Origin of the sequence: Mesorhizobium sp. (assembly GCF_004963255.1) — a bacterium.
In the GTDB taxonomy this organism is placed as follows: domain Bacteria; phylum Pseudomonadota; class Alphaproteobacteria; order Rhizobiales; family Rhizobiaceae; genus Mesorhizobium.
On the sequence record NZ_SUGA01000020.1, the window covers coordinates 1 to 106,345 of the forward strand.

A 106,345-nucleotide genomic window follows, 5' to 3' on the forward strand; every position below is an offset into this window, starting at 1 on the left:
TCTATGGCTGGTTCAAGTGCAAGGTGACCGACGACGGTTCCGGCTGGCGGCTTACCAAGGTTACCGGCTCGCAGCGCACGACCGGCCGCTTCTTCGACGACAATGAGAAGCGCGCCATCTATCTCGGCTCGTTTTCGGTCAATGACGATAAGCCCAAGGTCTACGGCAGCGGCCCCGAAAGCGATCAGGTCGGCTACGCCTTCCGCAACAGCGCCGGCGAATGGCGCATCGAATTCCCCGCGCCCTATTACGAATCCAAGCTCGACATCATGGAATTCAAGCGCTGAGCCGGCTGAACCGCCTCCGGCACACCAAGGATTAACCCGCCCCGCATAGCATGCGCCCGGTTTTCAAAGCGGGTGCTTGCCGTGGCAGCGTCGGAATCGAGTACGCGACCGATCGTGGTCGTCACCGAAGGTGGCCCGCACATCTGGGCCATCGTGAACGCGATTGCCGATCGCGTCGGCCCCGTCAGCCTAATCCTCGAGAACCCTGAATCCAAAAAGCGCCTGCTCATGGGCCGCGCCCGGCGGCAGGGCTGGATCTCCGCCATCGGCCAACTCGGCACCATGGTGCTGACCAGGCTCGGCAAGCGCTTCCTGGCCGGCCACGCCGAGCGGCTGATCGCCGAGGAGAAGCTCGCGACCGAGCCGAGGCAAGGCCAGGCGATCATCCATGTGCCGTCGGCCAACGGGCCGGAATGCCTGAAGGAAATCACGCGCATCAAGCCGGGTGTCGTCTTGCTCGCCGGCTGTCGGCTGCTGTCGAAGGATACACTGGCCAGGATGCCTTGCCCGGTGCTCAACTATCACGCCGGCATCGCGCCAAAATATCGCGGAATGAATGGCGGCTACTGGGCGCTGGCCTCCGGCGACGCACAAAACTTCGGCACGACCGTTCACCTGGTCGATGCCGGCGTCGACACCGGCGGCGTGCTCAAGCAGGCGCGCGGCAAGCCCAGGACGGGCGACACCATCGCCAGCTACGCGCTGCGCCAGGCAGCGTTTTCGCGCGATATCTGCGTCGAGGCGGTCAGCGACGCGCTGGCCGGTAGGCTGGAAACCATCGACCCCGGACTGCCGTCCAAGCAGTGGTTTCACCCGACGATCTGGTTCTACCTCTGGACGGGCTTGACCAAGCGCGTCTGGTAATCAGCCGGCGACGAATTTCAGCATTCGCTTTGCGCCATCGCCAGCGTCGCTTTTGAAGGCGCGCGCGTCGTCCCATAACAAGCGGGCCAACAGCGCATGCGGCAATGCTCCATGACATCGAGGAGTTGAGAATTCATGGCCGATCTGATCGTCGTCTATTGGCGCGACATTCCCGCCCAGGTGATCGTCAGGAAGGGCCGGCAGAACGCCAAGCGCGAACTGCCGCTGCGCTTCACTGAGGCGATCGACATGTGCGCCATGCGCACCGGCGCCGGCGGCACCGACGACTATCTGGCGGAATGGCGCAAGGCCGACCCTGTTCCGGTCGGCGATGACATCGAGGCCGAGGTCGAGAAGGCTTTCCAGGAACTCGATGCGAAATATGACCGCGAGCGGCTGGTCGCTCTGGTCAAGGCTGGCGGGAAAGAAAATGTCTGACAAGCAGCCCGCGGTTACCCAGGCCACTTTGGTCAAGAAGGCAGCGCCGAAATCCGACTACAAGCCTGCCGACGTATCGCCGCAGCGCCGCGTCCAGCGCACCTTCGCCGTGCGACTGTGGTCGATCAGGCATTCGCGCTTGCTCGAATGGTTCTACAGCCGGTTCGCCGATGTCTTCCTGCTCCTGCACCCTCTGTGGAAGGGTATCGGCTACAGCCGGGTCGAAGCTCCGGTGAAATTCGTCGAGAAGCGCGTCAAGGGTTTCATGTTCGACTGCCGCATGTGCGGCCAGTGCGTGCTTTCCTCCACCGGCATGTCGTGCCCGATGAACTGCCCCAAGCAGCTGCGCAACGGCCCGTGCGGCGGCGTCCGCGCCAACGGCAATTGCGAGGTCGAGCCGGACATGCCTTGCGTCTGGGTCAAGGCCTGGGAAGGCTCGCGCAATATGGTGCATGGCGACAAGATCCTGACCGTGCAGAAGCCGGTCGATCAGTCGCTGCGCGAAACCTCGGCCTGGCTGCGGGTGACCGCGCAGGCCGCAGCGGCACGCGAGACGACCCAGAACCCCGGAGCTTCGGCATGAACGCCCGCCAGCGCGACGAAAACCCGGCCGGCATCCATCTGCCGCTCGATCCCCTGCCCGGCCACACGTCGCGCGGCCGGCTGGAGCGCGTGCTGCGTCGCGGCGAGTTCGCCGTGACGACCGAGCTCAACCCGCCCGACAGCGCCGATCCGGAAGACGTCTACAACCGCGCCAAGATCTTCGACGGCTGGGTCGACGCCATCAACGCGGTCGACGCCTCGGGTGCCAACTGCCACATGTCCTCGGTCGGCATCTGCGCGCTGCTTACCCGCATGGGCTACGCGCCGATCATGCAGATCGCCTGCCGCGACAAGAACCGCATCGCCATCCAGGGCGACGTGCTGGGCGGTGCCGCGATGGGCGTCGCCAATATGCTTTGCCTCACCGGCGACGGCGTGCAGGCCGGCGACCAGCCCGGCGCCAAGCCGGTGTTCGACCTCGATTCCATGTCGCTGCTCGAAACCATCCGCATCATGCGCGACAACGGCAAGTTCCTGTCCGGCCGCAAGCTGACGACGCCGCCGCAGGTCTTCCTCGGCTGCGCGGTCAATCCCTTCGCGCCGCCTTACGACTTCCGCCCGATCCATCTCGGTAAGAAGATCGCCGCCGGGGCGCAATTCGCGCAGACGCAGTACTGTTTCGACGTGCCGATGTTCAAAGCCTTCATGCAGAAAGCACGCGACCTCGGCCACACCGAGAAGCTGTTCCTGCTCTGCGGCGTCGGGCCGCTGGCTTCCGCCAAGACGGCGAAGTGGATCCGCTCCAACGTGCCGGGCATTCATATCCCCGATGCCGTGATCAAGCGGCTGGAGGGCGCGCAGGATCAGAAGAAGGAAGGCAAACAGCTCTGCATCGACATCATCAACGAGGTGAAGGAAATTCCGGGCGTCGCCGGCATCCATGTGATGGCCTACCGCCAGGAGGAATATGTCGCCGAGATCGTCGATGAATCCGGCGTGCTGAAAGGCCGCCAGCCCTGGAAGCGCGAGATCCGGCGTGACGACCAGCTGGTCGCCCAGCGGCTCGACCACATACTGCATGACGAGGTTACCGAAACCCAGGTCGACATGGTGAAGACCGCGCATTGACGGCGTGACAGTCAGCATTCACTTGAACCAAATCAGATAACGATATAAAGAACTCTTTATATCCCGACGGAGAGATCGCATGACCCGCACCATCGTCGCCTCGGCGACCCGAGAAATCGTCATCGGCTTCGATCAGCCCTTCTGCGTGATCGGCGAACGCATCAACCCGACCGGCCGCAAGAAGCTCGCCGCCGAGATGGTGGCCGGCAATTTCGAGACCGTGATCAAGGACGCGCTGGAACAGGCCGCCTGCGGCGCCACCATGCTCGACGTCAATGCGGGCGTCACCGCCGTCGACCCCAACGCCACCGAGCCGGCGCTGCTGGTGCAGACGCTGGAGATCGTGCAGGGCCTGGTCGATCTGCCGCTGTCAATCGACTCCTCGGTCACCGCCGCGATCGAGGCCGCGCTGAAGGTCGCCAAGGGCCGCCCGCTGGTCAACTCCGTCACCGGCGAGGAAGAGAAGCTCGAGGCCATCCTGCCGCTGGTCAAGAAATACAACGTCCCGGTCGTCGCCATCTCCAATGACGAGACCGGCATCTCGATGGACCCGGATGTCCGCTTCGCCGTCGCCAAGAAGATCGTCGAGCGTTGCGCCGATTTCGGCATCCCCGCGCATGACGTCGTGGTGGACCCGCTGGTGATGCCGATCGGCGCGCTGGGCGATGCCGGACGCCAGGTGTTCGCGCTGCTGCGGCGGCTCCGCGAAGAGCTCAAGGTCAACACCACCTGCGGCCTCTCCAACATCTCCTTCGGCCTGCCGCATCGCCACGGCATCAACGCCGCCTTCATCCCGATGGTGATCGGCGCCGGCATGACCTCCGCAATCATGAATCCGGTCCGCCCGCAGGAAATGGAAGCCGTGCGCGGCGCCAATGTGCTCAACGGCACCGACGAGAACTGCACCAACTGGATCCGCACCTACAAGGACTACAAGCCGGCCGAAGGCGGGCACGCCGTTGCCGCTCCGGTCGCGGTCACCGCCCCCGGTGAAGGCGCTGCCGCCGGCGGACGTCGCCGCGGCGGCCGCGAAGCCCGCATGGCCAGGGGATAAGCGCGCAATCGTGGGCCGCACCGCAAACAATGCTGGTCCGATCGCATCGCGGATGCGGTCGGACAGCTCTGCTTTGCGTTCAGGCCATACCCACTATGGCGTCGAACAACACCATGCCCGCCCAGGATCCGAAGATGCCCGTGACCCCGCCGACGATGAAATCTTCGTCATAGGCGGGCCAGTAGGCGTGCAGCACCAGGGTTCCGACGATCGCGCCGACAATCCCTGTGGCAAGATATTGCGGATTGCGCAGCCACGAGCCCTTGATCACGCGCACCATGGTGAACGCGGTGAAGATGGCGGAAAGCAGCAGATCCGACATGGTTGGCCCCTGGACCAACGGACTCTCCGCCCAATAGTAGAACGATCCGTTAAACGGCATCGGCAATTGCCATCGAGACGCGTGCCAGCATGAATCCTCCCCCCAACATCACCGATCCGCTCGTCCTGTTCATGCCGTCGGGCAAGCGCGGCCGGTTCCCGGTTGGCACGCCGGTGCTCGATGCGGCACGCCAGCTCGGTGTCTATGTCGAAAGCGTGTGCGGCGGCCGCGCCACCTGCGGCCGCTGCCAGATCGAGGTGCAGGAAGGCAATTTCGCCAAGCACAAGATCATCTCGTCCAACGACCACATCTCGCCCAAGGGCGCCAAGGAAGAGCGCTACGAGCGCGTGCGCGGCCTGCCCGAGCGGCGTCGTCTTTCCTGCTCGGCGCAGATTCTCGGCGATCTGGTCATCGATGTGCCGCAGGACACGGTCATCAACGCCCAGACCATCCGCAAGGACGCCGACACCCGGGTGATCGCCCGCGATACGGCGATCCGCATGTGCTATGTCGAGATCGAAGAGCCCGACATGCACAAGCCGCTCGGCGACCTCGACCGGCTCAAGATCGCCCTGATGAAAGACTGGGGCCTCAAGAATCTCGAATTCGACTTCTATCTGCTGCCGCAGGTGCAGGCCATCCTGCGCAAGGGCAACTGGACCGCTACCGCCGCCATCCACAAGGATGCCGACAGCGACATCGCGCGCGTCATCGCGCTGTGGCCGGGCCTGAAGAACGAGGCCTACGGTCTTGCCTGCGACATCGGCTCGACCACCATTGCCATGCATCTGGTGTCGCTGCTCTCCGGTCGCGTCGCCGCATCCTCCGGCACCTCGAATCCGCAGATCCGCTTCGGCGAGGATCTTATGAGCCGCGTCTCCTATGTGATGATGAATCCGGACGGCCGCGAGGGCATGACGGTTGCCGTACGCGAGGCCATTTCCAGCCTGGTCGACAAGGTGTGCGCCGAAGGCAACGTCCAGCGCGCGGACATCCTGGATTCCGTCTTCGTCGGCAATCCGATCATGCATCATTTGTTCCTCGGCATCGATCCGACCGAGCTCGGCGGCGCGCCCTTCGCGCTCGCCGTCTCCGGCGCGGTGCGCATCAAGGCCTCCGACATCGGCCTGAAGCTCAACCAGGGCGCGCGCCTCTACATGCTGCCTTGCATCGCCGGCCATGTCGGCGCCGATGCCGCCGCCGTCACGCTGTCGGAAGGCCCGCATCGCCAAGACGAGATGATGCTGATCGTCGACGTCGGCACCAACGCCGAGATCGTGCTCGGAAACCGGACCCGCGTCGTCGCGGCCTCCTCCCCCACCGGCCCTGCCTTCGAGGGCGCGGAAATCTCCGGCGGCCAGCGCGCCGCGCCCGGCGCCATCGAGCGCGTACGCATCGATCCCGACACGTTGGAGCCGCGCTACCGCGTCATCGGCTCGGAACTGTGGTCCGATCAGCCGGGCTTCGCCGAAAGCGTGCAGGCGACCGGCGTCACCGGCATTTGCGGCTCCGGCATCATCGAGGTGATCGCCGAGATGTATCTGTCGGGCATCATTTCGGAGGACGGCGTTGTCGACGGATCGCTCAGCATGCGCTCGCCGCGCATCGTGGCCAACGGCCGCACCTTTTCCTATGTGCTTAAGGAAGGCGAGCCGAAGATCACCATCACCCAGAACGACGTCCGCGCCATCCAGCTTGCCAAGGCGGCGCTCTATGCCGGCACCAAGCTGTTGATGGAAAAGCAGCACACCGACCATGTCGACCGCATCCATTTCGCCGGCGCCTTCGGCTCCTTCATCGATCCGAAATACGCCATGGTGCTCGGCCTGATCCCGGACTGCGATCTCGACAAGGTCTCGGCCGTCGGCAATGCCGCCGGCGCCGGCGCCCGCATGGCGCTCTTGAACCGTGGCTACCGCCGCGAGATCGAGGAGACCGTGAGCAGGATCGAGAAGATCGAGACGGCGCTGGAGCCCAAGTTCCAGGAGCATTTCGTCTACGCCATGGCGCTGCCGAACAAGGTCGACCCGTTCCCGAAGCTGGCTGCAGCGGTGAAGCTGCCGCCGCGCAAGGCAATGAGCGAGGATGGCGGTGTCGGGGATGCCACCCCGCGCCGGCGCTCGCGCGAAGAGCGCGCGGCACGGCGCGGCCGCGAGTAGCCTCTCCCGCTCTCCATTCAATTTCGTTTGCATGCAAATGTTTCCGGATTCGCGCAATCCGGAAACCGAAGCGCTGCGTTGGCGAAACTCATCCGATACAGGCGTGATGCATCTAGCGGACATCGAACGGCTGGCAGGGATCGTCCCGGCCGCCGCTGCTCGTAAGGGAGATGAAATGATGTTCGGAAATCTCAGCCGCTTCGGTGTCACCATCCGGCAAGCTCATGCCAGGAACAAGGCTATCCGCGCGCTCAACGATCTGCCGGCGCATGTTCAGAAGGATATCGGCTGGCCGGCCTCGCCGCCAAGCGATCCGCAGGCAGCCCTGCACAAGCTGCTTTTGGGCACGCCGCGCTGATGACCTTCGCCGACAAATGCAAGCTGCTCGGCAAGCGCCGGGGCCGCGATGCGGTTCCGGCGACCGGGGAGAACAAACTGCGCGCCGCGCTGCTGCCGAGGCGGCGCTAAGCAATTTCAGGAAAGCGCGCAGCGGTTGGGCTCGGCGACTTCGCCATAGCCCGTCCGGAATCGCGCAAACAAGGATCCGACACCGCAGGATCACGCCGATGTGCCAGCGTGATTCCTTGACATTTCGAACTGACGTACAATCTTCGCAGAGCGGGGGGAATTCTCTTAGTCGGCTCTGCCGAGATTCGTGTATCCGCATGCCCAGTTTGAAAAGCCATCTCGTTTCCTTCGTTCTGCGGCACAGTCGCAAGAAGGCCTTTTCCAGTCCCGAGAACCTGCAGCGCTGGATCGCCTACGCCCGCAAGACCGAGGACTATCATCCGCCGGCCCTCCTCAAGGCGCGGCTGGACATCGCCGAGACCGAGATCGACGGCTTTCCCGTCTATGAGATCGCGCCGAAGGCGGGCGAACGCCGGCGCATACTTTACATGCATGGCGGCGCTTATGTCTTCCAGATCACGTCCTACCACTGGGGGCTGATCGCCGAGATGGCCGAGCGTCTCGGTTTCGGCATCACCGTGCCGATCTACCCCATCGCGCCCGAGCATGATTTCCACGACATGTTCGGCATGGTCGGCGACGTCTACCGGCGCATGCTCGAAGAGACCGAGGCCGAGGACATCGTCTTTATGGGCGATTCCGCCGGCGGCAACATGGCCGTCGTGCTGACCATGATGGCGGCCGAGGAGGGCCTGCCCTCGCCGTCGCATCACGTGCTGATTTCGCCCGGCCTCGACGTTTCGCTTGCGAACCCTGAAGTCTTCGAGGCCGAGCGGCAGGATCCGTGGCTGGGTATTCCGGGTGGGCTGGAAGCGGTGCGGCTCTACAGCGCCGGTTTCGACCGCAAGGACTGGCACATCAGCCCGCTTTACGGCGACTTATCCGTGCTGCCAAAGACGCTGCTGCTGACCGGTTCACGCGACATGCTGACACCAGATAATCTCATCTTCGCCGAAAGGGCGCGGGCTGCCGGCGTCGAGGTGGACGTGGTCTATGAGGAGGGCATGTTCCATGTCTGGCCGCTGATCGAAATGCCGGAAGCGCGCCGCGCGCGCGACAGCATCGTCGCATTTCTGAGCAGCCACAAAACCATTGGTCAGCGCAAGAGCGAGCCGATCACCTGGTCGGTCAAAGCTTCATCAGGCAATCGATTCAAGACCGGATTGGCCAACACGTAGATCGCTTGCAATATTTCCTCATAGCGATCTGACTGATAGTCGATGTCCTCCCTGCCTTCGATCAGATCCGCCCACCCTGCCACGTCGGCTGAGGTGAGTGCTCCCGACCTAAACCGTTGGAGAACGCTCACGATATGATCCGCAGTCAGAACGGCCGCTGGCGTCTCGGACCAACCCAGGTCGCTCACCATTTCAGCCAGAAAATTGAGCGGCTTTCTGAACGCGATGAGATCGTCGAGAGCTGAAGCACGGCTCACGACAAGGCTCATCAGAACTTGCCGGTTTCGCGGAACAATTCGAACGTCGCCCGGATATGGTCGGCCACGGCCTTCACCGGCGCGCTGGCGTCGGGCGCCACCACCATGGCGAGATTGTAGGTGCCGATCTCCGGCATCCCGTCCTTGGCGCCCAGCGAGACCATCTCGTCGCCAAGGAAGGATTTCGGCAGCGGCGCCACCGCAAGGTCGGCCATGATCGCGGCGCGCTGGCCGGCCGTATGGGCGCTCATATAAGCGATGCGGTAGTTGCGGCCCTCGCGTCCGAGCGCTTCCAGCGCGCCGGCCCGCCAGGCGCAGCCTTCCTCCCACAGCGACACCGGCAAAGGTTCGCGCAGATGCGCGCAACCGCCCTTGGCGCCCGCCCAGACGATCGGTTCGGTCAGCAGGACCTCCGCGCCGACTGCGCTGGTCTTGTAGGAATTTGTGAGCAGCGTGATGTCGAGCGCGCGGTCATCCATGCGCCGGCGCAGATTGATGCTCTGGTCGATGGTGACGTCGACGGCGATCGAAGGATGCGATTGCGCGAAGCGCTTCAGCACATGCGGCAGCACGCGCTCGCCATAGTCGTCCGGGGAGCCAAGGCGCACCACGCCGACAATGTCGGGGATGATGAACTTCGACACCACCTCGCGGTTGATCGACAAGAGCCGGCGGGCATAGCCGAGCAGCATCTCGCCATCCGTCGTCAGCGTCACCGAACGCGCATCGCGCGCGAAGACGGAACGGCCGAGAATATCCTCCAGCTTCTTGATCTGCATGGAGACGGCCGACGGCGTGCGGAACACTGCGTTGGCGGCGGTGGTGAAGGAGCCGGTCTCGGCGATCGCCACGAAGGTGCGCAGCACATCGAGGTCAAGCAGCGGCAAAGGGTGATTGAGCGGGGCGTTCATGGGAGCCGACCTTCAATTTTTCTGATGCAATCCATCATTCCATTTCGTTTGATTGAACATCAGTCCGGGCGCATAGTCAACTCGATCGATGCAGGATGCTGCCAAAAGCAGCCATGAAACGACCGTGACACAGTCCTGCAATCGACACGAAATGAAGCTGAAACAGACCTGACTTAACGCAGTGACGGGCGCCTCCCTGCCCGCATAGAGGAGAAAGAAATGTCTATCCTGTCGTCCATAGGTCGGCTTGCGACCGAATTCAGCGCGGCCCGCGCCCGCTATCAGACCGAACGCGCCATCCATGCGCTGCCGATCGAACTGCAGAAGGATATCGGCTGGCCGGAAGCAGCCGACGTCAAGACCGGCCTGCGCCACGGTGTCGGAAGCTGGGCCGGAGCGAAGTAATCACGTGTGTATGGAGATCTGAAGGCCTGCCGTGTCAGCTCGGCAGGCCTTTTTGTTTGTTTCAGGTCTTTTTGTTTGCATTCAAACGACTTTTCCAGCCATGTCGCCGCTGCATGACGCATATGAACCACTCGCATAGCGGGTTAACAGGCCAGGTAAGGCATTGTAACCAATAGGAAATTATGGGCACATTGCCCAAAAATGTCGCAAATCGTGTCGCTTTTCATATCAAGCACTTCGTTTTTGCGATTTAGTTTTTGCCGAAGCGAGCCTATATCAGCGCCAGCAAAAACGAGCTGCCCCACTCCATCAAGCGAAGGCGACCCGTCTGAGCAACCAAATGGAGATGATGATGAAGCTCTTTGCCCGCCTGTTTGCCCGTCGCGAAATGAACCTGACGACCGCTCTGGAGCGTCAGCGCCTCGCCAAGACCATGCCCGGCCAGACCGGCGCCGTGGCCGCGGCCCGTCTCGGCTTTGTTGCCTAGGACGATCCAGCACCGATAAGCTGATTCAACGCCGCCCGGCTTGCCGAGGCGGCGTTTTCATTTGGGCCGGGCAGTTGTCGGCCGCGCAGCGACGCCCTGCGGTTGCACCGATTGCCCATTTGCGACCCGTGTCGCAAATTTAATCTTCACTTAGCCGCCTACCCGATTGACAGGAATGGTTTTTCCTGTTGTCGCTATGCTGTTCGCGACATCCTGTTCGCGTCATGGCTGCGTGGGGTTTCACCGTGAATGCCGTAAAGCACCCGATCAAGAGATCGTTTGTATTCTTCCTCGTTCCCGATTTCACGATGATCGCCTTCGCGACGGCGCTCGATCCGCTTCGCTCGGCCAACCGGATGCTCGGCTACGAGGCCTATAGCTGGCGCCTGGCAAGCATCGACGGCAAACCGGTTCGCGCTTCGAACGGCGTCGAATGCGCCGTCAACACGTCGCTGGAGGAGGAGCGCAGGAAGATGGCCGGGCCGGACCGGCCGAACATGGCGATCGTCTGCAGCGGCATCAATGTCGAGCGCTACCACAACAAATCGGCCTTCGCCTGGCTGCGCGAGGAATACAACCGCGGTGTGGCCGTTGGCGGCCTGTGCACCGGCGCGCATATCCTGGCCGCCGCGGGCCTGCTGTCCAACAAGCGCTGCGCCATCCATTGGGAGAACCTTCCGGGCTTCTCCGAAGCCTTCCCGAAAGCCAACGTCTTCGCCGACCTCTTCGAAATCGACCAGAATGTCTACACCTGCGCGGGCGGCACCGCCGCGCTCGACATGATGCTGAAGCTGATCGGCGACGATTTCGACGAGAGCCTGGTCAACCGCGTCTGCGAGCAGGTGCTGACCGACCGCGTGCGCAGCCCGACCGACCGCCAGCGCCTGCCCCTGCGCGCCCGCCTCGGTGTCCAGAATTCCAAGGTGCTCACCATCATCGAGCTGATGGAAGCGAACCTTTCCGAGCCGCTGTCGCTGATCGAGATAGCCGACCATGTCGACCTGTCGCGCCGGCAGATCGAGCGCCTGTTCCGCACCGAGATGGGCCGGTCGCCGGCCCGCTACTATCTTGAGATCCGGCTCGACCGCGCCAGGCACCTGCTGATCCAGTCGTCGATGCCGGTGGTCGAAGTGGCGGTGGCCTGCGGCTTCGTCTCCGCCTCGCATTTCTCCAAATGCTACCGCGAGCTCTATGCCCGCTCGCCCCAGCAGGAGCGCGTCGACCGCAAGCAGTTGCTGGCGGCTTAAGCGGCAGCAGACGCAGTCTAAGCGGACTGCGTCTGCGCCGTTCGCATCGCCTCGATGCGGATGTCTTCGGTGAGCTGCGCCTTGAGCGCCGAGAATTCCGGGCTGGTCTTCAGCGTATAGTGGCGCGGATGCGGCAGGTCGACCGGCACGTCCGACTTGATGCGGCCAGGCCGCGCGCTCATCACGATCACCCGCGACGCCATGAAGATCGCCTCTTCGATGTCGTGGGTGACGAACAGCACCGTCTTCTTGCGCCGCTCCCAGATGCCGAGCAGCAATTCCTGCATCAGCCCGCGCGTCTGGTTGTCCAGCGCGCCGAACGGCTCGTCGAGCAGCAGGATTTCGGGATCATTGGCCAGCGCCCGCGCGATCGCCGTGCGCTGCTGCATGCCGCCCGAAAGCTGTTTCGGCCAGTGGTTCTCGAAGCCTTTCAGGCCGACGAGATCGATATAGGAGGCGACGATCTCGTTGCGCTCGCCCTCGGGCCGGCCTTGCTCGCGCAGGCCGAAACCGATGTTTTCGGCGACCGTCAGCCAGGGAAACAGCGTGTAGGACTGGAACACCATGCCGCGATCCGGTCCCGGCCTCGTGACCGCCTTGCCGTCGAGCAGCACGCGGCCCGTGCTCGGCGCCTCCAATCCGGCGACGATCCTGAGCAAAGTCGATTTGCCGCAGCCGGACGGCCCCAGGATGGTGATGAAGTCATTGGCCGCGACCGCGAGGTCGACCGGCTGCAGCGCCTGCACCGGCTGGCCGCCGCCGACCCCGGCAAAGGTCCGCGAGACGCCTTCGATCAGCAGCTTGCTCACGCCAGGCTCCATGGAAAGAGCCAGCGGTTGAGCGCCTTGAAAGCAAAATCCGACAGAAGCCCGATCAGCCCGATGATGATGATGCCGAAGATGATCTGCCCGGTCGCCAGCCGCGACTGGCTGTTGATGATCATGTAGCCGATGCCCGAGGATGAGCCGATCAATTCGGCGACGATGACGTAGGTCCACGCCCAGCCGAGCACCAGCCGCAGCGTTTCGGCGATTTCCGGCGCATTGGCCGGCATGATCACCCGCTTGACGATGCCGTTGTCGGTCGCCCCCAGCGTATAGGCGGCTTCGACCAGGTCTCGCCTCGTGCTGCCGACCTTCACCGCGACGATCAGGATGATCTGGAACACCGAGCCGACGAAGATCACCAGGAGCTTTTCGAATTCCCCGATGCCGGCCCACAGGATGAGCAGCGGGATGAAGGCGGACGCCGGCAGGTAGCGGGCAAAGGACACGAACGGCTCGAGGAACGCCTCGACCGGCTTCCAGGCGCCCATGGCGATACCGATGGGCACCGCGACGATCGAGGCCAGCACGAAGCCGCCGAAGACGCGCCAGATGGTGATCAATATGTCGAGCCAGAAGCGGTCTTCGACGAGCAGCCGCCAGCCATCCTTGAGCATCGACAGAGGATCGGCAAGGAAGATCCGGTTCACATGGCCGCCGAGCGTGATCCATGCCCAGAACGCCACGAACAGCACGAAGAAGGCGATGCCGAGCACGCTTCGCGTGCCCGGCGCAACGGGGTGCAAGGGACGCAGCATCAGACCCTGTCCTTAAAGCATGTCTCCCGAAAGTGGGAACCGGTTTCGGTAAAGACATGCGCAAAATCAAAGAGCTAAAGCGCGAGGAGCGTATCCGGAGGATCGCGACGCGCTTTAGCGAGAAGGGATCGGCGGCTTTGCGCCGCCGATCGGGTGATGCGCGATCAGTTGGCGACCGCGCTGGTATCGGCAAGCGTCGTCACATCCGGGACTTCCTTGATCAGTCCCATCTGCAGCAAGAGGTTGGCCGCGGTCTTGGAAAAATCCTGGAACTCCTTGGTGAAGAACTGCTTATTCTCCGCCTTGTCCGCCCATTTCAGGTACTTGGCCGAATCCTCGAACTCCTTGGCCGACTGCTTCACGTCGGCGCCCATGATCTCGTAGGATTTCTGCGGATCCTTCTTGATCAGGTCGAGCGCGTCGAAATAGCTGTCGGCGAGCGCCTTGGCGGCGTCGGGATTGGCCTTGAGGAAGTCGGGCGTGCAGCCGACCGTGTCCAGCACCATCGGGTAGTCGAGCGTGGTCGCCAGGATATGGCCCTGGTCGGCCTTGTCGCGGACCGCCGAGATGAACGGCTCATAGGTGACGGCGGCATCGTTCTGGCCGGCCAGGAAGGCCTGCGCCGCCGCATCCGGCTCCAGATTGACGACGGTGACGTCCTCGGTCGACATGCCGTTCTTGTTGAGCACCCAGGCGAGCAGGAAATAGGGCGAGGTACCGGGCGCGGACGAGGCGACATTCTTGCCCTTGAGGTCGGCGACGGACTTGATGTCGTTGCGCACGACGATGCCGTCGGCGCCATAGGACTTGTCGAGCTGGAAGATCTGCTTGGTGGTGACGCCGCTGGCGTTCCACACCATCCAGGTTTCGACCGTGGTCGCCGCGCATTGCAGGTCGCCGCTGGCAATGGCCAGCGGACGGCTCGCCTGCGGCACTTTCTTGAGCGTGACGTCGAGCCCGTGCTTTTCGAAAAGCCCGGCCTGCTTGGCCAGAGTCAGCGGCGCGAAACCGGTCCAGCCGCTGATGCCGATGGTGAGCGAGGTGGCAGCCATCGCCGGCGAGCCAAGCATGGCGGCCGCCGTCAGCGTTGCCGCGAAAATGGTGGTCCTGTTCATTGTGGTTCCCCTTTTTTGTGGTGAGCGCGAATTGTCTCACAGACGCCAAAAGGCTTGTCAATTAAGCGGCGTTTCAACGAAACGTCATCCTGATCGGGTGCCTGCTGCTCCACCCCTCACGGCATGCCCCAGCCGCGGTTGCGCCACATCTTTTCGCCGGCGAGGCAATCGGTGGCCGGCCTGTCGTCGGCGAGCACGATCGGCGGATGAGCGGCCTCTTCGGCCGCCCATTGCGGCGAAGCGGGGCCGGCAAGCTCGAGCACCAGCTTACGGCGGATCGCTTCGGGAAATTGCGTCCAATCGTTGACCGGGATCATGAAGGCGCCCGGCCCGCCGATGACGCAGTCGCTGTAATAGCGGTCCAGATTGTCGACGTCGAAGGCGCCGCTGAAACCGCCGCGCGTCATCAGCGGCAGGCCGTTGATGGTGATGCCTTGCTTGACCACCTCGTCGCGCGTGAGATCGACCGGCGCGCCCTGGTTGTTCGGCCCATCGCCGGAAACGTCGATGACGCGCTTGGTCCCCTGGTATCCGCTCTCGGCGAACAGATCGCTGCCGAAGCTCAGCGCGCCGGAGATCGAGGTGCGCCGGGCGCTGTCCGGCGGGTTGGCGTCGAGCTTCGCGACGAACCTATCGGCGTCGGCGCGGTTGGCGATCACCGTCCATGGCACGACGACCCGCTGCCAGGTCGTGCCTGCCCATTCGACATAGGTGACGGCGATCTTGCCATAGGCGCCGTCGGCGATGGCCTTCAGCACATTGTCATGCGTCAGCGCAGCGGCGTAGCCGTGGCGCTGGATCTCCAACTCGGCCGGCGACATGGAAAGCGAGACATCGACCGCCAGCACCAGCTCGACATCGACGGGTTCGGCGGGAGAAGCCGCTTGCGTCAGCCAAAGCGCCAGCGCCAGGGCGGCGCTGCCTGAAAAGATATGCCTTGCGCGGGCATAAGCAGACATGACGGAAGGTTAGGCGAAAATCGCCGCGCGCAAAAGCCGGGAATTCCCGGCCACCGGATCCCCCCGGCGCGCGACCTCAAAAATACCGGGCCAGATTCGAGCGGATACGCTCCAGCACCGTGTCGCCGGAAAGGTCGGGCACGAATTTTGCGCCGGTTATCGCTTCATAGGCCTGGATATAGACCGCCGAGGCCTGGTTGACGATTTCGGCCGGAATTGGCGGGATCGGGTCCTTGTAGGGATCGCATCGCGCCGACACCCAGGAGCGGACGAAATCCTTGTCGAAGCTCTGCGGCCGCCCGCCGCTCGCGAACGCCTCGTCATAGCTCGCCGCGATCCAATAGCGGCTGCTGTCAGGCGTATGGATTTCGTCCGCCAGCACAATGGTGCCGTCCGGCGCGGTGCCGAATTCATATTTGGTGTCGGCGAGAATCAGGCCGCGTTCGGCGGCGCGCTGCTGGCCGCGAGCGAAAAGCTGCAACGCGTAGCGCGAGACTGTATCCCACTGCACCTGCGTGAGCAGCCCCTGGTCAATGATCTCGGCCTCCGACAGCGGCTCGTCATGGCCGCCATGGGCGGCCTTGCTGGTCGGCGTGATGATCGCCTGCGGCAGCTTTTCATTGTCGCGCAGCCCGTCGGGAAAGCCGTGGCCGTAGAAGCTGCGCTCGCCTTTCCGGTACTTGGTCAGGATCGAGGTGCTGGTGGTCCCCGCCAGATAGCCGCGCACGACCATCTCGACCGGCAGCATGTCGAGCCGCGTGCCGACGACGACGTTGGGGTCGGGATATTCCAGCACGTGGTTGGGACAGATGTCGGCGGTCTCCTCGAACCAGTAACGCGCCGTCTGGGTGAGCACCTCGCCCTTGAACGGGATCGAGGCCAGGATGATGTCGAACGCGCTCAAACGGTCGGTGGCGATGATGATACGGCGCCCGTCCGGCAGATCGTAATTTTCGCGCACCTTGCCGTGATAGTGATTGGGAAGCTCGGGAATGAAGGCGTCGGACAGGATGCGCATGGGGCGTAGGCTTTCGCAGGCTTCTGATCGGGCCACATAAGCCGCTGGCCCCCCGCACATCAAGCCGGATGCTGTGGAACGGGCTTCTTAGTGCCGGCGGCGCGAAACGCCCGCCAGTTCGGCCTGAAGGAAGGTGGAAACCACAACAAAACTCCAGCCACGGCGGCTGGCACGATGACCGCGAAACGCAGGATCGAAAGCACGACGCCGCAGAAGCCGACGATCCGCACAGCGGTATCCGCGCCGAAACGCGGCGCCAGCAGATGCCGGGCGATTGCCCCGCCATCGAGCGGAAAGGCCGGAAGCAGGTTGAGAATGGCCAGAACCGCATTCACCAAGGCGCCAAACCAAAGCGTCCACTCAAGAAGCGTGTCCGGTCTCGGCGGCGGCGAACTGAAAATACCGTCCGGATCGACAGGCAACAAGGGCCGGGCAAGAAGGTAATAGGCAGCGGCAAAGCCCGCCGCCAGGACGATGTTCACCAACGGCCCGGCGACGGCGATCAACGCCCAGCCATAGGGCGAGGCCGCGCCGGGCTTGAACCAGGCAGTTCCGCCAAACAGGTACAGGTCTATCCGTTGGGTGCCGATGCCGCGCCGTCGCGCTGCCCAGACATGGGCAAGTTCATGCAGAAACACCGACAGGAACAGGAGCGCGGCGAATATGGCCGTATGGATCAGGGCGACCTGGGGACGCCTGGACCACTCGTGCAGGAACGGCAGGACGGCTGGAATGGCAAAGGTCCAGCTGACATGAACGGGAATGTTCCCCTTCATCACGAAGACGAATGCGTCGTTCTTCCTGTCCCAGCCGAACCGTTGCAAGCCGCTTCCTCCGCCTGGTGCGACGCTATGCGAGATTCCTGCCGTGCAAAAGACAAAAGCCCGACCGGAGCCGGGCTTTGCATCCTTCTGCCTCCGATCCTCAGCTCCTCGGTTTGAGGTTCTCCGGGTCGTAGAGCGGCTTGTAACCGACTCCCGCCACCTCGACCGGATAGGTCTCGCCAAAATACTCGACCTGCAGCTTGCGGCCTTCTTGGGCATAGTCCCAGGGCAGATAGGCAAGCGCGATGTTCTTGCCGATCGTCGGGCCATAGGCGACCGAAGTGGTGAAGGAGCGGCGGCCCAGCTCGTCGACCAGCGTCTCGCCGGTCGCGGGATCCATCACCGGCATAGTACCGACCGGATAGCGCGCGACACCCTTGGAATCGATGTTCTCGGTCATCACCAGCGTGCACAGCATCGCCGGCTGATGTTCGCGAGCGCGATACTCCAGATGCTTGGCCTTGCCGCAGAAGTCGTTGTCCTTGACCTTCGGACGGGCAAGGTCGGCCTCGAGCAAATTGTATTCGGTCAGCAGATCGGCATTCTGCAGCCTGAGGCTCTTTTCCATCCGGCGCGTGTTGGCATAGGTCTCGACGCCGAACGGCATGACGCCGGTCGAGCGCAGCGCGTCCCAGACGGCCAAGCCGTCCTCGTAGCGCATATGCAGTTCCCAGCCCTGCTCGCCGACATAGGAGATGCGGAAGGCGGTCACATCCTTGCCGCCGATCCGGATCGGCTTGATCGCGGCGAAGGGGAAATTCTCCGGTGTCAGGCCGTTCGGATCCTCGACCACCTTCTGCAACGTCGTGCGGGCATTCGGCCCCCAGATACCGATGGTGACGTATTTCTCGGTCACGTCGGTGACGGTGACGTCGAAACCTTTGTCCTGCGCGGTGCGCTGTATGTAGCGGAAGTCGCGCGGACCAGCGTCGGCGCCGTCGATCACGCGGCAGCGATCGGCCATGCGGATCACGGTGAAGTCGGCGCGCACCATGCCTTCCTCGTCGAGGAAGTGGGTGTAGATGCCCTTGCCGATATTGTTGTCGCCGCCGATCTTGGCCGCGCACAGCCATTCCAGCAGCGCGACATGGTCGGGCCCTTCGACATCATACATCGAGAAATGCGACAAGTTGACGATGCCGCAATCCTCGCTCATCGCCAGATGCTCGGCATTGGAGACACGCCAGAAATGACGGTTGTCCCACTCGTTCTCGCGCACCGGAACCCGGTTGCCGTATTTCTCCAGGAGATGCTCGTTGGCGGCGTAGCCATGCGCGCGCTCCCAGCCGCCGAGTTCCATGAAATAGCCACCGAGTTCCTTCTCGCGCTCCCAGAAGGGCGAGCGGCGGATGTTGCGGCCCTTGGAGAAGGGCTCGCGCGGATGGACGGCCGGATTATAGACCTTCATCGCCGTCTCGGTGCAGCGATCCCAGATGAACTGTTCCTGCGTCTGGTGCGGATAGAAGCGCGAATAGTCGATCTGGTGATGGTCGATCGCGGTGCGACCGTCGGTCATCCAGTCGGCGATCAGCTTGCCCATGCCCGGGCCGTCCTTGACCCAGATGGCGACAGCGTACCACAGCCCCCTCACCTTCTGGCTCTCGCCCATGGACGGGCCGCCATCGGTTGTCACCTGCAAGAGGCCGTTGAAGGAATGGCCCTCATTGTAGCCGAGCTCGCCCAGGATCGGCGTCAGTTCCATGGCGCGCTCCAGCGGCGCCATGATCTGCTCCATGTCGAGGTCGCGCTGCGACGGCGACAGCCGCGCCTCATGCTTTTCGAGCAGGTCGCGCGGGTGGCAGAGACGCGGATTGGTCTCCTCGTAGTAGCCCCATTCGATCTGCCCGCCCTCGGCGGTCTTCGGATCGCCGGTGTCGCGCATATAGGCCGAATTGCCCTGGTCGCGCAGCAGCGGCCAGCCGATCTCCTTGCCGGTGCCGGCGAACTCGTTATAGGGGCCGAAGAAGGTCAGCGGATGGTCGATCGGCATCACCGGCAGGTCTTCGCCGACCAGCGCCGCGGTAAGCCGGCCCCAGATGCCTGTGCAGACCACGACATAGTCGGCCTCGATCGTGCCGCGCTCGGTCACCACGCCCTTGATGCGGCCGTTCTCGACGATCAGCTCCTTGGCCGAGGTGTTGGCGAAAGCCTGCAGCTTTCCGGAAGCGACGCCTTGATCGACCAGTTTGCCGGCCACGGTCTGCGAGCGCGGGATGACGAGACCGGCATCCGGGTCCCATAGGCCGCCCTGCACCAGATGTTCCTCGATCAGCGGGAATTTTTCCTTGATCTCGGCCGGCTCGATGAGCCGCGCACGGGTGCCGAAGGCCTTGGCGGAGGCGATCTTGCGCTTGATCTCGTCCATGCGGCCATCGTCGCCGACGCGGGCAACCTCGAGGCCGCCGACGCGCGCGTAATGCCCCATCTTTTCGTAGAAACCGATAGAATAGAGCGTCGTCCAGCAGGACAGGAAATCATGGCTGGTCGTGTAGCAGAAGTCCGAGGCATGCGCGGTCGAGCCGATATCGGTTGGGATACCCGACTTGTCGATGCCGACGATGTCGTCCCAGCCGCGCTCGATCAGGTGATGCGCGACCGACGCGCCGACGATGCCGCCCAGGCCGACGATGACGACCTTCGCCTTTTTCGGAAACTCTGCCATTGCCCGCGACTCCAGAAGCATAAAACGGGCGCGCCTGCGCCCTTTCGAATGGCGCACAATATGCAGAGGACGCGGATTGAGCTACCGCCTGTTTGCGACACGTCGCAGGTACGCCGCGACCCCGCGTGCGGACTCGGCTCGTAATGGAATTCCGCTCAGGCGAAGGCCCAGATGTCCTCGGCCTGGAAGCCGACCTGATAGCCGGCGGTCTTCAGCTTGACCACGACCTGGCCGATCTCGGCGGCAGGCAGCGCGCCGACCTCGACCTTGATCATGCCGGGGCGGTAGCGCTGGAGGTCGAGCTGCTCGAACACCATCCAGTCGGCGCCCTCGCAGTCGACCAGGAAGGCGTCGATATGGCCGATGCCGTTGCGGTCGAGCAGCGTCTGCAATGTCTCCGACGGCACCTCGATGTCCTTCAGATGCGGCACGAACTTGTTGAAGTTGGCGTCCGTCTCGCCCCAGGCGTTCTTGCCCGACATCAGATTGGTGTCGGTGACCGACGAGCAGCCGATAAACTCGATCGGCAGCGTGCCGGCCTCGAGCGCCGCGGCATCGAAAGTGTGGACGGTGATCGTGCCCTTGGTCTTGGTGACCGCAACTGGTTCGATGATGAAGCGGCTGACGTCCGGGTAGTTCGCGCGCAGCCGCTTCTGATTGTAGGGGATCGGCTCGACCAGCATTGCCTTTGCCCCCGGAATGCGATGCAGCCAGGGCGTCACGTCGTCGAACAGTTCGCCGTCGCAGGCGCCTACATTCACCATCTGGAACGGCCGGCCGCCGAAACGCGCCTTGAGCGCCGCTTTGGCGAGGAATTTCGTGCCATGCAAAGCCGGGCCGCGATCGAGCAGGCCTGCCGGAAGGCCGAGCGACAGGAGAACGCGCGCGAAGCTGGAAAGCGAGCTCATGACTTGTCTCCGGGAATGACCTGCAGCACGGCGCGGCGCCCGCCCTGGCTCGCTGCCCACAGCGCCGTCAACGGCGCGGCGAGCAGCAGGAAGGGCGGCAGGAGATTGGGGAAATAGATGCGGGTGTCGTGGATCGGGAAGACCGCGAATTTCGCCAGCACGCCGAGCACCAGCGCCGCCAGCAGAATGCCGGCGCGGCGATCCAGCCGGAAGCCGGCGCGCTCCAGCCCATACCAGCCGGCCAAAGCCAGGACGGACACACCGACCCAGCTGTTGATGGTGACGGCGCGAACCACCGAGGCGGCGAAGGCCTTGAGATAGGCGGCAATCGAAAAGGGCGGCTGGAATCCCTCCATGTTGTAATGCTGCTCGATGCTGGAAAACCACAGATGCGGCCACCAGCCGGGATGCTGGGCCCAGTGCGAGATGGCGAAATAGGCGACAAAGGAAGCGGCGAAACCGGCCAGCACGCCCCATGCCTTCTCGCGGAAAGCGACGAGCAGCACCGCGAAAATGGTGAGGAAGACGATGTTGTCCGGCCTAGCCATGAAGGCGAGGAAAAGCAGGGCCGCCGTCGCTGCCTCGCGCTTGCGTACATAGGCAAAGAGCCCGCCAAGGAACAGCGCCGCGCACAAGAGGTCGGGCGTCGAGGCGCGCGCCGCGTCGCCGAAATCGGCCATGATCAGGATCGCGCCGACGACCGGCGCCAGCGCCAGCGCGCCTTCCGCGCGCAGCCAGGCGAGCGTGATGGCGCCGAAGAGCAGCACGGAAAACACCTGCACCAGCCGCATCGCCTCGACCGGCGAGACGACATGGCTGAGGCTGGACAGGATTTCCGCATAAAGGAACTTGATCCGGTACATGCCGAGCAGCGAATGGAAGTCGGCGGCGTTCTGCGCCATGTAGCTGCGGAAGCCCCCGCCATCATCGGTCAAGGTCTTGTAGTCACCGGCGGACACGCCGTCCTTGACCGCATTGTAGGCATAATCATGCAGGGTCTGCGGATCGGGATAGGTGCCTTCCTCGGCGATCGCCAGATAGGGCAGCATGTCCCAATTGGCGTCGGGCATGAACCAGGCGGTCGCGGCGGTCAGCAGGATATAGAGCGAGAAGGCGACCGCTCCGATCGGTGCGGCCCATTTCGCGTAGGTCCCCTCGCCCCACGCCTGGCCGGCGCCGGTCAATCGTTCCAGCGGATTGGTCGGAGCGGAGGGCCTGGTCAGCATCCTCGGCGGCCTCTTATTTGCCGACCTGGCTTTTCACGAAATCCTTCACGATCGCCACGATGCCGCGCGACAACAGGCTGTCGAAGGCGTCGACGAAACGGTTGACATGCTCGGGCCGGCAGATCAGCGGCGGCTCGAGCCGGATGACGTTGCGGTTGTATTCGGTGAAGGCGACGAGCACGTCATAGTCGCGCAGCAAAAGCGAGCCGACGAAGCCCGACAGCGAGCCTTTCAGCTTGTCGTCGAGCACGCTCACGATCGGGCGCAGCACCATCGGCAAGGTCTGCGAGAAATCGTGGAACTCTAGCCCGATCATGAACCCCTTGCCGCGCACGTCCTTGATGATCTTGGGATATTTTTCCTTCAGCGCCTGCAGCCGCTGCAGAAGGTACTCGCCCGTCGAGGCCGCGTTGTCGATCAGGCCCTCGTCATAGAGGACATTGATGCCCTCGATCGCGGTGACGCAGGCCTCGCCCATGCCGCCGAAGGTCGCCATGGCGTGGATCATCGCCGTCTTCGGCGTGCCATAGGCCTTCATATAGACATCGCGCCTGGCGATCATCGCGCCGACCGCCGCCTTGCCGGCGCCGAGCGACTTCGCCAGCGCCGTCACGTCCGGAATCACGCCGTAATGCTCGAAGGCGTAGAAGCGGCCGGAACGGCCATAGCCGCACTGCACCTCGTCGGCGACCCACAGCACGCCATGCTGGTCGCACAGCGCGCGAATCTTCTGCCAATATTCGGCGGGGGCCTGGATGATGCCGCCACCGCCCTGGATGGTTTCGAGCACGATGACGCCGATCTCCGGGTCGCTCTTGAACAGCCGCTCGACGGCGTCGATGTCGGCGAAGGGCACGCGCACCACATTGTCCGCCACCTTGAATTCGGCGCGGTAGAGTTGGCCGTCGGTGATCGCCAGCACGCCCTTCGTCTTCCCGTGGAAGGAATTTTCCGCATAGACGATTTTCGGCCGCTTCGGGCCGGCGGCCCGCTCGGCAAGCTTCACCGCCGCTTCCATGGCCTCCGAGCCGGAGGAACCCAAGAACACCATGTCGAGGTCGCCAGGCGAGCACCTGGCGATGTTGTGCGCAAGTGCGGCCGCATATTGCGACATGAAGGCAATGGCGATCTCCTGGCGCTTTTCCTCCTGGAATCTCTTGCGGGCTTCCAGGATGCGCGGATGGTTGTGGCCGAAGGCCAGCGAACCGAAGCCGCCGAAGAAGTCGAGGATCTTGCGGCCGTTCTGGTCGATATAGAACATGCCCTCGGCGCGCTCGATTTTGACCTTGTGGAAGCCGAGCAGCTTCATGAAATGCAGCTGTCCGGGATTGAGATGCGCCTTGAACAGGTCGGTGATGCGGGCGACATCCAGCGCCTTGGCCTGCTCGACGCTGATCAGGTCGGGCTTGGCGATGGAAGCGGGCGACAGCGCCGGGGCATCGACCAGTGTGCGCGCGCCTGTCTGTTCCGGCTTGGCCATGACGGTCATCTGAAAATCTCCCCTTCGCGCTCTATTCGGCGGGCACGTGTCTGGCGGTCACAGCGTTGCCGTCCTTCTTGGCGCGGTATTCGCTGTAGGCGGCGATCAGCATGTCCTCGTCGCGATATTGCGGCACCCAGCCGAGCTGGCGCTCGGCCTTCGATACGTCGAGCACGCATTCCTCGTCGGCGATCAAATACTGTTCAGGATCCATGATCGGCATGTTGAGCAAATCGAGCAGGTCGAGCGCGCGCTTGACCGCCCAGCCGGGTGTCGGCAGCAGGATCGACTTCGAGCCGGCATGGCGGATGAGGTCGCCGAGCAGTTTCTTGACCGGCGGCGGATTGAGCGAGCCAAGATTGTAAGCCTCGTTCGGCACACCGGCCTTCCAGGCGGCGCGGGCGGCTTCCGCGCAGTCGAACACCGAGATGAACTGATAGGGATTCCTGCCCGAACCGATCATCGGCACCGGAAGATTCCAGTCGATCAGCTTGAACAGTTTTTCCAGGATGCCGAGGCGCCCCGGCCCGATGATCAGGCGCGGCCTGAAAAGCGAGATCGACATGCCGCGCTTGCGCCATTCGATGGCGAGCTCCTCGGTCTTGAGCTTCGACAGGCCATATTCGCCGAGCGGCGCGACTGGATGGTCCTCGGTCATCGGCAGCACCACAGTGTGGCCGTAGATCATGTCGGTGGTATAGTGGACGAGCTTCGAGGCGCCGGCCTTGTCCATCGCCTGGATGATGTTCTCGGTGCCGTGGAAGTTCACCGGGAAGAAGAAATCATGGCGCTTGGCGCGCACCTGGATCGGCGACAGCATCTTGGCCGACAGATTGTAGACCATGTCGTCCGCCTTGAGCCCGACCGCCGCGACCGAGGCCGGATCGGTCACATCGCAGGTGATGAAGCGCATCGAACGGTAATGCGGTAGGTCGCTCTTCACTATGTCGGCGACGACGACATTCTCGCCATCGGCGACGAGCTTGGGTGCAAGGTGACGGCCGACGAAACCGTCGCCGCCGAAAATCACATGTCTCATCGAACGATCTCGCTTGTCTGGATTTCGTCGGACGCGATGGATGCGGTCCGGTCCTCGTGCTCGCGCCCACTTTGCGCGATCAGGATCGTGCCGACGCAGATGCAGGCGATGCCGGCGATGCGCCAGCCATTGAGGTCCTCGCGGAAGACGAAATAGGCAAAGATCGCCACGGCGACATAGGCGAGGCTGAGGAACGGATAGGCGAAGCTGAGCTCGACCTTGGACAGCACATAGAGATGCGACGCCATCGAGATGACGAAGGTGCACAGACCGAGGAACACCCATGGGCTGAACACGATCTGCAGCAGCCTGACGAGCGGATTGACGCCTTCGAAGGAGATCGGCCCCATCGACATCATGCCTTGCTTCAGCATCAGCTGCGCCGCGGCATTGGTCATGACCGTGAAGAGAATGAAGACTATGTATTTCATTGTTGCTACCCCGCCCCCTTGGGCGGTCCTATTACAGACCTGCAAATATTTCGTGAAGTCGCGACCCTGTTTGAGTAAACCCTGGCGTAACGCTTTGTTTACCATGATTTATTCGAATTCTATCTATTCCGCGGCTTCAGCTCTTCCTTGTCCGATCTCCAGTCTCTTGGCGGTACGCGCCCAGAAGCTTGACAGGAAAGCCGGGTCGCGAAGCGCCTCCAGCCGTTGCCAATGCGGGAACGACGCGGCGAATGTCTCAGGCCCCATCCGGGCGTCCTTGTAGGGGTTCACCGCCCCGCCCGCCTCGACCGTGATGCGGTCGAGTTCGGCAAGCAGCCGCAACGTCCTTTCGCCCCGGTTCGGGAAATCGAGTGTCAGCGTGTAGCCAGGGCGCGGGAACGACAGCAGCGCCGGCGAGCGGACATCGCCGAAGCGCTTGAGCACCGTCAGGAACGATCCCTGCGCTGCCCGTCGCGCCGCCTCGAGCAGCGCGGGCACGATGCGGCGGGCCTTCTCCTCCGGCACCACGCTCTGGTGCTGGAAAAACCCGCGCGGCCCGTAGAGCCGGTTCCAGTCGCGGACGCCGTCGAGCGGAAAGAAGAAGCCCTGATAGCCCGCCTGGCACGGGACCGCGGATTTGCCCTTTTTCCAGCGGTAGGCTGCGTTGAAGGCCGTGAGGAAGGGCCGGTTCAGCACATTGAACGGCGGTTGCACCGGCACGGAAAGCCGGCTGCCGGCATTCGCGGCGGCGTGCGAGCCGTGTTCGGCATGGTTGCCGGTGAACAAAAGGCCGCGCCCGCGCCCATGGCCGCCGGCAAGCTGGTCGATCCAGGCGACGGCATATTCGTTAGCCTGGTCCGCCGCCTCGGCAAGATCGAAAAATTCGTCGAGATCGCGAAACCGCGTCGCCTTCTCCGTGATGTCGAGCGACGGCACGCGCAGAAGCTTGATCGATGCCGACAGGATCAGCCCGGTCAGGCCCATGCCGCCGGTCGTCGCCCCGAACAGGCGGACATTGTCGGTCTGCGAGCAGCGATAGGTCCGGCCGTCGGACCTCAGCAGCGTCAAGGCCTCGACATGACCGCCAAAGGTGCCGCGCCGATGGTGGTTCTTGCCGTGGACGTCGTTGGCGATCGCGCCGCCCAGCGTCACGAACTGCGTGCCCGGAACAACGGCCGGAAAGAAGCCGTAGGGAGCGGCATAGGCGATGATGTCGCAAAGCAGCGTGCCGGCATCGGCTTCCAGAACGCCGGTCTCGGCGTTGAAGGAACGGATGCGGTTGAGCGGCCGCATGTCGACCACCATGCCGGCATCGTTCTGGCAGCTATCGCCATAGGAGCGGCCATGTCCGTAGGCGAGCAGCGATCCGGCTTTCGCCCCGCCGCGCCTCAGCAAGGCGATGGCCTCATCCGCCGAGATCGCCTTGCGCGCCGGCGGCGTCGCCAGTCCGAAGCTGCCGAAGCGCTCCTGCCCCATCACCAGCCTCCGGCGACGAGGAAGACCGCGCCGATCGCGACGACGATCTGGCTGCGCCAGTCACGGATGATGAAGACGACCGGGTCGTCATGCATCTCGTCGCGTCGGGCGAGGATCCAGACGCGCATCGTGAGGTAGAGCACGATCGGCGCCAGCGGCCATATCAGCCAGGGATGCGGGTAAAGCTCGCGCACCGCCGGGCTGTCCATATAGAGCGCGAGCACCAGCGCCGAGGAGAAGGCCGACGCCATGCCGGCCTGGGCGACGATCTCCTGGTCCTCGGTGCGATAGCCGCGGCCGGCGATGCGCTCGCCCGGCGGAATGGCGGTGGTGCGCAGTTCGACGAAGCGCTTCACCAGCGCCAGCGACAGGAAGAAGAAGATCGAAAAGGCAAGCAGCCAGAAGGAAACGTCCACGCCGGTGGCGGCCGCGCCCGCCAGCACGCGGATCGTGTAAAGGCCGGCAAGCGTCAGCACATCGACCAGAAGCATGCGCTTGAACGACAGCGAATAGGCGGTGGTGACGACCAGATAGCCGGCAAGCACGCCAAGGAATTCGATCGGCAGGAACAGGCCAGCGGCGATGCCGATCGCCAGCAGCGCCGCGATCGCGCTCATGCCGAACGGAATGGACAATGCGCCGCTGGCGAAAGGCCGGCTGCGCTTGGTCGGATGCTTGCGGTCGAGGGCCAGGTCGAAGAAATCGTTGAGGATGTAGATGGCGGACGCCACCGCGCTGAAGGACACGAACGCCAGCAGGCATTCCCAGATCATATTGGGATTGAAATATTCGTGCGACAGCACCATTGGCACGGCGATCAGTGCGTTCTTCAGCCACTGATGCATGCGCAGCATCTTGATATAGGTTCTGAGTGTCGGCTTCGGCGCCGGCATTGCTTCGGCCTGATGCGCTGCCTGCCAGCGCCGGGCGCTGCGGTCGGGCGCCACCACCAGCGCATTCCGCGCGGCGTCGAACACTTTGAGGTCGTGGCGGCTGTTGCCGGCGTAATCGAAGCCCGCATCGCCATAGGCGGCGACCAGAGCGGAGCACTTGCGGCCCGAGGTCATGTTATGCGGGCCGTCGGTCGCCAGCACGCGATCGAAAATGCCGAGATGCGCCGCGATGGCTTCCGCAAATTTGCGGGGAGTTCCGGTCGCCAGCACGATCACGCGGCCCTCTCGATGCTCGGCGCGCAAACGGTCGATCAATTCCTGACGGTAAGGCAGCGAGGCCGGGTCGATGTCGACGCGCAGGGATATTTCCTGCTTAAGCCGCGCCGGACCGCCGGTCAGCCAGAGCGGCAGCAGAAAGAAATAGAGCGGGTTCTTCTTGAGGAGGATGAACAGGCCTTCCCACAGAAGGTCCGTTGCAACCAACGTCCCGTCGAGATCGACCGCAAGCGGAATTGCGTTCCTGTCCGACCTCGCGTCCATTGTCCTGCCCCGATTGAGCGCGGGATCCCGAAACTCCAGATCCGGGAAGGACCACGCGCCAATTCAACCCACGCCGTGTGCCGGCGTCCTTGGGGAGCAGATATAGCCGGGGATGACGCAGCGAACGTTAAAACGTGCGGTTGCAGGGAATGGTCATGCCGGTTTTTCGGGCGTCATCGTTAAGCGTCGGCTACCGGAAACGATAAAAGGCCGGACATCGGTCCGGCCTTTGCCAATCTTGCCGCGCCAATCCGTGGCGCGTTACTTGATGCGGGCGGTCCCACCCGAAATTTCGACCGTTTCCGAACCGGTCAGGGCTTCGAGGTCACCATTGGGCAGGGTGACGAAGCAGCCGTTCGAGCAGAACTCCACCGTCTCGCCGGCACCGAGCGTCAGCTCGCTCTTGGCGCCGCCTTCGGTCACGACCAGGGTCCGCGTCTGAGCGTCCCTGTTGATCGCGCTGGCGGCGAAAGCCGAACCGCCCAAGGCCAGCAAAGCGATGGCGGCAACGACAGACTTCCACATTGCATTTCCGGTGTTTCACACACCGCCTCTGTTCAAAATTTGCAAGGCATTCTCGCCCTTTGCATCGAAGCTTATATGAGATGTTACCTGAACCGCAACTGAATGCCGCATTCATGCCACAATCGGTTTCGACGCCGGATGTGCCCGCGCCGCAGGTGTGCTGAGATTCAGGTCAGGCCGAGTCGAAAGTGGTGGGGTCCGAGAACCGGAGCAGAGCGTACTTGAAGTACGTGAGCACCGGAAGCGCAGGACCCCGCCATTTGCAGACCGGCTTCACCTGAATATCAGCACACCTCAGCCTGGGTCGGGCTTGCGGCCCTTCCGCTTTATCTTGGCAAGCCGTTCCCGTTCGGCCGCGGCTTCCTCCTCCAGCCTCTGGCGCTCGGCGAATTCGGCTTCGATCTTGTCGTCGTCGATCGGCCAGGCTTCGTGCTTGTTCGTCTCGACCACGGCGCGCGGCGTCGACGGGATTTCGATCCGCTCGTCCTCGAAGATATCGAAGATGGCGAAACGAATATCGTTCTGCACGACGCTGCTGTTCATGATGTCGGCAACGAAAACGCGAATTTCGAACTCGAGAGCGGCCGCCCCGAAATTAGCGAAGAGGACGAACGGCTCCGGATTCTTCAGCACCATCGGATGGGCGCGGGCAATATCCAGCAGGATGGCATGGACGCGCCTCACGTCGCTGCCATAGGCGACGCCGACCTTGATTTCGACCCGCCCCAGCTTGTTGCGATGCGTCCAGTTGCCGACCGCGTTGTTGATGAGGTTCGAATTGGGCAGGATCACCGACTGCCGCTGGAAGGTCTCGATCTCGGTGGCGCGCACACTGATCTTGCGCACCGTGCCGCTGACATCGCCGGCGACGATCCAGTCGCCGACCTTGAACGGCCGCTCGGCAAGCAGGATGAGGCCCGAAACGAAATTCGAGACGACGTTCTGCAGGCCGAAGCCGATGCCGAGCGAAAGCGCACCGGCAACCAGCGCCAGGTTGGAAAGATCGATGCCGGCCGCCGAGATGCCGACCAGGCCGGCAATCGCCACGCCGGCATAGCCGACGCCGAGCCGGATCGAGTTGCGCACGCCGGCATCGACCTTGCCGCGCGCCATCACCGAGCCGTCCAGCCAGCCCTGGAACCAGCGCGTCAGGAAATAGCCGATGACGAAGACGACGATGCCGCTGAGGATGCCTAGGAAAGAGATGGTCACCGACCCGATCGAGACGCCGGTCGCCAGCTTATAGGCCCAGGCCTCGATATCGCCGGGCTGGAATCCCCACATCAACAGGATCAGCGGCAGGAACACCACGACGATCATCAGGTTGATGGCGATGCTGACCACCAGCCCGAGTTGGTCGAGCGCGGTATCCTCGTAGCTTGAATTTTCCGAAAGCCAGCGCCCGACCGAAGTGTCGGCGAAACCTCCCTCCTCGCCGATCGCGCGCGCCGACAGGAAGCCGATATAGGCCGTCACCAGGACGGTCCCGGTCACCACAACCTGGAACGCGACGAAAAGCGACAGGCCGATATAGCCGAGCAGTGCCGCGGCAATGGTGAACAGGCCGAGCCCGACGGCAATGAAACGAAGCCAGGCCGGCCAGGGACGCCATGAGCCGTCCTCCGCCTTGAAAGGCTTCAACCATCCCATCAGGATCAGGATGACGCCGATGATGATGGTTGCGATAAAGCTCCTGGCGATCGTCAGCGAAAGCGGCGAGCCCATCTTCTCGTTGACGACCGACAGGAAGTAATTCAAGCCGAGCACCAGGGCCATCGCGGTCGTCAGCCCGACGAGCCAGCGCGCCGGCCCCGTCGCGACCGGGATCAGGCGCCAGTTGGGCAGCCGCGGCTCAAGGGCGGCGTTGGTCAGCCGGTTGACGCAGAACACCATGCCGATCACCGTCAGCAGGGCATTGAGGAACGTGCCAATGTCGCCGCGCAGCACATTGTAATAGTTGAAGAAGAACACGGCCGAGGCGAAGAAGACGCCGAGCGCCAGGGTCGGCAGCAGCGTCGACCAGAAGGCGACCGACAGCCGGCTGAGATAGGACGGCTCCTCGATGGTTGGGTCGGCCTCGAAGATGCGGCCGAACAAGCGCCTGCCGCCGATCAAGAGCACGGCCGCCAGCGCCAGCGCCATCAGCGTCGCGGCAAGGATCGCCTGGAACTTGAATTTGAGGGCGAAGCTCAGCCAGGACGACACCGCCTTGTACAGACCCGAGATCTGGTCATGCGCGTCGGAAAAGGCCTGCGGGCTCAGCGCGTCGTTCAGGTCATAGTGTTTGGTGATGACGCTGCGAAAAAGTTCGCTGCGCATGACGGCGATCTTGTCGACCAGCCCGTTGACGCGGATCGACAGATTCTGCGCGCTGGCGACGACGGCGTTGATCTCGGCCTTCTCCGAGACAAGCGCGCTGCGCTCGTTGCTGACGATCGCCGGCTCGGGCGGCTGCCCCTGTGCCGGAGGCGGCCCAAGCACCTCGACGCGGGCGTTGATATCGTTGAGGCGTTGGCGGAATGCCAGCGCGCTGGTCAGCGCCGCCCGCGAAATATCCTCGAGTTGCAGGCGGATATCGACCAGCCCCGCATCGTCCTGGTCGGGGTCGCCCAGTTTCTTCTCCAGCCCGTCCGTCCTGGTCGTAAGGTCCTGGATGACCTTGGTCTGGTCGGCGACGAGTTGCGCCGAGCCGTGGCCGATCGCCTGCGCCGACGCGTCGAACACCGGCTGCCCGAAGACAGCGACGATGACGACCAAGATCAGGCGCAGCAGGCGGAAAAACATGGCGTTGTGGCGACTCGCGGCCGAAAAATCCTCGAAATTCCGCCCTTGATAAAGACCGGTCTATCGGGCGGCAAGCCGTCCCGGTCGCGTCGAGCGGAGTCGGCCTGTCGAAAAGCGATGGCGCAATCTTGGCTTTGCGCTTCCCGCCTGCTCTATAGTCTGCCGCCTCGCATCATAAGGACGATAGGAAGAATGGCGGAATATTCAGCCTTTTCGCTGCTCAAGAATGCGCTGGCCGGCAACAAGGATTGGAAGCCCGCCTGGCGCAAGCCTGACCCCAAGGCTTCCTACGATGTGATCGTCATCGGCGGCGGCGGGCACGGTCTTTCGACCGCCTATTACCTTGCCAGGGAACACGGCATCACCAATGTCGCCGTGCTGGAAAAAGGCTGGCTGGGCTCGGGCAATGTCGGCCGCAACACCACGGCCGTGCGCTCCAACTATCTCTTGCCGCAGAACACACGCTTCTACGAGCATTCGATGAAGCTGTGGGAGAACCTCTCGCACGACCTCAACTACAACGTCATGTTCTCGCAGCGCGGCTGCCTTAACCTTGCGCACACCCCTGCTCAGCTCGACGATTATGCGAGACGAGGCAACGCCATGCGCCATCTCGGCGTCGACGCCGAACTGATGAGCGTCGAGCAGATCAAGCGGCTTGTGCCGGCGCTGGATGTCTCGGGTTCGGCCCGCTTCCCGGTGCTTGGCGGGCTGATGCAGCCGCGGGCTGGCACCGCCCGTCACGACGCGGTCGCCTGGGGCTATGCGCGCGGCGCCGACCGGCGCGGCGTCGACATCATCGAGAATTGCGAGGTGACCGGCTTCCTGCGCGACGGCGGTCGCATCACCGGCGTTTCGACGACGCGTGGCGAAATCCGCGCCAAGAAGGTCGCACTTGCCGTTGCCGGCAGCACCGGTCACGTCATGCAGCTTGCCGGCATTTCGCACATGCCGATCGAAAGCCATGTGCTGCAGGCCTTCGTCTCGGAATCGCTGAAGCCGGTGATCGACACCGTTCTCACCTTCGGCATGGGCCACTTCTACATTTCGCAGTCCGACAAGGGCGGCCTCGTCTATGGCGGCGACCTCGACGGCTACAACAGCTACGCCCAGCGCGGCAGCCTGCCGATCGTCGATGAGGTGATGAGCGAGATGCTGGCGCTGTTCCCGGGTCTCGCCCGGGTGCGCATGCTGCGCTCCTGGGGCGGGCTGTGCGACATGACGATGGACGGCTCGCCGATCATCACCACCGGCCCGTTGCCGGGCATGTATCTCAATTGCGGCTGGTGCTACGGCGGCTTCAAGGCGACGCCCGCCTCCGGCTGGTGCTTTGCCTATACCATCGCCAAGGACGAGCCGCACGAGTTCAACGCGCCCTTCACGCTCGACCGCTTCTATCGCGGCTTGATCATCGACGACAAAGGCCAGGGCGCGAATCCGCGGCTGCACTAGGGAACCATGATCCCAAGAAATGGGAACCGGTTTTTGGAAAAGATCATGGTTGAACAAGAAGATACAAGAAAATGCTGATCACCTGTCCCTATTGCGGGCCGCGCGATGTCATCGAATTCACCTATCAGGGCGACGGCAACCGGGAGCGGCCGCAGCCGGCCTCGCAAGATCTCGACGCCTGGAACGCCTATGTCTACGACCGGCTCAATCCGGCCGGCGACCACAATGAGATATGGCAGCATTCCGGCGGTTGCCGCGCGCATCTGAGGGTCGTGCGCAACACCATCACGCATGAGATCCTGAGCACCGCCTTCGCCCGCGGCGGCCACAAATCTGCCGACAACAGGGCGGAGGGCCGTTCGTGAGCCCTCGCCGCACCGAGACCGGCGGTCGCATCGACCGGCTGCGCACGATCCGCTTCACCTTCGACGGAGCGCCTTACACCGGCCATGCCGGCGACACACTGGCCTCGGCGCTGCTCGCCAGCGGCGTGACGCTGTTCGGCCGTTCGTTCAAATACCATCGCCCGCGCGGCCTGCTTTCCGCTGGCGTCGAGGAGCCCAATGCGCTGGTGACGGTGCTGCGCAGCGAAGTGCGCGAGCCCAACATCCCTGCCACCATGGTCGAGATCTATGACGGGCTCGTCGCCGTCAGCCAGAACCGCAAGCCTTCGCTCGCCTGGGACATCGGCGCCATCAACCAGCTTGGCGGCAAGATCCTGTCGGCCGGCTTCTACTACAAGACCTTCATGGGGCCGGTGATCGGTCCGCTGAAGGGCACGCGCTTCTGGATGTTCTGCGAGCATTTCATCCGCCGCGCCGCCGGTCTCGGCAAGGCAGGCACCGCCCACGACCCGGCGCGCTACGAACGCATGAACGCTTTCTGCGACGTGCTGGTCGTCGGCTCCGGTCCGGCCGGCCTGATGGCGGCCAAGGCCGCCGCCGACCAGGGCGCCCGGGTCATCCTCGCCGATCTCGAAGCCCATTTCGGCGGCTCCGCCAACTGGTCGGGCGAAACCATCGACGGCATGCCTGCCGCCGACTGGGCCCAGCGTGTGGCTGCGCAGCTCGCAGGCAACGACAATGTGCGGCTTTTGCCGCGCACGACGGTGTGGGGCTATTACGACGGCAACACGCTGGCCGCGCTTGAACGGGTGACCGACCACAAGGAAGTCGCCGCCAAGGGCGAGCCGCGCCAGCGCTACTGGGCGATCCGTGCGGGCACGGTGGTGCTCGCCACCGGCTCCTTCGAGCGGCCGCTGGTGTTCCCTGGAAACGATCGTCCCGGCGTCATGCTGGCCCATGCGGCGGAGCGCTACGCGGTTGAATATGGCGTGCTGCCTGGACAGCGCGTCGCGCTCTTCACCAACAACGACAGCGCCTACCGCTCGGCCGTCGCCCTGAAGAAGGCTGGCGCGGCGGTCGTCGCCATCATCGATGTCCGCGGCGATGTCTCGAACGAGATGCGCCGGCTGGCGAGCGATGCGGAAGCCGAGCTGCTTGCCGGTCACGCCGTGGTCGCGACCGAGGGCGGGAAGGCGCTCACCGGCCTCAAGGTGCAGCGCTTCGACGCCATGAGCGGTTCGCTCAGCGGCGACGAGCGCAGCATCCACGCCGACAGCCTTCTGATGTCGGGCGGCTGGTCGCCGACCATCCACCTCGCCAGCCAGGCCGGCGCGAAAGCCGAGTGGGACCCTGCCAGGCAAGCTTTCCTGCCGCCGAAGCCGACGCAGCGCTGGATCGGCGCCGGCGCCTTCACCGGCAGTTTTTCGACAGCGCAGGCAATCGCGGAAGGTCGCGCCGCCGGTCTCCAGGCGGCTGGCGGTACGGCTTCATCCGGTCCCCTGCCCGTCGTCGAGGCGGCTCCGGGCGATCCCGATCCGGCTCCGGTCTTCGAGATCAGGGCCAAGGGCAAGAGCTTTGTCGACTTCCAGCACGACGTCACCGCCGAGGACGTGCGGCTGGCGCATCGCGAAGGCTTCGTCTCGGTCGAGCATCTGAAGCGCTACACCACGCTCGGCATGGCGACCGACCAGGGCAAGAACTCCAACGTGCCGGGTCTCGCCATCATGGCCGAGGCGCTCGGCAAGCCGATCCCCGAAGTCGGCACGACGCGCTTCCGCCCGCCTTACACGGCGGTGTCGATCGGCTCGCTGGCGGCAGAGCGCTTCGGCGACCTCAAGCCCGAGCGGCTGACCCCGATGCATGACTGGCACATCGCCAATGGCGCGAGGATGTATTCGGCCGGCCTCTGGTACCGCCCGATGATCTATGGCCTCCCCGGCGAGACGGTCGAGCAGGCCTATGTGCGGGAAGCAAGAGCCACGCGCGACAGCGCCGGCATCGTCGATGTCTCGACGCTGGGTAAGATCGCCGTGCAGGGGCCTGACGCGGCCGAGTTCCTCGACCGCGTCTACACCAACATGTTTTCGACGCTTGCGGTCGGCAAGGCGCGCTACGGCCTGATGCTGCGCGAGGATGGACTGGCCTTCGACGACGGCACCACCTGGCGGCTCGGCGAACAGGATTTCCTGATGACCACCACCACCGCCAATGCCGGCAAGGTGATGCAGCATCTGGAATATTTCCTGGACGTCATCTGGCCGGAATTGAAGGTCACCGTCACCTCGGTCACCGACGAATGGGCGGGGGCTGCGATCGGCGGCCCGAACGCGCGCGCCATCCTCGCTTCCTGCGTCACAGGCACTGCCGTCGACAACGCCACCCTGCCCTTCATGGGCATCGTGCATGGCCGGATCGCCGGCGTGCCGGTGATGATCTGCCGACTGTCCTTCTCCGGCGAGATGGCGTTCGAGGTCTATTCCGGTGCCGGTTACGGCACCCGCGTCTGGGAAGCCTTGATCGAGGCCGGCAAGCCTTTTGGCCTTGTCACCTATGGGCTCGAGGCGCTGGGCACTATGCGCATCGAAAAGGGCCATGTCACCGGCGCCGAGATCGACGGCCGCACCACGGCGCGCGACCTCCATCTCGACTGGATGCTGTCGAAGAAGAAGCCTTTCATCGGCTCGGCCATGATGGACCGCGAAGGCCTGATTGCGCCCGACCGGCTCGAGCTGGTCGGGCTGATCGCCCTCGACAACCGGGCCCTCAACGGCGGCGGACATATCGTCGAGGAACTGGACGAAGCCAATCCGCACGATTCGCTCGGCCACATCACCGCCTGCTGCTATTCGCCGGCGCTGGGCAAATACATCGCGCTGGCCCTGGTCAAGGGCGGCAAGGCGCGGCACGGGACCCGCGCCTTCGTCTCGGATCCGCTGCGCAACCGGTTCGGGCCGGTCGAGATCGTCTCCAACCATTTCTACGATCCGGACGGGAGCCGCATGCATGGCTGAGCAGCAATTGCCCGAGCGCCAGTCGCCGCTGGAGCCGGAGTACCATCCGGGTTCGCACGGCAATTTCGAACATGGCGTCGATGTCATCCTTTCCGAGACGCGGCCGGGCTCGATCCTGCAGCTTGCCGCATGGCCGGGCGAGGAGAAGCGGCTGATCGAGATCATCCGCAAGGTCACCGGCCTTGCCCTGCCCGACGGCGCCGGCGGCGGGGTGAGCAACGGCACCCGCGCCGTCTTCGGCTTCGCGTCGGGGAAATTCACCGTGGTGGATGAGGCTGAGGGCTTGGCTCAGGCCTTTGCCGGATCGATCACGCCGGCCATCGGCACGCTGACGGATCTTTCGCATGGCCGCACCGCGATCCGCATCGCCGGCCCGAAGGCCGAATGGGTGATGGCGAAGTTCTTCGCCATCGACTTTGCCTTGCCGGCCTTCCCGCTCGGCGCCGGCCGCTCGACCAATCATCACGACATCTTCGCCCAGATCCAGCGCAGCGGCGCCGACCAGTTCGACATCTACGTCTTCCGTTCCTTCGCGCGCTCGTTCTGGAAGGCGCTGTGCCACGCCAGCGAAGAAGTCGGCTACGAGGTGCAATAGACACGGCGTTGCCGGCTGCGCATTGGGCCAGCAGGCTATCTGGCACTATCGACGGCTACAACTGCTGCTTGAGCGTTGGGCCAGCAGGCGCGATAGCTAAGGAATCACGAGTGTTTGCCAAGGCAGACGCCCGCTCAGGCAACCAGTTCGACCATACCCTTCCATGACTGTTGAGACTTCGGCGACGGCCACGACCCGCTTTGCTCCGGCGGAGGGTCCGTCGATGTTGTTGCCGGCAACCGTCGCTTGCGGCGTTTTCATGACGAGCCTCGACCAGAATGTCGTGGTCACGGCGCTGCCCGGCATCGGCGAGAACCTCGACCGCCCGCCAAGCCAGCTTGGCCTTTTGATCACCGTCTATGTCGCCAGCCTCATCGTCACCATGCCGCTCGGCGGCTGGCTGGCCGACCGCTTCGGGCTGCGCAACGTCTATTGCTTCGCCCTGCTCGTCTTCGCCAGCGCCTCGGCCTTGTGCGGCCTTTCGGAGAACATCTGGATGCTGGTCGGCTCGCGCGCCTTGCAGGGCTGCGGCGGCGCGCTGATGGGCACGCTCGGCCAGGTCGTGATCCTGTCGAGTTTCCCGCGCGACCGTACGCTCAAGATCAACATGTATATCTCGCTCGCCGGGCAATCGGGACCGCTGGTCGGACCGCTGGTGGGCGGCGCGCTCACCACCTATGTCTCGTGGCGCTGGATCTTCTATATCAACATCCCGATCGCGCTGACCGCGGCGCTGCTGGCCGCCTCGCTGTTTCCGTCAACGACCAAGCCGGTGCGCACGCCGTTCGATTTTCCGGGCTTCCTGCTCGTCGGCAGCGGCATGGGTCTTCTGATCTTCGGCATGGACTCGCTTGCCGCTAAGGATGCCGCGGGCAGCCTGATTGGCATCGAGCTTGGCCTGGCGATCGTCATCCTGGCGGTTGCCTCCTTATACTGCCTGCGCGCCCGCAACCCGCTGCTCGACCTCAACCTGCTGCGCATCCGCACGTTTCGAATCTCCTTCCTTACTGGAGGCAGCCTCGACACGATCGGCCTCAGCTCCGTGGTCTTCCTGCTGCCGCTGATGTTCCAGCTCGGCTTCGGCATGAGCGCCGTGCAGGCCGGATCGCTGACCTTCGTCGCCGCGATCGGATCCCTGATCATGCGCTTCTTCATGCCACGCCTTCTGAACCGCTTCGGCTTCAGGCGCGTGCTGGTCACCAACACCCCGATCGTCGCCTTGCTGGTCGCGGGCTTTGCCCTGATGCAGGAGAGCCTGCCGGCCTGGATCGTGCTGGCCTACATTTTTGTTTTCGGCGTCTTCCGCTCGGTGCAATGGGCCTCGACCGGCAATCTTTCCTATTCGGACATCGCGCCGGAGCAACTCGCCCGCTTCAGCGCGCTCTATTACATCCTGTGGCAGCTCGCGGTGGCGATCAGCGTCGGTCTCGCGGCGGCGCTGCTGTCGCTGCTTGCCGGCGGCGGCAAGGCCAGCGTCGACGACTATCGCATCCTGTTCGTCGTCGAAGGGCTGATCACGCTTTGCGCGCTATCGGCTTACCTGCGGCTGACGCCGCGTGATGGCGCCCACGTCAGCGGCCACGGCGCGCATATGAGTACCGATTAAGGCAGCATTATTCCGCGAAGGTCACCCAGTCCTCGAGTGGAGCGCGGTCGGTGCGGAACTCGTTTTCGGGCTTGGACGTGTCCTCATAGCCGAGCGCCATGCCGCAGACGACGATCTCTTCGTCGGGAATGTTGAGCACCGGCCTGATCTGCCGATGGTAGGGAGCGAAGGCCGCCTGCGGGCAGGTATGCAGCCCCCTGCCTCGTGCAGCGACCATGATGTTCTGCAGGAACATGCCGTAGTCGATCCACGAGCCCTGGTTCAGTCTCCGGTCGATCGTGAAGATCATGCCGACGGGAGCATCGAAGAAGATGAAGTTGCGGTCGTGCTGCGCCCGCATCTTGTCGACCTCGCGCCGGCCGATGCCCAGCGCGCCGTAAAGGCCGAAGCCATTGGCGCGCCGGCGCGTCAGATATGGTTCGAAGAACTGGTCGGGATAATAGCGGTATTCGTCCCACTCGGCCTTTTCGGCACGGATGCCGGAGTTGAGGATGGCGTCGCTGATGCGCTGCTTGACGTCGCCCTTGGTCACGTAGACGCGCCAGGGCTGCATGTTGGTGCCGGACGGCGCGCGCGCGGCGACCGCCAGGATCGCGCGGATCGTGTCGTCATCGACCATATCCGGCAGGAAAGCGCGCACCGACCGGCGCGAGGTGATCGCCTCATCGACGATCTCCGCATCCGACGCGATCCGGATGTTCTTCTCAAGCATGGGTCGTCCCTTTCGGCATGGCCAGAAACCCACAACACGGTTTCCTTGACGACCATCCGCAGACTATGAACTAACTTGGTCTCCGACCGTGCGCCCCACTCGCCGCTCGTGCGCGAGCCTTTGCATCAACCGCCGAAAACGCGCAAGCAAATCTTGTGGCCTATGAAAATCTCCTTGATTTTTTCATGGTTTTACCCTCTCATGAAATTTATCCGGATTTTTTCATGAGAGGCCTTTGAGCTCGACCACCGCCAGATCGGAGCAGGACAATGGCGACCGGCTGCTGGCCGGCGACATCCGCGCGCTGCGCAAGGCGCGCGGCCTCACGCTCAGCGAAATTGCGCTCAAGTTGGGCCGTTCGATCGGCTGGGTCAGCCAGGTCGAACGCGGGCTCTCGGTGCCTTCGGTCGGCGATTTGCGCGCCTTCGCCGACCTCTTCGATGTGCCGATCAGCCTGTTCTTCAGTCATGACGTGCCGGTCGAGGAAGAGCGTGGCGTGATCGTGCGCGCCGGCCGCCGCCGCGTCCTTGGCACAAGTGAATCGGGTCTGGTGGAAGAGCTTCTGTCGCCCGATCTCGGCAGTAGTTTCGAGGTGGTGCGCTCAGTCTTCGCGCCTGGCGCCGAGATGAAGACCGCGGCGCTTCGGCCGACCGAGGAGGCCGGATACATCGTCTCCGGACTGTTCGACATCGAGATCGCCGGCGTCTGGCATCGGCTTGGCGAAGGCGACTCGTTCCGCTTCGAGGGCAAGCCCTATCGCTGGCGCAATCCGGGCACCGAGCCGGCGGTCGTCATCTGGGTGGTTTCACCGCCGGTATATTGATTGAATTGGAGGAGAGAAACATGGCGGGTTTGCCGACCACGGCACGCGTGGTGATCATCGGAGGTGGCGTCGTCGGCTGCTCATCGCTCTATCACCTCTGCAAGGCGGGCTGGACCGACTGCGTGCTTCTGGAAAAGAACGAGCTGACCTCCGGCTCGACCTGGCATGCCGCCGGCAACGTGCCGACCTTCTCCTCGTCCTGGTCGCTGATGAACATGCAGCGTTATTCGACCGAGCTTTACCGGGGGCTCGCCGAAGCGGTCGACTATCCGATGAACTACCATGTCACAGGCTCGCTCCGGCTCGCCCATACCAAAGAGCGCATGCAGGAATTCCAGCGCGCCAAGGGCATGGGTCGCTACCAGGGCATGGACATCGACGTCGTCGGCCTCGACGAGATCAAGCGCCGCTATCCCTTCATCGAGACGCATGATCTGAAGGGCGCGCTCTATGATCCGAGCGACGGCGACATCGACCCGGCGCAGCTGACCCAGGCGCTCGCCAAGGGCGCGCGCGACATGGGCGCCAAGATCATCCGCTTCTGCCCGGTCAGCGGCGTGCGCCGCGAGAACGGCGAATGGGTAGTCGCTACCCCGCAGGGCGAGATCCGCTGCGAGATCGTCATCAACGCGGCCGGCTACCGGGCCGCCGAGGTTGGAAAAATGTTCGGCCGCGAAGTGCCGATGATGGTGATGAGCCATCAATACATTTTGTTCGAGGAAATCCCCGAGCTTGCCGCCTGGACGAAGGAGCAGGGCCACAAGCTGCCGCTGCTGCGCGACGTCGACACCTCCTATTACCTGCGCCAGGAAAAGAGCGGCATGAATCTCGGCCCCTATGAGCGCAATTGCCGCGCGCATTGGGCGACCCACAACGATCCGATGCCGGAGGATTTTTCCTTCCAGCTTTTCCCCGACGATCTGGACCGTCTCGAGCACTATCTCGCCGACGCCGTTGCCCGTGTACCGATCCTCGGCACAGCCGGCCTTTCCAAGGTGATCAACGGACCGATCCCTTATGCGCCGGACGGCAATCCCTTGATCGGACCGATGCCCGGCGTGCCCAACGCCTTCGAGGCCTGTGTCTTCACCTTCGGCATCGCGCAGGGTGGCGGCGCCGGCAAGGTGCTGGCCGAATGGGTCACCGAGGGCCAGACCGAATGGGACATGTGGTCCTGCGATCCGCGCCGTTTCACTAGCTTTGCCTCGGCGCCCGATTATTGTGTCGCCAAAGGCATGGAGATCTACGGCAACGAATACGCCATCCAGTTCCCGCGCCATGCCTGGCCGGAGGGGCGCAACCGCAAGCTCTCGCCGCTGCATGAGCGCATCAAGGCGCTGGGCGGCCAGTTCGACGCCTATAATGGCTGGGAGCGCGCCACCTGGTATGCTGGATCCGGCGACGACACCTCCGAAGAAGCGACGCTCACCTTCCGCCGCGACGGGCCGTGGCACCGCGCGGTGCGCGAGGAATGCCTCGCCGTGCGCGATGCCGCCGGCATCCTCGACCTGCCCGGCTTCTCACGCTTCAACCTCGAAGGTCCAGGCGCCGCCGAATGGCTGTCGCTGCAGGTCACGGGCCTGGTGCCGAAGCCCGGGCGCATCGGCCTTGTCTATTTCGCCGACGACAAGGGCCGCATCGTCACCGAGATGTCGGTCGTGCGCCACCGCGAAGACCTGATGACGCTGATCACCGCGGCTGTGGCGCAATGGCACGATTTCGAATGGCTAAAGTCGCGCATGCCGAAGGACGCAGGCTTCACGCTGACCGACCGGACCGAGGAATACTCGACCCAGATCCTCGCCGGACCGAACTCGCGCAAAATCCTGGCCGAAGTCTGCGACGCCGATCTGACCCTGCCCTGGCTGACGCATCAGGAAACGACCATTGCCGGACGCTGGGCGAAGCTGGTGCGCGTCTCCTTCGCCGGCGAGCTCGGCTGGGAAATCCACACCAAGGTTGCCGACACGCTTGCTGTTTTCGACGCCGTCTGGGCAGCCGGCCAGAAGCACGGCCTGAAGCCCTTCGGCATGTATGCGCTGGATTCGCTGCGGCTCGAAAAAGGCTACCGCGCCTGGAAGGGCGACCTTTCCACCGACTATTCGATCCTGCAGGGCGGGCTGGAGCGCTTCGTCAAATGGGACAAGCCCGAGTTCCGCGGCAAGACGGCCTTGCTCAATGAGAAGCAGCAAGGCGTGAAGAAGCGCTTCGTCACTTTGGTCGTCGAGAACCCCGGCGACTGCGACGCGCCCTACATGTCGACGCTCTGGCATGACGGCAAGATCGTCGGCGAGACGACCTCGGGCGGCTGGGGCCACCGCGTCGGCAAGTCGATCGCGCTCGGCATGCTGCGCACCGATCTCACCGAGCCGGGCACGGCGGTCGAAGTCGAGATCTTCGGCGATCGCTTCAAGGCCGTTGTCCAGAAAGACGAGCCGCTATGGGATCCGAAGAATGAGAGGTTGAGGGCATGACTTCCGTCATCCTCACCGATGGCGGCATGGGCCAGGAATTGGTTCGCCGCAGCAAGTCCGAGCCGACGCCGCTTTGGTCGGCCAGGGTGTTGATCGACGAGCCGGATCTGGTGCGCAACCTGCATATCGAATTCATCCAGGCGGGCGCCCGCGTCATCACCATCAACACCTATGCGGCAACACCGGAGCGCCTGGCGCGCGAGGGCGCGGAGGACCTGTTCCGGCCTTTGCAGAAGCGCGGCATCGAACTGGCGACGCAGGCTCGCGACGAAGCCGGCGACACCGCGATCGCCGGTTGCTTGTCGCCTCTCTTCGGCAGCTACGCACCGGCTCTGACCATCTCTTTCGAAGAGACGCTCGACATCTATCGCCGCATCGTCGCCGAACAGGCGGACGGCGTTGATCTGTTTCTCTGCGAGACCATGGCCTCGGCAGAGGAGGCACGCGCGGCCGTCACCGCGGCCTCGGAAAGCGGCAAGCCTGTATGGGTGTCCTGGACGCTCTCCGACCATGGCGCACCACGCCTGCGCAGCGGCGAAACGATCGCTGCGGCTTCAGCCGCGCTCGGCGACCTGTCGGTCGCCGCTAGGCTCATCAATTGCTGTCGGCCGGAAGTGGTTACCGCCGCAATATCCGAACTGATCGCGCTTGGCGGGCCTGTCGGTGCCTACGCCAATGGCTTCACCTCGGTCGAGGCGCTGAAACATGGCGGCACGGTTGATGTGCTGCACGCCCGCCACGACCTTGACCCGCAGGCCTATGCCAACCAGGCCATGGGCTGGGTCGATGCCGGCGCCCATATCGTCGGCGGCTGCTGCGAGGTCGGCCCCGCTCACATCGCCGCATTGCGCGACCGGCTCGAACAGGCCGGCCATCGGATATCGGGAGTTCAGTGATGCCAAGACCATCGAAGCGCATTACCGCTATCGTTCCGTCGGGCAAGGACGGCTGGGAGGTCCATTCGGCCGCCTGGGCGCGCCAGCAGGCCGGCGAGGACATCATCATGCTGTCGGTCGGCGACCACGACTTCGACACGCCCTCGGAAACGATCGAGGCCTGCGTCAACGCCGTGCGCGGCAGCAACCACCATTATACGCCGCTGCCCGGCCTGCCGCGCCTGCGCAAGGCAATGGCGGCGGCGTCCACCGCTTGCACCGGCATCGAGACGGAACCCGACGAGATCATCGCAACGCAAGGCGGCCAGGCCGCGCTTTATGCCGCCGTGCAGACCGTGCTGGATCCTGGCGACCACGCCATCGTCGTTGCGCCCTATTACGCCACTTACCCCAACACCTTCAGCGCCGCCGGCGCGACCTTCACTGTGGTCGAGACACCGGCAGAGGACGGGTTCCAGCCCCGTGCGGACATGATCCGCGCCGCGCTGAAGCCCAACACCCGAGCCATCCTGATCAACACGCCGAACAACCCGACCGGTGCTGTCTATTCGCGCGAGCGGCTGGAAGAACTGGCCGAAATCTGCAAGGAGCACGATCTCTGGCTGCTGTCCGACGAGGTCTACTGGACGCTCGGTGGCGGCGACCACATCTCGCCGCGCTCGCTGCCCGGCATGGCCGAGCGCACGCTGGTCATCAACTCGATGTCGAAAAGCCACGGCATGACCGGATGGCGCATGGGCTGGCTGACCGGCCCGACAGAGATGATCCGGCTGCTCACCGATCTCAACCTCGTGACGACCTACGGCCTGCCGGCCTTCATCTCGATCGCCTGCGCCGAAGCGCTCGAGAACCACTATGGCGTGAAAGAGATCGCCGAACGCTACGCCGCGCGCCGCGCCCTGATGCTGGAGGCCATACGCGGCATGAACGACGTCACCGTGCACGGCTCGGAAGGCGGCATGTATGTCATGCTCGATATCTCCGCCATCGAACCCGACGACGAGAAATTCGCCTGGGGCCTGCTCGACAAGGAGAAGGTCGGCGTCATGCCGGGGTCGAGCTTCGGCGAGGCCGCCGCCGGCCACATCCGCATCAGTCTCTGCCAGCCCGAGCCCATCCTCAAGGAAGCAGCACTTCGCCTGCGCCGCTTCGCCTCCAACTACCGCCGCGAGGCCGCATGACCAAGACTGTTCCTACAAAGGCCCGTGCCGTCATCATCGGCGGCGGCGTCTCCGGCTGCTCGGTCGCCTATCACCTGGCCAAGCTCGGCTGGACCGACATCGTGCTCCTGGAGCGCAAGCAGCTCACGTCAGGCACCACCTGGCATGCGGCCGGCCTGATCGGCCAGCTGCGCGGCTCGCAGAACATGACGCGGCTGGCGAAATACTCGGCCGACCTCTACGTCAAGCTGGAGGCCGAGACCGATGTCGGCACCGGCATGCGCCAGGTCGGCTCGATCACCGTCGCGCTGACCGAAGAGCGCAAGCACGAGATCTATCGGCAGGCCTCGCTTGCCCGCGCCTTCGACGTCGATGTGCGCGAGATTTCGCCGCGCGAGGTCAAGGAGAAGTATCCGCATCTCAATGTCTCGGACGTGGTCGGCGCCGTGCATCTGCCGCTCGACGGCCAGTGCGACCCGGCCAACATCGCCATGGCGCTAGCCAAGGGCGCGCGACAGCGGGGCGCGACAATCATCGAGAACGTCAAGGTCACCAAGGTTCACACGAAGAATGGTCGCGTCTCCGGGGTCTCCTGGGCGCAGCGCGAGGATCAGGGCACGATCGAGACCGATATCGTCGTCAACTGCGCCGGCATGTGGGCGCGCGAGCTTGGCCGGCAGAACGGCGTCACTATTCCTCTGCATGCCTGCGAGCATTTCTATCTCGTCACCGAGCCGATCCCCGGCCTCTCCCGTCTTCCGGTGCTGCGCGTCCCGGACGAGTGCGCCTACTACAAGGAGGATGCCGGCAAGATGATGCTCGGCGCCTTCGAGCCGGTCGCAAAACCCTGGGGCATGGACGGCATCCGCGAGGATTTCTGCTTCGACCAGCTGCCCGAGGACATGGACCATTTCGAGCCGATCCTCGAAATGGGCGTTAACCGCATGCCGATGCTGGGCACTGCCGGCATCCATACCTTCTTCAACGGTCCCGAGAGCTTCACGCCCGACGACCGCTACTATCTCGGCGAGGCGCCGGAGCTTTCCGGCTATTGGATGGCGGCTGGCTACAACTCAATCGGCATCGTCTCCTCCGGCGGCGCCGGCATGGCGCTGGCGGAATGGATCAACGACGGCGAGGCGCCCTTCGATCTCTGGGAAGTCGACATCCGCCGCGCCCAGCCGTTCCAGAAGAACCGCCGCTACCTTAAGGAGCGCGTCTCCGAAACGCTCGGCCTGCTCTACGCCGACCATTTCCCTTACCGCCAGATGGCGACCTCACGCGGCGTGCGCCGCTCGCCCTTGCACGAGCATCTCAAGGCACGCGGCGCCGTCTTCGGCGAGGTGGCGGGCTGGGAGCGCGCCAACTGGTTCGCTAGGCCCGGCCAGGAGCGCGAATACCGCTATTCCTGGAAGCGGCAGAACTGGTTCGACAACCAGCGCGACGAGCATCTCGCCGTGCGCAACGGTGTCGGGCTGTTCGACATGACCTCCTTCGGCAAGATCCGCGTCGAGGGCCGCGATGCCTGCGCCTTCCTGCAGCGGCTCTGCGCCAACGAAATGGACGTGGCGCCAGGCAGGATCGTCTACACGCAGATGCTCAACCAGCGCGGCGGCATCGAGAGCGACCTCACCGTGACGCGACTTTCGGAGACGGCCTATTTCCTGGTCGTGCCGGGCGCCACGTTGCGGCGCGACCTCGCCTGGCTGCGCAAGCATGTCGCCAACGAGTTCGTCGTCATCACCGACGTGACTGCCGCCGAAGCGGTCATCTGCCTGATGGGGCCCGACTCGCGAAACCTGATCCAGAAGGTCAGCCCGAACGATTTCTCCAATGCGGCCAATCCGTTCGGCACCTTCCAGGAGATCGAGATCGGCATGGGGCTGGCCCGTGCTCATCGCGTCACCTATGTCGGCGAGCTTGGTTGGGAACTCTATGTCTCGACCGAGCAGGCCGCCCATGTCTTCGAGGCGATCACTGAAGCCGGCGCCGATGTCGGCCTGAAGCTCTGCGGCCTGCATACGCTGGATTCCTGCCGCATCGAAAAGGCCTTCCGCCATTTCGGCCATGACATCACCGACGAGGACAATGTGCTGGAGGCCGGCCTCGGCTTCGCGGTGAAAACGAGCAAAGCCGGCTTCATCGGCCGCGACGCGGTGCTCAGGAAGAAGGAAGCCGGCCTGTCACGCCGGCTGGTGCAGTTCCGGCTCAAGGACCCCGAGCCCCTGCTCTTCCACAACGAGGCGATCCTGCGCGATGGCCGGATTGTCGGCCCGATCACCTCAGGCAATTACGGCCACCATCTCGGCGGCGCGATCGGGCTTGGCTATGTGCCCTGTGAGGCTGAGAGCGAGGCGGATGTGCTGGCTTCCTCCTACGAGGTGGAGATCGCAGGAGAACGCTTCGCGGCGGAGGCATCGCTGAAGCCGATGTATGATCCGAAGGCGGAACGGGTGAAGATGTAGCGCGGCTTTACCTTCTCCCCTTGTGGGAGAAGGTGGATCGGCGCGCAGCGGCGAGACGGATGAGGGGTGCTCCAGCGGAGTGAGACGCTGGCTTTCCCTGGAACACCCCTCATCCGGCCGCTACGCGGCTCCCTTCTCCACAAAGCGAGAAGGGAAAACCGGCCCTCAAAACCTCTCCAACCTCGCCCTCACCTTCCCCAAAAACGCCGTTCTGCTCTTCGGCGTCGACGAATCCATCAGATAATGCGCCAGGAAGAACGTCTTGCAGCGCGTGGCGCACAACGCCCGCATGCCGCGCAGGATCGTCTTGCGGCCCGGCTGGCCGACGACGACGCTCCACCAGGTCGGCGCGCCGCAGGTGGTGATGACGCCGACCTTGGTGACATGCCGCATCAGCGACGTGATCCGCCCCTTGCCGGCCGGCAGCTTGAAGGCGATGTCCGTCGCCCAGACACGGTCGAACCAGCCCTTCAGCATCGCCGGCAGACCATACCACCAGGTCGGATAGATGAAGAGGATCGCTTCTGCCCACATAAGAAGATCGAAGTGCGGCTTGAGCGCCGGATCTTCCGGCGCCCGGTCATTGTAGAAGCGCCGCTCCTCGCAGCTCATCACCGGATCGAAATTCTCGGCATAGAGGTCGAGCAGCCGCACGTCCCAGCCTCTTCGCGTCAGCACCTCGACGGCGGTGTCGCGGATCGCCGCGCAGTAGCTTTCCGGCACTGGATGGCAATAGACCACCAGCACACGCATCAGAATTGATCCATGCTGGCCGCGACCTTTGCCATGAACGCGTTGCGCGTCTCGTCGGTCGAAAGGTTCATCGAATAATGCGCGAGGTAGGAGACTGGAGCGCCGGGCAGAATCGTGGCCCGCAGCATGCGCTTGACGATCTTGCGCGGCGGGTCGCCCATCAGCATGGCGCGAAAGCGGCTGCCGCCATAGGTGGTCACGGCAGCGAGCTTGCGGATGTTGTGCAGCGTCGGCCGCACTTTGCCGTCGACCAGCTTGAACGACACGCCTGGCAGGAAGACGCGATCGAAGAAACCTTTCAGGATCGCCGGATAGCCGTAATTCCAGACCGGAAAAGACAGCACCAGCGCCTCAGCATTTTGCAACCTTTCGATGTAGCCGGCGACGGCATCGGCTGGGCCACGCGGATCGTGATAGCCAAGGCGCTCGGCACGCGTCAGCCGCGGATCGAAGTCTTCGGCATAGAGATCGCAGTCATCAATCGTGTGGCCCGCCGCGGTCAGCCGCTCGACGATCGTCCGGTGCAGGCCGGCATTGAAGCTTGTCTCCACCGGATGCGCGTAAAGCACGAGGATGTTCATCAGCCCGCCTTTTGCAGGCCCTTGAACAGGAAGGGCTTGCCCGAGCGATAATCGTAGGCGGGGTTTTCCCAGGCGATCATCTTGCCGGGGTTGAGCAGCCCTTGCGGATCGGTCTGACGCTTGAAGGCAAGCTGCACATCGTCTGTTCGCTTCATGCCGCCCTCTTCCAGCGTGTAGCGGTGCGGGTTGAAGATCCAGCAGCCATTGTCCTCATGGATACGGATGATCTCGTTGAGCCGCTCTTCCGTTGTGTAGCGCACCAGCGGCAGGCCGGCGGCGCCGATCGCGCCGTCGAAGCGGATGAATTCGAGATGCGCCGGCACCTCGTTGCCGAAGCGCTCGACCATCGCCTTGACATGGGCGAGATGATCCGGCGACGGATAGCGTGCTTGCAAATAGGTGATCGTCGGATCGACCCGGATGGCGCGTAACGTGGTGTGGTTCCAGGTGAGCTCGTAGGCCGGCGGCAATCCTTTGAGATCGGCCTCCTGGTCGGCGCGGAAGACGATCTCGCCCCTGGTGCTGCGCACGAAGGCGACAAAGGCGTCCATCGCATGCGGCGCGATCATGCACACCACGATGCTCTGCTCGCGCCTAAAGAATTTCTGGTGCCGCTTGAAATAGTCGTAAGGAATGGGCGCGGCGATCGGCGTGATCAGCTTGGCCAAGATGCCGTCCTGCACGGCGAGATCATTGCCGAAGCCGGCCGCCTCCATGAAATCGTCGAAACCGACGATGACGTCGATCCAGTCATAGGAAGCAGTCAGTGGCATCTCGACTTCGGTGATGATGCCGTTGGTGCCATAGGCGTGCATGACCTTGAGCACCTCTTCGCCGGTCAGGTCCATGACGCGTGGCTCGGCCTCCATCGTCACGGTCCGTAGCCTGATGACGTTGCCGAGGTCGCGCAACCCGCCCCAGCGGATCGAGCCGACACCGCCCGAGCCGCCGGCGATAAAGCCGCCGATCGAAGCTGTGTTGTAGGTCGAGGGCGAGAGTCTCAACTCCTGCCCGGAATGCGCCCGCGTCGCCTTGTCGATCTCGGCCAGAATCGCGCCAGGCCCGGTCACCACGCGCCCCGGCGCGATCGCCTTGATAGCGTTCATCTCGGCGAGGTTGAGCACCACGCCGCCCGACAGCGGCATCGCCTGCCCGTAATTGCCGGTGCCGCTGCCGCGCGGCGTCACCGGAACCCCGTGCCGGTGACAGGCCGCGAGCACGCGGATCACCTCGTCCTCGCTCTTCGGCGTGACGATGAGATCGCCTTTGACATGATCGAGCTGTGCCTTCAGCACCGGGCTATACCAGTAGAAGTCGCGGCTCTTCTGCTGGACGATCGCCGGATGGTCGTCGATCTTGATCCCGTCGAGATCGCGCTTCAGGGTTGCGATATCCATCATCACACCATCAGTTCATCGAGTTCCGCATAGTCGGGCAACTGGCGTTCGATCGCGTTCCCGTCGCGCACCACGATGCGATCCGATTCGGGCCGCGACAGCAATTCCGTCCAGCTCCGTCCCTTGAAGACGATGAAATCGGCTGAGCCGCCGACGGCAAGCGTCCCAGCGTCATCGAGACGCATCACCTCGGCCGGCGTCGCCGCCACCGCCTTCGGCCAGTCTCCGACCGGATGGTCGAAATGCAGGATGCGCGTCGCCATCCGGTAGACTTCAAGCATGTCGAGATCGCCATAGGCGTAGAACGGATCGCGCGTGTTGTCGGAGGCGACCGCCACCTTGATGCCGCGCGCCCTCATCTCGTGCAGCAGCGTCACGCCGCGCCAGCGCGGCGTGGTTTGGTTGTTGCGGCGGTCCTGCAGATAGAGGTTGCACATCGGCAGCGACACCACGGCAAGCCGCGCCTTCGCCACCTTGTCCAGCGTGTCGAGAACCTCAAGGTCCGGCTGGCGCGCCAGCGAGCAGCAATGGCCGACCAGGATGTTGCCCTCGAAACCGTTCCAAAGCGACGCCTCGGCGATCTTCTTCAGCGAGATCGCCGCGACGTCATCGGTCTCGTCGGCATGGAAGTCCAGGTCGAGCCCATGCTTGATGGCTTCAGCGAAGACCTGGTCGAGAAGTTCCTCGAGATCGGGCACCATATAGGTCACAACGCCGAGCACACCCTTGGCCGCAGCGACGCGCTTGGCCAGCCGTTCGAACCAGGCCTTGTCTCGCACGCCTTCGATGCCGAGCAGGCAGGCCGCTTGCAGATCGATGCGCCCACGCCATTTTTCGCGCATCGTCTCGAAAACCGGCCAGGAGATTTCCTCCTGCGGTGGCACGCTGTCGAGATGCGTGCGCACCGCCTTGGTGCCATGCGCGTAGGCTGAGCGCAGCGAAAAATCCATGCGCTGCGCGACATCCTCCGCACTCCAGCGCGCCGCGCGGTCGGCGCCGGTGGCGTTGAGCGCGCCCATGAAGGTGCCGTCGGGATTGGGCTTTCGCGGCCAGATATGGCCCTTGTCGATATGAGTGTGGCAGTCGACGAAGCACGGCAGCACGATCCGGCCCGCAAGGTCGATGGCATCGGCTGGCGCCACTGCCCGGTCGTGCGCGGCGAGGTCGGCGATCTTGCCCTCAGCGACGGTAATGTCGGCCAGCCCAAACCCATCCGAATCGAAAGCGACGGCAACACCCGGCGTGAGCGATCGATGAAGCCGAACGTTAGCCAGGCGATAAGAACCAGAGGTTGGTATCAAGGCCTGCCCCCCGCTGTCCTATGCAACACCGTTCTGTTGGGTCGGGGACACGCCGAACGGCCGTGCGGAGACTGTCTCCGCACGCCTGTTCGCAGCGTCTCTGGTCCAAGCAGGCAGTCACTGTTCTTAATCACGCCAATCACCCTAATGCTCCTGCTTGAGCGCGCTCTCGTGCCAGCGGCGCAGGATCAGATGCGACACCAGCGACAGCACCAGGAAGATCAGGATGCCGGTGAGCGAGATCAGGATCAGCGCCGCGAACAGGCGCGGCGCGTTGAGCCGGTAGCCGGCCTCGATGATGCGCGAGGCAAGCCCTGACGACTGCCCCTGCGCACCCGCGACGAATTCGGCGACCACGGCGCCGATCAGCGACAGGCCGCCGGCGATCTTCAGCCCGCCGAGGAAATAGGGCATCGCCGCCGGCAGGCGCAGATAGCGCAATTGCTGCCAGCGCGTCGCGCCGTTGAGCTTGAACAGGTCGCGCAGATTCCGGTCAACCGAGTTCAGCCCGAGCGTGGTGTTCGACAGGATCGGGAAGAAGGCGACGATCCAGGCGCAGAGCAGCAGTTTGACCGTCTGATTGTTCACATAGATGTTGATCAGCGGGAAGATGGCCACGATCGGCGTCACCTGCAGCACGATGGCGAAGGGGAAGAACGACATCTCCACCCATTTCGACTGCGCGAACAGCACCGCCAGCCCGACGCCGCCGATGACCGCGAGCAAAAGGCTGAGGAAGGTGATCCTGAGCGTCACCAGCAGCGAGGAAAACAACAGGCCGGTGTCGCTATGCAGCGTCTGCAACACCACGCCGGGACGCGGCAGGATATATTGCGGGATCTCGTTCCAGACGCAGATGCGATCCCACAGCCAGATCGCCAGCACCATGATCGCCAGCGGCAGCACCCATTTGCCGATCCGCTCCAGACGCTCCTGGCGGACGCGGCGCGCCTCTTCGGGATCGAGCTTCAATGCAGCGTCTTCAATGGCCGTCATGGTGTGGTCCGGCGGTTGAGTTGATGGCGTTCACCAGCACGTCCGAGGCCTGCCGGCAGAGCGCGGCATAGTCGGGTGAGGTCCGGAACACCTCGTCGCGCGGATAAGGCGCGCGGATGGGGAGCTCACCGAAAACGCGGCCCGGCCGCGCGGCCATCACGACGACGCGGCTGGACAGGAACACGCTCTCGAAGACGCTGTGGGTGACGAAGACGACGGTGAAACGCTCGTCCTGCCACAGCTCCAGAAGATCGTTGTTGAGCTTGAAGCGGGTGATCTCGTCGAGCGCCGCGAAGGGCTCGTCCATCAGAAGGATGCGCGGCTTGGTCACCATGGCCCGCGCGATCGACACCCGCATCTTCATGCCGCCGGAAAGCTCGCGCGGTACGGCATTTTCGAAGCCGGTGAGATGGACCCGCGCCAACATCTCCATCACCGCCGGCGCGGCCTTGGCGCGCGACACGCCCTTCAGCCTGAGCGGCAGCCAGACATTGTCGAAGACGCTCGCCCAAGGCAGCAGCGTCGGCTCCTGGAAGACGAAGCCGATGTTCGAGCGGTCGATCGAACCGCGCCAGTCGAGCTGGCCGGAGGTCGGCGTCGACAGGCCGGCGATCAGCCGGAGCGCCGTCGACTTGCCGCAGCCGGACGGGCCGAGCAGGCTGAGGAAATCGCCCTCGCGGATCGCCAAGTCGACCTTGCTCAGCGCCGTCACGCCGTTGGAAAAGACCTTGCCGACGTCGCGCAACGAAAGCAGCATCGGGGCCTCGCCCGATGCCGCCGGGGTCTCAGCCACTTTCTCCTGGATCATCTCAGGCAGGCCGCCCTACTTCTTCAGCTCCAGCCCGACACCCTTGTTGATGAAAGCCAGTGTGTAGGCCTTCTTGATGTCGATGCCCGGCTGCGCAACCTTGGCCTTGACCATCTTGTCGTAAAAGCTCTGGATGCGCGCGTCGGTCATGGCGCCGATGCCGAGCTTTTCCGAATCGCCGGAATCGACGACGCCGAACTTCTTCAACTGCTCGATCGAGAAGGCGATCTGCTCATCCGTCATGTCCGGATTGTCCTTCTTGATCATGTCGTTGGCGGCCTTGTTGTCGCCATAGAGATAGCTGTACCAGCCCTTGGCCGAGCCATCGACGAAGCACTGAACGACCTCTGGCCGCTTGTCGATCGTATCCTGCATCACCTCGATGGTCGTCGCATAGGTATCCCAGCCATAATCGGCGAGCAGGAACTGGTTCGGAACGAAGCCGCCCGCCTTCTGCACCGCGAAAGGCTCGGACGTGACATAGCCCTGCTGGATCGACTTCTTGTTGGCGATGAAGGGCGCCGGGTTGAAGGTGTAGGGCACGCGCTTCGCCGCATCGTAACCGAGTTCGGTCACCATCCACTGGAAGAAGGTCTGCGCGCCCTCGTCGCCGAGGATATACTGGTCGGCGTTCTTGAGGTCTTCCCACTTGTCCAGCCCCTGCCCCGGCTGGGACATGATGACCTGCGGGTCCTTCTGAAAATCGGCGGCGACGACGCGCATCGGAATGCCCTGCTGCACCGCGTCGAAGGCCGAAAGCAGATTGCCGCCCATGTAGAAATCGATCTTGCCGGCAAGCAGCATCGGCCGGCCGCTGACCTGCGGGCCGCCCTGCATGATGGTGACGTCGAGACCGCAGGCGGCGTAGGTGCCGTCGGCAACGGCCTGGTAGTAGCCGCCATGCTCCGGCTCCGCCAGCCAGTTGGTGCCGAACGTCACCTTCTCGTTCGCGGCAGCAGCCAGCGTACCCGCCACCAGCAAGGCGATCGAGCCCGCCAGGATCTTCCCATTTCCGATCATAAACTCACCCTCTCTTGGCCCGGGCGCGCAGCGCGCTGGGCTCGACACCATTGATTCAAGAAGCAAGACACATGCCACCGCCTGGGCCGCCTGCTTGCGCGACAGTCATTGCCGAGACCGGACGGGTCATGCCGTACGCGAGGCATCGTGCCTATTTTTTGAACGCCTGTCCATAATCGCCCGGGAGGCATGCACCGCATCTTGAAGGTTTCATGAATCGAGCCTTAGTCTCAAGGCGCACAGGAGAATGCCATGCTGAAATACCTCGCCCCAAAGGCCATCAAGCCGCCCTTCGCCCGCTACAGCCACGGCGTTGAAATACCAGCCGGAAAACGGCTGGTGCTATGCTCCGGTCAGTTGGGCATCGGGGCAGACGACCATGTTCCCGAGGACGCCGGCGCGCAGGCTGAGCTTTGCTTCAAGAACATAGCCGCGATCCTCAGCGAAGCCGGGCTGACCTTGAACGACATTGTGCGCATCAACGCCTTCGTCACCGATCGTGCCCACCTGCAGCCCTATATGGATGTCCGCAACCGGCTCTTTTCCGATCCGGCGCCGGCCTCTACGCTGATGATCGTCTCCGGCTTCGCCCGCCCGGAATTCAAGGTCGAGGTGGAGGTTTTGGCGGCAGGCTAGCGTTGCCCGTAGCCAATAAGCGCATTACACCGACCGGTGCGGACGGCAGAGCAATCGGAGACCAAATTGGCCAAAAGACGTGTGTGGTGGGGCGATTACCGGACGACCGAATACGCCTCGATCGATGCGGAGGAGATCATCGCCGTGCTGCCGGTGGCGGCGATCGAGCAGCATGGCCCTCACCTCCCGGTCTCGACCGACACCTCGATCATGCTCGGCATGCTGGAGACGGTGATCGCGCGCCTGCCTGACGATCTCGACATCCGCATCCTGCCGGTGCAGGCGGTCGGCAAGTCGAACGAGCACCTGCATGCGCCGGGAACGCTCACTCTGCCGGCCACGACCTTGGTCGACGCCTGGACCGAGCTTGGCCTGTCGATCGCGCGCGCCGGGGTCAGAAAGCTGATCATCGTCAATTCGCATGGCGGCAATGAAGAGATCATGGGCATCATCTCGCGCGAATTGCGTGTGCGCGCCAAGATGCTGTCGGTGAAGACGAGCTGGCAGCGTTTCGGTCGCCCGGCGGGCATGTACACCGAGCTCGAGGATCGTCACGGCATCCATGGCGGCGATGTCGAGACCTCGCTGATGCTGCATTTCCGGCCCGACCTCGTCGACATGAGCAAGGCCGACAATTTCGTCTCCAATGTCGCCCGCGCCGAACAGGAATTCGCCCTGCTGCGCCACACCGGAACGCACGCCTTCGCCTGGATCGCCAGCGACCTCAACCCCAACGGCGTGGTCGGCGATGCCTCGATCGCCACCGCCGAGAAGGGTCGGCTAACCGCCGAGCATCAGGCAGACGGGTTCATCAATCTGGTCAGGGATGTGCGTAAGGCGAAGCTGACCGACTGGCTGTCGTAGCGGTGCGTCCACTGTGATCTATGCTTCGATCCCCAATTCGAAGGGGACTCCTTCGAACGCATCGGCGCCGCGTCCGATCGCCTCGATCGCCGCGATCATGCGGCCGTTGCGCTGAAGCAGCATGTCGGCAACCGCGATCAGCCGTGGATTGGGCGTGGCTGTCGGCGACAGGAAGCGCAGCGTCTTCGCGAGTTCCATCTCGTCACGCTTCGGCGCCAGAGCCGCCGCGATGATATAGGCCGAAGCAGTCGAGCGGCTGACGCCGGCATAACAGTGCACGACCAGCGGCCTCACGCGATCCCAGCGATAGGCGAAATCCAGCAAGGCCCGCACATGCTCCTCGCCGGGCATCGTCATGCCTTCCTGGGCGATGGCGATGTCGTGCATGACGAGATGCAGGTGGTTTTCCGCCAGGATGGAGGCCGGGCGCGTCACTTCCGTGCCCGCGGCAAGCAGTGACAGCAAGCGCTGCGCGCCGGTCCTTGCCACGGTCTCGTCGACCTTCGACAGCGAACAGACATGGATCATTGCTCGGACTCCTTCGGCGCATCCTTACGCCTAGAGCATGATGCCGAAAAGTGTGAAGCGGTTTTCGGGCGACATCATGCTCTTTCTCTTTGATTTTGGGCCCAGGCGGCAAGCGCGCTTTCAAGGCGCTGCCATTCTGGTTCGCTGCCCGGCAGGCCGACACGCAGCACTCCAGGCCGCTCGGCAAAATGCCGGATCAGAACGCCGTGCTCTCCGAGCACCGAGAACAGGCTCGGGGCCTCGGCAAACGACAAATAGCGGAACAGGCTGGTACCGCCGGCGACCGGAACATCGAATCGGCCAAGCAGGATTTCGAGGCGACCGGCATACTGTGCCAGGCGTTGCCGCATATCGGCTTGCCATGCCGCATCCGACAAGGCGCGGATGCCATATCCGAGCGCCGGACCGGCCACGGCCCAAGGGCCCAGTTGCGCATCCAGCCGCTCGGCCGTCAGCGCATCCGTCAGCGCGAAGCCGAGCCGAACACCCGCCAGGCCAAAAAACTTGCCGAACGAGCGCAGCACGACAATGCCGCCCTCCCCGACATCGCCCGCCAGGCTTTGCTCGATCGGGCCGACATCCATGAAGGCTTCATCGACGACGAGCAGCCCGCCCTTGGCGCGAAGCCGAGCGCCAAGCTCGAGCAGGCGCGGCTTTTCGATCACCCGCCCGTCCGGATTGTTGGGATTGACCAGCACCGCGAGGTCCGCCTCGGCCAGCGCGTCGAAATCGCTGACTTCCGCGACCGCATGGCCAGCGATGGCCGCGGCGCGGGCATGTTCGGCATAGGTCGGGCCGAGCACCAGCGCCTTGCCGGGCCGCAGCAGAGACGCCACGCGCGGCAGCAGGATCTGCGTGCCGGGCGCTGCCGCCACATGCGCCGCCGACGGCGCGCCATAGGCCGCAGCCGCAATTTCGGCCAGTTCGCGCAGTTGTCCTGCCTCCGGCAATCGGGTGAGGGTGGTGGCGGGCAGTTCGAAAAGCGGATAGGAGTGCGGGTTGATACCTGTCGAGAGGTCCACGAAAGGTTGTGGCGCATGAGGAAAAAGCGCGCTTGCCCGGCCAAGGCTGCCGCCATGATCAACCGCCGCGATCGCGCCGCTTAGAAGCTTCATGTCTGTCCTGATCGCTTTCCTGTCACTCGCCATCGAACGGGTCCTCGGCTATCCGGACTGGCTGTTCAACGCCATCGGCCATCCCGTCACCTGGATTGGCAGGCTGATATCCTTTCTCGATCGCCGGCTCAACCGCGCCACAGATTCCGACGAGATCCGTCGCCGCCAGGGCGTGCGGGCGTTGCTCATTATTTTGCTGGTGCCTGGCCTCATCGGCCTGGCGCTGCATGTCCTGCTCTGGCTGATGTTCCCGACGGGTCTGGTCATTGCCGCCATCCTCGGTTCCTCGCTGCTGTCGCAGAAAAGCCTCGCCGAGCATGTCGAGGAGGTCGCGGATGCGCTGGAGACCGGCGGGCTGACGCTTGGCCGCATCGCCGTTTCGCGCATCGTTGGCCGCGATCCTGAAAAGTTGGACAAGGCAGGCGTCGCCCGCGCGGCGATCGAAAGCCTGGCCGAAAACTTCTCCGACGGCATCGTCGCGCCCGCCTTCTGGACCGGCGTCGGTGGTCTCGCCGGCGGCGCTGCCTACAAGGCGGCCAACACCGCCGATTCGATGATCGGCCACCGGACCCCGAAACACGAAGCCTTTGGCCGCGCGGCCGCCCGTTTCGACGATCTGGTCAACCTGCCGGCATCGCGGCTCACCGGCCTGCTCATCGTGCTGGCGGCCTTTCTGGTCCCGGGCGCCGATCCCCGCGCCGCCTGGCAGGTCATGCGGCGCGACGCCAGGAAGCACCGCTCGCCCAATGCCGGCTGGCCGGAAGCCGCGATGGCCGGCGCGCTGGGTCTCTCGCTCGCCGGACCGCGCAGCTATGGCGGCGAGGTCGTGGAGGACGCCTATATGGGCGAAGGCGGCCGCCGCGAGGCCGAAAGCACCGACATCCGCCAGGCCCTGAAACTCTACCGCGTTGCCGACTGGCTGCTGCTCGGCCTGTTCGCTGTGCTGTCGGCGATCGTGATCTATCTGACCATTTCGATCAGCGGCTCAGATTCGATCAGCCGCTAACGATGGTGTGTTGAGATTCAGTTCAGGCCGAGTCGAAAATGGTGGTTTCCGAGAACCGGAGCGGAGCGTACCTAAAGTACGTGAGCACCGGAAGCGCAGGAAACCGCCGTTTGCAGGCCGGCCTCACCTGAATATCAGCACACCTTAGAACTCGATCCCCTGCTGCGCTTTGACCCCAGCGGAAAAATGGTGCTTCGTCAGTCCCATTTCGGTGACGAGATCGGCCGCTTCGACGAGCGGCGGCTTGGCGTTGCGGCCGGTGACGATGACATGCAGATCGTCCCGGCGCGCCTTCAGCGCCGCGACCACCTTTTCCAGGTCGAGATAATCGTAGCGCAGCGCGATGTTGAGCTCGTCGAGCACCACGAGGCTGATAGACGGGTCGGCCATCAGCTCCAGCGCCTTGGCCCAGGCGGCTTCGGCGGCGGCGATATCGCGCTTCAGATCCTGCGTCTCCCAGGTGAATCCCTCGCCCATCGCGTGCCAGACGACGCGGTCGCCGAAGGCTGCGAAGGCGTCCTTCTCGCCGGTGTGCCATTTGCCCTTGATGAACTGGACGACGCCCACGCGCTTGCCATAGCCAAGCATCCTGAGCGCCAGGCCGAAGGCGGCGGTGGTCTTGCCCTTGCCCGGCCCAGTGTTGACGATCAGCAGTCCTTTCTCGATCGTCTTGCCGGCCACCTCAGCGTCTTGCACCGCTTTGCGCTTGGCCATCTTGGCACGATGGCGCTCGGCGTCCCCCTCGTTGATCATCTTGTCTTCGACCATGTCATTTCACCTTGAGCGGCAGCCCCGCCACCATCATCAGCACATTGTCGGCCATCGCCGCGACCTGCTGGTTGAGCCGTCCGGCAGCATCGCGGAAACGGCGCGCCAAAGCGTTGTCGGGCACGATGCCCAATCCGACCTCGTTGGAAACCACGAACCAAGGCCCGCGCGGCCGCGACAGCACGTCGGCCAGCCGCCGGCATTCGCCCTCGACATCATGTTCGGCCAGCATGTGATTGGTGAGCCACAGCGTCAGGCAATCGATCAGCACTGGCTGGCGATCCGGCAAGGCCTCGATCGCGCCGACCAGGTCGAGCGGCGCATCGACGGTGAGCCAGCCTTCCCCGCGCCGCGACCGATGCAGCGCGATGCGCTCGCGCATCTCGTCGTCATAGGCCTGTGCCGTAGCGATGTAGGTCCAGGGCGACGGGTTCGCGGTCGTCAGCTTCTCGGCATAAGAGCTCTTGCCCGAGCGCGCCCCGCCCAGGACGAAGGTCAGTTTGCGATCGGAAGCTTTGTTGCCGCTCGCGGCTGTCGCGCCGGTCATTTCCTGCTCTTGGTCCTTGGATGAAATCTTGCGGCAGCCAACGGCTGACGGGGCGCGACTTTAGGCAGAAGCACAACCACCGGCAAACCAATTTCCGCCGTGTCCCGGCGCGATTGCGGCAAGCGTTTCGGCGCTAAGAAGCGGCGATCCGCACCGCGACCAGCTGCTGCAGCCGCCACAAATGAGCGTCGTGGATGCCGCGCAGCTCGAGATTCTTCACGGTGTTGTAGAGATAGTCGGCGCCCGAGCCCCAGTGGCCGCAGGACGTCGCGAGCCTCTCGACAACATCCTCCTCGGTGAGCGGGCCGGCATAGGTAGTACCCTGCCGGTTGATAACGAAGGCCAGCGCCCGCAACGGACCGGTATCGCTCGTCATATTGATCAAGCGCGGATGATAGCTGGTCGGCTTCAGCGTCACCTCTCGCCGCAGCAGCCTGTCGAGTTGCTCTCGCCGGTCGCCATCTCCGAGCCGAAAGGCGACGCCCTTGCATTGTCCGCCACGGTCCAGCGCCATCATCAGGCCCGGGCTTTCCTTGGTGCCGCGCCAACGCGTCATCTTCATGCAGAAGGATCTGTGCCAGCCGCGCAGCAGAGCGACCCGCTCCTCGACATGCTCGATCTCGGGCTTCCAGATCAGGGAGCCGTAGCCAAACAGCCAAAGCGGTTCGTCGGCGGGAAGCTGGACCTCCAGCATGCGCGCCATTGCGTCATAGTCGGCGTCATCCAGATGCGCGGCGTCAGGATCGGGCCCGCTATCCTCGACGACGCGAAAGCAGCGGGCAACCAGTTCCTCGGTAAGCGACATGGTTCTTGGCAGCATGCGCGCAACTTTAAGGTCCTCGCGCAGCCGCCACAATGCGCCCGAGCCGGCAATTGACAACGACTTTGCCCCGGTGTCCGCTGTCGCGGGAGCAATTCCAGGAAAAGTGCGCAGCGGTTTTCCGTCCGGAATTGCGCAAAGACAAAGAGCTAGAGCAGCCGCCAGGCCGCTCTGGCAGGAGAAGCCGATGCAGCCCGATCCGAGCGAACGCGATCCTTACAACGGCCTGACCAGTCTTCAGCCGACCTTGCCATCGGCGGCCTATTGGGACGCGGGTGCCTATCGGCGCGATCTCGACGCCATCTGGTACCGAAGTTGGCTGATGGTCTGCCGCGAGGCCGATCTCGCCGAACCGCTTGCCTTCCGCACGGTGCGCATCGGCACGCAGGAGATCGTGGTGCTGCGCGACGAGACCGGCGCGCTACAGGCCTTCCACAACACCTGCCGGCATCGCGGCTCGCAGCTTTGCCAGGACAGCGCCGGGCGGCTGAAGGCCAGGCTGCTCACCTGCCCCTACCACGCTTGGTCCTACTCGCTGCGCGGCGATCTCGTGCGCGTGCCGTCGAAATCGCTGCCGGAAGGCTTCGACAAGGCCGACTATCCGCTCTATCGCGTCGCGCTCTCGCTCTGGCGCGGCTTTGTCTTCGTCAACCTCGCCGAGGACCCCGAGGGCTTTGCGGAGACCTCCTTCGATCGGGCCTCCGGCGATCTGTCCAACTGGCCGCTGGAAAGCCTCGTCACAGGCCACCGGCTCACCAAGGTGATGAACTGCAACTGGAAGATCTTCTGGGAAAACTTCAACGAATGCCTGCATTGCCCGGGCGTGCACAAGGATTTGTCGCGGCTGGTGCCGATCTATGGCCGCGGGCTGATGGCAAGGCATGACGATCCCGAATGGGCGCGCCACGCCGACAACGACGATCCGGAATTTTCCGGCCGCCTGCGCGCCGGGGCCGAAACCTGGTCGCGGGACGGCCACGTCCACGGCCCGGTTTTTTCAGGCCTGACGCCGGCCGAGCGCGCCGCCGGCCAGACCTACGCCACGTCACTGCCCTCGATGTTCATCGTCGGCCATGTCGACTACATGCGCACCGTGCGGCTCGCCCCGCTCGGCCCCGAGCAGACCGAGCTCACCGCCGAATGGCTGTTCGCGCCGGAAGCGTTGGGAAAGACCGATGTCGACAACATCGTCGCCTTCGGCACGCAGGTGCTGGAGGAAGACGCCGCGATCTGCGAGGTCAACCAGAAAGGCCTACGCTCGATGCGCCACGAGGTCGGCGTGCTGATGCCGGAAGAATACGACCTGCACCGCTTCCACGATTGGGTGCGCGAGCGCCACGCAGCGTTCAAAACGCCTTCGGCAGATAGCGCCACGTGACGAAGCCGCAGAAGGCGGCCAGGATACCGAGCGTGACGAACACCGATCCCAGGCCGAAGAAGGTGAGCACGACCGAATAGACGAGCGGCGGCGTCAGCTCGGAGAAATCGAGATAGGTGCGGTAGACCGCCGCCATCTGCGCCTTCTCGTAAGAACGCACCGAGCGCATGAAGGCGGTCGAGCCGAGCGCGTCGAGCGCGATGGTGAAGAGCGCGCCGAAGAGCAGCAGCACGGCCGTGAGCAGCGGCGCGGCCTCGCCGATACCGCCTGCCGCGAACAGCATGGCCGCCATGGCGAAATAGGCAAAGGTCATGACCCGGCGCCCGCCGAAACGCCTTCCGGCCCTGCCCCAGAAGATCGCCATGAACAGAAGCGCGTTGCCGGCCGAAACCAGCAAACCGCCGGCAAGCTTGCCCTCGCCGGTGATCACCATGAACAGCGGGCCGTAGACGAAGAACGTCGTCCAGAAGCAGGAGCGGCCGAAGGCGATCAGCCAGGCAAGTCTCAGCCTCGGCTGCTTCACGAAGCGACCGATATTGGCGAGCGGATTGGCGGGACGCGACTTGCCGGGCCGGATCGACTGGTTGTCGCTCAGCCGGTAGAACCAGAACAGGCAAAGCAGCGCGAACGCAAAGACCACGACCGCGCCATGCGCGGCATAGATGCCGAAATGGGTGTAGAGGAAGATGCCCAGCGTCGGCCCGCCCGTCCAGGCGAACATCGACCATGCCATGCGCAGCGATTCCGCCTGCATGAAGTCGGTCTTGCGGATGTGATCCATGATGTAGAGGTTGAGCGTGATCGACAGCGCGCTCGCCCCCATGACGCGGCACAGCATGCCGGCGATCTGTCCGGGCAGCGTGTGGGTGACGAAGAAGGCGGAGCCGATCGCCAGCAGCACGCAGCCGGCCGTGTAGACCCAGCGCCGCGCGAAGCGGCGGATCAGCATCGGCATGAACAGCGTCACCGAAAGGCCCATGAGGGACACGATGGTGTAGAGGATCGAGACGATCCGCTCATTGTGCAGGATCTCGTAGGCCTGGATAGGGATGACGCTGGAGATCGTGGCGCGGGCGAAGGATTCCACCGCGTAGAGCGAGGCGAAGGTGCGGGCATCCGCCGGCCGCAGGGCCGGAAGCCAGATCGGATGGCGCACATGGGTGGACATCGGCCCTCCGGGACGTGAATCGCAATGCATGTCGCCCAGAAGTGTGCTGCGGTTCTGGGGCAACGACATGCATCCAAACTTTGCCAAATCTGGCCGGACCAGCCGCCGGCCAGTAGCAGGAAACCGACCCCGAGAGGCCGAAAAGCGAAGCTTGCCAAAGGCTTTCCGCCACTGGCCTAAAGCGAAATTTCATGGCTGTCATGAAACGCGTTGATGGCCGCCTGCTTCTGTCGCCGGCTTGAACCGTGATAGTCGTTTGGCACGACTGAATCGGATTGCCAGACGATGAGCCTTCAAACGACCAGCGAACCCGATCAGGACGCGCCCAAGCAGGGCCGCATCGCCGCCTTCGACATCCTGCGCGGCGTCGCGCTGATCGCGATGGCGAGCTACCACTTCACCTGGGACCTCGAGAATTTCGGCTACACCGCGCCCGCTTTGACCGCATTCGGCTGGTGGAAATTCTATGCGCGCTGCATCGCCTCGACCTTCCTGTTCCTGGTCGGCGTCAGTCTCTTCCTCGCCCATGGCCGCCAGATCCGCTGGCCAGGCTTCTGGAAGCGCTTCGCCATGGTCGCCGTGGCGGCGATCGCCATTTCGGCTGTCACCTATCTCGTCACGCCGGACGGTTTCATCTTCTTCGGCATCCTGCACGAGATCGCGCTCGCAAGCCTGCTTGGCCTCGCCTTTCTCAGGCTGCCCTGGCTGCTGACGGCAATCGTTGCCGCGGCCGTCATTGCAGCCCCCTACTATCTGCGGTCGGAGTTCTTCGATCATCCGGCGCTGTGGTGGGTCGGCCTTTCCGCGACCAACCCGCGTTCCAACGACTATGTGCCGCTCTTTCCCTGGTTCGGCGCAGTACTTGCCGGCATCGCCGCGGTCAAGCTCGCTTCCGCCACAGGCCTGCTTGCCCGGCTGGGGACATGGATGCCGGGCCGCTGGTCGAAACCGCTGACCTTCATCGGCCGTCACAGCCTCGCCTTCTATCTCATCCACCAGCCGCTTCTGTTCGGCTCGGTGTGGCTGTTCTCGCAGGTCATGCCCGCCGCCCCCCAGGACAAGGAAGCCGGCTTCCTGCCGGCCTGCCAGGCGCAGTGCGAGCAGCAGCGAGACAGCAAGTTCTGTACGAGCTATTGTGGCTGCATGCTGGACACGCTGAAAGGCGAAGGGTCTCTCGAAAAGCTCTACGCCAACGACCAGTCCAGCGTCTGGAAATCGCATCTGGCCGACCTGGCGGAAACCTGCACCGCAGCTACCGAGGACCAGATGGAGGGAGGACGGCAATGACGGGCATCGCAAAGCCCAGACACGGAATCATTCCCTGGCCGCCGGTGATCTATGTCGTGGCGATTGCGGCGAGCATCGCGCTCGGCATGCTCTACCCGCTGCCCTGGATCGGCGACATTTTTGGCGATCTCCTGTTCGGCGTCGGCTGGGTGGCGCTGTTCGGCGTCGCCATGCTCTGGATCACCGCCATCCGCGCCATGTTCAGGGCCAGAACGACGCTTGACCCCAATGCCGAGCCCGACCATCTGGTGACGTCGGGTCCTTTCGGCATCACCCGCAACCCGATGTATCTCGCCAACACGCTGCTCTTGATCGGCGTCGCCTTCATCACCGGCATCGCCTGGTTCCTGATCTTTGCCTTCCTCGCCGCCTTCGCGACGCAGAAGCTGGCGATCGAGAAGGAGGAAAAGATCCTGGCGGCAAAGTTCGGCAAGAAATATCGCGACTATGCAAAAAGGGTGCGGCGCTGGATCTAAGCAGGACAAGATCAGCGGTGCGCTCGGTGTGATGCCATTTCGCTGGAGGGCCATAGTTTCCGGCCGAGATAAAACAGTGCTGGAATGAGCAGCACGATCGCCAACACGATAGCCGGCCCCGCCAACGCAAAACGTGCAGAAGAGATATATCCCTCTGCAAACGCCCGCTGCAGCAGGGTGACGCTGACCGGCAGGTTGAAGGCAAGAGCAGTCGCCGTGCCCGGCATGTAGCGACGCATGGCTATTGTGGCGAGGAGGTGCGGAAAGACCACATTGAGCAGCATCGCCAGCGCGTAGCCGGACAGCAGATAGGCACCCATGCTTTCCTGCCCTTGCAGGGCGGCGAGCAATGCGGCACCGATGGCGAGAGCCGCGAGCATGAGGACCGCGAACCGGAATTCGCGCGCCCCGACAGGACAATGCCAACGCCCCGCCTGCTTCGACCAGCCGGGCAACAGAATTGCTTCTTCCAGATTGTGGACGACGACTGCGGCGGCGAACAGCCAAGCCAGAATTATGAACACGGTTCGATCGATCGCCAGTCCAACGGAAGCAAGCGGTCCCTTCAGGTGTTGACGCCCAGTTCAGCCAGCCGCTCCACGCAGGACTCCTCGGCCTGGTCGAGCTCGGCCAGTGTCTCCTCCAGGTCGCGCCGCTTCTGGCGCAGATCCTCGCGCTTTTCCTCGATACGCCGGATCATCAGCTTGAGCTGGCCGACCTCGCCGGGCGGCTCCTTGTACATCTGAATGATCTCGCGGATCTCGTTGATCGAGAAGCCGAGCCTTTTTCCCCGCATGATCTGACGGATGAGATGCCGGTCGGATGGGCGAAACAGCCGCGTGCGGCCGCGTCTCACCGGCTGCACCAGCCCTTCGTCCTCGTAAAAACGCAACGTCCGCGTCGACACGTCGAACTCGCGTGTCAGCTCGGTGATCGTGTAATATTCCCGCATTCCCACTCCCAAGTCCGAGCAGCGCCCCGTTCAGCGTCGCCCTTCCCTCCGGTGATACCCATGCAGCGCCGGAATCGGCGCATGACCCCGCGGCAACCTCGCACGGCATTTACGTAAAAGTCAATTGAAGTACCTTTGACCGGCTTTCAAAGGACTATCGAGATTCAGGTCAGGCCGAGTCGGAGTCGAAGACGGGCGCGAAGCGACCAAACAAGGTGGATTCCGAGAACCGGAGCGGAGGGTACCTAAAGTACGTGAGCACCGGAAGCGCAGGAAACCGCCGTTTGCAGGCCGGCCTCACCTGAATATCGACAGTCCTAGGGCACTCTAAACCACCATGTAGCCAGCCCCAGGAATGCGAAGAAGCCGACGCAGTCGGTGACCGTGGTGACGAAGACCGCCGAGGCCACCGCCGGATCGATCTTGAAGCGGTCGAGCACCAGCGGAATGAGAATCCCGGCAAGTGCTGCGGCGAACATGTTGATGATCATCGCCGCCGCGATGATGCCGCCCAGATTGGGGTCGCGGAACCAGAATCCGGCGACCATGCCGATCAGCACCGCGAACACCACGCCGTTGATGAAACCGACGCCGAGCTCGCGGCGGATGATGCGCGCGGCGTTGTAGATATCGAGGTCCCTGGTCGCCAGCGCCCGCACAGTCACCGTCATGGTCTGCGAGCCGGCATTGCCGCCCATGCCGGCGACGATCGGCATCAGCACGGCAAGCGCCACGATATGCTCGATCGTGCGGTCGAACAGGCCGATCACCGAAGCGGCGAGGAAAGCGGTCAGCAGATTGACCAGCAGCCAAGGCACGCGCGAGCGCGAGGTAGCGAGCACGGTGTCGGACAGTTCTTCGTCTCCGACGCCGCCCATGCGCAGAAGGTCTTCTTCCGCCTCCTCCTGGATGACGTCGACCACATCATCGATGGTGAGAACGCCGACCAGCCGCCCGTTCTCGTCGACCACGGCGGCGGAGAGCAGATTGTACTGCTCGAACTCCCGCGCCGCCTCTTCCTGGTCCATCGTGGCCGGGATCGCATGCAGCGTCTCATGCATGACCTCCTCGACCTTGACCGCGCGCTTGGTGCGCAAGATCTGGTCGAGGTCGATGGCGCCGACCAGCTTGAAGCTCGGATCGATGACGAAGATCTGGCTGAAGCGCTCGGGCAGGTTCTTGTCCTCGCGCATATAGTCGATGGTCTGGCCGATCGTCCAGAATGGCGGCACGGCGACGAACTCGGTCTGCATGCGCCGGCCGGCCGTCTCTTCCGGATAGTCGAGCGCGCGGCGCAGCCTGATGCGCTCGGTGAAAGGCAGCTGCGACAGGATCTCGTCCTGGTCTTCCTTCTCGAGGTCCTCGAGAATGTAGACGGCGTCGTCCGAATCGAGTTCCTGCACCGCCTGCGCGATCTGCGCGTTGGGCAAATTGTCGACGATGTCCATGCGGATCGCTTCGTCGACCTCGGTCAGCGCGGAGAAGTCGAAGTCGGAGCCGAGCAACTCGACCAGCGCCCGGCGCTGCTCGGGATGAAGCGCCTCCAGCACGTCGCCGAGTTCCGACTGGTGCAGGTCGTCGACTTCGCGCTTGAGGGTGATCGTGTCGCGGTCGGCGATCGCCGCGCCGATCTGGGCAAGGAAGGAGGCGCGCACCGCGCCGTCCTCGCCATAGATGTCGGCGTGATGCTCCTCGGCGGGCGCGGCGTCGGTCGTCTGTCTGTCCTGGCCTTCCACCAGCGCCTCCCGCATCGAGGAATCCCGAAATGAGGTCTAGCGCATGACCCCGCAAACCGGAAACCGCTTTCGGAGAAATCCCAGACCTTTGCAGCAGATAGCGCGGCTACAGGATTCTTCTTGAGAAGATGTCGCGCTAGAGCCCGGAATAGCGAAGAAATATCGCGGCAATCTTGCCCCCGGAGTCGCTGGCTTACTATACGTCGCGGCTGTGACAATCCCTCCAGCCGGCGCGACAGCGCATGTCGCTGGGGAAAGAGCACCCCTTCCCGGTTGAGGCAAAATTGTCATGATGCAGGGTCCAGCAGGGTCCGCGCATCCCTTAACCGGTCGAGGACAAACGCTGCCCTTGAGCATCAAGTCCGCAAAGACGAACGAGGCAAATACCGGGCAACGCGTTCGCGTGGTCGTCGCCGAGCGCAATCCTTTCGTCGTTTCGGCGCTGCGCGAGATGCTGGAATGCGACGGCCGCTTCGATCTGCTCGGTGTCGTGCAAAGCGGCGCGCAGTTCCTGGATATGGCCGCTGCCACACGGTTCGATGTCGCCGTCATCGGCTGGAAGCTCGCCGACATGGACGGCGCCGATGTGTTGGCGGAAGTTCAGAGCCGCGAGCTTGGCGTGCGCATCACGATCTTTTCCAACGACCACGACATCGGCATCCTGAAGCAATGCGTGCGCCTCGGCGCTCAAGGCTATTGCTTCCAGTTCGACGAGCCGCCGGTGATCTTCGAGACGATCCTGGCGGTCGCGCATGGCCGCATCTGCATTCCCTATATCGACATCAACAAGGTCAACGACACGCCGCTGTCACGGCTCACCGTGCGCGAGCGCGAACTGCTGGCGGTGCTGTCCGACGGCTGGACCAATTTGCAGATCGCAACGCGTACAGGGATTTCCGAGAACACGGTGAAGTACCACCTGAAGAATCTCTACGACAAGCTCGACGTGCGCAACCGCGCCATGGCCGTCGCGCTCTATTCCAGCGAGAAACAACGCACGTCCAAATCGCCTGTCGGGTAGGCCGATCGGGTAGGCCAAACGGGTAGGTCGATCCCACCCGCAAGGGCCAACAACTTACCCGGCAAGGTGTTGTTGGCGAGCCTCGCCAGGACGAAACTTCCTCCACAATCCAAAACGATCGGAGGAATTTCGCGCATGGCTGGGTTCACGCATCTTTTCATCCCGGGCCCCACCAACATTCCCGAGCAGGTCCGGCAGGCCATGAACCTGCCGATGGAGGACATGCGCGCCGCCTCCTTCCCCAACCTGACGCTGCCGCTGTTCGAGGACATCAAGCGTGTCTTCAAGAACGAGAGCGGCCGCGTGTTCATTTACCCGTCCTCCGGCACCGGCGCCTGGGAAGCGGCGATGACCAACGTGCTCAGCCCCGGTGACAAGGTGCTGATGTCGCGCTTCGGCCAGTTCTCGCATCTGTGGGTCGACATGGCCGAGCGGCTCGGCTTCGATGTCGAAATCATCGACTGCGAATGGGGCACCGGCGTTCCGCTCGACCTCTATGCGGAACACCTGAAGGCCGACAAGGCGCATCGCATCAAGGCGGTGTTCTGCACGCAGAACGAGACCGCGACCGGCGTCACCAGCGACGTCGCCGGCTGCCGCGCCGCGCTCGATGCGGCGAACCACCCAGCGCTCCTTTTCGTCGACGGCGTGTCCTCGATCGGCTCGATCGACTTCCGCCAGGAGGAATGGGGCGTCGACTGCGCCGTCAGCGGTTCGCAGAAGGGCTTCATGCTGCCGGCCGGCCTCGGCTTCCTGTCGGTCAGCCAGAAGGCGCTTGCCGCTTCGCGGGTCGCGACGCACCGGCATTGCTACTTCTCCTTCGAGGACATGATCCGCACCAACGACGCCGGCTATTTCCCCTACACGCCGGCGACACAGTTGCTGCGCGGCCTGCGCGCTTCGCTCGACCTCATCGCCGAGGAAGGGCTGGAAAACATCTTCGCCCGCCACCATCGGCTCGCCGAAGGCGTGCGCAAGGCGGTCGACGCCTGGGGATTGAAGCTTTGCGCCAAGGCGCCGCAATGGCACTCCGACACGGTCAGCGCCATCCTGGTGCCGGAAGGCATCGACAGCGCAAACGTCGTCAAGCGCGCCCACAGCGCCTACCAGACATCGCTTGGCGGCGGCCTCAACAAGGTGGCCGGCAAGGTCTTCCGCATCGGCCATCTCGGCTGGCTGAACGAGGTGATGGTGCTGGCTTCACTGTCGGCGGCCGAAATGGCGCTGCTCGACTGCGGCGTGCGCCTGGCGCCGGGCTCAGGCGTCGCGGCGGCGATCGAGCACTTCCGCCGCACGGCCGAAATGCCAGTCGCCAAGGCGGCGTAAGGGGCGGACGATGAGCCACACCATCAATCACCTGAAGAAGCTGCGGCTCCAGCGCAGCGAGCTGGCCGTTCCAGGCTCCAGCCCGGAGATGATTGACAAGGCGGCGAACAGCGCCGCCGACTTCGTCTTCCTCGACATAGAGGATGCGGTCGCGCCGCCCGACAAGGAGCGCGCCCGCAAGAACATCATCCAGGCGCTGAACGACATCGACTGGCGCGCCAAGGGCAAGACCGTCTCGGTGCGCATCAACGGTCTCGACACGCATTACATGTACCGCGACGTGGTCGACGTCATGGAACAGGCCGGCGACCGGCTGGACACCATCCTGGTGCCGAAGGTCGGCGTTCCCGCAGACCTCTACATGGTCGAGGCCATGGTCAACCAGATCGAGATGGCCAAAGGCTTCAAGACCCGCGTCGGCCTCGAAGCGCTGATCGAGACGGCGCTCGGCATGGCCAATGTCGAGGCGATCGCCGCCACGCCCGGACGGCTGGAAGCGATGCATTTCGGCGTCGCCGACTATGCCGCCAGCAACAAGGCGCGCACCGTGAACATCGGCGGGTTGAACCCTGACTATCCAGGCGACCAATGGCATTTTGCTTTGTCGCGCATGACGGTCGCCTGCCGCGCCTATGGCCTGCGCGCCATCGACGGGCCGTTCGGCGATTTCTCCGATCCCGAAGGCTACAAGGCGGCCGCCAGGCGCGCCGCCGCGCTCGGCATTGAAGGCAAATGGGCGATCCATCCCTCGCAGATCGCTTTGGCCAACGAGGTGTTCTCACCGCCGGAGAAAGAGGTCACCCGCGCCCGCCGCATCCTCGAAGTGCTGAAGGAAGCGGAGGCTGCCGGCAAAGGTGCCGCCGCCCTCGACGGCAAAATGATCGACGCCGCGTCGGAGCGCATGGCGCGCAATGTGCTGGTGGTCAACGAAGCGATCGAGCGCGCCGGCCAAGTTCACGCCGCGCAGTAAAAAACCGGGAGGACAAGATGGACATCCACGAATACCAGGCCAAGGAACTGCTTGCCCGCCACGGCGTGCATGTGCCGCGCGGCGGCCTCGCCTACAGCCCCGAGCAGGCGACCTACCGTGCGCGAGAGATCGGCGGCGCGAAATGGGTGCTGAAGGCGCAGGTTCACTCCGGCGCGCGCGGCAAGGCGGGCGGGATAAAACTATGCTCGAATGACGAGGAGATTTCCAACGCCGCGGAAGCCATGCTCGGCCGCAAGCTGGTGACCCAGCAGACCGGCCCGCGTGGTAAGCTGATCTCGCGCCTCTATCTGGAGGAAGCCGTCGACATCGCGCAGGAGCTCTATCTCGGCTTTGTGCTCGATCGTAAGGAAGAGCGCGTCATGATCGTGGCCTCGGCCGCCGGCGGCATGGAGATCGAGGACATCTCCGAAAAGCAGCCGGATTCGATCATCCGCGCCACCGTTGATCCAGGCGTCGGCATGCAAGGTTTCCAGGCGCGCGAGATCGCCTTCGGCCTCGGGCTCGAAAGCAGCCTGATCGGCAAGGCGACAGAAACCATCCTCGGCTGCTACCAGGTGTTCCGCGACTACGACGCCTCGATGCTGGAGATCAATCCGCTGGTGGTGACACGCGACGGCAGCCTGGTCGCGCTCGACGCGAAGATGTCGTTCGACGAGAACGCGCTGTTCCGCCGCCCGGAAATCTCCGAGCTGCGCGACAAGAGCCAGGAAGACCCGCGCGAGACCTTCGCCAGCGACCGCGGCCTCTCCTATGTCGGGCTCGACGGCAATATCGGCTGCATCATCAACGGCGCAGGCCTCGCCATGGCGACGATGGACATGATCAAGATCGCCGGCGGCGAGCCAGCCAATTTCCTCGACATCGGCGGCGGCGCCTCGCCGGAGCGAGTGGCGAAATCCTTCCGCGCCGTGCTCGGCGACAAACAAGTCGAGACCATCCTGGTCAACATCTTTGCCGGCATCAACCGCTGCGACTGGGTGGCCGAAGGCGTCATCAAGGCGATCCGCGAGGTCGGCGTCGACGTGCCGCTGGTGGTGCGCCTTTCCGGCACCAAGGTCGAGGAAGGACGCAAGATCCTGGCCGATTCCGGCGAGTCGGTGATCGTCGCCGACACGCTGGCCGAAGCCGCCGAAAAGGCCGTCGCCGCCTGGCGCGAAGCCACCAAGAACAAGAAAGCAGCCTGAGGGAGGTCGAGAAATGGCAATCCTGCTCAACCGCAGCACGCGCGTGATCGTCCAGGGTTTCACCGGCAAGATCGGCAGCTTCCATGCCGAGGACATGAAGCGCTACGGCACCAAGCTGGTCGGTGGCGTCACCCCCGGCAAGGGCGGCCAGACGCATCTCGGCCTGCCCGTCTTCAACACCGTCAAGGGCGCGGTGCGCGAGACCCGCGCCGAGGCGAGCATCGTCTTCGTGCCGCCGCCCTTTGCCGCCGATTCGATCATGGAAGCGGCGGATGCCGGGATAAAGCTGTGCGTCTGCATCACCGACGGCATACCGTCGCAGGACATGATGCAGGTGAAGCGCTATATGCGCCGCTACCGCTTCGAGGACCGCATGCGCCTGGTCGGTCCCAACTGCGCCGGCGTCATCACGCCCGGACAGGCGCTGATGGGCATCATGCCGGGCAGCATCTACCTGCCCGGACGCGTCGGCATCGTCGGCCGCTCCGGCACGCTGGGCTACGAGGCCGCCTCGCAGATGAAGGCGCTCGGCATCGGCGTGTCGACCAGCGTCGGCATCGGCGGCGATCCCATCAACGGCTCGTCCTTCAAGGACATATTGCAGCTCTTCGAGCGCGACGACGACACCGACGCCGTGGTGATGATCGGCGAGATCGGCGGCCCGCAGGAAGCCGAAGCCGCGATCTGGGCGCGCGACAACATGCGCAAACCCCTGATCGCCTATATCGCCGGGCTTTCCGCCCCGAAAGGAAGGCGCATGGGCCATGCCGGCGCGATCATCTCCGCCTTCGGCGAGTCGGCGCAGGAAAAGGTCGAAATCCTGAAAGAGGCCGGCGTCGTCATCGTGCCCACCCCGGCCTCCTTCGGCGAAGTGGTGGCGGATACGCTGGCGCGGACCAAGAAGGCGGCGTGATCCAGCCGAGCTTTTAAACCGGCTAGGAATACCAGGCGGTGGCGCGGTCTTCATGACCCGCCCGCCGCTTTTCGTTTGGCAAACGAGCACCGCAGGCAGCAACGACAACAGTCGCAGGGCAGCGCTAATTCCAAGGCCTTTGGCGAAGGTTTGGTGCGGTCGAGAAGACTCGAACTTCCACGGGTTGCCCCACAGCGACCTCAACGCTGCGCGTCTACCAATTCCGCCACGACCGCACGTGGTAGGAGCCGGAACCGTCCGGCCCGGGGCCTGTAGCAAATCGTTTCCGGCGAAACAAGTGCGCTGAGCGGAATAATCGTCGCTCATTTGCACAACCCTCTACAGGCCGGCTTCACACCGGTGAAACTGGACGTTTTGGCCGAATGCCGCCATATGAGAGCAACATCGAGAAAGTTCCATGACAGAACGCAGCCAGATCGCCACGTCGTTCCTGCCCCTGCCCGGCTCGGCGCCGGTGGAATGGGTGATCGAACCCGGCCTGACCTCCTATCCGGACGCGCTGGCCTTCATGGAGGCGCGCGCCGAGGCGATCCGCAGCGGCGCGGCAGGCGAGATGGTCTGGCTGGTCGAGCATCCGCCGCTCTACACCGCCGGAACCAGCGCGCGCAGCGAAGACCTGATCGACCCCGACCGCTTTCCGGTCTTTGCCGCGGGTCGCGGCGGCGAATACACCTATCACGGCCCCGGCCAGCGCGTGGCCTATGTCATGCTCGACCTCAAGCGCCGGCGCGAGGATGTGCGCGCCTTCGTCGCGGCGCTCGAACGATGGATCATCGAAACACTTGCCGCCTTCAATGTGCGCGGCGAGCGGCGCGAGGACCGCGTCGGCGTCTGGGTGGTGCGGCCGGATCGCCCTGCCCTGCCCGACGGCTCGCCGGCCGAGGACAAGATCGCGGCAATAGGTATCCGGCTGAGGCGATGGGTGAGCTTCCACGGCATCGCCATCAATGTCGAGCCGGATCTCGGCCATTTCAGCGGCATCGTGCCCTGCGGCGTCTCGGACCATGGCGTGACCAGCCTTGTCGACCTCGGCCTGCCGGTCACGATGGCCGACCTCGACCTGGCGCTGAAATCAGCCTTTGAGGATGTGTTTGGCCCCGCCGCCGTTCCAGTCGCCGAGCCTGCTCGCAAGGCCGGCTGAGCTGTCTCCGGCCTGGGGTGTGTTGAGATTCAGGTCAGGCCGAGTCGAAAACGGGTGGCTTCCGAGAACCGGAGCGGAACGTACTTAAGTACGTGAGCACCGGAAGCGCAGGAAGCCGCCGGCCTCACCTGAATATCAACATACCCTACATCAACTGGGCGGAAGCCCACAGCATCCCATAGCCATGGATGGCGAAGACCGCGAGCAAAGCGCCGGCCATGACCAATCGGTCGAAGGTCTTGATCGGCTTCAGCTCGTGGCGCGGCTTCACGCCGCTACCCACGGTGATGAGGCTGAGGATCGAGAACACCGCGCCGGCGATCAGCAGGAAGCTCGGCGAGAAACCGGCCCGCCAGCCGAGCGCTAGAAGCGCGGACAAGAGCAGGAAGGACGCCAGCGCGAGTACCGCCGGGCCGGGGCAGATCTGGCGCAGCACCTGGCCGCCGTCGAATTTCCACACCGGCACCAGATTGGCGATGTTGAACAGCGATGCGCAGCCGGCAAGCGTCGCCAAAAGCGTCGCGGCCAGGCGATGTCCTTCGCTGCCGGCAAGGCCGCTGGCGGCGATCAGCACCGGCACCAGGAAGGCGGAGAAGCCGGCACCCATCAGCGCCACGAAAGCAACTTCGAAGCGGCTGTCATAGGGCCTGCCGCCGATGGCAATGCCGCCAAGCAACGGGATGAAGATCATGCGCGCCCGGCGATGTCCCGTTAGACGGAAGGCGGCCATATGACCGAGCTCATGCAGGGCGACCACCGAGGTCAGGATCGCGGCCAGCGCCAGCCCGCCGATATTGAGGCCGAAGAACGGCCACAGGATCAGGGCCGAGAGCGCGGCAAAGCCGATCTGGCTCAGCGGATGCTCGAACCAGCCGCCCTTGCGATAAGTGCCGGTAGCCGCCCAGACATCCAGCTTGCGTATCTCGCGGCGCATGGCGAAGAAACGAAAGACCAGGAAGGCAACGCCGCGATAGCGGTCGGTCTGGGTAAACGTCACCCGCGTCGCATCGCCCTCGGGCACAAGCGCGACGGTCTCGCGATAGTTCGCCCAGAACGACGGGTCGAGCGCCGTGTCCTCGATGACGGTCATCGAGAAGCGACTGCCCTCGCCGACATCCTCGAACCGCGACTTGCGTTCAATCGGCCGCCCGTCCCGGCCATCCCAGGACAATCTGATCAGCGCCGTCCCTTCGCCGTCCAAGGGCTCAGCGGAGAGGATTTCCTCGGACCACCCGGCGTCGCTGCCGAACGGCCACAACGCCTGCCAGAGGCGCTCGCGGTCGGCCTTGATCACGCGGCTGACCGTCACCGTGCGCAGCCCGAGCGGCACGGTCATCAAAAGGAAGATCAGTCCGAGATTGCCGGCCACGAGGGTGACCGTGACGAAGACCGACACTTGGCTCCCCTGTCTTGGGCTCCTGTCTGGAGGGGGCAGCCTACGTCGGCGCGGCCAAGAAAGACTTAACAACAATGGGCGGGTTCTTGCCGGCCCTAGACGGGTTCCTGCCCATCCCGCAACGGCGGGCCCTCGCCCGCCCGAAACAGCGGCGGCGAGGCCGCCTGATCACATGGCGCCGATCCAGATCGCCATGGAAACGAGAAAGGTGCTCATGCAAACCAGCGAGATGACATCCTGAACCAGATCAGACATAACTCTCTCCGTTGTTAGTATGTTCGTAATTTGTTCTAATTTTGTTCGAATGTCAACGACTGTCGACCGCGCGCTGCAGCGAATCCGCGCGGTCCGTTTGGGCAGGGTTAAGGAAAGGTTGACGAGGGATAGGTTCGTTGCGCGGAGCCAGGCCAAGCCGAGATTCGGATCAGGCTGAGTCGAGGATGGTAGGTTCCGAGAACCGGAGCGGAGCGTACTTAAAGTACGTGAGCACCGGAAGCGCAGGAAACTGCCGTCCGCAGGCCAGCCTCATCCGAATACCGGCTTGGCCTACAGGGGCACCACCTTGCCTTCGGCCAGCGTCACCCGCCGGTCCATGCGCGAGGCCAGCTCATGGTTGTGCGTGACGATCAGCGCCGCCAGCCCCGATTGCCGGACCAGCGCTTCCAGCGCGTCGAAGACATAGGAGGCGGTCGTCGGATCGAGATTGCCGGTCGGCTCGTCGGCCAGGAGCACCAGCGGCGCATTGGCGACCGCGCGGGCAATGGCGACACGCTGCTGCTCGCCACCGGAAAGCTCGGCCGGCCGGTGCTGCGCGCGCTTGCCGATCTGCATGTAATCCAGAAGCTGTGCCGCCCGCTCCGATGCCTCCTTGGGAGGAAGTCCCTTGATCAGCTGCGGCATCATGATGTTTTCGAGCGCCGAGAATTCCGGCAGCAGATGATGGAACTGGTAGACGAAGCCGATATCGTTGCGCCGGATCGCGGTTCTTTCTTCGTCGGAGAGCCGCCCACAGGCGCGGCCGGCGAGGATCACGTCGCCCGCGTCAGGCCGCTCCAGCAGTCCCGCCGTATGCAGCAAGGTCGACTTGCCGGAACCCGATGGCGCCACCAGCGCCACCATCTCGCCGCGCCTGAGCGAAAAGTCGGCGCCGTTCAGAATGGTGAGCTTGCGCGGCCCCTGGACATAGTGCCGCTCGACGCCCTTCAGCTCGATAATGGCTTCGGCCATCACTCGTACCTCAAGGCTTCGACAGGATCGAGCCGGGCGGCCCGCCAAGCCGGAAACACCGTCGCAATGAAGGACAGGCCCAGCGCCATGATGACGACATAAGTCGTCTCGCGCGGGTCCATCTTCGCCGGCAGCTGGCTGAGAAAATAGAGCTCGGGGTTGAACAGGATCCTGCCGGTCATCCACGAGAAGAACTGGCGGATCGATTCGATGTTGATGCAGATGACGACGCCGAGCAGCACGCCGGCAAGCGTGCCGGTGACCCCGATCGCCGCTCCCGTCATCAGGAAGATGCGCAGGATCGCGCCGCGCGAGGCGCCCATCGTGCGCAAGATGGCGATGTCGTGGCCCTTGTCCTTCACCAGCATGATGAGGCCCGAAATGATGTTGAGCGCCGCCACCAGCACGATCAGCGTGAGAATCATGAACATGACGTTGCGCTCGACCTGCAGCGCCGAGAAGAAGGTCTCGTTGCGCTGGCGCCAGTCGACGAGGTCGACCGGCCGCTGCGCCGCCTGCTCGACCAGCGGCTTCAGCGCATCGACATTATCGGGATTGTCGACATAGATCTCGATGGTCTGCGCGCGCCCGTCCATGTTGAAATAGAGCTGCGCTTCCGAAAATGGCATGTAGACGATCGAGCTGTCATATTCCGACATGCCGACCTCGAAGATCGCGGCCACCTTGTAGCCCTTCATGCGCGGCGTCGTGCCGAGCGGCGTCACGTCGCCGTCCGGTGAGATCAGCGTGATGGTGTCGCCGAGCGCCAGCCCGAGGCTTTCCGCCATGCGCTTGCCGATCGCCACGCCCTCGCCGGTGTCGAAACCGCCGAGCGTGCCCTGCTTGATGTTGCTGGAAACGATCGAGATCTTGCTGAGGTCCTCGCCGCGGATGCCGCGCACCAGTGCGCCCGTGCCGCCGCCGACATTGCCTTGCGCCAGCACCTGGCCGTCGATCAGCGGGATGGCGTATTTGACGCCTGAGACGCCGTTGATGCGGCTCGCCACCTGGGCGTAATCCTCCAGCGGCGAATCGAGCGGCTGCACGATGAGATGGCCGTTGACGCCGAGGATCCGCGTGAGCAGCTCGGCGCGGAAACCATTCATCACCGCCATGACGACGATCAGCGTCGCGACGCCGAGCATGATGCCGAGGAAGGAGATGGAGGCGATGACCGAGATCACCGTTTCCTTGCGCCGCGAGCGCAGATAGCGCCACGCCACCATGCGCTCGAAGCCGGAAAAGGCGCCCGCCCCTGACCTGGCCGCTGTCGCCGCCTCGCTCATGCGGCGATACCCAGGCGCTTCCTGGCCTCGGCGATCGGCAGCGTCTCGCGCTCGCCCGACTTGCGGTTCTTGATCTCGACCTCGCCTGCCGCCACGCCGCGCGGACCGACGATCACCTGCCACGGCAGGCCGATCAGGTCCGCGGTGGCGAATTTGCCGCCGGGCCGCTGGTCGGTATCGTCATAAAGCACGTCCTTGCCGGCCGAGGTCAGCGCCGCGTAGAGATCGTCGCAGACGCGGTCGCAGTCGGCGTCGCCGACCTTCATGTTGATCAGGCCGATGTCGAAGGGCGCCACCGCCTCCGGCCAGATGATGCCGTTCTCATCATGGCTCGCCTCGATGATCGCCGCGACCAGGCGCGACGGGCCGATGCCGTAGGAACCGCCGGACGCATAATGATCCTTGCCGTCGGGACCGGTCACCTTGGCGTTCATCGGCTTGGAGTACTTCTCGCCGAAATGGAAGATATGGCCGACCTCGATGCCGCGCGCCGAAAGCCGGTCGCCTTCGGCGACTTTCTCCCAGGCTGCCTCGTCATGCATTTCGTCGGTGGCCGCGTAAGGCGTCGTCCATTTCTGCACGATGCCGCCGATCTCGGCATCGTCGGCGAAGTTGGTGTTCGCGCCAGGCACGTCGAGCGAGAGATAGGCGCGGTCGCAGAACACCTGGCTCTCGCCGGTCTCGGCCAGGATGATGAACTCGTGGCTGAGGTCGCCGCCGATCGGACCGGTGTCGGCGCGCATCGGGATGGCCTGCAGGCCCATGCGTGTGAAGGTTCTGAGATAGGAGACGAACATGCGGTTGTAGGCGGCCCTGGCGCCTTCGAAATCAAGGTCGAAGGAATAGGCGTCCTTCATCAGGAACTCGCGTGAGCGCATGACGCCGAAGCGCGGGCGCACCTCGTCGCGGAACTTCCACTGGATGTGGTAGAGATTGAGCGGCAGGTCCTTGTAGGACTTGACGTAGGCGCGGAAAATCTCGGTGACCATCTCTTCGTTGGTTGGGCCGTAGAGCATATCGCGGTCTTGCCGGTCCTTGATGCGCAGCATCTCCTTGCCGTAGTCGTTGTAACGGCCGCTTTCCCGCCAAAGATCCGCCGACTGGATGGTCGGCATCAGGATTTCCAGCGCGCCGGCGCGATTCTGCTCCTCGCGGATGATCTGGCAAACCTTGTCCAGCACGCGCTTGCCCAATGGCAGCCACGAAAAGCTGCCCTGCCCCTGCTGGCGGATCATGCCCGCGCGCAGCATCAGCCGGTGCGAGACGATCTCGGCCTCGCGGGGGTTTTCTTTGAGGATGGGCAGGAAGTAGCGCGACAAACGCATGGACTGGTCCGTGAGTGAAAATGGCGGCGCGGGGAATCGGCGCAACCGAGGCTGCTTGCCCGGGCTTCATAGCCATTTCATGGCCGAATGGAAACCCGAGTGCCCCAAAGTATCGGGCCTTCTGCACCTTACCAAAAAGGCGATTTTGACCGCAAAGTGCCGCAAATGGCTTTTTGATCGATTCACAAGCAAGCCTTGCCGCACTATTGTGCAGTGCAGCACGATATTGCCCGTTTCCAGGCAAAATTCTTCGTGACATTTTCACCTGCCTTGGTCTAGTGTGCGCCGATAACCGAGAGGGCGGAGAAAAATCTGCTCTCCTACGCGGTCAAAGTCTTGGGAGGATGCGATCTAGGCGCGGTAACTCGCTGCCGCCGGACACCGGAAACGGATCGGACGCGTTTAAATTGCAAGGCCTCGTGCCTTGCATTTTTTTTGTGCAATCATCTGCTTAGCCCAGCCCTCTGCCAAACAGCTTGACCATCCTGCGCACGCGAAAATCGGAAGCCGGCTTCCGATCTCAACCCTTGCGCGCGCATGCTTCGCAATACTTGCGGAGACTGTGTCCTCAGCCTCAGTGATGGGTATTCGGACTAAAGTCCGGCATGATCCGCATGATGTCGTCGAAGCTGAAACCCAGGCCCATCGTTAGGCCGTAGAGAATACCCATCACGACCACCGTCACGACCGTCGCGCGCAGGAAGGCGCGCCGCATATGCGGCCCGCGCGGCGCGCTGGAAACCGTTCCAAGCGTGACATCGCTGTCGTCGTCCTGCGTGCGCAGGCTGAACGGCAGGACGATGAACAGCACCAGCCACCAGGTGACGAAGAACAGCGCCGCGAACAGGACCCAGTTCATGCCTGCTCCAGTTCGACGAGCGTGCCGAAGAAATCCTTGGGATGCAGGAACAGCACCGGCTTGCCATGCGCGCCGATCTTCGGGTTGCCGTCGCCCAGCACGCGGGCGCCGATTTGCTTCAAATGATCGCGCGCGGCCAGGATATCGTCGACCTCGTAGCAGACATGGTGCATGCCGCCCGAAGGGTTTTTCTCGAGAAACGCCGCGATCGGCGAGGCATCGCCCAGCGGCTCCAGCAACTCGATCTTCGTGTTGCCGACATCGACGAACACCACCGTCACGCCATGCTCCGGCAGCGCCTGCGGCTCGCTCAATCGCGCGCCCAGCATATCGCGATAGGCAGCCATCGCCGCGGCCAGATCCGGCACGGCAAGCGCGACATGGTTCAGGCGTCCAAGCATAAAGCGCTCCGCTTTTAGGGGAATAAGGGAGTAAGGCAGTAAGGGAGTAGGGAAAAACAAAACCGAGAAGAAGCGCTCTTCGTTCTTCCCTACTCCCTTACTGCCTTACTGCCTTACTCCCCTATTCCCCTGTTCGTCACCGCGTCACGAACACCGTCACCAGCGGCTTCTTGCCCCAGGCGTCGTTGGCGGCGGCGCGCACGGCGCGGCGCACGGCTTCCTGCACCAGGTCAAGGTCTTTTCGGCGCTGGCGCGGAATGGAGTCCACCGCGCCGATTGCCGCATCGAGCATCAGGTCTTCCAGCGTCTCGCCGCTGGCATCCGCCTCGGCCACGCCGATCGCCACCAGGTCGGGATCGCCGGCTAGCTCGTATTTCTCGTCGAGCACGACATTGACCGCGACATGCCCGGCGAAGGAAAGCTTGCGCCGGTCGCGTATGCCCATCGCCTGGTCGGTGCCGATCAGGTTGCCATCCTTGTAGAGCCGGCCGAACGGCAGCTGGTCGATGATCGTCGCCGGACCCGGCCAGAGTCTGAGCATGTCGCCGTCGCGCACCTGCGCCACCTGGCCGATGCCCGACATCGACATCAGCGAGCCCTGCGCCACCAGATGCGCCGCCTCGCCATGCACGGGAACGCCGATCTGCGGCCGCACCCATTCATACATCTTGCGCAATTCGCTGCGGCGCGGATGGCCCGACACATGCACCAGCGCGTCGCCATCCTCGATGATCTTCATGCCGAGGTCGATCAGCCGGTTCTTGATTTCCAGGATCGCCCTCTCGTTGCCGGGAATGGTACGCGAGGAGAACACCACCGTGTCGCCGGCCGTCAGCGCCACCGACTTCATCTCGTCGCGCGACAGCTTGGCAAGCGCGGCGAGCGGCTCGCCCTGGCTGCCGGTGCAGATGATCACCAGGTTCTCGCGCGGGATATAGCCATAGTCTTCCTCGGCGATGAACTCCGGCAGGCCATCCATGTAGCCGAGCTCGCCCGCCACATCGATGACGCGCTTCAGCGAGCGGCCGAGCACCAGGCACTGCCGGCCGGCATCGCGCGCCGCGCGCGCTATCGAGACGATGCGCCCGACATTGGAGGAGAAAGTGGTGACCGCGACGCGGCCCTTGGCCTTCTCGATGACGCCCTTGAGGCCTTCGCCCACCGCCACTTCCGACGGCGACTCCCCTTCCCTCAACGCGTTGGTGGAATCGCAGATCAGCGCCAGCACGCCCTTGTCGCCATACGCGCGGAACCGCGCCTCGTCGGTCTTCGGGCCGATCGTCGGCTCGGGGTCGATCTTCCAGTCGCCGGTATGGATGACGGTGCCGGCCGGCGTGGTGATCGCCAGCGACATCGGCTCGGGAATCGAGTGCGCCACCGGAATGGCCTCGATCTCGAAAGGTCCGATGGTGAATTTCTCGCCGGCCCGGTAGATGGACGCCGGAATCTTCGGAGCGTTCTGCTCGCCCTGCCGCTTGGCTTCGAGCAGGCCTGCGGTGAACGGCGTCATCCAGACCGGCGCCTTGAGCCTCGGCCAGATATCGAGCAGCGCGCCGTAGTGGTCCTCATGCGCGTGGGTGATGACGATGCCGCGCAGGCCGTCGATATTCTCCTCGATGAAGCGCGTATCGGGCAGGATGAGATCGACGCCGGGATGCGCGCTATCGGGGAAGGTGACGCCGACATCGACGACGATCCATTCGCGCGCGTCCGCCGGCCCATAACCATAAAGGGCGAAATTCATGCCGATCTCGCCGACGCCGCCCAGCGGCGCGAAGACGAGCTCGGCGTTTTCTCTATTCGCCATGAATTCTTTCCTTCCTGGCCGCCAGGCCAAGCCGTTGGAGCAATTCCGGGAAAACCGTAGTCAATGACTTCGTCCGGAACGGCGCAAAATAAAACTATACCCGGGCGGAGGCGACAGCGCCGAAATGCACGTCACCCGCCGCGATCGTTAAAACCGATCCCTCATCGTCGCGGATCACGAAACGGCAGTCCTCGTCAATGGTTTCGAAGACGCCGCGCACCACATTGCCGTCAATTCTGACAGCAACCTCGCCGCCAAGCCCCGCCGCGCGGGCAAGCCAGCGCTTTCTGATGGCATCGAGCCCGCGCCCGTCATCCCACATCCGGGCATTCTCGCTCCAGGCATCGGAAAGCGCCAGGAACAGCATTTCGGCATCGCAATCGGCGCCGAGCGCGCTGAGCGAGGTCGCTGGATAAGGCAAGTCCTCGGGATAAGCCACGACATTGACGCCGATGCCGATGGCGACCGCGAAACGGCCGCCTTCCAGCATCGTCGATTCCAGCAGTATGCCGGCAAGCTTGGCGCCCGAGGCCAGCACATCGTTCGGCCATTTCAGCTCGAAGCGGTTGCGCCCCTGGCTCGCGCCATCCAAGGCGACGGCGATCCGGCCTTTCGGCACGACGGCGTCGAGCGCGTCGGCCAGCGCCAGCCCCGCGACGAAGCCAAGCGTCGCTGCCAGCCGCAGCTCGCCGCCCGGAACCAGGAGCAGTGTCGCCGCAAGATTGCCTTCCGGCGTCGCCCAGGCGCGCCCGCGCCGGCCGCGGCCGCTCTCCTGCTTCTTCGACACGACCCAGAGCCTGCCGGGATCGCCGGCGCGCGCATGCTCCAGCGCCAGCGCGTTGGTGGAGCCGACGCTGTCATGCGCCTCGAGCCGGAACCCCTCCGACGCCGCGGTTGGAGCCAGCCGAAACGCCATCCCGTCAGAAGAAGGTCTTCGCGGCGGCTTCGGCATAGCTGCCGATCGGTCCGCCGATCAGCACGTAGAACAGCACGAAGGCGCCGCTGACGCCGAGCACAAGGCGCAGCTCGCTGGCCATCGGCACAAAACCGCCGACAGGCTCGTCGAACCACATGATCTTGATGATGCGCAGGTAATAGTAGGCGCCCACCACCGAGGCCAGAACGCCGATGATCGCCAGGGCGTAAAGATGCGCGTTGATGGCGGCGAGAAACACATACCATTTCCCCCAGAAGCCCGCGAGCGGCGGAATGCCGGCCAGCGAGAACATCAGGATGGTGAGGATAGTGGCCATGACCGGGTTGGTCGAGGCGAGACCGGAAAGGTCGCTGATCTGCTCGACATTGCCTTCCTTGCGCCGCATGGCGAGGATGAAGGCGAAGGTGCCGAGCGTCATCACAAGGTAGATCAGCATGTAGATGGCGACGCCGCGCACGCCGGCCTGGCTGTTGGCGGCAAGGCCGACCAGCGCGTAGCCCATATGGCCGATCGAGGAATAGGCCATCAGGCGCTTGATGTTGGTCTGGCCGATGGCCGCGAAAGCGCCGAGCGCCATCGAGGCGATCGAGATGAAGACGACGATCTGCTGCCAGTCCGAAGCGATCGGCTTGAAGGCGCCCATGGTGACGCGCACGATCAGCGCCATCGCCGCCATCTTCGGAGCCGCCGCCAGGAAAGCGGTGATCGGGGTCGGCGCGCCTTCATAGACGTCCGGCGTCCACATGTGGAACGGCACGGCCGAGATCTTGAAGGCGAGGCCGGCGAGCACGAACACCAGGCCGAAGACGAGGCCGAGCTGGCGCTCGCCGCTGCCAAGGGCCGTCGCGATCTCCTGGAAGCCGGTGTTGCCGGTGTACCCATAGACGAGGCTGATGCCGTAGAGCAGCATGCCCGAGGACAGCGCGCCGAGGACGAAATATTTCAGGCCCGCCTCGGTCGAGCGCAAATTGTCACGGTTGATCGCCGCCAGCACATAGATCGCCAGCGATTGCAGCTCGAGCCCGAGATAAAGCCCGATCATGCCGTTGGCCGAGATCATCAGAAGCATGCCGAGCGTGCAGAGCAGCACCAGGACCGGGAATTCGAACTTGTCGAAATGTTCCTGGCGCGCAAAGCGCATCGACATCACCAGCGAAACCGCCGAGCCGATCAGCGCCAGCATCTTCATGAAGCCGCCGAAGGCATCCTGCACGAAGGCGCCGCCATAGGCCGCGCCCTTGCCGCCGGAGAAGGCGAGCCAGAGTCCGGCCACCACCAGCACGAGAACGGCCAGGCCGGTCACGGTCATGGTGTTGTTGGAGCGCGAATAGGCTCCGATCATCAGGAGCACCAGCGCGCCGACGGCGAGGATCAATTCCGGCGTCGAGAGCGAAAGGCTGGAGAGAAGGTCCGGCGTCATGGTCTATTCCCCAGTCAGTTCGCCGCCGCGGTCTGCGCGGAATTGATGGATGCGGTGACGTTGGTGACGAGCGACTTGACCGATTGAGCCGTCGCGTCGAACACCGGCGCCGGGTAGACGCCGAAGAAGATGACCAGCACCACGAGCGGGTAGATGATCGCCTTTTCGCGCGGCGAAAGATCGAGCAGGTTCTTCAGGCTGTCCTTGGTGAGCGCGCCGAAGATCACCCGGCGATAGAGCCAGAGCGCATAGGCCGCCGACAGGATGACGCCGGTCGCGGCGAAGAACGCCACCCAGGTGTTGACCCTGAACACGCCGAGCATGGTCAGGAACTCGCCGATGAAGCCGCTGGTGCCCGGCAGGCCGACATTGGCCATGGTGAAGATCATGAACACGGTGGCGTATTTCGGCATGTTGTTGACAAGGCCGCCATAGGCATCGATCTCGCGCGTATGCATGCGGTCGTAGATGACGCCGACGCACAGGAACAGCGCGCCCGACACGAGGCCGTGGCTGAGCATCTGGAAGATCGCGCCCTGCACGCCTTCCTGGTTCATCGCGAAGATGCCCATGGTCACGAAGCCCATATGGGCGACCGACGAATAGGCGATCAGCTTCTTCATGTCCTCCTGCATCAGCGCCACCAGCGAGGTGTAGATGATGGCGACTACGGAGAGGGTGAACACCAGAGGCGCGAACATCGCCGACGCTTCCGGGAACATCGGCAGCGAGAAGCGCAGGAAGCCGTACCCGCCCATCTTCAAGAGGATGGCCGCCAGGATGACCGAGCCCGCCGTCGGTGCCTCGACGTGGGCATCGGGTAGCCAGGTGTGCACTGGCCACATCGGCATCTTCACCGCGAAGGAGGCGAAGAAGGCGAGCCATAGCCAGGTCTGCATGTTGGCCGGGAACTGATGCGTCAGCAGTGTCGGGATATCCGTGGTGCCCGACTGGAAGAACATCGCCATGATGGCGAGCAGCATCAGCACCGAACCGGCGAGCGTGTAGAGGAAGAACTTGAACGAGGCATAGACGCGCCGCTTGCCGCCCCAGACGCCGATGATGATGAACATCGGGATCAGGCCGGCCTCGAAGAAGACGTAGAACAGCACGATGTCGAGCGCGCAGAACACGCCGATCATCAGCGTCTCGAGGATCAGGAAGGCGATCATATAGGCCTTGACCCGCTTCTCGATCGCTTCCCAGGAGGCGAGGATGGAAAGCGGCATCAGGAAGGTCGTCAGGATAACGAACAGCATCGAGATGCCGTCGACGCCCATGTGGTAGGAAATGCCCGAATCCAGCCAGGCGTGCTTCTCGACGAACTGGAAGCCGGCCTGCGAATTGTCGAAGCCTTTCCAGATGAACAGCGAGATGAGGAAGGTGAACGCCGTCGTGATGAAGGCGATCGCACGGATGTTGCGGCGCGCGTTTTCGCTGTCGTCGCTGATCGGCAGAATTAAGAGAACACCAACCAGCGGCAGGAAGGTGACCAGCGAGAGAATTGGCCAGTCGGTCATCAGAGCATCATCCAGGTGACGAGAGCGGCCACGCCGATCAGCATGGCAAAAGCATAGTGGTAGAGGTAGCCGGTCTGCAGCTTGACGACCCGGTTGGTGACGTCGACGACGCGCGCCGAGACGCCATCGGGGCCGAGACCGTCGATGATCGTGCCGTCACCCGTCTTCCACAGGAACCTGCCGAGGCGCTTGGCCGGCTGAACGAACAGGAAGTCGTAGAGTTCGTCAAAGTACCACTTGTTGAGCAGGAAGGCGTAGAGCAGGCGGTGGTTGGCGGCGACGCTGCGAGGCAGTTCCGGTGAGCGGATGTAGAACTTCCAGGCAACCAGCAGGCCGATCACCATGGCCACGAACGGCGCCAGTTCCACCCAGAGTGGCAGCTCGTGGATCTCGTGCAGGATATGGTTATCCGGCAGCGTGAACAGCGACGCCTTCCAGAACTCGGCATAGCCCTCGCCGATGAAGGCGACATGGAAGATGATGCCCGCGAACAGCGCGCCGGCCGCCAGCACATAGAGCGGCACCAGCATCACCGGCGGCGATTCATGGACATGGTGCATGACTTCGTGGCTGGCGCGCGGCTCGCCGTGGAAGGTCATGAAGATCAGCCGCCATGAATAGAAGCTGGTGAAGCAGGCGGCGACCACCAGCAGGATGAAGGCGAAGCCGGCGACCGCATTGTGGCTGGCGAAGGAGGTCGCGATGATGGCGTCCTTGGAGAAGAAGCCGGCGGTGCCGATCACCGTTGCCGGGATGCCGACGCCGGTCAGCGCCAGCGTGCCTATGATCATCATCCAGTAGGTGGTCGGGATCAGCTTGCGCAGCCCGCCCATCTTGCGCATGTCCTGCTCGTCGGACACCGCGTGGATGACCGAGCCGGAGCCAAGGAACAGCAGCGCCTTGAAGAAGGCGTGCGTGAACAGATGGAAGATCGCCGCGCCATAGGCGCCGACGCCGAGCGCCACGAACATGTAGCCGAGCTGCGAGCAGGTCGAATAGGCGATGACGCGCTTGATGTCGTTCTGGACGAGGCCGACGGTCGCCGCGAAGAAGGCGGTGAAGGCGCCGATGAAGGTGACGACGGTCAGCGCCGAGTGCGACAGCTCGAACAGCGGCGACAGCCTGGCCAGCATGAACACGCCGGCGGTCACCATGGTCGCCGCGTGGATGAGCGCCGAGACCGGCGTCGGGCCTTCCATGGCATCCGGCAGCCAGGTGTGCAGCGGCACCTGCGCCGATTTGCCCATGGCGCCCATGAAGAGCAGCAGGCAGACGACGGTCAGCGCCGTCTGCTTGTCGAGCGCATGGCCGAGGAAGGTGAGCACGGCAGCACCGGCAGGCGCGCCTTCGGCCGGCAGGAATGACGCTGCATTGGCAAACACGGTGCTCAGATTGACCGAGCCAAAGAGCACGAACACGCCGAAGATGCCGAGCGCGAAGCCGAAATCGCCGACGCGGTTGACGACGAAGGCCTTGATGGCGGCGGCGTTGGCCGACGGCTTCTTGTACCAGAAGCCGATCAGCAGGTAGGAGGCGAGACCGACGCCTTCCCAGCCGAAGAACATCTGGATGAGGTTGTCGGCCGTCACCAGCATCAGCATGGCGAAGGTGAACAGCGACAGATAGGCGAAGAAGCGCGGCCGGTTCGGATCGTGGTGCATGTAGCCGATCGAATAGATGTGAACCAGCGCCGACACCGTGTTGACGACGACCAGCATTACCACCGTCAGCGTGTCGATCCTGAGTGCCCAGGAGGCGTCGATGCCGCCCGACTGGATCCAGCGGAGCACCGGCACGGTGAACACCTCGCCATGGCCGAAGCCGACGGTGAAGAAGGCGATCCAGGACAGGATAGCCGCGATCACCAGGAAGCCGGAGGTGATGTATTCGGAAGCCTTGGCGCCGAGCGAATTGCCGAACAGGCCGACAATCAGGAAGCCGAGCAGCGGAAGGAAGACGATAGCCTGATACATGGTGGTTCCCGTCAACCCTTCATCGCGCTCACGTCTTCGACCGCGATCGAGCCGCGGTTGCGGAAGAAGACGACAAGAATGGCAAGACCGATCGCGGCTTCAGCGGCCGCGACCGTCAGCACGAACAGGGCGAAGACCTGTCCGACGAGGTCATGCAGCGCCGCCGAGAACGCGACGAAATTGATGTTGACCGCGAGCAGGATGAGCTCGACCGACATCAGGATGACGATGATGTTGCGGCGGTTCAGGAAGATGCCGAACACGCCGAGCGTGAACAGGATCGCCGATACGGTCAGGTAATGTGCAATGCCGACGACCATCTCAGATGCCCTCGCCCGATTTGACCTTGCGGATTTCCATGCCTGTCGCCGGCGTGCGTCCGACCTGCGCGGCGATCGACTGCCGCTTGACGCCCGGCTTGTGGCGCAGCGTCAGCACGATGGCGCCGATCATGGCGACCAGCAGCACCAGGCCGGAAATCTGGAAATAATAGAGGTAGTCCGTATAGAGGATGTCGCCGAGTGCGGCCGTGTTGGAGCGCGTGGCGAGATCCGGCGTTGCCTTGGCGACCGTCGAGGCCAGCTGCGGCGCGAATGTGTAGCCGCCGAGCACGATGATCAGCTCCGCCGCCAGGATCAGCCCGACCAGCGCGCCGATCGGCGCATATTGCAGCGCGCCCTGCTTCATCTCGGCGAAGTCGACGTCGAGCATCATGACGACGAACAGGAACAGCACCATCACCGCCCCGACATAGACGACGAGCAGGATCATCGCCAGAAACTCGGCGCCGGTCAGCATGAACAGGCCGGCGGCGTTGAAGAAGGTGAGGATCAGGAAGAGCACCGAATGCACGGGGTTGCGCGACGAAATGACCATGAAGGCCGACGCCACGGCGATAAAGGCGAAGAGGTAGAAAAAGGCCGCCTCTAATCCACTCAGCATGGGTTCCCCCGGGTTCCAAATTTCGACTCCGACCCGCCTCCGGTTCGAAACCGCGTGTTCCTTAGACGGACGACGTTGCGCCGTCCACTTTCTTGTTGCTTCTCCCCGTCTACGGGGAGAAGCACGCTGATCACCTGTAAGGCGAGTCCAGCGCGATGTTGCGCGCCAGCTCCCGCTCCCAGCGATCGCCGTTCGCGAGCAGCTTTTCCTTGTTGTAATAAAGCTCCTCGCGCGTCTCGGTCGCGAATTCGAAATTCGGCCCCTCGACGATGGCGTCGACCGGGCAGGCTTCCTGGCAGAAGCCGCAATAGATGCACTTCACCATGTCGATGTCGTAGCGCACGGTACGGCGCGTGCCGTCATTGCGGCGCGGGCCGGCCTCGATGGTGATGGCCTGCGCCGGACAGATCGCCTCGCACAGCTTGCAGGCGATGCAGCGTTCCTCACCGTTCGGATAGCGGCGCAGCGCATGTTCGCCGCGGAAGCGCGGGCTGGTCGGCCCCTTCTCGTGCGGATAGTTGATGGTTTCCTTCGGCGCGAAGAACTGGCGCATCGACAGGAAGAAGGCGCTGACGAAATCCTTCAGCAGCAGCGATTTTGCGGCCTGGGCCAGAGCGGACATCACGCAAACCCCGTGATCTTGAGGAAGGCCGCGGTGGCGACGACCATGAACAGCGAGATCGGCAGGAAGACTTTCCAGCCCAGCCGCATCAGTTGGTCGTAGCGGTAGCGCGGCACAAAAGCCTTCACCATCGAGAACATGAAGAACATCAGGCAGATCTTCAGCACGAACCAGATCACGCCCGGTATCCAGGTGAAGGGCGCGAAATTGAACGGCGGCAGCCAGCCGCCGAGGAACAGGATGGTCGCCAGCGCGCACATCAGGACGACGGCGACATACTCGCCGAGGAAGAAGAGCAGGAACGGCGTCGACGAATATTCAACCATGTGGCCGGCGACGAGTTCCGATTCCGCTTCCACAAGGTCGAAAGGCGGGCGGTTGGTCTCGGCGAGCGCGGAGATGAAGAACACCACGAACATCGGCAGCAGCGACAGCCAATGCCAGTCGAGGAAGGTGTTGGGCAGGCCGAGCTTGGTGCCGAGGCCGTCCTGCTGCGACATGACGATGTCGGAGAGGTTGAGCGAGCCGACGCAAAGCAGCACGGTGACGATGACGAAGCCGATCGAGACTTCGTAGGACACCATCTGCGCGGCCGAGCGCAGCGCGCCGAGGAACGGGTATTTGGAATTCGACGCCCAGCCGCCCATGATCACGCCATAGACCTCGAGCGAGGAGATGGCGAAGACATAGAGAATGCCGACATTGATGTTGGCGATCGCCCAGCCGTCATTGACCGGAATGACCGCCCAGGCCGAGATCGCCAGCACCGCCGACACCAGCGGCGCCAGCAGGAACACGCCTTTGTTGGCGCCCGACGGGATCACCGGCTCCTTGAAGACGAATTTCAAAAGGTCGGCGAAGGCCTGCAGCGTACCCCACGGGCCGACGACGTTCGGGCCGCGGCGCAATTGCACCGCCGCCCAGATCTTGCGGTCGGCATAGAGCAGGTAGGCGACGCCGATCAGAAGCACGACGATCAGCACGACCGACTTCAGAAGGATCAGCAGCGCCGGCAGCACGTAAATCGAGAGGAAAGTGTCCATGCTTATTCCGCCGCCTGCTTGAAGCCGCTCTTGGCCAGCGCCGAGCATTCAGCCATCACGGCCGACGCCCGCGCGATCGGGTTGGTCAGGTAGAAATCCTTCACCGACGAGGTGAAGGTGCCTTTGTTCAAGCGGCCGCCGAGCTTCGCCACCTTGGCGATATCGTCGCCGCTGCCGGCCTGCACCTGATCGATGCGGGCGAGATGCGGGAATTCGCCATAGAGCTTGGCGCGCAGCTGCGCCAGCGAATCGAAGGGCAGCTTCTTGCCGAGCACATCCGACAGCGCCCTGAGAATCGCCCAGTCCTCGCGCGCCTCGCCCGGAGCGAAACCGGCGCGGTTGGTCTGCTGCACACGGCCTTCCGTGTTCACATAGGTGCCGGACTTTTCGGTGTAGGCCGCGGCCGGCAGGATGACGTTTGCGCGGTGCGCGCCGGCATCGCCATGTGTGCCGATATAGACGACGAAGGCGCCGCCGGTCCTGGCCATGTCGATTTCGTCGGCGCCGAGCAGGAAGAGCACATCGGTGTCGCCCAGCATGCCGGCAACGTTCTTGCCGCCCTCGCCCGGCACGAAGCCGACATCGAGGCCGCCGACGCGCGCAGCGGCGTTGTGCAGCACCGCAAAACCGTTCCATTCGGCCGTGACCGCGTTGACGGCGGTGGCGAGCTTTGCCGCCTGGCCGAGCACCGCCGCGCCATCCGTGCGCGCCAGTGCGCCCTGGCCGACGATGATCAGCGGATGCGTGGCCTTGCTCAGCACCTCGAAGAATTTGCCGTTGCCGTCAGCGAGATCCTTCAGCGATTCCGGACCGGCGCCGATCAGATCATAGTCGTAGCGTGTGTCGCCGATCTCGCCGATCACGCCAACGGGCAGGTTGCCGACGCGCCAGCGCTTGCGGATACGGGCATTGAGCACTGAAGCCTCGAAGCGCGGATTAGCGCCGATGATCAGCACCGCGTCGGCCTGCTCGATCCCTTCGATGGTCGGGTTGAAGATGTAGCTGGCGCGGCCGAGCGACGGATCGAGCGCAGCGCCGTCCTGGCGGCAGTCGATATTCTTCGAGCCGAGAGCGCTCATCAGAAGCTTGAGCGCGTAGATTTCCTCGACAGCCGCGAGATCGCCGGCAATCGCGCCGATCCGCTCGGGCGCGGTCTTCGACACCTCGTCCTTGATCGCCGCGAAGGCTTCCGCCCAGCTTGCCGGAGCGAGCTTGCCGTTCTTGCGCACATAGGGGCGGTCGAGGCGCTGCGTGCGCAGGCCGTCCCAGATGAAGCGGGTCTTGTCGGAGATCCACTCCTCGTTCACCGCCTCGTTGACGCGCGGCAGGATGCGCATCACTTCACGGCCCCTGGAATCGACGCGGATCGCCGAGCCGACGGCATCCATGACGTCGATCGATTCGGTCTTGGTCAGTTCCCACGGCCGCGCCTGGAAGGCGAACGGCTTGGAGGTCAGCGCGCCGACCGGGCAAAGGTCGATGACGTTGCCCTGCAGCTCCGACGTCATCGCCTGTTCGAGATAGGTGGTGATCTCGGCATCCTCGCCGCGGCCGATCAGACCGAGCTCGGAAATGCCGGCGACTTCGGTGGTGAAGCGGACGCAGCGCGTGCAGTGGATGCAGCGGTTCATCACGGTCTTGACCAGCGGGCCGATATACTTGTCTTCGACCGCGCGCTTGTTCTCGTGATAGCGCGAGGAATCGACGCCGAACGCCATCGCCTGGTCCTGCAGGTCGCACTCGCCGCCCTGGTCGCAGATCGGGCAATCCAGCGGATGGTTGATCAGCAGGAACTCCATCACGCCTTCACGGGCCTTCTTGACCATCGGCGTGTTGGTGAAGATTTCCGGCGGCTCGCCATTCGGGCCGGGGCGCAGGTCGCGCACACCCATGGCGCAAGACGCCTGCGGCTTGGGCGGGCCGCCCTTCACCTCGATCAGGCACATGCGGCAATTGCCGGCGATGGACAGCCGCTCATGGAAGCAGAAACGCGGCACTTCCGCGCCGGCATCCTCCGCCGCCTGCAGCAGCGTGTAATGGTCGGGTACCGTGATCTCTTTCCCGTCGACCTTTAGCTTTGCCATTCGCCTCAAACCCTCGCGGATGTCCGCAATCTATCTTCCGGGCGCGGTTTGCACCGCGCCCGGCTTTTCAAATCACTTCGCGGCGAGCGCCGCCGCCTGCGCAGTCCAGTCGTCGCGGCCTATGCGGCCGGCGAGCGACAGATAATCTTCCACCCAGGCGATCTCTTGCGACGTCCAGGCCGCGATCTGCTCATAGGTCCAGATGCCGAGACCGTTGAGCACCTTCTCCAGTTTCGGTCCGATACCCGAAATCGCCTTCAGGTCCGACGGCTTCGCCGGCTTGTCGACGGCCTTCGGTTGCCTGAAATCCTCGGGCATCAATGCGGCCGCTGCCGGTTGGGCGACAATATCGGCCCCGGTCGTGTCGAGAGCCTTCTCGGTCGCGTTCACCGCGATATCGGTCACGTCCCTGGCAAAGGTCTGCGCCTCGGCGATCAGCGTCTCGGTCGCCTTGCGCGCCTTGGACGCATTGGCGGCCGCTTCGCTCTGCGCCTCGATATCGTCGAGGAAAGGCTGGAACATGCGCTGCGAAGCTTCCAGCGCGCCGGTGAAGGCGCCCATCCACATGCCGACGGCATGGTTGGCAACACCGATGCCGAGCGCCGACATCGCCGCCGCGCCCGCGACCGGATGCGCCAGAAGGTTGACGGCGCTGGCCATCTCCTTCGGCATCATCTTGGTCAGGTCCTGGTTCATCTTCTCGAATTGGTCCAAATCAGGCATAAACGGATAGGGTATCGAATACGGCGCCATAGAGTTCTCCTGGTCGTTTCTTCGTATGCCCCGCCCCTGCTTTGCGTCTCGGGCTTGCGCCCGTATTTCGAAGTCTTATTCCGCCGCCACCATCACCGGCTCGACCCGGTGCGCGTTGCGCGAAAACTCGTCGATGCGGCGTTCCACCTCGCCGCGGAAATGTCGCATCAGGCCTTGGATCGGCCAGGCGGCCGCATCGCCCAGCGCGCAGATGGTGTGGCCTTCGACCTGCTTGGTGACATCGAGCAGCATGTCGATCTCGCGCTTCTGCGCTTCGCCTCGCACCAGCCGCTCCATCACCCGCCACATCCAGCCGGTGCCTTCGCGGCACGGCGTGCACTGGCCGCAGCTTTCATGCTTGTAGAAGTAGGACAGCCTGGCGATCGCTTTCACGACATCGGTCGACTTGTCCATGACGATGACGGCCGCGGTGCCGAGGCCGGATTTCAGGTCGCGCAGCGCGTCGAAGTCCATCGGCGCGTCCATGATCTGCTCGGCCGGCACCAGCGGCACCGAAGCGCCACCCGGAATGACCGCGAGCAGATTGTCCCAGCCGCCGCGGATGCCGCCGCAATGCGTCTCGATCAGTTCCCGGAACGGGATCGACATCGCCTCTTCGAAGGTGCACGGGTTGTTGACGTGGCCGGAGACGCAGAACAGCTTGGTGCCGGCATTGTTCGGCCGGCCGAAGGACGAGAACCAGGCCGCGCCTCGGCGCAGGATGGTCGGCGCCACCGCGATCGATTCCACATTGTTGACGGTGGTCGGGCAGCCATAGAGGCCGACATTGGCCGGGAATGGCGGCTTCAGCCGCGGCTGGCCCTTCTTGCCTTCGAGGCTTTCGAGCAGCGCCGTCTCCTCGCCGCAGATATAGGCGCCGGCGCCGTGATGCATATAGACGTCGAAGTCGTAGCCGGACGTGTTATTCTTGCCGATCAGCTTGGCCGCGTAAGCCTCGTCGATGGCGCGCTGCAGTGCCTCGCGCTCGCGGATGAACTCGCCGCGCACATAGATGTAGGCCGCGACCGCGCCCATGGCGAAGCCGGCAACCAGCGCGCCCTCGACCAGCGTGTGCGGATCGTTGCGAAGGATGTCGCGGTCCTTGCAGGTGCCGGGTTCGGATTCGTCGGCATTGATGACCAGATAGCTCGGACGGCCGTCGCTCTGCTTGGGCATGAACGACCACTTCAGTCCGGTCGGGAAGCCGGCGCCGCCGCGGCCGCGCAACCCGCTTGCCTTCATCTCATTGACGATCCAGTCGCGGCCCTTGGCGATGAGACCGGGCGTATCGTCCCAGATGCCGCGCGACTGCGCGCCGGCCAGCGACTTGTCGAACAGGCCGTAGATGTTGGTGAAGATGCGGTCTTTGTCCTGAAGCATTTGTCGTCCCTCAGACCGGCTTCTTGCCGAAGACGCGGATGTATTCGGCGACGCCGCCCTTGGCGAGCGCCTTGGCCTGCTTCACCCAGTCGTCGCGCTCGATGCGGCCGCGGAAATTGAGATAGCCATCGACCCATTCGCGCTCGGCCTTCTTCCAGGCGGCGACCTGAGTGAAGGTGTAGATGCCCAGCGAATGCAGGGTCGCTTCGATCTTCGGACCGACGCCGGAGATCAGCTTGAGATCGTCGACCGTGGCCGGACGCTCGATGCCGGCGGGGCGGTTCTTGTCCTCGAGCGAAGGTTTTGCCGTCTTGGCGACGGGCTGCTTGGTTTCCGGAGCCTTGAAGGCGGCCGCCGGCTCGGCCTTGTTCTTCGGCCCGCTGCGCGGCTTGGAAACCGCCTCGACTTCCGGAGAAGCCTGATTGGCATTGGCGGCCGAATGGCGCGGCGCCCTGACACTGGCCGCCTTCTCGGTGGCCGGAGCGACCTTGACCGGCGACGGCGTAGCCAAGGCCGGGCTGGTCTCGGGCGCATCGGTCTTCGGCTTGCTGGATTTGGACGGCGCAACCGGGCCAGCAGCGGCCGGAGCAGCAGGAGCCGGGGCCGCGGCAGGCGCGGCCTGCGAGACGACGGCGGCAGGAGCAGCAGCCGGCGCCGCGGCGGCGGCATCCTTGGCAGCCTTCGCGGCCGCCTTGGCTTCCTTGTCGCGCGTCGACTTCAGGATCGCCTTTTCGCTGGTAAGCGTCTTCAAACCATCGGCCGGCTCGGAGCCATGGCGGCCGTTCTGCGGCCCCGGCTTGACCTCGGCGCCCCTGCCGGCGTCGTAGAGATCGATGATCTCGGCCAGCCGCTCAGGCGTCAAATCCTCGAAAGTGTCCTTGAAAATCATGACCATCGGCGCGTTGACGCAGGCGCCGAGGCATTCGACCTCCTCCCACGACAGCGTGCCCTCGTCGTTGGTGTGGAACTGGTTGTGATGGATCTTCGAACGGCACACATCCATCAGCGCTTCCGAGCCGCGCAGCATGCAGGGCGTGGTGCCGCAGACCTGGATATGCGCGCGCGTGCCGACCGGATTGAGCTGGTACTGCGTGTAGAAGGTCGCGACCTCGAGACCACGGATGCGCGGCATGCCGAGCATGTCGGAGATCGTCTCGATCGCCGCCTTGGTGACCCAGCCTTCCTGCTCCTGCGCGATCATCAGCAGCGGGATGATCGCCGACTGTTCGCGCCCCTTCGGGTATTTGGCGATCCACTGCTCAGCCGCCGCCGCATTCGCCTCGTTGAAGGCGAAGGTGGCTGGCTGGACGCTGGCATCTGCGAGACGACGAACTGACATTTTAGCGATCGACCTCACCAAACACGATGTCGAGGGAGCCAAGCACGGCGGTGACGTCGGCGAGCATGTGGCCGCGGCACAGGAAGTCCATGGCCTGCAGATGCGCGAAACCGGGGGCGCGCAGCTTGCAGCGATAGGGCTTGTTGGTGCCGTCGGAGACGAGATAGACGCCGAATTCGCCCTTCGGCGCCTCAACGGCGGCGTAAACCTCGCCGGCCGGCACGCGATAGCCCTCGGTGTAGAGCTTGAAGTGATGGATCAGCGCTTCCATCGAGCGCTTCATCGCCGCGCGCTTCGGCGGCACCACCTTGCCGTCGAGATTCGACACCGGGCCGGCGCTTTCCTTGCCGAGCAGCAGATCGACGCACTGGCGCATGATCTTGGCCGACTGGCGCATCTCTTCCATGCGCACCAGATAACGGTCGTAGCAGTCGCCGTTCTTGCCGATCGGGATGTCGAAATCCATCTCCGAATAGCATTCATAAGGCTGCGATTTGCGCAGGTCCCAGGCGGCGCCCGAGCCGCGCACCATCACGCCCGAAAAACCCCAGGCCCAGGCGTCGGCCAGCGACACCGTGCCGATATCGACATTGCGCTGCTTGAAGATGCGGTTGCCGGTCAGAAGCGCATCGAGGTCGTCGATCGACTTCAGGAACGGGTCGATCCACTTGCCGATATCCTCGACCAGCCTCTGCGGCAGGTCCTGATGCACACCGCCCGGCCGGAAATAGGCCGCATGCATGCGCGAACCGCTGGCGCGCTCGTAGAACACCATCAGCTTTTCGCGCTCGACGAAGCCCCACAGCGGCGGCGTCAGCGCGCCGACGTCCATCGCCTGCGTCGTCACATTCAAGATGTGCGACATGATGCGGCCCATTTCGGAATAGAGCACGCGGATCAGCTGGCCGCGCTTCGGCACCTCAATGCCCAGCAGGCGCTCTGCCGCGAGCGCGAAGGCATGCTCCTGGTTCATCGGCGCGCAATAATCGAGCCTGTCGAGATAAGGCACGGCCTGCAGATAGGTCTTGGCCTCGATCAGCTTCTCGGTGCCGCGGTGAAGCAGGCCGATATGCGGATCGACGCGGTCGACCACCTCGCCGTCCAGCTCCAGCACCAAGCGCAAAACGCCATGCGCCGCAGGATGCTGCGGACCGAAGTTGATGTTGAAGTTGCGGACGGAGGTTTCAGCCATCGTGGCGCCTCAATTCGTCTTGGCTTTTTCATCCCCCGGCAGGACGTAGTCCGTCCCTTCCCAAGGAGAAAGAAAATCGAAATTGCGGAATTCCTGCTTGAGCTCGACCGGCTCGTAGATGACCCGCTTCGCCTCGTCATCGTAACGAACCTCGACGAAACCGGTCAGCGGGAAATCCTTGCGCAGCGGGTGCCCCTCGAAGCCGTAATCGGTGAGGATGCGACGCAGATCCGGATGGCCGCTGAACAGCACGCCGTACAGATCGTAAGTCTCGCGCTCGTACCAGTCGGCGCCGGGATAGACAGCGGTCAGCGACGGCACCAGCGTTTCCTCGTCGGCCTGGACCTTGAGGCGGATGCGCACATTCTGCTTCGGTGACAAAAGGTGATAGACGACGTCGAAACGCTTGGCGCGTGAGGGATAGTCGGCGCCGCAAATGTCGATGATCGAGATGAACTGGCAGCGCGTATCGTCGCGCAGGAAGGTCGCCACCTCGATCAGATTGCCCGGCTCGACCGAAACGGTCAGCTCGCCATAGGCAAGCACGGCTTCGCCGATGCGGCCGGAGAGCTTCTCGCCGAGATAGGTGGAGAGTTCGTTCATCGCCAGGGTCATCGGCTCACCGTTCGATCGTGCCGGTGCGGCGGATCTTCTTCTGCAGAAGGAGAATGCCGTAGAGCAGCGCTTCCGCGCTCGGCGGGCAGCCGGGCACATAGATGTCGACCGGCACGACGCGGTCGCAGCCGCGCACCACCGAATAGGAATAGTGGTAGTAGCCGCCGCCATTGGCGCAGGAGCCCATCGAGATGACGTAGCGCGGCTCCGGCATCTGGTCGTAGACCTTGCGCAGCGCAGGCGCCATCTTGTTGGTCAGCGTGCCGGCGACGATCATGATGTCGGACTGGCGCGGAGACGCGCGCGGCGCGACGCCGAAACGCTCCGAGTCATAGCGCGGCATCGAGGTGTGGATCATCTCGACCGCGCAGCAGGCGAGGCCGAAGGTCATGAACATCAGCGAGCCGCTGCGCGCCCAGGTGATCAGCGCTTCGGTCGAGGTGACAAGGAAACCCTTGTCGGCCAGCTCATTGTTGATTTCGAGGAAGAAGGGATCGTCCTCCCCCACCGGCCTGCCGGTGTTGGGGTCAATGATGCCCTTGGGCTTCGGCGCGACGAGGGTGCCTGAACTGTCGTTCAATCCCATTCCAGCGCTCCTTTTTTCCATTCATAGGCAAAGCCGATCGTCAGCACCGCCAGAAACACCATCATCGACCAGAAGCCGAGCATGCCGAGCTTCGAGAAGGACACCGCCCACGGGAACAGGAAGGCGACCTCGAGATCGAAGATGATGAACAGGATCGACACCAGGTAGAAGCGGATGTCGAACTTCATGCGGGCGTCGTCGAACGAGTTGAACCCGCACTCATAGGCGGAAAGCTTTTCCGGATCGGGGTTGCGATAGGCCACCAGGAAGGGGGCGATGATGAGCGCCAGACCGACGATCATCGCCACGGCGATGAACAGCACGATAGGCAGATATGAACTCAGGAGTGCGCTCATGCGGCGGCTTTCCTTCGGCGGGGCAGTTCACTTTGATTACAGCAACGAACTCTAATGCGGAAGCGTGACAGTTTAACCGCTGAACCGTTTTAAGGGGGCCCATGCTGCAACGCGGCGAGGGTTAGCGCAGCGGTTTCGGTGACGCAAGTCAAACCTTGTTCAAATCGCGACCCTGGACGCCATATCGGAAGAAACTGGTCCGATCCGCTCCTGTTTGATTTCCTTCGCTTTTTACTCCACTTTTCTCTGCTGACATATCTCCCGCCATTTGCCTGCTAGCATGGCCGGAATCACCGGCTAAAAATCCAACGGACGATCGGGGCAAGGACAGCTTGATGAAGGAGAAACTCTCGCTCGCCATGGCCAGGCGCATCGCGCTCGGGGCACAGGGGTTCAACGACCCTCGTCCCGCAGGGGTTCCGGATCGCCGTCACCTTGCGCGTGTGCTTTCGCGGACCGGCCTGCTGCAGATCGATTCCGTAAGCGCGGTGGTGCGCGCCCATTACATGCCGCTTTATTCGCGCCTCGGGCCTTATCCGCTTGCGCTGCTCGACAACGCCGCGGTCACGCGCAAGCGCGCGGTCTTTGAATACTGGGCGCATGAGGCATCGTTCCTGCCTGTCGAGACCTACCCGCTGATGCGCTGGCGCATGCAGCGCGCCGAGCAGGGCGACGAGATGTATCTCGGCCTGGCGAAATGGGGCCGCGAGCGCAAGGAGATGATCGACGAGATCTATAGAGAGGTCGCCGATCGCGGTCCGATCGCCGCCTCCGACATCGAGGGTCACAAGGGCAATGGCGGCTGGTGGGGCTGGAGCGAGGCCAAGCATGCCTTCGAATGGCTGTTCTGGGCCGGCCGCATCACCACCGCCTACCGGCGCGGCTTCGAACGCTGTTACGACCTGCCCGAGCGCGTTTTGCCGCAGGCCGTGCTCGACCTGCCGGTGCCCTCGGTCGAGGAGGCGCATCGCGAATTGCTGCGCATCTCGGCCCGCGCCCACGGCATCGCCACCTATGGCGACCTGCGCGACTATTTCCGGCTGGCGCCCGGCGACACCAAGGATCGCATCGAGGAACTGGTCGAAACCGGCGAATTGCAGCCGGTGAAGGTCGAAGACTGGGACAAGACCGCCTATCTTCACAAGGACGCGCGAATCCCGCGCCGGATTGAGGCTCGCGCCCTGCTTGCCCCCTTCGATCCCGTGGTCTTCGAGCGCACGCGCACCGAAAAGCTCTTCAATTTCCGCTACCGCATCGAGATCTACACGCCGGCCGAAAAGCGCCAATACGGCTACTATGTGCTTCCCTTCCTGCTAGGCGACCGCATCGTCGCCCGCGTCGATCTGCGCGCCGATCGCCCGGCCAGCGTGCTGCGCGTCCACGCTGCCTATGCCGAGCCCGACGCTCCCGCTGAAACGGCCGCCCAGCTCTTCGAGGAGCTGAAGCAGATGCAGGGCTGGCTCGGCCTGGAGGCGATCGAGGTGACGCCGGCCGGCGACCTCGGCCCGGCGCTGGCCGACATCGCGGTGTCGTAGCCGCGCGTTGACAGGCGCCTAGCCGTAAGCCTAAATCCGCCGCAGACGGTCTTCTCCCGGCAAAGGGAGGAGCCAAGAGGGAATGCGGTGCGGGCCAAAAACCCAAATCCGCGGCTGTCCCCGCAACTGTGAGCGACGAGCCCCGGCCGAAAACCACTGGGATGTTCCCGGGAAGGCGGCATTCAGGGCGACGACCCGCGAGCCAGGAGACCTGCCGTCTGAGACTTTAAGTATCCGAATGCCCGGCGGGTTTTCCGGGCAAGGAGCCTGGTTTTGGATCGCAACGGCAGTTTCCCGGCAAACATCGCGGACATTTCGTCCGAGCCCGACGCGCTGGCAGGCGTGACCGTCATCGTCTGCTCGTCCTGCCGCGACGAGACCGGTTCCGATGCCCATCCGCGCGCCGGCTCGCAGTTGGCCGAAGATACGCGCCGTGCCGCCTCGGACGAGAACATCCGCATCCGCACCGTCGAATGCCTCGGCAACTGCAAGCGCCGGCTGAGCGCTGCGCTGCTGCGCGACGGCTGCTGGAGCTACATCTTCGGCGATCTGGAGACGACCAGCGGCGCCGACTTGGTCGCCGGCGCAAAGCTCTTCGCCAGGTCGACCGACGGCCTGATCCCCTGGCGCGGCCGGCCCGATTCCCTCAAGCGCGGCCTGGTTGCCCGCATCCCTCCCCTCGACATGCTGAAGGACTGACCATGACTGCTTCCGTTTCCCGCGTGCCCTGCACCGTCGTCACCGGCTTCCTCGGCGCCGGCAAGACGACGCTGATCCGCAACCTGCTTGAAAACGCCAAGGGCAAGCGGCTGGCGATCATCGTCAACGAATTCGGCGATGTCGGCATCGACGGCGAGATCCTGAAGGGTTGCGGCGTCGACACCTGTCCGGAGGAAAACATCGTCGAGCTCGCCAATGGCTGCATCTGCTGCACAGTCGCCGACGATTTCGTGCCGGCGCTCGACCAGATCCTATCCCGCACGCCCAAGGTCGACCACATCCTGATCGAGACCTCCGGCCTCGCTCTGCCGAAACCGCTTGTGCAAGCTTTTCAGTGGCCGACGGTGAAGAGCCGCGTGACGGTCGACGGCGTCGTTGCCGTGGTCGACGGCCCGGCGCTGGCCGACGGCCGCGTTGCCTCCGACATGGATGCGCTCCAGGCGCAACGCGCGGCGGACGACTCGCTCGACCATGACGACCCGGTCGAAGAGGTGTTCGAGGACCAGATCGCCTGCGCCGACCTGATCATCCTGTCCAAGAGCGACCTGATGGATGCGGCGGGCTCTGAGCGCGCCAACGCCGTCATCGGCGAGCATGTGGCGCGCGCCGTGAAAATCGTGCCGAGCGCGCAGGGCAAAGTCGATCCTTCGGTGCTGCTCGGCCTCGGCCTCGCCGTCGAGGACGACATCGAGAACCGCAAGACCCATCACGACGACGAGCTCGACCATGAGCATGACGATTTCGATTCCTTCGTCATCGACATCCCGTCGATCGCCAATCCGGACGAGCTGGCAAAGCGCGTCGCCCTTGCCGCCGAGCAGGAGAACGTGTTGCGTGTCAAAGGCTTCGTCGAGGTTGGCGGCAAGCCGATGCGGCTCCTGCTCCAGGCGGTCGGCCCGCGCGTCAATCACTATTACGACCGCGCCTGGACTGCCGAGGACGACCGCCGCTCGCGGCTCGTCGTCATCGGCCTCAAGGGGCTGAACCGCCCGGCGATCGAGCGTATCCTCGCCGGCTGAGGCCAATACGAGAGGCCGACCCGAACCGCTATGCATATCCTCGCCACCACATCCGCTTCGCTCGACGATCTCGCCGAGCCGATCGACCTCAGGCAGACGCCTGCGGATGTCGTGGCGCTGTCGTTCACCGACAGCGATCTCGCTGGCCTGGCCGCTGCTTGGAAGGCCGATGCCGCGCGGCTGCCCTCGATGCGGCTGGCAGCGTTGCGCGATCTTCGCCACCCGATGTCGGTCGACTTGTGGATCGACAGCGTCGCCCGCCACGCCAGGGTCGTCCTCGTCCGCATCCTCGGCGGCTATGACTGGTGGCGCTATGGCTGCGACCAGCTCGCCGCGGTGGCGCGCGAGCGCGGCATCAAGCTGGCGCTGCTGCCCGGCGAAAGCCATGACGAGGACCAGCGGCTGATCGAAGCCTCGACCCTGCCGCGTGCGGAGCTGGACGCTCTGCTCGGCTATTTCCGCGAAGGCGGCCCGGCCAATATGGCGGCGCTGGTGCGGAGACTGGCGCGGCTCGCAGGGTCTGAGGCGGCTGTGGCTGAGCCGGTCGGCGTGCCGAAGGCGGGGTATTATGAGCCGAGGCTGGGGGTTGTAGAAAAGCCTATCTTATCGAACGTTGGCGATCCTTCGCCCCCCTCTCTGTCCTGCCGGACATCTCCCCCTCAGGGGGGGAGATCAGCCTTCACCGGCGCCGGTGCCTGTTCATCAAGGGCGTCAAAAGAGCCATCTGCAACGTCAGCGATAGAGCCATCTGCAACGCCTGCGATTGGCGAAACCGTCGACGACAGAGCAATCTCCCCCCCAGGGGGGGAGATGTCCGGCAGGACAGAGAGGGGGGCGACGGAACTCGACGTCGACAATTTCGCCGTCGTCCCCATCCTCTTCTACCGCTCAATGCTGCTGGCGGCAGACGTAGCGCCGATCGATGCGCTGGTCGACGCACTACGCTCGCAGGGCATCGCGCCCGTGCCAATCTTCGTCTCCAGCCTGAAAGACCCGGCATCTCTCGCCTTTGTCGAAGCCGCCCTCGCCGCGCTGAACCCGGCCGCGATCGTTACCGCCACGGCATTCGCCTCCGGCGCCGAGCCCGGCGCCGAAACGCTCTTCGACCGCGCCGGCGTGCCGGTCTTCCAGGTCATCGTCGCCACGACGAGGCGCGAGGTCTGGGAGAACAACCAGCGCGGCCTGGCGCCCGCCGATCTTGCCATGCATGTCGTGCTGCCCGAGCTCGACGGCCGCATCCTGGCCGGCGCGATCTCCTTCAAGGGCGAGGTCGAGACCGACCCGGCGCTGGCTTTTCGCGCCTTCGCCAACCGGCCTGAGACGGATCGCGTTGCGCAAGTCGCCAGACGCATCTCGGCGTTTATTCGCTTGCAACGGGCGGAGCGCGCCGAGCGCAAGCTTGCCATCCTGATCCCAGACTATCCGAGCGCGCCTGGCCGGACTGGCTATGCGGTCGGGCTGGATGTGCCTTCCAGTGTGCTTGCCATGCTGCATGACCTGAAGGAACAGGGCTATGCGGTTGACGGGATTCCGCAATCGCCGCGCGCGTTGCTGGATGCGCTGGAGGCGGGTGGGCAGGGCCGCCTCTCCGTAGAGGACTACTTCGCCTTTTCGGCCGAACTACCCCGGGCAGCGCACGATGCAATAGAGGCCGCGTGGGGCAAGGCAGAAAGGAAAGGTTCGAGCAAGGCGCCCCCCTCTGTCCTGCCGGACATCTCCCCCACTTGGGGGGAGATTGGCAGTTCCTCCGCCGGCTTTCCCCCTGCGAAGTCAGAGATTGGCGAAATCGACGGCGCGAGCCTAATCTCCCCCCTTATGGGGGAGATGTCCGGCAGGACAGAGGGGGGCGCGACAGAACGCGAGCCTTCGCAGCTAGCGCACGAAGCCCACTTCCCTTTCAACGCCGCGACCTTCGGCAACGTCACCGTGGCGCTCGCCCCCGACCGCGGCCGTTCCGCCGATCGCCGCGCCGATTACCACGACCCGACGCTCCCCCCGCGCCACGAACTGATTGCCTTCGGCCTCTGGCTGCAGAAATCGCTCGGCGTCCACGCCATCGTCCATGTCGGCGCGCATGGCACGCTGGAATGGCTGCCGGGCAAGACGGTCGCGCTTTCCGACAATTGCTTTCCTGAGATCGTCACCGGCTCGCTGCCGGTCATCTATCCCTTCATCGTCTCCAATCCCGGCGAGGCGGCCCAGGCCAAGCGCCGCATTTCCGCGGTCACGCTCGGCCATCTGCCCCCGCCGTTGACCGGCGCCGGCCTCGACGAGGCGCAACAGAAGCTGGAGCGGCTGGTCGACGAGTATGCCCAGGCCGATGGCTTGGATCGCCGCCGGCGCGACCGACTGGCAAAGCTGATCGTCGAGACGGCGCGAAAGACCGGACTTGCCTCGGAAGCCGGCGTCGCCAAGACCGATCAACCCGACGAAGCGCTGCGGCGCATCGACGCCTGGCTCTGCGACCTCAAGGATTTCGCCGTCAAGGACGGGCTGCATGTCTATGGCCGCGCGCCGGAAGACGAGGCAGATCCGCTGCGCCGGCAAAGCGCGGCGGACGAGAAAGCCAACCTTCTCGCCGCGCTCGACGGCCGCCATATCAAAGCGGGTCCCGCCGGCGCGCCGGCGCGCGGCCGCTCCGATGTCCTGCCCACCGGCCGCAACCTCTTCACCTCCGATCCGCGCACCATGCCGACGCCGACCGCCTATGATCTCGGCCAGGCGGCGGCGGAAGAAGTGGTGCGCAGCTATATGCAGAGCCATGGCGACTGGCCGCGCTCGCTGGTCATCAATCTCTGGGGCTCGGCCTCGCTGCGCACCGGCGGCGAGGAGATCGCGCAAGGTCTGGCGCTGATGGGCTGCCGTCCGCAATGGGATGCCGCCACCGGTCGCGTCACCGGCATCGAGGTGCTGCCGCCGGCGGCGCTCGGCCGGCCGCGCGTCGACGTCACCTGGCGCATTTCTGGCCTGTTCCGCGACATGTTCCCAACCCAGATCGCGCTGATCGACGCTGCCGCCAACGCCGTCGCCGGCCGCGACGAGGACGATACGGAGAACCCACTTGCAGCGGCGACACGCGCCGAGGGCAAGATCAGCCCGCGCATTTTCGGCACCTCCCCCGGCACCTATGGCGCCGGTGTCGAGGATCTGCTCTCGCGCGGCGAATGGGGCGCGCGCGAGGAGATCGGCCGCGCCTATCTCGACGCCACTTCGCACGCCTATGGCGGCGCCGACGGCGAGGCGATCTCGGCGCCCGGCGCCTTCGAGGGCCGCGTCGCCGAGGCCGACCTGCTCGTCCACACCGGCGACGATCCGGGCCGCGATATCCTCGAAGGCTCGGCCGATGTCGCCTTCATCGGCGGCTTTTCGGCCGCACTTGCAGCGCTTGGCCGCAACGCCGACGTTATTGTGCTCGACACCACCGACCCGCAGAAGCCGAAGCCGCGCTCGGTCGGCGAAGCGGTTTCGCGCGTGGTGCGGGCCCGCGCCGTCAACCCGCGCTTCATCGCCGGCCAGATGCGCCACGGCCCGCGCGGTGCCTCGGAATTCGCCGAAACAGTCGACCGTCTGGTCGGCTTCGCCGAGACCACGCATGCCATTTCCGGCGCGCTGATCGAAGCCGTGCATGACGCCTATGTCGGCGATCCGGACGTTCGCGCCTTCCTGCTGCGCGAGAACCCGGCGGCGGCGAAAGTTATCGCCGAGCGCTTTCTCGCGGCCCGGCGGCGAGGCCTCTGGCATCCTCTCAGGAATTCCATCGACGACGATCTCGCTGACTTGATCGCCGAAGCCGAAACAAACGAGGTGGCGGCATGAATGCCTTTTCGCGCCGCGGCGCCTGCCCTGCACTCAGCGCGCCGATGCAGACTGGCGATGGGCTTTTGGTGCGGCTCAATCCAGTCACTGGAGGACTTGCGCCAAACTTGCTGATCCGATTAGGCGAATCCGCCCTGCGCCACGGCAATGGCATCATGGAAGTGACCGCGCGCGGCAGCCTGCAGATCCGCGGACTGAGCGCGGAAAGCGCGCGGATGCTGGCGGCTGAGGTGGATGCGCTTGGTATTGCGGTGCGCACCGGCGTTCCGGTGGAGATCGGGCCGCTGGCGGGGATCGACCCTGAGGAGATTGCCGATCCTCGCCCGTTGGCCGAGCGGCTCAGGGCGGCGATCGAAGAAGCTGGGCTGACGGCAAGGCTGGGGCCGAAGGTGTCGGTGGTTGTTGATGGCGGCGGGCAGCTTACGATGGATACCGTGGCGGCCGATGTGAGGCTTGAGGCGGTGCGAGCCGGCGAGGATGTTCGTTGGGCCGTATCGGTTGCCGGCGACGGAAGCAGTGCAAAGCCGCTAGTCACTGCCGATGCGGATGCTGCGCGCGACATTGCCGTGGCGGCACTCCGGATGGTTGCTGAGAAAGGCCGCGAGGCGCATACCCGCGATTTGTCGGAGCGGCAGTTGGCCTCTCTCGCAGGTTGGCGTTCCTTCGCGCCCCCCTCTGTCCTGCCGGACATCTCCCCCACAAGGGGGGAG

General features: G+C 64.1%; 98 protein-coding genes, 1 tRNA gene and 1 riboswitch. Of the genes, 39 read left to right on the plus strand and 60 right to left on the minus strand.

Features of this window, described 5'->3' with window-relative positions:
• From E5X34_RS20040 to E5X34_RS20065, 6 genes are all read left to right on the plus strand, one after another.
• The coding region (locus E5X34_RS20040; protein ID WP_292568181.1) for a DUF4893 domain-containing protein at positions 1-287 on the plus strand (287 nt) is incomplete at its 5' end.
• A gap of 81 nt (positions 288-368) precedes the next feature.
• A complete protein-coding gene (locus E5X34_RS20045; protein ID WP_292568183.1) occupies positions 369-1,151 on the plus strand; it encodes a formyl transferase in 783 nt (260 codons plus the stop codon).
• Positions 1,152-1,286: 135 nt separating this feature from the next.
• Positions 1,287-1,589, plus strand: coding sequence for a virulence factor (locus E5X34_RS20050; RefSeq protein ID WP_095815460.1), 303 nt, complete (start codon positions 1,287-1,289; stop codon positions 1,587-1,589).
• The gene (locus E5X34_RS20055) at positions 1,582-2,172 is read left to right on the plus strand and encodes a methylenetetrahydrofolate reductase C-terminal domain-containing protein (RefSeq protein WP_292568186.1); all 591 of its coding nucleotides are present in this window, start codon (positions 1,582-1,584) and stop codon (positions 2,170-2,172) included. The genes E5X34_RS20050 and E5X34_RS20055 overlap by 8 nt, the downstream gene beginning before the upstream one ends.
• Complete coding sequence (locus tag E5X34_RS20060; RefSeq protein WP_292568188.1) at positions 2,169-3,260, plus strand: methylenetetrahydrofolate reductase; 1,092 nt, start codon at positions 2,169-2,171, stop codon at positions 3,258-3,260. The genes E5X34_RS20055 and E5X34_RS20060 overlap by 4 nt, the downstream gene beginning before the upstream one ends.
• 79 nt (positions 3,261-3,339) lie before the next feature.
• Positions 3,340-4,314, plus strand: a complete 975-nt coding sequence (locus E5X34_RS20065; protein ID WP_042645021.1) for a methyltetrahydrofolate cobalamin methyltransferase — start codon at positions 3,340-3,342, stop codon at positions 4,312-4,314.
• A gap of 79 nt (positions 4,315-4,393) precedes the next feature.
• On the opposite strand, the gene E5X34_RS20070 is transcribed toward E5X34_RS20065, so the two are convergent.
• A complete protein-coding gene (locus tag E5X34_RS20070) occupies positions 4,394-4,636 on the minus strand; it encodes a hypothetical protein (protein ID WP_292568190.1) in 243 nt (80 codons plus the stop codon).
• 89 nt (positions 4,637-4,725) lie between these two features.
• Between E5X34_RS20070 and E5X34_RS20075 the strand changes: the two genes are divergently transcribed.
• The 3 genes from E5X34_RS20075 to E5X34_RS20085 all read left to right on the plus strand — a co-directional run bounded on the left by E5X34_RS20075 (position 4,726) and on the right by E5X34_RS20085 (position 8,441).
• Positions 4,726-6,795, plus strand: a complete 2,070-nt coding sequence (locus E5X34_RS20075) for an ASKHA domain-containing protein (RefSeq protein ID WP_292568192.1) — start codon at positions 4,726-4,728, stop codon at positions 6,793-6,795.
• A gap of 175 nt (positions 6,796-6,970) precedes the next feature.
• Positions 6,971-7,153: a hypothetical protein gene (locus tag E5X34_RS20080; RefSeq protein ID WP_292568193.1), complete on the plus strand. Its 183-nt coding sequence runs from the start codon at positions 6,971-6,973 to the stop codon at positions 7,151-7,153.
• Between the two features lie 307 nt (positions 7,154-7,460).
• Entirely contained in the window at positions 7,461-8,441 is a 981-nt protein-coding gene (locus E5X34_RS20085; RefSeq protein ID WP_292568195.1) for an alpha/beta hydrolase, read from the plus strand.
• Here the strand turns inward: E5X34_RS20085 and E5X34_RS20090 are convergent.
• Positions 8,360-8,710, minus strand: a complete 351-nt coding sequence (locus tag E5X34_RS20090) for a hypothetical protein (RefSeq protein ID WP_292568197.1) — start codon at positions 8,708-8,710, stop codon at positions 8,360-8,362. The two genes, E5X34_RS20085 and E5X34_RS20090, sit on opposite strands and share 82 nt — an antisense overlap.
• Positions 8,710-9,609: a LysR substrate-binding domain-containing protein gene (locus tag E5X34_RS20095; protein WP_042645025.1), complete on the minus strand. Its 900-nt coding sequence runs from the start codon at positions 9,607-9,609 to the stop codon at positions 8,710-8,712. Before E5X34_RS20095 ends, E5X34_RS20090 begins: the two co-directional genes overlap by 1 nt.
• A gap of 219 nt (positions 9,610-9,828) precedes the next feature.
• Here E5X34_RS20095 and E5X34_RS20100 point away from each other — a divergent pair, with 219 nt between their 5' ends.
• The 3 genes from E5X34_RS20100 to E5X34_RS20110 all read left to right on the plus strand — a co-directional run bounded on the left by E5X34_RS20100 (position 9,829) and on the right by E5X34_RS20110 (position 11,748).
• Positions 9,829-10,014, plus strand: a complete 186-nt coding sequence (locus tag E5X34_RS20100) for a hypothetical protein (RefSeq protein ID WP_042645026.1) — start codon at positions 9,829-9,831, stop codon at positions 10,012-10,014.
• A 352-nt stretch (positions 10,015-10,366) separates the two neighbouring features.
• Positions 10,367-10,501, plus strand: a complete 135-nt coding sequence (locus tag E5X34_RS20105; RefSeq protein WP_108702985.1) for a hypothetical protein — start codon at positions 10,367-10,369, stop codon at positions 10,499-10,501.
• Positions 10,502-10,725: 224 nt separating this feature from the next.
• Positions 10,726-11,748: a GlxA family transcriptional regulator gene (locus E5X34_RS20110; protein WP_363262254.1), complete on the plus strand. Its 1,023-nt coding sequence runs from the start codon at positions 10,726-10,728 to the stop codon at positions 11,746-11,748.
• 17 nt (positions 11,749-11,765) lie between these two features.
• On the opposite strand, the gene E5X34_RS20115 is transcribed toward E5X34_RS20110, so the two are convergent.
• From E5X34_RS20115 to E5X34_RS20190, 16 genes are all read right to left on the minus strand, one after another.
• A complete protein-coding gene (locus tag E5X34_RS20115) occupies positions 11,766-12,557 on the minus strand; it encodes an ABC transporter ATP-binding protein (protein WP_292568199.1) in 792 nt (263 codons plus the stop codon).
• Positions 12,554-13,330: an ABC transporter permease gene (locus tag E5X34_RS20120; RefSeq protein WP_292568201.1), complete on the minus strand. Its 777-nt coding sequence runs from the start codon at positions 13,328-13,330 to the stop codon at positions 12,554-12,556. Before E5X34_RS20120 ends, E5X34_RS20115 begins: the two co-directional genes overlap by 4 nt.
• Positions 13,331-13,494: 164 nt before the next feature.
• Positions 13,495-14,445: an ABC transporter substrate-binding protein gene (locus tag E5X34_RS20125; protein WP_292568203.1), complete on the minus strand. Its 951-nt coding sequence runs from the start codon at positions 14,443-14,445 to the stop codon at positions 13,495-13,497.
• Between the two features lie 116 nt (positions 14,446-14,561).
• Positions 14,562-15,404 carry a DUF1194 domain-containing protein gene (locus E5X34_RS20130; RefSeq protein ID WP_292568205.1) on the minus strand — a complete coding sequence of 281 codons (843 nt, stop codon included), beginning with the start codon at positions 15,402-15,404 and terminating at the stop codon, positions 14,562-14,564.
• 76 nt (positions 15,405-15,480) lie between these two features.
• Positions 15,481-16,422, minus strand: a complete 942-nt coding sequence (locus tag E5X34_RS20135) for a phosphoribosylaminoimidazolesuccinocarboxamide synthase (protein WP_292568207.1) — start codon at positions 16,420-16,422, stop codon at positions 15,481-15,483.
• 59 nt (positions 16,423-16,481) lie between these two features.
• A complete protein-coding gene (locus E5X34_RS20140; protein ID WP_292568209.1) occupies positions 16,482-17,246 on the minus strand; it encodes a site-2 protease family protein in 765 nt (254 codons plus the stop codon).
• A gap of 100 nt (positions 17,247-17,346) precedes the next feature.
• Complete coding sequence (locus E5X34_RS20145; protein ID WP_292568211.1) at positions 17,347-19,908, minus strand: FAD-dependent oxidoreductase; 2,562 nt, start codon at positions 19,906-19,908, stop codon at positions 17,347-17,349.
• Between the two features lie 155 nt (positions 19,909-20,063).
• Positions 20,064-20,816: an FkbM family methyltransferase gene (locus E5X34_RS20150; RefSeq protein ID WP_292568213.1), complete on the minus strand. Its 753-nt coding sequence runs from the start codon at positions 20,814-20,816 to the stop codon at positions 20,064-20,066.
• Positions 20,813-22,042, minus strand: a complete 1,230-nt coding sequence (locus E5X34_RS20155) for a hypothetical protein (RefSeq protein ID WP_292568215.1) — start codon at positions 22,040-22,042, stop codon at positions 20,813-20,815. Before E5X34_RS20155 ends, E5X34_RS20150 begins: the two co-directional genes overlap by 4 nt.
• 13 nt (positions 22,043-22,055) lie before the next feature.
• The gene (locus tag E5X34_RS20160) at positions 22,056-23,522 is read right to left on the minus strand and encodes an aspartate aminotransferase family protein (protein ID WP_292568342.1); all 1,467 of its coding nucleotides are present in this window, start codon (positions 23,520-23,522) and stop codon (positions 22,056-22,058) included.
• 31 nt (positions 23,523-23,553) lie between these two features.
• Positions 23,554-24,561, minus strand: coding sequence for an NAD(P)-dependent oxidoreductase (locus E5X34_RS20165; protein ID WP_292568217.1), 1,008 nt, complete (start codon positions 24,559-24,561; stop codon positions 23,554-23,556).
• Positions 24,558-24,992 (minus strand): EamA family transporter, encoded by a 435-nt coding sequence (locus tag E5X34_RS20170; RefSeq protein ID WP_292568218.1) that lies wholly within the window; start codon positions 24,990-24,992, stop codon positions 24,558-24,560. Before E5X34_RS20170 ends, E5X34_RS20165 begins: the two co-directional genes overlap by 4 nt.
• 123 nt (positions 24,993-25,115) lie before the next feature.
• Positions 25,116-26,468 (minus strand): FAD-binding oxidoreductase, encoded by a 1,353-nt coding sequence (locus E5X34_RS20175; RefSeq protein ID WP_292568220.1) that lies wholly within the window; start codon positions 26,466-26,468, stop codon positions 25,116-25,118.
• Positions 26,468-27,901 carry a UbiA family prenyltransferase gene (locus tag E5X34_RS20180; RefSeq protein ID WP_292568222.1) on the minus strand — a complete coding sequence of 478 codons (1,434 nt, stop codon included), beginning with the start codon at positions 27,899-27,901 and terminating at the stop codon, positions 26,468-26,470. The genes E5X34_RS20175 and E5X34_RS20180 overlap by 1 nt, the downstream gene beginning before the upstream one ends.
• Positions 27,902-28,162: 261 nt before the next feature.
• Entirely contained in the window at positions 28,163-28,426 is a 264-nt protein-coding gene (locus E5X34_RS20185) for a hypothetical protein (protein WP_042645040.1), read from the minus strand.
• Between the two features lie 294 nt (positions 28,427-28,720).
• Positions 28,721-31,210, minus strand: a complete 2,490-nt coding sequence (locus E5X34_RS20190; protein ID WP_292568224.1) for a mechanosensitive ion channel family protein — start codon at positions 31,208-31,210, stop codon at positions 28,721-28,723.
• Between the two features lie 192 nt (positions 31,211-31,402).
• Between E5X34_RS20190 and E5X34_RS20195 the strand changes: the two genes are divergently transcribed.
• The 5 genes from E5X34_RS20195 to E5X34_RS20215 all read left to right on the plus strand — a co-directional run bounded on the left by E5X34_RS20195 (position 31,403) and on the right by E5X34_RS20215 (position 38,218).
• Positions 31,403-32,662, plus strand: coding sequence for a sarcosine oxidase subunit beta (locus E5X34_RS20195; protein ID WP_292568226.1), 1,260 nt, complete (start codon positions 31,403-31,405; stop codon positions 32,660-32,662).
• Positions 32,663-32,733: 71 nt separating this feature from the next.
• Positions 32,734-33,027, plus strand: a complete 294-nt coding sequence (locus E5X34_RS20200; RefSeq protein ID WP_127252801.1) for a sarcosine oxidase subunit delta — start codon at positions 32,734-32,736, stop codon at positions 33,025-33,027.
• On the plus strand, positions 33,024-36,017 hold the full coding sequence (locus tag E5X34_RS20205; RefSeq protein WP_292568228.1) for a sarcosine oxidase subunit alpha: 2,994 nt from the start codon (positions 33,024-33,026) through the stop codon (positions 36,015-36,017). Before E5X34_RS20200 ends, E5X34_RS20205 begins: the two co-directional genes overlap by 4 nt.
• A gap of 7 nt (positions 36,018-36,024) precedes the next feature.
• The gene (locus E5X34_RS20210; protein WP_366664896.1) at positions 36,025-36,612 is read left to right on the plus strand and encodes a sarcosine oxidase subunit gamma; all 588 of its coding nucleotides are present in this window, start codon (positions 36,025-36,027) and stop codon (positions 36,610-36,612) included.
• 223 nt (positions 36,613-36,835) lie between these two features.
• A complete protein-coding gene (locus E5X34_RS20215; protein ID WP_292568232.1) occupies positions 36,836-38,218 on the plus strand; it encodes an MFS transporter in 1,383 nt (460 codons plus the stop codon).
• A 7-nt stretch (positions 38,219-38,225) separates the two neighbouring features.
• On the opposite strand, the gene E5X34_RS20220 is transcribed toward E5X34_RS20215, so the two are convergent.
• Entirely contained in the window at positions 38,226-38,930 is a 705-nt protein-coding gene (locus E5X34_RS20220) for a nitroreductase (RefSeq protein ID WP_292568234.1), read from the minus strand.
• A gap of 235 nt (positions 38,931-39,165) precedes the next feature.
• On the opposite strand from E5X34_RS20220, the gene E5X34_RS20225 reads away from it, so the two are divergent.
• Genes E5X34_RS20225 through E5X34_RS20245 form a run of 5 tightly spaced genes read left to right on the plus strand, consistent with a single transcriptional unit; the run spans position 39,166 to position 46,748 of the window.
• Positions 39,166-39,753 (plus strand): XRE family transcriptional regulator, encoded by a 588-nt coding sequence (locus tag E5X34_RS20225; RefSeq protein ID WP_292568237.1) that lies wholly within the window; start codon positions 39,166-39,168, stop codon positions 39,751-39,753.
• Positions 39,754-39,773: 20 nt separating this feature from the next.
• Entirely contained in the window at positions 39,774-42,227 is a 2,454-nt protein-coding gene (locus E5X34_RS20230; RefSeq protein WP_292568239.1) for an FAD-dependent oxidoreductase, read from the plus strand.
• Positions 42,224-43,123, plus strand: coding sequence for a homocysteine S-methyltransferase family protein (locus E5X34_RS20235; protein ID WP_292568241.1), 900 nt, complete (start codon positions 42,224-42,226; stop codon positions 43,121-43,123). Before E5X34_RS20230 ends, E5X34_RS20235 begins: the two co-directional genes overlap by 4 nt.
• A complete protein-coding gene (locus tag E5X34_RS20240; protein ID WP_292568243.1) occupies positions 43,123-44,304 on the plus strand; it encodes a pyridoxal phosphate-dependent aminotransferase in 1,182 nt (393 codons plus the stop codon). Before E5X34_RS20235 ends, E5X34_RS20240 begins: the two co-directional genes overlap by 1 nt.
• Positions 44,301-46,748, plus strand: coding sequence for an FAD-dependent oxidoreductase (locus E5X34_RS20245; RefSeq protein ID WP_292568245.1), 2,448 nt, complete (start codon positions 44,301-44,303; stop codon positions 46,746-46,748). Before E5X34_RS20240 ends, E5X34_RS20245 begins: the two co-directional genes overlap by 4 nt.
• Positions 46,749-46,913: 165 nt before the next feature.
• Here the strand turns inward: E5X34_RS20245 and E5X34_RS20250 are convergent, their stop codons facing one another.
• The 7 genes from E5X34_RS20250 to E5X34_RS20280 form a co-directional block, all read right to left on the minus strand.
• Positions 46,914-47,501: an NAD(P)H-dependent oxidoreductase gene (locus tag E5X34_RS20250; protein WP_292568247.1), complete on the minus strand. Its 588-nt coding sequence runs from the start codon at positions 47,499-47,501 to the stop codon at positions 46,914-46,916.
• Positions 47,501-48,082, minus strand: a complete 582-nt coding sequence (locus E5X34_RS20255) for an NAD(P)H-dependent oxidoreductase (RefSeq protein ID WP_292568248.1) — start codon at positions 48,080-48,082, stop codon at positions 47,501-47,503. Before E5X34_RS20255 ends, E5X34_RS20250 begins: the two co-directional genes overlap by 1 nt.
• Positions 48,082-49,479, minus strand: coding sequence for an FAD-binding oxidoreductase (locus E5X34_RS20260; RefSeq protein ID WP_292568250.1), 1,398 nt, complete (start codon positions 49,477-49,479; stop codon positions 48,082-48,084). Before E5X34_RS20260 ends, E5X34_RS20255 begins: the two co-directional genes overlap by 1 nt.
• A gap of 2 nt (positions 49,480-49,481) precedes the next feature.
• Positions 49,482-50,780 (minus strand): cytosine deaminase, encoded by a 1,299-nt coding sequence (locus E5X34_RS20265; protein ID WP_292568252.1) that lies wholly within the window; start codon positions 50,778-50,780, stop codon positions 49,482-49,484.
• 144 nt (positions 50,781-50,924) lie between these two features.
• Positions 50,925-51,776 carry an ABC transporter permease gene (locus tag E5X34_RS20270; protein WP_292568254.1) on the minus strand — a complete coding sequence of 284 codons (852 nt, stop codon included), beginning with the start codon at positions 51,774-51,776 and terminating at the stop codon, positions 50,925-50,927.
• Entirely contained in the window at positions 51,763-52,584 is an 822-nt protein-coding gene (locus tag E5X34_RS20275) for an ABC transporter ATP-binding protein (protein WP_292568257.1), read from the minus strand. Before E5X34_RS20275 ends, E5X34_RS20270 begins: the two co-directional genes overlap by 14 nt.
• Positions 52,585-52,599: 15 nt before the next feature.
• Positions 52,600-53,604: an ABC transporter substrate-binding protein gene (locus tag E5X34_RS20280; protein WP_292568259.1), complete on the minus strand. Its 1,005-nt coding sequence runs from the start codon at positions 53,602-53,604 to the stop codon at positions 52,600-52,602.
• 252 nt (positions 53,605-53,856) lie between these two features.
• On the opposite strand from E5X34_RS20280, the gene E5X34_RS20285 reads away from it, so the two are divergent.
• Together E5X34_RS20285 and E5X34_RS20290 are read left to right on the plus strand one after the other, a co-directional pair.
• The gene (locus tag E5X34_RS20285; protein WP_292568261.1) at positions 53,857-54,240 is read left to right on the plus strand and encodes a RidA family protein; all 384 of its coding nucleotides are present in this window, start codon (positions 53,857-53,859) and stop codon (positions 54,238-54,240) included.
• 66 nt (positions 54,241-54,306) lie between these two features.
• Entirely contained in the window at positions 54,307-55,104 is a 798-nt protein-coding gene (locus E5X34_RS20290) for a creatininase family protein (protein ID WP_292568263.1), read from the plus strand.
• 18 nt (positions 55,105-55,122) lie between these two features.
• Here E5X34_RS20290 and E5X34_RS20295 read toward each other — a convergent pair whose 3' ends face one another.
• Both E5X34_RS20295 and cobD read right to left on the minus strand, forming a co-directional pair.
• Complete coding sequence (locus E5X34_RS20295) at positions 55,123-55,632, minus strand: tyrosine phosphatase family protein (RefSeq protein ID WP_292568265.1); 510 nt, start codon at positions 55,630-55,632, stop codon at positions 55,123-55,125.
• Between the two features lie 74 nt (positions 55,633-55,706).
• A complete protein-coding gene (cobD, locus tag E5X34_RS20300; RefSeq protein ID WP_292568267.1) occupies positions 55,707-56,747 on the minus strand; it encodes a threonine-phosphate decarboxylase CobD in 1,041 nt (346 codons plus the stop codon).
• Here cobD and cbiB point away from each other — a divergent pair.
• A complete protein-coding gene (cbiB, locus tag E5X34_RS20305; RefSeq protein ID WP_292568269.1) occupies positions 56,746-57,753 on the plus strand; it encodes an adenosylcobinamide-phosphate synthase CbiB in 1,008 nt (335 codons plus the stop codon). The genes cobD and cbiB overlap by 2 nt on opposite strands.
• A gap of 144 nt (positions 57,754-57,897) precedes the next feature.
• Here the strand turns inward: cbiB and cobO are convergent, their stop codons facing one another.
• From cobO to E5X34_RS20320, 3 genes are all read right to left on the minus strand, one after another.
• Positions 57,898-58,521, minus strand: a complete 624-nt coding sequence (gene cobO, locus E5X34_RS20310; protein WP_292568271.1) for a cob(I)yrinic acid a,c-diamide adenosyltransferase — start codon at positions 58,519-58,521, stop codon at positions 57,898-57,900.
• A 1-nt stretch (position 58,522) separates the two neighbouring features.
• Positions 58,523-59,068 carry a bifunctional adenosylcobinamide kinase/adenosylcobinamide-phosphate guanylyltransferase gene (cobU, locus tag E5X34_RS20315; protein ID WP_292568273.1) on the minus strand — a complete coding sequence of 182 codons (546 nt, stop codon included), beginning with the start codon at positions 59,066-59,068 and terminating at the stop codon, positions 58,523-58,525.
• 133 nt (positions 59,069-59,201) lie between these two features.
• Positions 59,202-59,888, minus strand: coding sequence for a gamma-glutamylcyclotransferase (locus E5X34_RS20320; protein WP_292568275.1), 687 nt, complete (start codon positions 59,886-59,888; stop codon positions 59,202-59,204).
• 187 nt (positions 59,889-60,075) lie between these two features.
• Here E5X34_RS20320 and E5X34_RS20325 point away from each other — a divergent pair, with 187 nt between their 5' ends.
• Positions 60,076-61,266 (plus strand): aromatic ring-hydroxylating dioxygenase subunit alpha, encoded by a 1,191-nt coding sequence (locus E5X34_RS20325; protein ID WP_292568277.1) that lies wholly within the window; start codon positions 60,076-60,078, stop codon positions 61,264-61,266.
• Here the strand turns inward: E5X34_RS20325 and E5X34_RS20330 are convergent.
• Positions 61,235-62,434: an MFS transporter gene (locus E5X34_RS20330; RefSeq protein WP_292568279.1), complete on the minus strand. Its 1,200-nt coding sequence runs from the start codon at positions 62,432-62,434 to the stop codon at positions 61,235-61,237. The two genes, E5X34_RS20325 and E5X34_RS20330, sit on opposite strands and share 32 nt — an antisense overlap.
• A gap of 285 nt (positions 62,435-62,719) precedes the next feature.
• On the opposite strand from E5X34_RS20330, the gene E5X34_RS20335 reads away from it, so the two are divergent.
• Both E5X34_RS20335 and E5X34_RS20340 read left to right on the plus strand, forming a co-directional pair.
• Positions 62,720-63,721, plus strand: coding sequence for a heparan-alpha-glucosaminide N-acetyltransferase (locus E5X34_RS20335; protein WP_292568281.1), 1,002 nt, complete (start codon positions 62,720-62,722; stop codon positions 63,719-63,721).
• A complete protein-coding gene (locus E5X34_RS20340) occupies positions 63,718-64,197 on the plus strand; it encodes an isoprenylcysteine carboxylmethyltransferase family protein (protein WP_292568283.1) in 480 nt (159 codons plus the stop codon). The genes E5X34_RS20335 and E5X34_RS20340 overlap by 4 nt, the downstream gene beginning before the upstream one ends.
• An 11-nt stretch (positions 64,198-64,208) precedes the next feature.
• Here E5X34_RS20340 and E5X34_RS20345 read toward each other — a convergent pair whose 3' ends face one another.
• The 3 genes from E5X34_RS20345 to mgtE all read right to left on the minus strand — a co-directional run bounded on the left by E5X34_RS20345 (position 64,209) and on the right by mgtE (position 66,900).
• A complete protein-coding gene (locus E5X34_RS20345) occupies positions 64,209-64,721 on the minus strand; it encodes an HXXEE domain-containing protein (protein ID WP_292568285.1) in 513 nt (170 codons plus the stop codon).
• A gap of 41 nt (positions 64,722-64,762) precedes the next feature.
• Entirely contained in the window at positions 64,763-65,149 is a 387-nt protein-coding gene (locus E5X34_RS20350) for a MerR family DNA-binding transcriptional regulator (protein ID WP_095815511.1), read from the minus strand.
• Positions 65,150-65,466: 317 nt separating this feature from the next.
• Positions 65,467-66,900, minus strand: a complete 1,434-nt coding sequence (mgtE, locus tag E5X34_RS20355) for a magnesium transporter (protein ID WP_292568287.1) — start codon at positions 66,898-66,900, stop codon at positions 65,467-65,469.
• Positions 66,901-67,234: 334 nt separating this feature from the next.
• On the opposite strand from mgtE, the gene E5X34_RS20360 reads away from it, so the two are divergent.
• The 5 genes from E5X34_RS20360 (at position 67,235) to sucD (ending at position 72,320) form a co-directional block, all read left to right on the plus strand.
• Positions 67,235-67,906 carry a response regulator transcription factor gene (locus E5X34_RS20360; protein ID WP_292568289.1) on the plus strand — a complete coding sequence of 224 codons (672 nt, stop codon included), beginning with the start codon at positions 67,235-67,237 and terminating at the stop codon, positions 67,904-67,906.
• A 135-nt stretch (positions 67,907-68,041) separates the two neighbouring features.
• A complete protein-coding gene (locus E5X34_RS20365) occupies positions 68,042-69,232 on the plus strand; it encodes an aminotransferase class V-fold PLP-dependent enzyme (RefSeq protein ID WP_292568291.1) in 1,191 nt (396 codons plus the stop codon).
• A gap of 10 nt (positions 69,233-69,242) precedes the next feature.
• Positions 69,243-70,202 (plus strand): CoA ester lyase, encoded by a 960-nt coding sequence (locus E5X34_RS20370; RefSeq protein WP_292568293.1) that lies wholly within the window; start codon positions 69,243-69,245, stop codon positions 70,200-70,202.
• Positions 70,203-70,219: 17 nt separating this feature from the next.
• Positions 70,220-71,407 carry a malate--CoA ligase subunit beta gene (locus E5X34_RS20375; RefSeq protein WP_292568295.1) on the plus strand — a complete coding sequence of 396 codons (1,188 nt, stop codon included), beginning with the start codon at positions 70,220-70,222 and terminating at the stop codon, positions 71,405-71,407.
• 13 nt (positions 71,408-71,420) lie between these two features.
• Complete coding sequence (gene sucD / locus E5X34_RS20380; protein WP_095815516.1) at positions 71,421-72,320, plus strand: succinate--CoA ligase subunit alpha; 900 nt, start codon at positions 71,421-71,423, stop codon at positions 72,318-72,320.
• A gap of 151 nt (positions 72,321-72,471) precedes the next feature.
• Here sucD and E5X34_RS20385 read toward each other — a convergent pair.
• Positions 72,472-72,556 (minus strand) — tRNA-Leu (locus E5X34_RS20385).
• Positions 72,557-72,738: 182 nt separating this feature from the next.
• Between E5X34_RS20385 and lipB the strand changes: the two genes are divergently transcribed.
• The gene (lipB, locus tag E5X34_RS20390; protein ID WP_292568298.1) at positions 72,739-73,482 is read left to right on the plus strand and encodes a lipoyl(octanoyl) transferase LipB; all 744 of its coding nucleotides are present in this window, start codon (positions 72,739-72,741) and stop codon (positions 73,480-73,482) included.
• A 145-nt stretch (positions 73,483-73,627) separates the two neighbouring features.
• Here the strand turns inward: lipB and E5X34_RS20395 are convergent, their stop codons facing one another.
• From E5X34_RS20395 to E5X34_RS20505, 23 genes are all read right to left on the minus strand, one after another.
• Positions 73,628-74,878 (minus strand): SRPBCC family protein, encoded by a 1,251-nt coding sequence (locus tag E5X34_RS20395; protein ID WP_292568300.1) that lies wholly within the window; start codon positions 74,876-74,878, stop codon positions 73,628-73,630.
• 546 nt (positions 74,879-75,424) lie between these two features.
• The gene (locus E5X34_RS20400; RefSeq protein ID WP_189343105.1) at positions 75,425-76,108 is read right to left on the minus strand and encodes an ABC transporter ATP-binding protein; all 684 of its coding nucleotides are present in this window, start codon (positions 76,106-76,108) and stop codon (positions 75,425-75,427) included.
• Positions 76,105-77,391, minus strand: a complete 1,287-nt coding sequence (locus E5X34_RS20405) for a lipoprotein-releasing ABC transporter permease subunit (RefSeq protein ID WP_292568302.1) — start codon at positions 77,389-77,391, stop codon at positions 76,105-76,107. The genes E5X34_RS20400 and E5X34_RS20405 overlap by 4 nt, the downstream gene beginning before the upstream one ends.
• Complete coding sequence (gene proS, locus E5X34_RS20410) at positions 77,388-78,716, minus strand: proline--tRNA ligase (protein ID WP_292568304.1); 1,329 nt, start codon at positions 78,714-78,716, stop codon at positions 77,388-77,390. Before proS ends, E5X34_RS20405 begins: the two co-directional genes overlap by 4 nt.
• Positions 78,717-79,290: 574 nt before the next feature.
• A complete protein-coding gene (locus tag E5X34_RS20415; RefSeq protein ID WP_292568306.1) occupies positions 79,291-79,575 on the minus strand; it encodes a DUF1467 family protein in 285 nt (94 codons plus the stop codon).
• A complete protein-coding gene (gene mce / locus E5X34_RS20420) occupies positions 79,572-79,976 on the minus strand; it encodes a methylmalonyl-CoA epimerase (protein ID WP_292568308.1) in 405 nt (134 codons plus the stop codon). Before mce ends, E5X34_RS20415 begins: the two co-directional genes overlap by 4 nt.
• A 136-nt stretch (positions 79,977-80,112) precedes the next feature.
• Entirely contained in the window at positions 80,113-81,783 is a 1,671-nt protein-coding gene (locus E5X34_RS20425) for a ribonuclease J (RefSeq protein ID WP_292568310.1), read from the minus strand.
• Positions 81,784-81,877: 94 nt separating this feature from the next.
• Positions 81,878-82,699, minus strand: coding sequence for a biotin--[acetyl-CoA-carboxylase] ligase (locus E5X34_RS20430; protein ID WP_292568312.1), 822 nt, complete (start codon positions 82,697-82,699; stop codon positions 81,878-81,880).
• A gap of 4 nt (positions 82,700-82,703) precedes the next feature.
• The gene (nuoN, locus tag E5X34_RS20435) at positions 82,704-84,140 is read right to left on the minus strand and encodes an NADH-quinone oxidoreductase subunit NuoN (protein ID WP_292568314.1); all 1,437 of its coding nucleotides are present in this window, start codon (positions 84,138-84,140) and stop codon (positions 82,704-82,706) included.
• A gap of 14 nt (positions 84,141-84,154) precedes the next feature.
• Positions 84,155-85,660 carry an NADH-quinone oxidoreductase subunit M gene (locus E5X34_RS20440; protein ID WP_292568316.1) on the minus strand — a complete coding sequence of 502 codons (1,506 nt, stop codon included), beginning with the start codon at positions 85,658-85,660 and terminating at the stop codon, positions 84,155-84,157.
• Entirely contained in the window at positions 85,660-87,633 is a 1,974-nt protein-coding gene (gene nuoL / locus E5X34_RS20445) for an NADH-quinone oxidoreductase subunit L (RefSeq protein WP_292568318.1), read from the minus strand. Before nuoL ends, E5X34_RS20440 begins: the two co-directional genes overlap by 1 nt.
• Positions 87,634-87,644: 11 nt before the next feature.
• Complete coding sequence (nuoK, locus tag E5X34_RS20450) at positions 87,645-87,953, minus strand: NADH-quinone oxidoreductase subunit NuoK (RefSeq protein ID WP_040982022.1); 309 nt, start codon at positions 87,951-87,953, stop codon at positions 87,645-87,647.
• Between the two features lies 1 nt (position 87,954).
• Positions 87,955-88,575, minus strand: a complete 621-nt coding sequence (locus E5X34_RS20455; RefSeq protein WP_292568320.1) for an NADH-quinone oxidoreductase subunit J — start codon at positions 88,573-88,575, stop codon at positions 87,955-87,957.
• 130 nt (positions 88,576-88,705) lie between these two features.
• On the minus strand, positions 88,706-89,197 hold the full coding sequence (gene nuoI / locus E5X34_RS20460) for an NADH-quinone oxidoreductase subunit NuoI (RefSeq protein ID WP_042643165.1): 492 nt from the start codon (positions 89,195-89,197) through the stop codon (positions 88,706-88,708).
• The gene (gene nuoH / locus E5X34_RS20465) at positions 89,197-90,240 is read right to left on the minus strand and encodes an NADH-quinone oxidoreductase subunit NuoH (protein ID WP_126082113.1); all 1,044 of its coding nucleotides are present in this window, start codon (positions 90,238-90,240) and stop codon (positions 89,197-89,199) included. Before nuoH ends, nuoI begins: the two co-directional genes overlap by 1 nt.
• A gap of 2 nt (positions 90,241-90,242) precedes the next feature.
• Positions 90,243-92,324, minus strand: coding sequence for an NADH-quinone oxidoreductase subunit NuoG (gene nuoG / locus E5X34_RS20470; protein ID WP_292568322.1), 2,082 nt, complete (start codon positions 92,322-92,324; stop codon positions 90,243-90,245).
• 72 nt (positions 92,325-92,396) lie between these two features.
• Positions 92,397-93,077, minus strand: a complete 681-nt coding sequence (locus E5X34_RS20475; protein ID WP_292568324.1) for an NADH-ubiquinone dehydrogenase — start codon at positions 93,075-93,077, stop codon at positions 92,397-92,399.
• A 75-nt stretch (positions 93,078-93,152) separates the two neighbouring features.
• A complete protein-coding gene (gene nuoF, locus E5X34_RS20480; protein WP_040982034.1) occupies positions 93,153-94,457 on the minus strand; it encodes an NADH-quinone oxidoreductase subunit NuoF in 1,305 nt (434 codons plus the stop codon).
• Positions 94,458-94,467: 10 nt separating this feature from the next.
• Entirely contained in the window at positions 94,468-95,796 is a 1,329-nt protein-coding gene (locus tag E5X34_RS20485) for an NADH-quinone oxidoreductase subunit E (protein ID WP_292568326.1), read from the minus strand.
• A gap of 1 nt (position 95,797) precedes the next feature.
• The gene (locus E5X34_RS20490) at positions 95,798-96,988 is read right to left on the minus strand and encodes an NADH-quinone oxidoreductase subunit D (RefSeq protein ID WP_292568328.1); all 1,191 of its coding nucleotides are present in this window, start codon (positions 96,986-96,988) and stop codon (positions 95,798-95,800) included.
• Positions 96,989-96,997: 9 nt separating this feature from the next.
• Entirely contained in the window at positions 96,998-97,603 is a 606-nt protein-coding gene (locus tag E5X34_RS20495) for an NADH-quinone oxidoreductase subunit C (protein ID WP_292568330.1), read from the minus strand.
• Between the two features lie 4 nt (positions 97,604-97,607).
• A complete protein-coding gene (locus E5X34_RS20500) occupies positions 97,608-98,189 on the minus strand; it encodes an NADH-quinone oxidoreductase subunit B (RefSeq protein WP_015317338.1) in 582 nt (193 codons plus the stop codon).
• The gene (locus tag E5X34_RS20505; RefSeq protein ID WP_042643187.1) at positions 98,180-98,545 is read right to left on the minus strand and encodes an NADH-quinone oxidoreductase subunit A; all 366 of its coding nucleotides are present in this window, start codon (positions 98,543-98,545) and stop codon (positions 98,180-98,182) included. The genes E5X34_RS20500 and E5X34_RS20505 overlap by 10 nt, the downstream gene beginning before the upstream one ends.
• 335 nt (positions 98,546-98,880) lie before the next feature.
• On the opposite strand from E5X34_RS20505, the gene E5X34_RS20510 reads away from it, so the two are divergent.
• From E5X34_RS20510 to cobG, 5 genes are all read left to right on the plus strand, one after another.
• The gene (locus E5X34_RS20510) at positions 98,881-100,080 is read left to right on the plus strand and encodes a winged helix-turn-helix domain-containing protein (RefSeq protein ID WP_292568332.1); all 1,200 of its coding nucleotides are present in this window, start codon (positions 98,881-98,883) and stop codon (positions 100,078-100,080) included.
• 29 nt (positions 100,081-100,109) lie between these two features.
• Positions 100,110-100,314: riboswitch (cobalamin riboswitch) on the plus strand.
• 39 nt (positions 100,315-100,353) lie between these two features.
• Complete coding sequence (locus E5X34_RS20515; RefSeq protein ID WP_292568334.1) at positions 100,354-100,779, plus strand: DUF1636 family protein; 426 nt, start codon at positions 100,354-100,356, stop codon at positions 100,777-100,779.
• A gap of 2 nt (positions 100,780-100,781) precedes the next feature.
• Positions 100,782-101,819 (plus strand): cobalamin biosynthesis protein CobW, encoded by a 1,038-nt coding sequence (gene cobW, locus E5X34_RS20520; RefSeq protein WP_292568336.1) that lies wholly within the window; start codon positions 100,782-100,784, stop codon positions 101,817-101,819.
• Between the two features lie 30 nt (positions 101,820-101,849).
• The gene (locus E5X34_RS20525; RefSeq protein ID WP_292568338.1) at positions 101,850-105,635 is read left to right on the plus strand and encodes a cobaltochelatase subunit CobN; all 3,786 of its coding nucleotides are present in this window, start codon (positions 101,850-101,852) and stop codon (positions 105,633-105,635) included.
• Positions 105,632-106,345, plus strand: a 714-nt coding sequence (gene cobG / locus E5X34_RS20530) for a precorrin-3B synthase (RefSeq protein WP_292568340.1), incomplete at its 3' end; no start/stop codon positions are given. The genes E5X34_RS20525 and cobG, both read left to right, overlap by 4 nt.

Excerpts from the sequence above, each read along its gene's own strand:
- E5X34_RS20485 (WP_292568326.1), bottom strand. The coding sequence starts at position 95,796 with ATGTCAGTTCGTCGTCTCGCAGATGCCAGCGTCCAGCCAGCCACCTTC.
- cobU (WP_292568273.1), bottom strand. The coding sequence starts at position 59,068 with ATGACCGGCGCGACAGCCGCGAGCGGCAACAAAGCTTCCGATCGCAAA.
- E5X34_RS20405 (WP_292568302.1), bottom strand. The coding sequence starts at position 77,391 with ATGAGCGAGGCGGCGACAGCGGCCAGGTCAGGGGCGGGCGCCTTTTCC.
- E5X34_RS20455 (WP_292568320.1), bottom strand. The coding sequence starts at position 88,575 with ATGCTGAGTGGATTAGAGGCGGCCTTTTTCTACCTCTTCGCCTTTATC.
- E5X34_RS20425 (WP_292568310.1), bottom strand. The coding sequence starts at position 81,783 with ATGGCGAATAGAGAAAACGCCGAGCTCGTCTTCGCGCCGCTGGGCGGC.
- E5X34_RS20270 (WP_292568254.1), bottom strand. The coding sequence starts at position 51,776 with ATGACGGCCATTGAAGACGCTGCATTGAAGCTCGATCCCGAAGAGGCG.
- nuoK (WP_040982022.1), bottom strand. The coding sequence starts at position 87,953 with ATGGTCGTCGGCATTGCACATTACCTGACCGTATCGGCGATCCTGTTC.
- E5X34_RS20120 (WP_292568201.1), bottom strand. The coding sequence starts at position 13,330 with ATGCTGCGTCCCTTGCACCCCGTTGCGCCGGGCACGCGAAGCGTGCTC.
- E5X34_RS20415 (WP_292568306.1), bottom strand. The coding sequence starts at position 79,575 with ATGAACTGGGTCCTGTTCGCGGCGCTGTTCTTCGTCACCTGGTGGCTG.
- nuoN (WP_292568314.1), bottom strand. The coding sequence starts at position 84,140 with ATGACGCCGGACCTTCTCTCCAGCCTTTCGCTCTCGACGCCGGAATTG.
- E5X34_RS20245 (WP_292568245.1), top strand. The coding sequence starts at position 44,301 with ATGACCAAGACTGTTCCTACAAAGGCCCGTGCCGTCATCATCGGCGGC.
- E5X34_RS20055 (WP_292568186.1), top strand. The coding sequence starts at position 1,582 with ATGTCTGACAAGCAGCCCGCGGTTACCCAGGCCACTTTGGTCAAGAAG.
- E5X34_RS20085 (WP_292568195.1), top strand. The coding sequence starts at position 7,461 with ATGCCCAGTTTGAAAAGCCATCTCGTTTCCTTCGTTCTGCGGCACAGT.
- E5X34_RS20440 (WP_292568316.1), bottom strand. The coding sequence starts at position 85,660 with ATGACCGACTGGCCAATTCTCTCGCTGGTCACCTTCCTGCCGCTGGTT.
- E5X34_RS20185 (WP_042645040.1), bottom strand. The coding sequence starts at position 28,426 with ATGTGGAAGTCTGTCGTTGCCGCCATCGCTTTGCTGGCCTTGGGCGGT.
- nuoL (WP_292568318.1), bottom strand. The coding sequence starts at position 87,633 with ATGTATCAGGCTATCGTCTTCCTTCCGCTGCTCGGCTTCCTGATTGTC.
- E5X34_RS20170 (WP_292568218.1), bottom strand. The coding sequence starts at position 24,992 with ATGAAATACATAGTCTTCATTCTCTTCACGGTCATGACCAATGCCGCG.
- E5X34_RS20220 (WP_292568234.1), bottom strand. The coding sequence starts at position 38,930 with ATGCTTGAGAAGAACATCCGGATCGCGTCGGATGCGGAGATCGTCGAT.
- E5X34_RS20495 (WP_292568330.1), bottom strand. The coding sequence starts at position 97,603 with ATGACCCTGGCGATGAACGAACTCTCCACCTATCTCGGCGAGAAGCTC.
- E5X34_RS20125 (WP_292568203.1), bottom strand. The coding sequence starts at position 14,445 with ATGAACAGGACCACCATTTTCGCGGCAACGCTGACGGCGGCCGCCATG.
- E5X34_RS20145 (WP_292568211.1), bottom strand. The coding sequence starts at position 19,908 with ATGGCAGAGTTTCCGAAAAAGGCGAAGGTCGTCATCGTCGGCCTGGGC.
- E5X34_RS20050 (WP_095815460.1), top strand. The coding sequence starts at position 1,287 with ATGGCCGATCTGATCGTCGTCTATTGGCGCGACATTCCCGCCCAGGTG.
- E5X34_RS20155 (WP_292568215.1), bottom strand. The coding sequence starts at position 22,042 with ATGCTGACCAGGCCCTCCGCTCCGACCAATCCGCTGGAACGATTGACC.
- E5X34_RS20175 (WP_292568220.1), bottom strand. The coding sequence starts at position 26,468 with ATGGGGCAGGAGCGCTTCGGCAGCTTCGGACTGGCGACGCCGCCGGCG.
- E5X34_RS20320 (WP_292568275.1), bottom strand. The coding sequence starts at position 59,888 with ATGCTGCCAAGAACCATGTCGCTTACCGAGGAACTGGTTGCCCGCTGC.
- E5X34_RS20105 (WP_108702985.1), top strand. The coding sequence starts at position 10,367 with ATGAAGCTCTTTGCCCGCCTGTTTGCCCGTCGCGAAATGAACCTGACG.
- E5X34_RS20240 (WP_292568243.1), top strand. The coding sequence starts at position 43,123 with ATGCCAAGACCATCGAAGCGCATTACCGCTATCGTTCCGTCGGGCAAG.
- E5X34_RS20095 (WP_042645025.1), bottom strand. The coding sequence starts at position 9,609 with ATGAACGCCCCGCTCAATCACCCTTTGCCGCTGCTTGACCTCGATGTG.
- E5X34_RS20500 (WP_015317338.1), bottom strand. The coding sequence starts at position 98,189 with ATGGGATTGAACGACAGTTCAGGCACCCTCGTCGCGCCGAAGCCCAAG.
- E5X34_RS20090 (WP_292568197.1), bottom strand. The coding sequence starts at position 8,710 with ATGAGCCTTGTCGTGAGCCGTGCTTCAGCTCTCGACGATCTCATCGCG.
- E5X34_RS20275 (WP_292568257.1), bottom strand. The coding sequence starts at position 52,584 with ATGATCCAGGAGAAAGTGGCTGAGACCCCGGCGGCATCGGGCGAGGCC.
- E5X34_RS20350 (WP_095815511.1), bottom strand. The coding sequence starts at position 65,149 with ATGCGGGAATATTACACGATCACCGAGCTGACACGCGAGTTCGACGTG.
- E5X34_RS20325 (WP_292568277.1), top strand. The coding sequence starts at position 60,076 with ATGCAGCCCGATCCGAGCGAACGCGATCCTTACAACGGCCTGACCAGT.
- E5X34_RS20475 (WP_292568324.1), bottom strand. The coding sequence starts at position 93,077 with ATGGCGCCGTATTCGATACCCTATCCGTTTATGCCTGATTTGGACCAA.
- E5X34_RS20135 (WP_292568207.1), bottom strand. The coding sequence starts at position 16,422 with ATGCGCATCCTGTCCGACGCCTTCATTCCCGAGCTTCCCAATCACTAT.
- E5X34_RS20330 (WP_292568279.1), bottom strand. The coding sequence starts at position 62,434 with ATGTCCACCCATGTGCGCCATCCGATCTGGCTTCCGGCCCTGCGGCCG.
- E5X34_RS20505 (WP_042643187.1), bottom strand. The coding sequence starts at position 98,545 with ATGAGCGCACTCCTGAGTTCATATCTGCCTATCGTGCTGTTCATCGCC.
- E5X34_RS20250 (WP_292568247.1), bottom strand. The coding sequence starts at position 47,501 with ATGCGTGTGCTGGTGGTCTATTGCCATCCAGTGCCGGAAAGCTACTGC.
- cobD (WP_292568267.1), bottom strand. The coding sequence starts at position 56,747 with ATGAAGCTTCTAAGCGGCGCGATCGCGGCGGTTGATCATGGCGGCAGC.
- E5X34_RS20150 (WP_292568213.1), bottom strand. The coding sequence starts at position 20,816 with ATGAGCTCGCTTTCCAGCTTCGCGCGCGTTCTCCTGTCGCTCGGCCTT.
- E5X34_RS20375 (WP_292568295.1), top strand. The coding sequence starts at position 70,220 with ATGGACATCCACGAATACCAGGCCAAGGAACTGCTTGCCCGCCACGGC.
- E5X34_RS20370 (WP_292568293.1), top strand. The coding sequence starts at position 69,243 with ATGAGCCACACCATCAATCACCTGAAGAAGCTGCGGCTCCAGCGCAGC.
- E5X34_RS20525 (WP_292568338.1), top strand. The coding sequence starts at position 101,850 with ATGCATATCCTCGCCACCACATCCGCTTCGCTCGACGATCTCGCCGAG.
- E5X34_RS20295 (WP_292568265.1), bottom strand. The coding sequence starts at position 55,632 with ATGATCCATGTCTGTTCGCTGTCGAAGGTCGACGAGACCGTGGCAAGG.
- proS (WP_292568304.1), bottom strand. The coding sequence starts at position 78,716 with ATGCGTTTGTCGCGCTACTTCCTGCCCATCCTCAAAGAAAACCCCCGC.
- E5X34_RS20340 (WP_292568283.1), top strand. The coding sequence starts at position 63,718 with ATGACGGGCATCGCAAAGCCCAGACACGGAATCATTCCCTGGCCGCCG.
- E5X34_RS20080 (WP_292568193.1), top strand. The coding sequence starts at position 6,971 with ATGATGTTCGGAAATCTCAGCCGCTTCGGTGTCACCATCCGGCAAGCT.
- E5X34_RS20165 (WP_292568217.1), bottom strand. The coding sequence starts at position 24,561 with ATGAGACATGTGATTTTCGGCGGCGACGGTTTCGTCGGCCGTCACCTT.
- E5X34_RS20070 (WP_292568190.1), bottom strand. The coding sequence starts at position 4,636 with ATGTCGGATCTGCTGCTTTCCGCCATCTTCACCGCGTTCACCATGGTG.
- E5X34_RS20430 (WP_292568312.1), bottom strand. The coding sequence starts at position 82,699 with ATGGCGTTTCGGCTGGCTCCAACCGCGGCGTCGGAGGGGTTCCGGCTC.
- lipB (WP_292568298.1), top strand. The coding sequence starts at position 72,739 with ATGACAGAACGCAGCCAGATCGCCACGTCGTTCCTGCCCCTGCCCGGC.
- E5X34_RS20365 (WP_292568291.1), top strand. The coding sequence starts at position 68,042 with ATGGCTGGGTTCACGCATCTTTTCATCCCGGGCCCCACCAACATTCCC.
- E5X34_RS20180 (WP_292568222.1), bottom strand. The coding sequence starts at position 27,901 with ATGGACGCGAGGTCGGACAGGAACGCAATTCCGCTTGCGGTCGATCTC.
- sucD (WP_095815516.1), top strand. The coding sequence starts at position 71,421 with ATGGCAATCCTGCTCAACCGCAGCACGCGCGTGATCGTCCAGGGTTTC.
- cobO (WP_292568271.1), bottom strand. The coding sequence starts at position 58,521 with ATGGTCGAAGACAAGATGATCAACGAGGGGGACGCCGAGCGCCATCGT.
- mgtE (WP_292568287.1), bottom strand. The coding sequence starts at position 66,900 with ATGCGGGAGGCGCTGGTGGAAGGCCAGGACAGACAGACGACCGACGCC.
- E5X34_RS20255 (WP_292568248.1), bottom strand. The coding sequence starts at position 48,082 with ATGAACATCCTCGTGCTTTACGCGCATCCGGTGGAGACAAGCTTCAAT.
- E5X34_RS20075 (WP_292568192.1), top strand. The coding sequence starts at position 4,726 with ATGAATCCTCCCCCCAACATCACCGATCCGCTCGTCCTGTTCATGCCG.
- E5X34_RS20160 (WP_292568342.1), bottom strand. The coding sequence starts at position 23,522 with ATGGCCAAGCCGGAACAGACAGGCGCGCGCACACTGGTCGATGCCCCG.
- E5X34_RS20510 (WP_292568332.1), top strand. The coding sequence starts at position 98,881 with ATGAAGGAGAAACTCTCGCTCGCCATGGCCAGGCGCATCGCGCTCGGG.
- E5X34_RS20215 (WP_292568232.1), top strand. The coding sequence starts at position 36,836 with ATGTTGTTGCCGGCAACCGTCGCTTGCGGCGTTTTCATGACGAGCCTC.
- E5X34_RS20130 (WP_292568205.1), bottom strand. The coding sequence starts at position 15,404 with ATGTCTGCTTATGCCCGCGCAAGGCATATCTTTTCAGGCAGCGCCGCC.
- E5X34_RS20190 (WP_292568224.1), bottom strand. The coding sequence starts at position 31,210 with ATGTTTTTCCGCCTGCTGCGCCTGATCTTGGTCGTCATCGTCGCTGTC.
- E5X34_RS20110 (WP_363262254.1), top strand. The coding sequence starts at position 10,726 with ATGGCTGCGTGGGGTTTCACCGTGAATGCCGTAAAGCACCCGATCAAG.
- mce (WP_292568308.1), bottom strand. The coding sequence starts at position 79,976 with ATGCTTGGACGCCTGAACCATGTCGCGCTTGCCGTGCCGGATCTGGCC.
- E5X34_RS20195 (WP_292568226.1), top strand. The coding sequence starts at position 31,403 with ATGGCGGAATATTCAGCCTTTTCGCTGCTCAAGAATGCGCTGGCCGGC.
- E5X34_RS20200 (WP_127252801.1), top strand. The coding sequence starts at position 32,734 with ATGCTGATCACCTGTCCCTATTGCGGGCCGCGCGATGTCATCGAATTC.
- E5X34_RS20490 (WP_292568328.1), bottom strand. The coding sequence starts at position 96,988 with ATGGCTGAAACCTCCGTCCGCAACTTCAACATCAACTTCGGTCCGCAG.
- E5X34_RS20280 (WP_292568259.1), bottom strand. The coding sequence starts at position 53,604 with ATGATCGGAAATGGGAAGATCCTGGCGGGCTCGATCGCCTTGCTGGTG.
- nuoH (WP_126082113.1), bottom strand. The coding sequence starts at position 90,240 with ATGGACACTTTCCTCTCGATTTACGTGCTGCCGGCGCTGCTGATCCTT.
- nuoF (WP_040982034.1), bottom strand. The coding sequence starts at position 94,457 with ATGCTTCAGGACAAAGACCGCATCTTCACCAACATCTACGGCCTGTTC.
- cbiB (WP_292568269.1), top strand. The coding sequence starts at position 56,746 with ATGTCTGTCCTGATCGCTTTCCTGTCACTCGCCATCGAACGGGTCCTC.
- E5X34_RS20230 (WP_292568239.1), top strand. The coding sequence starts at position 39,774 with ATGGCGGGTTTGCCGACCACGGCACGCGTGGTGATCATCGGAGGTGGC.
- E5X34_RS20260 (WP_292568250.1), bottom strand. The coding sequence starts at position 49,479 with ATGGATATCGCAACCCTGAAGCGCGATCTCGACGGGATCAAGATCGAC.
- nuoI (WP_042643165.1), bottom strand. The coding sequence starts at position 89,197 with ATGTCCGCTCTGGCCCAGGCCGCAAAATCGCTGCTGCTGAAGGATTTC.
- E5X34_RS20335 (WP_292568281.1), top strand. The coding sequence starts at position 62,720 with ATGAGCCTTCAAACGACCAGCGAACCCGATCAGGACGCGCCCAAGCAG.
- E5X34_RS20065 (WP_042645021.1), top strand. The coding sequence starts at position 3,340 with ATGACCCGCACCATCGTCGCCTCGGCGACCCGAGAAATCGTCATCGGC.
- E5X34_RS20235 (WP_292568241.1), top strand. The coding sequence starts at position 42,224 with ATGACTTCCGTCATCCTCACCGATGGCGGCATGGGCCAGGAATTGGTT.
- E5X34_RS20100 (WP_042645026.1), top strand. The coding sequence starts at position 9,829 with ATGTCTATCCTGTCGTCCATAGGTCGGCTTGCGACCGAATTCAGCGCG.
- nuoG (WP_292568322.1), bottom strand. The coding sequence starts at position 92,324 with ATGGCAAAGCTAAAGGTCGACGGGAAAGAGATCACGGTACCCGACCAT.
- E5X34_RS20285 (WP_292568261.1), top strand. The coding sequence starts at position 53,857 with ATGCTGAAATACCTCGCCCCAAAGGCCATCAAGCCGCCCTTCGCCCGC.
- E5X34_RS20060 (WP_292568188.1), top strand. The coding sequence starts at position 2,169 with ATGAACGCCCGCCAGCGCGACGAAAACCCGGCCGGCATCCATCTGCCG.
- cobW (WP_292568336.1), top strand. The coding sequence starts at position 100,782 with ATGACTGCTTCCGTTTCCCGCGTGCCCTGCACCGTCGTCACCGGCTTC.